Genomic DNA, 113,455 nt, shown 5'->3' with positions numbered 1-113,455 from the left:
AAGAGCTGGAACAACGGGACAGGTTGATTATGGGCAGGCAGGGTCCTGGCCGGGCGACAAAAGGAAATTACCCTGTCACGAGGAGGAAACCGGCACGATAAAAGTCGCTGTCCCCCTTCCACGGACTGTGATATGCTTGCATACCCTTCCGGGAAAAACCAACACAACAAGGAGTACACCATGGCAAGAGCCACTGCACGCCACATCCTGGTGGCAAGCAAGGAGGTCTGCGAAGACCTCAAGAAACAGATTGAAGCTGGTGCCGATTTTGCGGTCGTTGCACGGGAACATTCCCTCTGCCCTTCGGGCAAGCAGGGCGGCGCCTTGGGAGAATTCGGCCCGGGCCAGATGGTGAAAGAGTTCGACCAAGCCGTTTTCAGCGGTGAGGTGGGCAAGGTTCTCGGCCCGGTTCAGACCCAGTTCGGCTACCATCTGCTGGAGGTCACCAGCCGTACCGAATAGGCAGGCGCTGTTTGCACCGCTTCATTGCCCGTTTCCCGGCAAAGACGCCACGAACCGCCTTTGCCGGGAAATGATCAGGCCATTCGGGAAGACCACCTTTCCCCGCCCGGAAGGCATTCCGGAAAGTCCGGTCCGCCCCAAAAGATGATCACAGGAAAGGCACTATCCTTTATCCATCACTTATAGTATACTTAAATAGTAATGTACTTCCTGAAAATATCTTCTCTCCCCTTCGAACCGAACCCCGCCTCTCCGTACCCCTCGGGAACAAGTCCGCACAACCCATGACGAGCGACCATGCGAACAAGGGAATGTCCCAAATGCCCCTTGCGTCCAGAACAGGATAAGAAAACGTATGAAAACACCGAAAAAATTTGAGATGCTCGTTGAAAACGGCCTCGTCGACGAGGTAGTCTCACAACTCATGAGCGGCAAGGAGGCCGAGGTCTATGTGGTCCGCTCCATGGGGGAGTTGCGTTGCGCCAAGGTGTATAAGGACGCCGGCCATCGGAGCTTCAGCTCCCAGGCCCGCTACCAGGAAGGGCGTAAGGTCAAGAACAGCCGCCAGGCGCGCGCCATGGGCAAGAATTCCAGGTTTGGCCGTAAAGAGCAGGAAGGGGCTTGGCAAAACGCCGAGGTGAATGCCCTGCAACGTTTGGCCGAGGCCGGGGTGCACGTGCCCAAAATATTCAGCTACAGCGGGGGGATCCTGCTGATGGAACTGGTGGCCGACGATAACGGCAACACCGCACCGCGTCTCAATGATGTGAGACTGACGCCGGAGCAGGCCCGCGACCACCACCGTACCATGATCGCCCAGATCGTCCTCATGCTCTGTGCCGGGCTCGTCCATGGCGACCTGTCCGAATATAACGTACTGGCCGGTAACAGGGGGCTGGTCATCATCGACCTGCCGCAAGCCATCGACGCCGCAGGAAACAACAACGCCGCCGACATGCTCCGGCGGGATGTCGCCAACATGACCGCCTATTTCGGCCGGTTCGCCCCCGAACTTCTGACCACCGACTACGGCAGGGAGATCTGGAAGCTGTACTCCAGGGGAGAACTCACCCCGGAGAGCGTGCTGACCGGACGCTTTGAGCAGAGTGCCAACCCTGCCGACGTGCGCGGCGTCATGCGGGATATCGACTCGGCCCGGCGCTGGCACGAACTCAACAGCAATCATTGAAAACGAACGGCGGGCTCTCTACCCGTTGTCACAGGCACCCCTGAGCCCGCCTGCGGACTATTGTGATTCTTTAACTTACTTTTTCTTTTCAGCCTTTTTGATTTTCTTCTCGGCCTTCTTTTCCTTCGGGGTCTTTGCCGGTTCTTTCTTGGCTTCTTTTTTAGCGTCCACGCCTTTGCTCATGAGTCTTTCTCCTTTTCACGTGCGGTCATTGGTGCGTGTCGACATCTTCAAGAGTCATCATACCATACCACTTACCGGAACCGGTGGCGGATTTTATTCTCGTGCGTGCGTCAGTGCGGGCGTTTTTCATGCTCCACGCCGTACAATTAGAACCGTCACTCTATTTTCCGCACCTTGAAAAAGCGCCCCTTAATCCTGTTTTTCCCCAGGCAGGCCAGGGCCTGATCGCTACTGTTCCTCAAGATCGCCACATAGGTAAGGAAGTCGAAAACATCGATCCTGCCTACCTCGCTCCCCGCAATTCCTCCCTCGCCGGTCAGGGCGCCCAGGATATCCCCGGGGCGCAACTTGTTCTTGCGGCCACCGTCGATGCTGAGGGTCACCATAGGGGGCGCCGCTGGCCTGCCCGTCGCCGGCGCCAAAGCTGCAAGGTCCCCGCGGGTAATGGTGTTCCCCAATGCATCCTCAAGGGCAGCGATCAACCGGCTCTCCCGGGGGGTCGTCAGGCTGACGGCCAGCCCCTGTCCCCCGGCACGACCGGTACGGCCGATGCGGTGGGTGTGAATCTCCGGATTGCGGGACAGTTCATAATTGATCACCGCCGGCAACTCCTTGATGTCCAACCCGCGAGCAGCCACATCGGTAGCCACCAGCACCGTGGCGCTCCGGTTGGCAAACCGGACCAGCACTTGATCCCGTTCCCGCTGTTCCAGGTCGCCGTGGATGGCCAGGGCGGCAAAACCCCGGTTGACCAGGGCATCGGCCAGATCCTGGCATTCCAGCTTGGTGTTGCAAAAGACCAGGGTTGATTCCGGGCGATAATGCCCAAGAATGCGCGCTACCGCCTCGGTTCGCTGCTCGTGGCCCACCTCGTAGAAAACCTGTTCAATGGAACCCTCGTCATGGGTCTCGTCCACGCTGACCTCCACCGGCTCATGCTGGATCGCCTCGCTCATGGCGGCAATGGACTCCGGGTAGGTGGCGGAAAACAGCAGGGTCTGCCTCTTGGGAGGGGCGGCGGCGATCAGTGCGCTGATATCCTCCTGAAAGCCCATATCGAGCATTCGGTCCGCCTCGTCCAGCACCAGGGTGCGTAAAGCGGACAGGTCGAGGCTGCCGCGACGCAGATGGTCCAGTAAGCGACCGGGGGTGCCGACCACCACGTGGGCGCCATGCTCCAGGGAGGTGAGCTGGGGGCCGAAGGGGACGCCGCCGCATATCGTCAGGATCTTGATGTTGTCGGTGAACCGGGCAATGCGGCGCAACTCCTTACCGACCTGATCGGCCAGTTCGCGGGTCGGGCAGAGCACCAGCGCCTGCACCCGGAAGGATGCTGCATCCAGATGGGTCAACAGGCCGATGCCGAAGGCCGCCGTTTTGCCGCTGCCGGTCTTGGCCTTGGCGATCACGTCCTTGCCGGCCAGGATGAGGGGCAGGGAATGGGCCTGAACCGGCGTCATCTCGGCATAACCGAGGGAAACCAGGTTCTTGAGCAGGGGGGCCTTCAGCCGGAGCGAGGAAAATGCGGTCGGGTTCATGGAAATACACTCTCATTCTGCGCCCGCAAAAAAACCACAGGAGGCGGTTTGTCCCTGTGGTTCAGGCGCGATTCAACTATACCATGGTACGGCTCCCTGAGCAAATTATGCTTAAAAACTGCCATCAGGCCACAGAACCACAAAGACATGAAGAAAATCACCTAAAACCATCCACCGAGGCGGAGTATTGTCAATAATCGCCCTAACGATGCACCCTTCCGATATTATCCCCTCCCTGTCCCTGCGGCTCTTTTGCAAATGCTTTTTCAGGATTCGTGGCCCTGCCCGCCGTGCTACCATAAAAGCGGACGCTCGGAGACAAATTCCCGGTAGCCGCCGTTCACTGGATCCTTGAAGCGCAGCCTTTGGGCGACGAGTTGGAGCGGGGCCTCAAAATCATCCTTGCTCTCAACCTGCAATTCGGGATAGTAGCGGTCATTCAGTATCCCGAAGCCGAGACCGCTCATGTGGAGCCGCAACTGATGGGTCTTGCCGGTGTACGGATGCAGGACAAATCGGGCCATGGCTCCCCTGGTCTCCACCAGGTGGATGGCGGATCGCGCATTGGCAACGCCGGGTACCGTCTTCATGCGGAACCACGGTTCACCTTGCTCGATCCTGTTCGCCACATCCCACGATGCAGGCTCCTGAGAAGGTTGGCACGCCGAAAGCGCCTGGTAGGCCTTCTCCACGAGACCTTCCAGGAAAAGGCTGCCGTAAAGCCCCCTGCTCTCCTTGTTGACGGAAAAGAGCACCAAGCCGGCTGTTTCGCGATCTATGCGGTGCAACGGGACCAGTTCATCTATCCCGGTGCTGGCGCGCAGGCGGTTCAACAGACATTCGTCAACATACCGCCCTCCAGGGGTGACGGGGAGAAAATGGGGTTTGCAGGCGACCAGGATATGGTCGTCCAGATGCAATATCTTTTCGGCAAAAGGGATGGACGGTTCGGCAGCTACCTCGCGGAAATAGAAGAGACGCTTCAAGGGAACGTAGCCCGTATCCAGGGTGATACGCTGTCCATCTTCGCCAAGGACCTTTCCCCCTGAGATACGTTCCTTCCAGGTTTCGCCGGGAATGGCGGGGAATCTATCGCTCAGGAAGTCGAGGATGGAAGGGTACGGCATCCCGACTTTCGGCATGGTAACGACGGAAGGATATTTAGAGATACCCATGTAACGTGTCCTTGATCAACACTATGTCGCATGGCGCCTGTAGACCACCCAGGCTAAGCGGCCACGGAAGCGGGGCCCCTTGCAGGGAGTCGTGAGAGTCCTTTGCGTCCCGTGCGGTTTGTTCGTGCTCGTAGTCTCACGATTACCCCAAGTGCCACGAGCTATTTTTTGTTCGAAAATCCGAGGCGGTCAGGATGGTTGCAGATGTAGCTACCCCCCATACGGAGGGAATACTCGCAGAATTCAGGATCGGGCTTTTTCACCTTGCACTCGAAAAAGTCCTTACTGATCATGCGGGTACGACAAACCTTCACAGGGTTCCATATATTGAATAAACTCATAGTTCCACCTTCAATCGTTTTTTTGTGCCGGAATCATTATCCTGTTTTCTTCCAGCTTGTTTGGCATTGTCCCACCCTTTTCAGCCCTGCCCAGACCCACCTCACGGCGTCTGTTCCATTACGCCACCGCCCATGACTCCGCTTGCGCAGACGATGTCCGCGCAAGAAACGGAAGGCGGCCGATTGGCCGCCTTCGTCATCAGGCTTTCCCTGTATGAAGTGCGTTATCGGCTATCTGCGGGCTTCCTCCAGCAGCGGCTGGAGGAACTTGTCAAAGACGGCCTTTTGTTTCGAGGTCAAGAGACCTATGTCCCCTTCGTTATCGAGTAAAAAGGTGCCGACTCCCACAACGGTTTTTGCCAGATAGCCGGTCCCGGCAACGATCTTTTCAATCTCATCGCCCCGTTTGCTCAGCAGGTTTCTCAGCAAGGCCAGATCTACTTCCATAGGTTATTCTCCATCAGGGTTAATGGGCGCTTCTTGCGTCAACGGCGCCTTCCGGCGAAACCAGTATGCACTATCGTGCAAAGAACATCCACCACCAATCGCCATGTAGTGGGTTGTGTATCCCAAAATTGTTCCGGGATTCCATAGCGACCGTTTTGCCCAGGACGGCGTATAATGAAGGAAGAGCATACTATTGCCGACAGAAAGGAAGCGTGTCATGGCAAATCCGTTCGTGCATGTGGAGTTGGCGACCACCGACGTGGCCAAGGCCAAGGCGTTTTATACCGGGCTGTTTGATTGGGAGTTGGAAGAGATACCGGGAATGGACTATACCCTGATCAAGGTGGGCGAAGGGACCGGCGGCGGCATCATGAGAACCGTCCAGCCCGATTCGCCCTCCTGCTGGATGGCCTACGTGCTGGTGGACGACGCGGTCGTCGCCACCGACAAGGCCCGAGCTCTCGGGGCGACGATCTGCAAGGAGGTTACCGAGATCCCCGGCATCGGCTGGTTCAGCGTCATCACCGACCCGACCGGGGCGACACTGGCCCTGTGGCAGATGAATCCGGCCGGTAAGAAACCCTAGCAGGGGAGGCAACGAAGGCAGCAGAATTGGTCACCTTTTTATATGACGTGCGCGACCACCCGAATCTTCTGGTGCTCACCGGGTCCGGTGTTTTTTACCCTGCGCGCGGGGCGGCGGCGCGGCGGTTTTGAACTCGGGTTCGTAGCCAACAACAAAACTGGTGGCAACGGTGTTGCGCATGCTCAGGAAATGCGCGTTGTTGGTATCGAACGGGCAGACCGGCATACTGCATGGCTCAAAGCCGAACCTGGTGTAATAGGCCGGTTCGCCCAGGACGAACAGGGTTTGGCTTTTGATCGCCTCCTGCCGCAGGGCAAACCGAAGCAGTTCCGCGCCCACCCCCTGCCTTTGAAAATCGGGCGCCACGGCCATGGGCGCCAGGTGCAGGCCGCAGACCTCCTTGCCGTGATAGGCTGGGGAAAAGGCGATGTACGCAATGACCTTGTTGGTGTGGATACAGACCCACTCGTGCACGGCCCGGCAGTTCTCGTGGAGTTTTTGCACCAGCGCGGCTTCATAAGCGCTACGGGGAAAGGCGCGTTGCAACAGGGCATAGACCTTGACGCGGTTTTCCATTGTCACCGTTTGAATCTTCATAGAGGCCCCGTGGTGATTACTGAAATAGAGTGGCTACCCGAGCAGCAGAGAGACGGCATGCAGGAGCAGGCCGATCACGCCGCCCACCAGGGTGCCGTTCATCCTGATAAATTGCAGGTCGGAACCGATGCTCAGCTCGATCTCGCTGGTATAGTCGTCGCTTTCCCACCGTTGCATGGTGCCGGAAATATGCCCGGCAACCGCAGTCCGCAGCCCATCCCCGTAATGTAGTATCAGGGTTTCCAGATAAGCATTCAGCGACTCCTGCAACCCCCGGTTGCGGGACAAGGCCGCGCCGAGACCGGCAACCGCCGCCGCAATCTTCTCCTGCACCTGTGACTCGGGCTGATGCAGGTCGTCGCTCAGCCAACCCTTCAAATCGTTGCCGATGCTCCGGGCGTAATCGGCTATTGCCTGGTTATGGACGACCTCACCCTTGATCGTCTCGATCTTGTCCCGCAACGCCGGGTCGGACTTCAACCGGGCAATAAACTCCGTCACGGTGGTATCGAACCGGTACCGGACCTCATGACAAGGATCGGCGTTGACCTCCTGGATAAATACGTTGATCCGGTGTACCACCTTTTCCCCCACCCCTTTGGCAAACTGTTCGCGGTTGGGGATGAAAGCCGCCAGGATCGGGTATTCCTTCTTGCACATGGTATCAATGGCGTTGGCCAGCCTGGCCTGCGCCTCATCGGTCGCCAGCCACGCGGCACAACGGCGCAACAGGTCATCGAGGACGATTTGGTGACGATTGTCCTTTCTGAGCGCATCGAGCATCGTACCGGTGGCAGTGGATAGATCGAAGTTTTCGATCCGGCTGCCCAGGGCGGCCCGCAACAACCGCTGCACCCGCTCGTCATGGATGAAATCCAGGGAATCGGCAAGCACACGGGTCGCCCCTTTGGCCAGACCGGCGGCATTATCCTTCGACATCAGATACGCGGCAAGATGTTCGGCCGGGTTGTACTCCCGCAGCTTGGCGATCAGGGTATCGCTGGCCAGGAATTTGTCGCGGATAAAGCCCGCCAGGTTCCCGGCAATGACGTCCTTTTTGTTCTTGATGATGGCCGTATGGGGTATGGGTACTCCCAAAGGGTGGCGGAACAGCGCCACCACGGCGAACCAGTCCGCCAGGGCGCCGACCATGGCCGCCTCCGCAAAAGCGGCAACCCACTCCCAGTGCCCCTGCCCCTTGTGCAGGCGGGCCACCACAAACAGCAGAGCCGCGCCGATCATCAATCCCGTGGCTATTGTCTTGTTTCTGATCAGTAGTCGTTTTCTGTTGTCCACACACTATCTCCGAAAATATTTTTGCAGGAACATCCCCCGGGAAAAACAAAAACCGCTTCATCAGGCAGAAGCGGCTTTCCCTTGTGCGGGCTATTTTATGGCACGGCTGCGGTATTTTTGTCAATGTTTGGTGAATACAGGCGGCCAATAATTGGCCGCCTTGTCGACTACAATCTATTTCAGGTTCTTTTTGATCCTATCCACCGCCTCAATGACATTGTCACGATTCCCGAAGGCCGACAGCCGGAAAAACCCTTCCCCGCTGGGGCCGAAACCGGAACCGGGTGTTCCCACCACGTTGGCCTCGTTCAGGAGTTTGTCGAAGAAGTCCCAACTGGTCATGCCGGCAGGCGTCTTGAGCCAGATGTAGGGGGCGTTGACCCCGCCGTAGACCGTCAGCCCCGCTTCCGCCAGACCTTCGCGAATGATGCGGGCGTTCTCCATGTAGTAATCGATGATCTCCCTGGTCTGTTTCCACCCCTCGTCGCTGTAGACCGCGGCGGCGGCCCGCTGCACCGGGTAGGAGGCGCCGTTGAACTTGGTGGTGGTGCGGCGCAGCCAGAGCTTGTTGAAGCTGTACTTCTCACCGGTTGAGGTGGTGCCCATAACCTCCTCCGGCACGACCACCAGACCGCAACGCACGCCGGTGAAACCGGCGGTCTTGGAGAAGGAGCGGAACTCGATGGCGCACCGCTTGGCCCCTTCGATCTCGTAGATGGAGTGGGGAATGGCGGGATCGGTGATGAAGGCTTCGTAGGCGGCGTCGAAAAAGATCACCGCGTCGTTGGCAAGGGCGTAATCGACCCATTTCTTCAGTTCGTCCTTGGATGCCACCACCCCGGTCGGGTTGTTGGGGAAGCAGAGATAGATGATGTCCACCTTTTGGGTTGGCAGGGCCGGGATAAAACCGTTGGCCTCGTTACAGGGCAGGTAGACGATGTTCTTGTAGTACCCCTTGTCGTCGGCCTCGCCGGTGCGGCCGATCATGACGTTGGTGTCGTTGTAGACCGGGTAGACCGGGTCGCCGATGGCCACCACGTTGTCCAGGGCAAAGATGTCCAGGATGTTGGCGCAGTCGCACTTGGAGCCGTCGGAGATGAACATCTCGTCCGTTTTGAGACTGACCCCCAGCGGCTTGTAGGATTTTTCGATGATGGCGTCGATCAGCCAGTCGTAGCCCTGCTCCGGGCCGTAACCGGCGAATTTGTCGATAGTCGCCAGATCGTCCACGGCGTCGTGGAAGGCCTTGATCACGGCCGGGGCCAGGGGGCGGGTGACGTCGCCGATGCCCAGGCGGATGACCTTGGCGGTCGGGTTGGCCTCGGCAAAGGCGCGCACGCGGCGGCCGATCTCCGGGAACAGATAGCCTGCTTTCAGTTTCAGGTAGTTGTCGTTGATTTTTGCCATTGGTGCCTCAATCCTCCTCGAAGATGGGTATATAATGTAACGGAAAGCTACTAACTGACTGTTGAAAACTGAGGTTGTTCAAAAATAGTCAGATCGTCGCACCCGCAAAAAGCCCTGGGGAGGCCTAGCAGCGCTACGCCGTACAAAAGGGCTTTCGAGGACGAAGGCCTGATGGCTGTTTTTCAACAACCTCCTACAATTCCGATTCCTTTTCCACCAGCTTGCGGCTCACCTTATCCAGGTACATCTGCTGGTCGGCATGCTGTAGGGCTTCGTCCAGTTTGGTCGGGTCCTGCACCGTGGCGCACCCCAGGGAGATGGACAGGGTAAGCCCGCTGGCCTGGGCAGCATACTTGTCCGCCACGCTCCTGACCCGTTTCAGGGCAACGTCCGCCTGGACGGCATCCACGCCCGGCAGCAGGATGGCGAATTCGTCACCGCCGATGCGGGCAACCACGTCTTCGGCGCGGAACGATTCCAGCAGGATCAGGGCAACGGTGGTGATCAGCACGTCGCCGGCCGAATGGCCGTGACTGTCGTTGAAAACCTTGAGGTCGTCGATATCGGCCATCACCACGGAGATAGGGGTGATACGGCCGGCGGAGAGCCGGTCCATCTGGTCGTCGAAATAGGCGCGGTTGTAAAGCCCCGAAAGGGCGTCGTGGGTGCTGATGTAGAACAGTTCTTCGTTCTTCTTGTCCTGGTCCTGGATCATGGCGTTGAAGGTCTGCGCCACGAGCCCCACCTCATCCTCGCTCTCGATCCTGAACAGGCGGTCGGCACCGTTCTTGGAAGAGATCTGCCCGACGTGTTCGGCGAAGCGCACCAGAGTGCTGGTGTAGTTCCCCATGATCAGTCTGACGATCAGGATGATCAGGCAGACGCTGACAACCACCGCCGCGAAAAAATATCTTTCCAGGCGGTGGACCGATTGGTAGGCTTCGTCCAGCGGATAATCGGCGCCGACGACCCAGTCGGTGGAGTGGAGACGCTTGAAGGACGACAGGACGCGCACACCACGGAAGTTGGTATATTCACCAACCCCTTCAGTACCTTCCAACGCCCTGTCCAGCAGCTTGTTAGCACCCGGTGCGATCTTGGTCGCTATGATCCGCGATCTGTCCGGGTGCATGATGACGGTCCGGTCGCCGGCCACCAGGAGGAGATATCCCTTTTTTGCTATGCGGATATGGGACAGGTCGCCCAGGAAATTATCTTGCAGCAGGTTTACGCCACCGCCCAGGATAGCAATCAATCTCCCGTTCTTGTCCCGTACCGGGGCGGTGATGTTGAGCGCCGGCGTCCCAGGGGAATGGGTTGAAATGAAGGGGGTCGAAATGACCGCATTTCCCGTGGCAATGGTTTGTTGATAAAACTGCCGGAAAGAGACATCCTTACCGCGCCGGCCGGGGAGAAAAGGTGCTTCGGCGATGATCCGCCCATCTTTCGAGAACAGGTAGATCCCGTTGTCGAAGAGACTCTTGATGCTGTGCTGGCTGTCGAGAAAACGCTGCGCCGCATCCGGGTCTGCAACCATGCCGGGCGTGACATCGCGGGATGCTTCAATAATTGTTTTCTGGGCAGCCGTCAGCTTCTGATCGATGCCTTGGGCCACAACGGTCAGCAAGGTCATTTGCTGGCTGGAGATCGTGTTTTTGAGTTCCTGCTTGAAATAGTACAGGGAGGAGACCACCAAAAGCGACGCAAACAGGATGATGAAGGTGCAGACCGCCACGGTCATCCTTACGGTGATACTGTGTCGCCTGAACGGAACCCCGGCATTCATTGATCAGAAAGACTCCCCGTTTTTATGTGGACACGATGTGGCCGCTGGCTTCCGGCTTGAGACTATCGCAGCCCCAGGACATCCTGCATGTCGTACAAGCCCGGTTTCTGCGAGACGACCCACTTGGAGGCCCGGACCGAACCGCGTGAGAACATATCGCGGGTCATGGCGCGGTGGGACAGCTCAATGCGCTCGCCCATGCCGATGAAGTAGACCGTGTGCTCACCGATGATGTCGCCGCCACGGATAGTCTGCATGCCGATTTCTTCCTTGGTGCGCTCGCCGGTGATTCCCTCGCGGTGGAAGTTGGCCACCTTGTTGTAGTCGCGCCCCAAGGCCTCGGCCACCACCTCGCCCATGCGCACGGCCGTGCCGGAAGGGGCGTCCTTTTTCAAGCGGTGGTGCGCTTCGACGATCTCCACGTCAAAATCATCTCCCAGGGTTGCGGCAATGTCCTTAAGTATTTTGAAGCAGACATTGACCCCAACCGACATGTTGGGCGCCAGCACCACCGGGATTGTCTTGGCCAGTTCCGCCGCCAGAGCGCGCTCATCGGGGGTGAAACCGGTGGAACCGATCACGATGGCCTTCTTTTGCAGCCCGCAGGCCTCCAGGTTCTTGAGCGATACCTTGGGTGTGGTAAAGTCGATCAACACGTCACAGGCGGCAATCACACCGTTCAGGTCGTCGGAAACCGCAACCCCCAACTCACCGCAACCGGCGATCAGACCCACATCCTGGCCCACGAGCGGATGGCCGGGACGTTCCAGCGCGCCGGAGAACCGGACACCTTCGGACTCGATGATGGCATTGACGATGCGCTGTCCCATACGGCCGGCAGCGCCGCAAACGGCGATGTTGATCATGGTAAAGTCCTTGTTTTGCCACAGAGCCACTGAGGCTCAGAGAAAAGCTGGAGGGAAACAAGACTGCTTGCTGAAATCCGGGGTGCCCCCATCAGCTTTTGCTTTTTGCCTTTCTCTGTGAACCTCTGTGTCTCCGTGTCTCTGTGGCAGATTTAAGATTTAAATCAGGTTATACTCTTTCATGATGGCAGCCAGCTTGGCCTTGTTGGCCTCACCCATGGGGCAAAGCGGCAGGCGCATCTCGTCGCTGCATTTGCCCATCAACCCCAAAGCGGTCTTGACTGGGATCGGGTTGCTCTCGAGGAACATGGCGTTACTGATCTTGAGCAGTTTCAGATGCAGACGGCGCGCCTCTGCCATGTTGCCGGCCTCGAAGGCGTCCACCATGGCCGCAACCTCTGCGGGCATGATGTTGGCAGTGACCGAGATAACCCCTTTGCCGCCGCAGGCCATGAGCGGAAAGGTAATGAAGTCGTCACCGGAGAGCACGTCTATCTGGTCGCCGCACAGGGCCAGGATTTCGGATGCCTGCTGAAGGGAGCCGGTGGCCTCCTTGATGGCCACGATATTCCGGTGGTGCGCCAGCCGGGCCACGGTCTCGGGCAACAGGTTCACGCCAGTGCGGCCGGGCACGTTGTACAGGACCAACGGCAGTTCGACGGCATCGGCAACTGCCGTGTAGTGGCGATAAAGCCCTTCCTGGGTCGGCTTGTTGTAATAGGGGGTGACCAGCAAGGCGCCGTCGGCTCCGATCTTCTTGGCATGAGCCGTCATCTCGATCGCTTCGCGGGTCGAATTGGAACCGGTGCCGGCTATGACCGGAACCCGCTTGTTGACCTGCTGCACAACGATCTCAATCACCCGGTCGTGTTCTTCGTAGTCCAGGGTAGACGATTCGCCGGTGGTGCCGCAGGGCACGATGGCATCGGTACCGCCCGCAATCTGGAATTCCACCAGCTCACGCAACTTCTCTTCGTCAACTGCACCGTTTTTGAATGGTGTCACGATGGCGACAATACTTCCTCTAAACATACCCTTTTCCTCCTTGCGGGTGGAATATAGTGATTTCAACTACCAGGCTGTTGAAATGTCCAGGTTGTTCAAAAATAGTCAGATCGTCGCACCCGCAGATGGTCCTGAGGAGGCGTAGCAGCGCTACGCCGCACGAGAGGGCCTTCGAGGACGGCGGCGAGGTGGCTGTTTTTCAACAACCTCCTACAGGAACGTGGCGATCTTCTCGCCCTTGATCAGGTCTTCTATCGTCTCACGCTCGCGGACGACCTCGAATACGCCACCCTTGACCATCACTTCGGCCACACGGGGACGGCTGTTGTAGGAACTGCTCATGGCAAACCCGTAGGCACCGGCCGACATGAAAGCCATCAGGTCGCCCTGCTTGAACATCGGCACTTCCCGGTCCTTGACGAGGAAGTCGCCCGACTCGCAGATCGGCCCGACGATGTCGGCGGTGATCATGCCGTCCTGATCCTTTTTTACCGGCTGCACACCGTGGAAGGAGCCGTATAGGGCCGGGCGGGCCAGATCGTTCATTCCGGCGTCGATCATGATGAAGTTCTTCTCGTCGCGCTCCTTGGTGTAGAGGCAGCGACTCACCAGGATTCCGGCATTGCCGACGATATTGCGGCCCGGTTCAAACACCAGGTGCATGCCCAGGTCCTTGGTGGCGGCGATGATCTCCTTGCCGTAGTCGGCCGGCAGCGGCGGTTCCTCGTTGTTGTACTGGATGCCCAGACCGCCGCCGCAGTCCAGGTATTGCAGGTTGATGCCCATTTCCTTCAGCTTGCCGATCATGATCTTCAGTTTCTCTATGGAATCGACGAAGGGATTGACCTTGGTCAACTGGGAGCCTATATGCATGTCGATGCCGATCACGTCGATGCCCGGCAGACCGGCGGCACGCTTGTACTCCTCCATGGCGCGGTCGATGGTGATGCCGAATTTGGCATTTTTCAGGCCCGTGGTGATATAGGGATGAGTGCCGGGGTCCACGTCCGGGTTGACCCGGATGGCGATGCCGGCCTTCTTCCCCATGCGGGAGGCGAGCTCGCTGATCCTGGTCAACTCCTGCTCCGACTCCACGTTAAACATCAGAATGCCGGTATTCAGGGCGTATTCGATCTCGTCGTCCTTTTTGCCGACCCCGGAGTAGACCACTTTTTTTGGGGCTACACCAGCCTTGAGCGCCCGGTACAGCTCGCCGCCGGAGACGATATCCACGCCCCCGCCGAGATTGATGAAGGTTTTGAGTACCGACTGGGTGGAGTTGGCTTTGACCGAGTAGCAGACCGTGTGGGGAACCCCGGCAAAGGCATCGTCAAAAGCTTTGAAGTGACGTTCCAGTGTGGCGTGTGAATAGACGTAGACCGGCGAGCCGGCCTTTGCGACGACATCCGCAAGCCGCACGTCCTCGGCATAGAGTTCATTGCCTTTGTACTGAAAGTGGTTCATTGCTTACCTCCCTGAATGGACAGTCTGAAGATTATGTAAACGGTTCGAGAAGAAATTTGAGATAAAAGTGGATATTTATAACATGGGGGGCATAAAAAGTCAAAATGTATGGGATCGCATTGGTCCCTTTCTCCGGCACACACCAAAATGGTTTTGACTTCCCTCCCCCGGGCCGTTTACAGTTGGAGATAAAACAGGACGCTGACATGCCTCTCACCTTTGACACCATATCCACAACGCTTTCCCGGCTGCAGCACGATGAGACGCCCACTGACGGGCGTAGCCCGGCCGCAGTGGCCATGATCCTGGCCGAAGGCCCCCTAGGCTTGCAACTGCTCCTGCTGGAGCGGGCCGCCGATGAGCGCGACCCCTGGTCCGGCAATCTGGCCTTTCCCGGAGGGCGGGTCGAAGCGGGCGAGACACTGCGTCAGGCCGCCGAACGGGAGACCCGCGAGGAGGCCGCTATCGAGTTGGCTGCGGCCCGGCACCTGGGCAGGCTTGCCGATTGCGTCGGCGCGCACATGCCGGTGCGGATCGCCTGCTTTGCCTATGGCTTCGGCCATGAACCCCCGGCGGTGACCATCAACCACGAGTCGCGAGACGCATTCTGGGCAAACCTGGCCGACCTTGCGGACCGGGGACGGCATGTCAGCACCGAGGTTCACTTCCGCGGCGGTTCGATGACGGTTCCCGCCATTCGTCTCCCGCAACCGGACAAGCCGGTGTTATGGGGTATTACCTATCGGCTGGTGATGCAGTTCCTACAGATGCATGGCTTGATTTGACGGGGGGAGGTTGCATTTTTACGGTTACGGAGTAAAATTGTCCGAAAAGATATGCAGACAATCAAGAGGAGGACACATCCATGAGCGAACGTAAAGGAGTCATCACCTTCAAGGGGAACCCCATGACCTTGGTCGGCCCGGAGGTAAAGATCGGCGACAAGGCACCCGACTTCACCGTGGCGGATAACGGCCTGACGGCAACAACGCTGGCCACCTACGCCGGCAAGATAAAGATCATCAGCGCCGTACCGTCGCTGGACACACCGGTATGCGACACCGAAACCCGTCGTTTCAATCAGGAGGCAGCCGGTCTGCCGGGCAACGTGGTGGTGTTGACCATCAGCCAGGATCTCCCCTTTGCCCAAAAACGCTGGTGCGGCGCGGCGGGCATCGACAGGGTGATCACCCTGTCCGACTACCGCAACCGTTCCTTCGGCAAAAACTACGGCGTCCTGATCGAAGAGTTGGTGTTGCTTGCCAGGGCGATTTTCGTTGTGGATGCCAACGATATCGTCCGCTACGTCCAGATCGTGCCCGAAGTGACCAGCGAGCCGGACTACGCCGCCGTAATCGCGGCGGCCAAGGCGCTGCTGTAGGCTGTTTCAGATTCTGGCGGGGCGATATCGGAATCGCCCCGCATCATTCCGCAATTTTCTTCATCAGCCACGCCATATTTACCCCCAGGTCACGCATCGTCTTAATCCCCTCTTCATCCTGCTCCACATCGCCCATATTGCGGCCAAAAGCAAAATTCCAGTAACTGGAACCGGGGACAACCATCTGGCTGATGGAAAAGAAATGGTTGATGGCGTCGAATACGTGGATGGCGCCGGCCCGGCGGACCGCCACCACCGCGGCGCCGGCCTTGCGTTTGAGCAGGTCTCCGTTGGCGCGGGTAACCATGCCGCAGCGGTCGATGAGTGCCTTGGTTTCGGGGGTCAGTGCGGCAAAGTAGGTTGGCGAACCGATGATGATGCCGTCGGTGCCGATCATCTTTTCGACGCAATCATTGATGATGTCGTCGTCCATAGCACAACGCCGATCCTTACGGGCAAAGCACTTGTAACAGGCGGTGCAGCCACGGATCGTCTCGCCCCCCACCTGGACCAGATCGGTCTCGATCCCCTCCCGGTTCAATTCCGTGAAGACATGCTTGATGAGCAGCGAGGTATTGCCCTCTTTGCGGGGGCTACCGTTGAATGCGACGACCTTCATAAAGGATCTCCATTAATTGCCTCAAAGGACAGAGCAGATGCCATTCTACAGATGTTTCCCCACCCGTTTCAGCAGGATGGAATTGAGCACTACCGAAACCGAGGAAAAGGCCATGGCCAAGCCGGCGTACTCCGGCTTGAGGGTTATGCCGTAACGGGAAAGCATCCCTGCCGCCACCGGGATGCCGAGGATATTGTAGAACAATGCCCAGAACAGGTTCTGCTTCACCTTGCCCAAGGTTGCGCGGCCGATGGCGATGGCGCGCACCACGTCCGTCAGGTCGTTGCGCATCAGGACGATATCGCCGGTCTCCTTGGCTACGTCTGTGCCGCCGCCGATGGCGATACCGATATCCGACCGCGCCAGGGCCGGGGCGTCATTGATGCCGTCGCCCACCATTCCGGTGATCATGCCGCGTTGCTGGTATTCCCTGACCACCTCCTGCTTGCGATCCGGTAGCACCTCTGCCTCGAAACTGTCCACACCGGCCTGCCTGGCCACAATCCCCGCCACATCTGCATGGTCGCCGGTGATCATGCAGGTTTGGATGCCCATGCGCCGGATTTCGGCCACGGCCTTGGCGGAACTGGGTTTAAGCGTATCGGCGAAGGCGGCCACCCCCACCAAGGCCGTGCCGGCAGCCACGTAGATCAGCGACTTGCCCTCTCCGGCAAACTCTTTAGCCTTGTCGGCCAGCACCTTGAGACTGATTCCTTCCTCTTCCATCAGCCGCTCGTTGCCAACCGCCAGACGGAAGCCTTCGTAGGTGCAGGTGATACCGAAACCTCCCCGTTCCTCGAAGTCTGTAGCCGCGCCGGGTTTGATGTCGGCCTCTTCGGCCGCCCGCACCGCAGCCTGGGCCAAAGGATGGGTCGAGTGGACCTCGGCCGTTATCAGACACTTCAGCAGGCGCGACGGGTCGACCCCCGCCACGGCCGCCAGGTCCGTCATCGCCGGCTGCCCGATGGTCAGGGTGCCGGTTTTGTCCAGCAGCAGCACCTGCATGCGAGAGATGGCCTCCAGGGCCGACCCCTTCTTGACCAGAATCCCACGGGCCAGGGCCACGCCGCTCCCCACCATGATGGCGGTCGGAGTGGCCAGTCCCATGGCGCAGGGGCAGGCGATCACCACAACGGCAATGGCAAAACGGAAGGCCGGCAGAAAACCTGCGTGGAGCGTAGAGAACCAGACAAAAAATGTCGCAAGCGAAAGAAGTAACACAACCGGCACGAACCAACTGGAAACCGCGTCGGCGAAACGCTGGATTGGGGCTTTATCACCCTGGGCCTCCCGTACCATACGGACGATCTGGGAGAGAAGCGTGGCTTCACCGACACGGGTCGCCCGTACCCGCAGGACACCGCTCTTGTTGATGGTTGCTCCGGTCACCGTGTCCCCGGCCTTCTTTTCCACGGGCAGGGACTCACCGGTCACCATGGACTCGTCCACCGCGCCGTTTCCCTCGATAATCTCTCCATCCACCGGGATCGCCTGACCGGGCCGCACCAGTACCACATCGCCCACACGGATCAGGGACGCCGGCACCTCCCGTTCCCCCTCCTCCGTCACCAGGCGAGCCTTGTCGGCCTGGAGGTGGAGAAGCTTTTTCAGCGCCTCGCCGGCCTTGCCCCGGGCCCGCGCCTCCAGGTATTTACCCAGGCGGATGAAGGTGATAAGCATGGCCGAGGTTTCGAAGAAGGCCTCCCTATGGGGCCCCAGCAGGCCGGCATAGGCAAGAAGCGAATAGAAATAAGCCGCCGAGGTCCCCAGAGCCACCAGCACATCCATATTGGCGCTTCGGTTTTTCAAGGCATTCCAGGCACCGCGGTAGAAGGTCAGACCAGCCGAGAATTGGACCGCCGTGGCCAAGAGCAGGTTGAGTTGCATCACGGCCCGGTTGGAATGGATGCCCATGGTGAGCATGATCGGCAGCGAAGCCGCCAGGGAGAAGAGAAACCAGTTGCGTTGCCGGCGAAGCGCGTCGTCAGCCGAGACCTCGGCGCCGCGCAGTTCAACCGGGGTGTAGCCGGCCTCGTGAACCATGGCAAAAATATCAGCCATGCCGAGGTGTTGCGGATCGAAACGAACAAAACCGGTCTCGGCCGCCAAATTGACAATGGCGGCGCTGACGGCCGGGTTTTCCAGCAGTTTTTTTTCCAGCCGATTGACGCAGGAGGCGCAGTGCAGGCCCTGGACACCGAAGGTCAATTCATCGGCCGGCTCGGGGCGAATCGCGCCGTAGCCAAGCTTTTCGACGCGACCGGCGATCTCCTCCAATGAAACGGCCGTTTCATCGAAGCTTACGGCCAACTCTTCCATGGCAAAGTTGACGGTTGCCGTGGAGACGCCAGGCTGTTTCCCGATCTCCTTCTCGATCCGGGCAGCGCAATTGGCACAGGACATGCCGGTGATTTTCATGCTGATCGTGGTCATAGGCGAACTTTCCGGGGTTTGTGACAAGAATCCTCTTGAATATTATACAACAGGATCAATGAACGAGGAAATCAACAAAATGCCGTTCGGGGTCAATCCCTGAAGTTGCCGGCATGCAGGTGCATCCACGTTATCTTTATGGCGGCGGCGATGGGCAGGGCCAGCAGGATGCCCCAGAAACCCAGCAGTTCGCCCAAGGCCATGACCGTGACAATGGTCACCAGCGGGTTAAGGTTCATGGAGCTCTTGAAAACCAGCGGTTTGATTACATATCCTTCCAGGAAATAGATCACCCCGAAGGCGATGGCGGTCTGGACCAGACTGCCCACTGTCTGGTATTTGAACCAGGTAAAGAACAACGCCGGCAACGCGGCGATAAACACCCCGATAAAGGGGAGCACCGAGGCGGCTCCTGCAAAGAAGCCGCTGATGATCGGGTGCGGAACATCCAGGATAAAGAGCGCGGCCAGCGACAGAACCGCCACGATAACGGAAACGATCACCTGGCCTCGCAGATAGCCGCCGATACTGGTGTTAACCTCGCGACCGATATGCAGCATCATGTCACGCCGCTGTTCCGGAATCCAGGAGGCGGCGGTCTCGACGATGGTCTGCTTGTAATAGAGCATAAAAAAGACCAGGATCGGGGCGAGGACAATATTGAAGATATTGAAGAAAATCCGGGAAGCGAAGACATAGACCCAGGCGCCGGCCTTCTCTGCAGCCGTATCCACATTGGCCGAGACCTTGTCCAGAAGCCACTGAATCTCCTCGGAGCCGTAACGGTCGGGAAGCCGCGACTTCCACTCCAAGGCCGCCTGCTTGATCCTCTGGATGTAGGATGGCAGTTCGTGGAGGATACCGTTCCAACTGATGGTGAGCTTGGGGAGCATGAAGGCGAAGAAGAAGATGATCAGAACGGTGAGAACAATGTAGAGCAGCCCCAAGGCAGCAAGTCGCTTCATGCCGTGCCGTTCGGCCTGCACGAGCAACGGGTCGAGAAGGTAGGCGATTACCCAGGAAAGCAGGAAACATGAGATGGTGTGCTGCAGGGCGTATCCGGCGGCTGCCAGCAGACAGAGCAGTAGAATGGCGGCGATCAACCGCCCGTAATCATTCCGGGGAACGATCTGGTGTTCATGGTGGTGCGCCATGGAGGCCTTCCTTACATGCGCGATGAAAGCATCGCTTCCGTATCGACCGTGAACAGGTTATTCTCCTCCAGCCAGTTTTTTACCCTGCTGGCAAAAAAATCGTCCTTCATTGCCGTGAGCCGTTCCTCCTCGTCCGGGAAAAAGGGGAGGATCTCGTTAATGTTGCCGTAAGGTTTTTTGCCGGCCAACGAGCCGTCCAGTATGCTGCGCAATCCGGAATCCTGGATGGCCCCGATGAAACCGGACATGAACTGTCGTTCGACACCGTAGTCGAAGCGGGGAATCTCCAGAAAGCGATCCCGGCCGGTATCCATCTGCCGCCAGACCTCATCGTCCTCCAGCGTGGCGGGCACGAAAAAAATTTCGCCGGTGTAACGGTCGAGAAAATAAACTCGATCACTCTGTCCGCTGGTAAAGGCATCCATCAACTCATCCCAGACAATTTCCACATTATGTACGATAGCCATGATGCCTGTTCCTCTTATCCTGTTGACATATCGCGCAAGTGACAGCACAATCCGCACCATGCGCACCATCTTCCTGGCCGATGCCCACCTGAAAACGCCGACGGACCACAATTACCGTCTGCTGCTCCGCTTCCTCGGCTCCCTGAAGGGAAACACGGAAACCCTTTTCATCATGGGCGACCTGTTTGACTTCTGGCTGGGCTTTCCCTCGCAGCCCTTCCGCCAGTACGATGCCGTACTAACGGCGCTGCTGGAGCTGACCCGCAGCGGTTGCCGCATCGTATACTTCGAAGGCAACCACGACTTCCATCTCGGCACGGTCTTCAGCAAGCACCTGGCGGCTGAGATCCACGACGGACCGGCTGTCGTAACGGTACAGGGCAAGCAGCTCCTTCTATGCCACGGCGACCAGATCAACCGCGCCGACCGCGGCTACCGCCTGCTCCGGTTCCTGCTGCACAACCGTCTGGTTGCGTCTGCCGTCCGGCATTTCCCACCATCGCTGGCGCTGAAGGTCAAGGAGCGCCTGCAACACGCCAGCCGGTCCAGCTACCAGGTCAAGCGGGAGCGCTGGAACTACCGGGAGATCATCCGCGCCTTCGCCCTCTCGACGCAACAGCAAGGTTACGACGGACTCGTTACCGGCCACTTTCACCTGGCATTCCGCGAAGAACTGCCTTCCCCTCCTTTTACCATCCTCTCCCTGGGGGACTGGATGGAACAGTTCACCTACGGCGAGATGCGGGACGGGGAATTGCAACTACACACCTACCGGCCATAAATCGAGCCAAGAGCCTGGAGCATCTTTCCTAAAATAAACTCAGGCTGTTCAAAAACAGTCAGATCGTCGCCCCCGCAGAAAGCCCCGCGGAGGCGTAGCAGCGCTACGCCGCACAAAGGGGATTTCGAGGAGGCGGCGAGATGGCAGTTTTTCAACAGCCTGCTATTTCCTGAAAAACTCCTCCAGTGCCTGTTCCCCCACCTGCGACGACTTGATCTTCCACCGATCCTGATTGATTACTAACGCCACCAATGCTATACGCGGTTCATGGGCCGGAGCGTAGGCGGCAAACCAGGAGTAATGTCCTTTTGGATCGGTCCCGTCGATTGATCCGGTCTTGGCGGCGATATCGATCCCAGCCAGCATCGGGCGGCCCCGGCGATCATGGAAGGCACGCCGGGACGTACCCCTGGTTACGGTATTGGAGAGCATCCGGGTGAGGGACGCCGCTGTCTCGGGCGAAACAAGCCGGCGTAGTTCACGGGGCTTATGTTCCTCTTTATTACCTCCCGCAGCATCGACAACCCTGTCGGTCAAGGTTGGGGCCATCATCCGCCCCTGATTGGCAATAGCCCCCATAATCACCGCAGCGTGCAGGGGTGATATCTTGACCTCATGGTCGAGGCCGGCCCCCATCAACATCAAGGCACGGTCCGTCTGAGGTTCTCCGGCCTTGCTCTCCTTGACCGGGACGCCTGGAAGAAGCGATTGATTGAAACCAAATTTGCGGACGTATTCCATTACCGATGCCTTGCCGGCGATATCGCTGGCTACCCGGCCGTACACCGGATTGATGGATTTGCCCAAGGCATAGCCGACATCCATGCGGCTATTGTTGCCCCTCGGGCTGATATCCCAGTACCGCGGGTTTTCCGAATAGGGGCGTCCCCGGAACTCAACCACCGTTTCAGGGGTGATCTTCTTATTTTCCAGAGCAGCAGAAGCGGTGATGATCTTGAACAACGAGGCCATTGGGTAGAGATCGAAGAAAGATGACTGCACCCACTGGGGATCGACGGAAGAATAGGACGTCATGGCCAGAATCCGGCCTGTTGACGGTTCAATGGCCACAAACACCCCGAAAGGCACCTGCTTTTGGGCCATGAAATCGTGAACCCGCTTCTGCAGATCGTCCCTGATGCTGTAGTGAAGGGTATCCCCGCCTGCACTGCGGGCCGTGAGCCCCCCCTCAGTCGCTACCGCCGTATCGAAAAGACGCACGGCCGCCTCGAAACTGCCGTTCGCCGGGGGTTTCGCAGCCTCGGCCGTTTTGATATCGGGAGTGGAATGGGAGTGAAGCCATAGAGTCACCGCCCGCACCACATGGGGTGACTTCTGGTACACGAGGGCGCAAACCGGCGTCAACGCCAGCACGATGGCAAGAAACAGGAGAATATGCTTGAGACGCTCGCGACGTTTGCCAACAGGCATGGACAGTTGCAAACCGCTGTGCTCACCAGAGCCTCTAATTCTCTTGTTGCTGCGATTGAAGCCGAAAAGTCGGACGCCTGAAAAATGCTTTTTTCTGGTTAGATGTTTAAGGTCCTGCATGGCGTTCCGGGACTGTAACCCTAAGTGAGATGATGAGACTATACCGCCAACGGGCGGCCTTTGTCAACGAATGCGGGCCGGTGAGCGCTCAGCACTCAAAAAGTGTTTATCCGGTGAATGAATGCCAACAACAGCCCATAGTGATGATGGTCGAACTTCATTGTTATACGCGGCAGGTCGATCAGGTCGGGCTGATCAACCTCTTCAGGCATTGCACCGCAACAATTGATCTGTTCCCCCGCCTGAAGCAATTCGGGAAACTCTTGTTCCAGAGTGCTGATCTGTTCCGGGGAAAGCCTTTTGTTCAACCGGATGACGAGATCATGGTTAATGAAACGCATGGAATGGTAGACACGGTAAAAGGTATCGATAGCCTCGACCGCTTCCTGTTCGTTCTTGGTGATGGTGAACAGGGAGAAATCCTCGCCGGAAATAAAACCCTTCACCAGCAGGCTCTGCTTGACGAAGGCAAAGAACTGTTCCCAGTAGCCATCCTCGTCGTCTATCAGGATCAACGGTTTGGGTGAAGTCTTGCCGGTCTGGATCAGGGTAAAAACCTCCATGGCTTCGTCCAGCGTGCCGAAACCGCCGGGAAAGACGGCAATGGCGTCGGCCTCCTTGACAAAAGCCACCTTGCGGTTGAAGAAGTATTTATAGGTGATCAGCCTCGGATTGCGGTACATGATCGGGTTCGGCTGCTGCTCGAAGGGGAGGCGAATATTGACGGCAAAGGAATTCTCGCTGCCTGCCCCCTCGTTACCGGCCTGCATGATGCCGGGACCGCCCCCGGTGATGATCATATAGCCGTTGTCCGCCAGCATGCGACTGAAGCGGACACATTTCCCGTACATTTCTTCTCCCTGCCCGGTGCGGGCCGAGCCGAAGATAGTGACCTTTTTCCGGTCACGATACGGGCCGAATACCCGAGCAGTGAACCGCATCTCGCGCAAAGTACGGTTGATCAGCTTGAGATCCGCCAGATAGTCGACCTCCTGCCCGATCTTGAGGCTTGACAGAATCATCTCGCGGATGATGCCGGCATGGTGGATGTCGCCGGCAGCCTCGACCAGCCGGTTGATCATCTGGTCTATCTCGTCGTTGGATCGGGAAAAGCTGAGTTCCATTGCCACATCCTTGTGATGGATTCGGGATTCGGTCGGATGCACCCTAACATAGGTTCCGGCACAAATCAAACGCCTCGAAAATGACGCAACCATACCGCTCATAACGCCAAACAAGCATCTTGCATTCAGGTGAGACGTATAGTAGTATTCATTTTCTTTTTCCACCGCCACTAGGGCACTTATCTGCGAAAACCAATCTATCCAAGGAGTATTTCGGCCATGCTGGACTTCATGCGTAAAAAGAAGGAATCCATCATCATCAAAATAGTCTTCGTCGTCATTGTGCTTTCCTTTATCGGCACCATGTTCCTGGTATGGGGCAAAGGGAGCGACGGTATCGGAGGACGAAGCGGTTACGCGGCCAAGGTGGACGGCACCAAGATCTCCCTGGAAGAATACCAGAACGCCTATCAACGTATCCGCAACATCTACCAGCAGATATACGGCCAATCCATCACCCCCGAGCTGGAAAAGGCACTGGGGCTGAAAAAACTGGCCCTGGACAACCTGATCGACAACGCCCTGGTCGTCAGGGAAGCCAAGTCCATGGGGATCAAGGTATCCAAGGATGAAGTGGCCAACTCCATTGAAGCCATGCCCACGTTCCAGAAGGACGGAAAATTCAATTTCGACCTGTACCAGCAGCTCTTGAGGGGCAGTCGCCTGACCCCCAAAGACTTCGAGGAGGGGCAGAAGCACGACCTGCTGCTTTCCAAAGCCCGCCAAGTAATCAAGGACAAGGCGACGGTCAGCGACGACGAGGCCCTGGCCCAGTACAAAAAGGAAAACGACAAGATCGAACTGGAGTATGTGTCCTATGCGCCGAGCGAAGTGATCGCAGAGGTGAAACCGACCGACGCGGAACTCAACGAGTATCTGCAAAAAAACCCGAACGAGTTCAAGACCCCCGAGAAAGTGGCCCTTTCCTATATCATGCTCGATCCGGCCTCCCAAGCGGCAAAGATGACGGTTTCCGAGGAGGAGATCCAGACCTTCTACCAGAAAAACATCGACCGCTGGCAGGGTAAGGATGGCATCCTCCCCCTCAAGGAAGTAAAAGACAAGGTCAAGGCCGACGCCCTCAGACAGAAGGCCGCCAAACAGTCCTTTGAATTGGCCGCCGACACTCTTTACAAGAACGTCAAGTCCGGCGACCTGAAACTGATCGCCGGGCAGTTGGGCCTCAAGGTGCAGGAGACGCCGCTGTTCGAAGCCAATGCCCCGGTAGCCGCCTTGGCGGGCGAGACAGCCGTCATCAAAAAGGCCTTCGAACTCAAAGATGGCGAATTGGGAGGACCGGTCGAGGCCGCCAAAGGCATTTACATCATTAAGGCCAGGGAGCGCAAGGCATCGGCTGTCCCGCCGCTCGCCGAGATCAGGTCCGCAGTGGAACAGAAGGTCAAGGCGGTCAAAGCGGTGGAACTCGCCAAGAAAAGGGCTGCCGACGCGGCCCGCCAGCTAGCCGCCAAGGCTGCGCTCAAGACCCACACCACCGGCATCTTCGGTTTCTCGGACAAGGGCAACATTCCGGATATCGGCAACGCCCCCGACCTGATGGAGGCGGCCTTCAAACTGACCGTCGCAGCGCCCGTGGCCAACGAACCGTTCAAGGTGGGTAACCGCTGGTATGCGATACGCCTCAAACAGCGCATCGAAGCCCCGAAGGCCGACTTTGACAAGACCAAGCAGCAGATCAAGCTGAAGATGCTGCCCAAGAAGCAGGAAGAGGCCCTGGCCACCTGGACAAAGGGCCTCAGGGCCAAGGCCAAGATCGAGATAAATCAAGCGCTCATCGCTGAAAAATAGGAGAGATGCCATGTCACAGCCTGTTCTGCAAACCGATTTTCCCGGCCTGAACCTCGCAGCCCGCGGCAAGGTGCGGGATATTTACGACCTGGGAGACACCCTGCTCCTGGTCACGTCGGACCGTATCTCGGCCTTTGACGTGATCATGAACGAACCGATCCCGGACAAAGGTTTCGTGCTGACGCAGATATCCGCTTTCTGGTTCCGCCAGATGGAGGACATCGTTAAAAACCACATTATCTCAACCGACGTGACCGACTACCCGGCGGTATGCCGTCCCTACGCCGATGTGCTGGCGGGGCGCTCCATGCTGGTGAAAAAGGCCAAGCCGCTACCGGCGGAGTGTATCGTGCGGGGTTATGTCTCCGGCTCCGGCTGGAAAGACTATAAAGCCAGCGGCTCAATTTGCGGTATCAAGCTCCCGGCCGGGCTTTTGGAATCGGACCAGTTGCCGGAACCGATCTTCACCCCTTCCACCAAGGCAGAACTGGGCACTCATGACGAAAACATCTCCTTCGAGAAGATGGCTGAAATCTGTGGGCGCGAACTGGCCGAGCAGGCCCGCGACTATACCATCAGGATCTACACCCGGGCTCGCGATCTTGCCGCCCAGAAGGGGATTATCATCGCCGACACCAAGTTCGAATTCGGTGTTTATGAGGGCGAGTTGATCATCATCGACGAATGTATGACCCCCGACTCCAGCCGTTTCTGGCCCAAGGACCTCTACAAGCCGGGCGGACCACAGCCCAGTTTCGACAAACAATTCCTGCGGGATTATCTGGAGACCCTCGATTGGGGCAAAACAGCCCCCGCACCGCCCCTGCCGGCGGAGATCGTCGAAAAGACCGCTGAAAAATACCGTGAAGCACTCTTCCGCATCGCCGGCATCCGCGTATAAACTTATATCCTCAAAACACGCCCAAAAAGGGCGGGCCAGTCGGCCCGCCCTTTTTGTTTACAAATCTTTACGCAACCGTTGTGGAAATTTTGCCAAGCTGCGCTATGCTAATAGTCATGGAACGCTATTAACATATATGGCAGGGAGAGTCAGGCATGAAACTGGATGAAATCAGGGAAATTGCAAAGCAGCACCATATCAAGACAGGAAAACTGAAAAAGGCTGAACTGGTACGCGCCATCCAGCAGGCCGAAGGTAACGAACAATGCTTCGCCTCCGGCAAAGCTGCCGCATGCGGCCAGGAAAAATGCCTTTGGCGTGAGGATTGCGACTGAGAATACGGAATGAATAAATGAGGGGGACAGCCCTGAGGAGCAATCGCCCCCGGTATCTAAAGTGCCGCGTTGGCGCGCAGATACTTGCCCAGTTCAGCATCGACCCTCGAGATGTGGTTAATCAGCCATTTGAGCAGCATGTTGTTGGTTTCCGTCACATGATGAACAGCCACGCCCTCTGACTTTATCTCATCCTTAACCGCCTTGAGCCGGGTAACGAATCCGTCATGCTCTTTTTTATGTGCCGCATATCCGGGATAGCGGTGGTTTCTTTGTATACCTTCTTCTTCGCTGAAATGGCTGACCACATATTCATCGAGAAATCCCAGAAGTCTCTGTAACTCACCCATCCCCTTCCCCGCCTCGCAGGCCTTGAGCAGACTGTCGAAGCGGGACAAAAGCTCCTTATGCTGACGGTCAATCTCCGGTACGCCGATTGCCAGTGACTCTCTCCACTCGATTCCCATGCTTCGTATCCCTCTTTGTCGCACTTGGATTACAGGCTGGTTAACCCAACTTATTTTTTGGGTTTTCTTTTACCCCTTTCCTCCTGTTTTTGCAACACCTCTGCCATACGGCGCAAATGAACATCCACCAAATGGTACAGCGTCCCCTTGGGAAACGCCCCGTTCCTGCCGCGCGTCCCGGCGGCCATACCGGTCAGTATTTCGATCCCCTGCTCGATGGTTTCCACGCTCCAGATATGGAACTGGCCCGCTGAGACTGCCGCCACCACATCGTCATGCACCATCAGGTTCCGTTCGTTGGCCTTGGGGATCAGGACCCCCTGCCTCCCGGTCAACCCCTTGGACCTGCAGACGGCAAAAAAACCCTCGATCTTGTAATTGACCCCGCCGATCGGTTGGATGATGCCGCGCTGGTTAACGCTGCCGGTCACCGCGATACCCTGTCTGATGGGAACTCCGGACAGGGCCGACAACAGGGCATACAGCTCGGTGGAGGAGGCGCTGTCGCCCTCAATGCCGTCATAGGACTGTTCGAAGCAGATGGAAGCGGAAAGCGACAAGGGGCGTTTGACGGCAAAGGTCCCCCCAAGATATCCGGTCAGGATCATGACCCCCTTGTCGTGGATCGGGCCGGAAAGCTTCACCTCGCGCTCCACGTTGACCATGCCGGCCTGACCGGTATAGGCGCGCGCGGTAATACGCGAGGGGCGGCCGAAGGTATGGTCGCCCAGGGAGATGACCGACAACCCGTTGATCTGTCCGATCACTTCGCCGTCCGTATCCACCATGATGGTACCGTCGTCGTACAACTCCTGCAGGCGCTCCTCGATTCGGTTGACCCGGTAGAGCTTCTCTTCGCCGGCACGCTGGACATCGTCACCATTCACGATGGTATGGCCATCCTTCTGAGCCCAAAAAGCGGCCTCTCGGATAAAATCGGCAATCTCCATAAACTGGGAGGAGAGCTTTTCCTGATCCTCGACCATACGGGATGTGTATTCCAGCAGGCGGGCGACACCGCTACGGTCGAAAGGCAGCAGCTTTTCGCACCGGCAGTGGGTAGCCACGAACAGGGCATAGTCCCGCATGATCTCCGGCGTACGGGCGACACGGTTGTCGAACTCGGCCTTGACCTTGAAAAACTTACGGTAATCCGGGTCCAGGTGAAACAGCAGGTAATAAATCCAGGGGGAGCCTATCAGGATGATCTTGGCCTGGAGCGGCACCGGCTCGGGCTTAAGCGATACCATGGTCATGAAGCGATACTGTTCCAGCACATCCTCGATTCTGATCTCGCCAGTCCGGACACACCGCTTCAGCGAGTCCCACACAAAGGGGTTGGTCAGCACTTCCCGGGCATCGATCACCAGATAGCCGCCATTGGCGCGGTGCAAAGCCCCGGACCTGATCATGGTGAAATCGGTCACTGCCACGCCGCCGTACTGCATGACGTGCTCGATACGCCCAAAAAGATTATTGTAGGTAGGGTTGGACTCGAAGATGACCGGCGCGCCCTTGGCCTCCCGATTGTCGACCAGCACGTTGACCTCGTAGCGTTCAAAGGTTGGTTCTTGGCGCGGCATCTTCAGCCCCGGAATCTGGGATTGAGGCGGCTGCGGCTTGAAATCTTCCAGGTTTTTGAGGATATCCTCCTGCACCGACTCCAGATAGGCCAGCACCTTGGGAAACTCGGAATACTTCTGGCGCAACGGGTCGAGACGATGTCCCAGACACGACATACCCAGGTCGCGGTCGGCCTGGGAGAGCGCATCCTTGGTCGCCTTTTCACTTTCACGCACCTGACGCAGCACCTCGTTCAACCGTTCCGTCAGTTCCTTGCCGTCTTTCTCCAGCTTTTCCCGCTTTTTCTGGGGCAGCCCCTCGAACTCCTCCTGGGTGTAGTTGCGCCCCTCCTTCTGGGGTACGACCACCAGCCCGGAGACCGTTCGTTGCAGTGTAAATCCGCGTTTCTCGCACCCCTTTTCAAGCTCCTGGAACATTTCACTGTTGGAAGCCTGGTAGGTTTCCAGGATCTCGGTACGGCGATTTTCGTACTCCCTGCTTTCCAGGGCCTTGGGTATATCCAGCTTGAACGCCTCGATCAGCTCCTTCATGTCTGCCGCAAACCCGCTGCCCATGCCGGCCGGCAGCGACAGGGAAACCGCCGCATCGTGATCATTGAAGTTATGGACATACAACCAGTCGCAAGGCGGCGATTCGTCTGCTGTACGCTTTTTGAGGATGCTACGGATGGTCGAAGCCCGGCCGGTGCCGGTCTCGCCCGAGATGTAGAGGTTGAAGCCGGTGCCTTGCATGCCGAGTCCAAACTCGATGGAGCGCAGAGCCCGCTCCTGCCCGATGGCGTCTTCCAGATCAGGGAGTTCTTCGGTGGTTTCGAACTCAAAGGTTTGGGGATCGCACTTCCAACGGAGCTTTTCAGCAGGGATGAGCAGTTTGGTGGATGACATGGGATGCTCCTGCGCAAAGGAAATGGGAATCATGAGCCATGGTCGGGGTCATGTCATGGTGAACCATGGGCCGCCAGCAATAAAACCGGGTGTTCCAGGACCCGGCGCAATTCTGCCAGGAACCTGGCCGCATAGGCGCCATCCACAACCCGGTGGTCACTCGACAAGGTGATTCGCACGGTGGGGGCCACGCCGAGCTGCCCGTTTCTAACCACGGGGCGTTCGGCCACCGCGCCCACCGCCAGAATGGCAACCTGCCCCGGCACGATCAGGGCATCGAATTCGTCCACCCCGTACATGCCCAGGTTGGAAATGGAGAAGCCGCCGCCCGACATCTCTTCGGCGGTGAGTCGCCCACCCCTGGCCTTGTCCGCCAGGCGGGCAGCCTCGCGTTCGATCTCCGCAGCTCCGAGACGCGCACAATCCTTGACCACCGGCATCAAAAGGCCGTCGGGCAACGCCACGGCGAAACTGATATTGACCGGCCCGTCGGCACTGCCGGCCATGAGCAGCGGAAAGCCTTTCAGGGCCACTCCGCAGGCCTTGATCAGCAAGGCGTGGTAGCCGACCTGCCCGTCACTCCCTTTCAATTCGCCGACCACCTCGCGGCAGGCCTCCATCCCCACCTCCACCGCGGCGGTGAAATAGGGAATATCCCGCCAGGATCGGCTGACCGTGGCGGCAATGGCTTGACGCATGGCGCTCGGCGCCAACGGGACGACATCCGCCGAGTCAGGAGGGACAGGAGCCGGAACATCGGGCGGAATTACGGTTTGCTGCGCTTTTGACGTTTCCGGCTGTGCTGCCGGCGCCGCCAGGTCGTCTTGAAGAATCCTCCCCTCGGGGCCGCTGCCGCGGACCTGGGAAAGATCAATGCCCATTTCCCGCGCCATGCGCCGCACCAGTGGCGACGCTTTTTCGTGATTGTCTCCTTCGTGTCCCGCCGACGGCAGAGGAGCCGATGCCACTGGCTGTGGCGGAGGCTCAACATCCTGGGGCAGCGGTGCCGACGGTTTCGTGGAGGGGAGAGCCGCAGGCGCTGCCGTTTGGGAGGGTGCCTCCGTCCCGGCCGACAACTCACCCGGCTCGCCGATAAGTCCGAGTACCGTACCAACCGGAACGTTTTCGCCGCCCTGCGCCATGGTTTTGAGCAGGACACCCGAAGTGAACGCCTCAAGTTCCATGACCGCCTTGTCGGTTTCCACCTCGGCGATCACCTCGCCGCGCTCGACCCGCTCGCCCACCTTCTTGCGCCAGCCGATGAAGCTTCCTTCGGTCATGGTATCCGAAAGCTTGGGCATGGTGATTTCAGTTGCCATAGAAGTGTGTCCCCCTCTTCCCTCCCAGCGGGAGGAATGCTGCCAATTCCTATCACTCAATAACGGCCGCTTACGACGTCCTTCACAGCCAGGACGATGGTTTCCGCCTGGGGAATGCAGAGTTTCTCTATCTTGCGCGAGTAAGGCATGGGAACGTCCAACCCGGACACGCGCCTGACCGGAGCCTGAAGGACATCGAAACAGTTCTCGAAGATCCGGCTGGCAATCTCGGCCCCCAGGCCGCAGGTCCGCCAGCACTCCTCCACCACCACCGCCCGTCCGGTCTTTTTGACCGAGGCCAGGATGGTCTCGTCGTCCAGAGGAGCCAGACTACGCAAATCCACAACCTCGCAGGAGATGCCTTCCTTGGTCAACTCCTCGGCCGCCTGCAGGGCCAGCACGGTCATACGGGCATAGGCCACGATGGTGACCTGTTCGCCCGGCCGCTTGACTGCGGCCTTGCCGATTGGAACCAGGTATTCCGGGTCTTCCGGCACCTCTCCTTTGCTGTTGTAGAGCAGTTCATGTTCCAGAAAGATAACCGGATTGTTGTCCCGTATAGCGCTTTTCAGAAGCCCCTTGGCGTCGTCGGGGGTTGAGGGGTAGACCACCCGCATGCCGGGGCAGTGCATGAAAAAGGTCTCCAGGCTTTGGGAGTGCTGGGCGCCCAGTTGGCTTCCCCCTCCTCCCGGCATGCGGATCGTCATGGGCACCGTCGCCTGGCCGCCGAACATGTAATGGATCTTGGCCATGTGGTTGACGATCTGGTCCATGGCCAGGAGAGCGAAGTTAACCGTCATCAGCTCGGCCACAGGACGCAAACCTCCCATGGCCGCCCCTACGGCCACGCCGACGATAGTATTCTCCGAGATGGGCGTATCCTTGACCCGCTCCTCGCCGAACTCGGACAACAGCCCGCGAGTCACCTTGAAGGACCCTTCGTACAGTGCCACGTCCTCGCCCCAGACCACCACCGACGGGTCGCGGCGCATCTCTTCCTTGAGGGCCAAGTTCAATGCATCACGATAGGTCATTTCAGACATAAAGAACCTCCAAAAACAGGACATACGTCATACAAGTCATATAAGTTAAAAAATCAGACATAAATGTCGCTGTAAACCTCGTTATCCTCCGGCCAGGACGACTCTTCGGCAAAGGTCACCGCTTCTTCCACCCTGGTCTTACAGCGCGCCTCGACGGCATCCAGAGCCTCTTGGGTGGCAATCCCCTCCTCCAGCAGACGCTTGGCAAAGCTGGGCAGCGGGTCGCGGGATTTCCACAACTCGTGTTCGGCCACCGAACGGTATTTGCCCGGATCGGACATGGAATGTCCCCGAAAACGGTAGGTAGTGGCCTCGATGAAGTGGGGCCGACCGGTTTCGCGCACCTTTTCGGCGGCGTACTTCACCGCCTTGTAAACCGCAATGACGTCCATGCCGTCCACTTTTTCGGAAGGGATGTCATAACCGCAGGTGCGGCGGTGGATGGATGCCAGGGCCGAGGAACGGTGCACCTCGGTACCGATGCCGTAAAAGTTGTTCTCGCAGATGAAGAGTACCGGCAACTCCCATAGTTGAGCCCAGTTGAGGGATTCGTGGAAGGTGCCCTGGTTGACCGCACCGTCGCCGAAAAAACAGGCGGTGATACGGTCCTCGTTCCGGTACTTGGCGCTGAAGGCCAACCCGACGGAGATAGGGAACTGGCCGCCGACGATGGCGTAGCCTCCCATGAAATTAAGGGAGGGATCGAAGAGATGCATGGAGCCTCCCTTCCCCTTACAGAGGCCGGTGGCCTTGCCGAACAACTCGGCCATGACCCGCTTCGGCTCGGCGCCCCGTACGATGGCCTGGGCATGTTCGCGATAGGCCGAAAGGATATAATCCTCTTTGTGCAGGCCGGCCGTCGCCCCAACCGCAACGGCCTCCTGACCGCTGTACAGGTGCAGAAACCCGGTGATATTGCCCTTGGTATACTGTTCGGCGCAATGCTCCTCGAATTCCCGCGAAAGAAACATTTGCTCGTAAAGCCGCATCAATTCCTGATCCGGTAAAACCATGCGTAGTTTGGTTTCCATCATTGCCTCCGCTTTGGTCACTGCTCCCGATACATAGTAGCCCGCCGGACGGCCTCCTGTTGGATGCCTTCAATAGCTGACCTTATCTCCAGTTTACCATTGAGGGTGCCAGCCAGGCGAGCGATATAATCGCGCTCCAGCAGCAGTCTATAAGACGAGGTAAAACCCAGGTCGAGAACCCAGGACATCTGCAACAGCTTGAAGTCGTTGAGCACCCGGCACTGGTCCAACCTGACTACCTTTTGTGCCAGCAAGGCGTTGCGGCAGGCGGGCGTACACCCCGGCAGATCGGGAAAATCCAAGGTGGCAGCGGAGGCGCGTTCTTCCTCGGGCAGCGCGAAGAGTTCCAGAAAAATCCGCCAGATATCCAGTTTGTCCGCATCCCGGACCAACCGCATGAACACCCTGGTCGGCGAACTGACCCGTTCGGGCAGTTCCAATAGATTGTGGAAACGCACTGCCTCCTCGATCAAAAGACACTCGGCGGAATCGAGGCCGGCCAGCAAATTATGCTCGCGCACGACTTCCACCGAGAGTCGGGCATGGTTGGCGGAGTCGCTATCGCGAAAGGTACGCCAGCGGCGGTACTGGGGAAAACGGCCCACATCGTGCAGCAAAGCGACCGTTGCCGCAATGCGGGCCTCGTTGGCCGAGAGCCCTTCGCCCACCGCCAGAGCATCGCTGACCGCGCGTACCCTGCGGGTGTGCTCAATCTTGAGCTGAATGTTTTTGAACCCTTCCGAGTCGGTGTCGAGAAAAGAGCGGGTATAGTCGTCGAACCACCGACCGATATCCGCAACATGTTGTTGTTCCATGAATCTTCCGGTTCTTGCCTGAGACGTTGAAATTGCTGAAATAATACTGTAATCTGCGACGAAGTCAAACGCCATCTCCCGGAGCACCCCATGCAGTTGCCTTTATTGCCCGACATACCCGATCCACAGGAGAGTGCTCGGGCTAGGGCTGAGGAACTCCGCCGACTGGTCGAGCACCACAACCGAATGTACTATGTGCTGGACGCCCCCCAAGTCACCGATGCCGAGTACGACGCGCTGTTCCGCGAGCTCCAGGCGATTGAGGAACAATATCCCGAACTGGTGACGCCCGCGTCGCCGACTCAGAGGGTCGGGGGAGCAGCGCTGGATAAATTCGCCGCCCTGCCTCATCGCCTTGCGATGCTGTCGTTGGAAAACGCCACCAATGAAGAAGAGATCAGGGAGTTTGACCAGCGGGTCAAAAAGGTCCTGGCGTTACCGGCCGAACTGGAGGTGGACTACGTCTGCGAGCCGAAGATGGATGGCTTGGCTGTCGAGCTGGTATATGAGAAGGGCGTACTGGCAGTGGCTTCTACTCGCGGTGACGGCCTGACCGGTGAAGACGTGACCGCGAACATCCGCACGATCCGCTCGCTCCCTTTGCGGCTTTCCGGCAACGACATCCCGCTACTGCTGGAGGTACGGGGCGAAGTATATCTGTCCCTGGAGGCGTTTCAGCACATCAACCGGGAAAAAGAGGAAAACGGCGAGTCTCCCTTTGCCAACCCGCGCAACGCAGCCGCCGGCTCACTACGCCAGCTCGACCCCCGCATTACGGCGCGGCGGCCGCTTTCTGTCTTCTGCTATGCCCCTGGCGTCTGTGAGGGAACGACATTCAACTCCCAGCAGGAGTTTTTCGCCTTCATACGTTCTCAAGGGCTGCCGGTCAACCCGCTTGTGCGCCAGGTAACCGGTATCGAGGCAGCGGTTGTCTATTACCGCGAGATGCAGGAACACCGGGAGGCACTCCCCTACGAGATTGACGGCACGGTCATCAAGGTGAACTCCTATGGCCTTCAGCAGGAGTTGGGCGAGAAGAGCCGTTCCCCCCGATGGGCCATCGCCTGTAAATTCCCGCCGCGGCAGGCGGAAACCGTTGTCGAGGCGATCATCCCGTCGGTCGGCCGGACCGGGGTGATTACACCCGTGGCGCACCTGCGGCCGGTGGCTATCTCCGGGGTGACAGTTGCCCGCGCCACGCTGCACAACTGGGACGAGATCGCCGCCAAGGACATCCGTGTTGGCGATACCGTCCTGGTGGAACGGGCAGGCGACGTCATACCAGCGGTGGTCAGGGTGCTGGCGGAAAAGCGCACCGGCAATGAACAACCGCTGCCGCCGCCGCAAACCTGCCCGGAATGCGGTTCGGAGGTGGTTCGCATCGCAGACGAGGTGGCCGTTCGTTGTATGGGGCTCTCCTGCCCCCCCCAGATTCGTGAATCGATGATTCACTTTGCCTCGCGCAACGCCATGGACATCGAGGGGCTGGGGGAAAAGTTCGTCGAACAGTTGCTCTCCTTGGGCCTGGTGCACAATGTCGCCGACATCTACCACCTGAAACGGGCAGATTTCATGCGTTTCGAACGCATGGGGGACAAACTGGCTGGCAACCTGTTGTCAGCCATCGAGAACAGCAAGCAACGGGAACTGGGCAGACTCATCTTTGCCCTCGGCATCCGTCATGTAGGAGAACGGACGGCCAAGACGCTGGCCCAGGCCTTCGGAAGCCTGGAAAGCCTGGAACAAGCCACCATCGATGAACTTACCAGTATTCGTGATATCGGCGCGACCGTTGCCCAAAGCATCCGCACCTTCTTCGACAACCGGGACAACGTGGCCGTCATCCGGAGCATGCTGGAAGCGGGGGTAACCCCAACCGCCGAAGAAAAGCGGGTCGGTGGCCGGTTTACCGGCAAAAGTTTTGTGTTCACTGGTGCGCTTTCCGGCTTTACTCGCGATCAGGCCCGCAGGATCGTTGAAGACGAAGGGGGACACGTGGTAGGCTCCGTCTCCCGAAAAACCGATTACGTCGTTGCTGGCGAAGAACCCGGCAGCAAGCTGGACAAAGCCAGGGAGTTGGGTATTACCGTACTCTCGGAGGCCCAGTTTTCCGAGCTTGTACAGAAGACGGTCTGATATTTCCTCATCGGAGTATTGAAAGGAACGACGTTGGACAAAGCTGCAATGATGATCAAAGCCCGCAGGCTGTTCAAGGACGTCAGCGACCTGCCGACCATCCCGGTGATCGTCTCGCGGGTCATCAGGCTTCTGGACAATCACGAATCCAACCCGGACGAGATCGCGGACCTGATCCTTTCCGACCAGGTGCTGGCCGCCAGGGTCATCCGTGTAGTGAACTCCCCGCTCTACATGCCGGGAAGCAAGATCACCTCGGTGAAACGCGCCCTGCTCTACCTGGGTTTCAGGAGTGTGCGCGAAATGATCCTCACCAGTTATTTCGTGGACGGGTTCAAGGCGCAGGAGCAACCCTTCGACATGAACGTCTTCTGGATGCACTCCTTCGGAGTGGGCTCCATGTCCCGCCGCATTGCCGAAATGGCGGGATACAACGACACCGAGATGGCGTACATGGTCGGCATCATTCACGACATCGGCAAGGTCTTTTTCGGCCACTACCTCACGGAAGAGTACGGCGAAATGCTCGCCCACATCAATTACACCCGCTGCACCACCTACGACGCCGAGATGGAGCATTTCGGCACCACCCACAGCGAGGTGGGGCTCTGCCTTGCGCAACGCTGGAATTTCCCGCCGGTGTACTGCGATGTCATCTCCCACCACCACACCTCCGAGTTGGCGATCGAAGACCCGTTGCTCACCGCCATAGTCGCGCTGGCCGACTTCTTCTGCCTGGCCTACACCATCTCGGACAGCGTGGCCCAGGCCACCAAGCCGGACCGCTCCGAAGAATATGCCTGGAACCTGCTCCGGCAGCATTCACGCAACCCCCTTCCCGACAACCTGGGAGACTTCTTCTTCATGCTGTCCGATGAGTATGTGGAGGTCTTCCGCGAGGTGAACCAGCTCTTCAACACCATGACCACGGCGTGAAGCGGCATTCATGACCGTCCGGCTGATCGTCTCCCTGCTCACCTTTCCGGGCGTCGTGGTCCATGAGTTTGCCCATGCCTGGGCCTGCCGACGGCTCGGAATCCGCGTCGTCAAGGTCTGCTACCTGCGCCTGGGCAACCCTCTGGGATACGTACTCCATGAACAGCCACGCTACGCTGTTCAGCATATCATGGTGGCGGTCGCGCCGTTCTTCGTCTCCACCGCAATCGCCCTGACCGTCAGCCTGTCGGCATCCATCTTCGTCACGAGCCCGACTGCTACTGAATTCAAGGATCTTGCCGTGCTTGCCGGAGCTTGGTTCAGCTTCTCCATCGCCTTGCACGCCTTTCCCAGCAGCGGCGACGGGGATGCCCTCTGGCAGGACGTCACCGACTCAGACGTGAGCATCTTCGCGAAACTGCTGCTCATGCCGGTCGTGGGGCTAATCCGCCTGTGTCAGGCCGACGACGCCATCTGGCTCCATGCCCTGTTCGCCGTAATCGTGGTGGCGCTGCCGCCTCTCATGCTGGTGGCGCTCATGGGGTGACCCGCCATTTCAATTCAATATTATCGATTTTGGAGGTTTATCATGTCAGAAGAGACACCGGTCTCATGTTCCAAGTGTAGTGCCGCGTGGCAAAAAAGCGGCACAACCAACTGCTGGAGCGACGATCCGGCAAGTGCGCCGCCCAAACCGGGCAACTGCCCGTCCGGCGCTTATGACTACTTGGTGAAGGAGGCGTTCGAGGAATACCGGGGAGATAGCGAGGAGTCCCGCATTGCCCTGGTGGCGGCGCGGGTGGAAGGGCTCTGCTACCAGCGGACGGCCGGCAGCGACGCGATCACGCCCCGCTGGACCCGCGTGGAAGACACTATAGCCTTTGCCAAACTGATGGGATACACGAAGATCGGCATTGCGACCTGCCTCGGCCTGCTGGAGGAAGCCGACCGTCTGGTTGCCATCCTGAAGGCTCAGGGGCTCGAGCCGCTAAGCGTTTGCTGCAAGGCGGGAAGTATCGACAAACGGGAACTGGGGCTGGAGGAAGAGGTCAAGGTCAGGCCCGGCACCTTTGAACCGGCCTGCAACCCCATTGCCCAGGCCGAGATCTGCAACCGCCTCAAGACGGACATGAACATCATCTTAGGCCTGTGCGTCGGCCACGACATGCTTTTCAACAGGCGCTCCCAGGCCCCGGTCACAACCCTGGTGGTCAAGGACCGGGTTACGGGCCATAATCCCATCGCTGTTTTGCATGGACAGAATTTCTATTACAAGCGGTTGCAGAAACAGGAGTTAAAGCTGTAAGCCGTCAACCCCACCACCATCCATGGCAACACATGATAATAGCTTGAACCGACATAGAAAGGGAGACACCAATGGTTAGAATTTCACCCAGCCCTATTGACCCTGCGAAGATTTACGACCTGATTGCCACGACCACTGCCGGTTCGGTCGTTATCCATTATGCCGTGGTAAAACCCCAGGTGGGGATTGGCGGGACCACCATCTACATCGACTACGCCACAAACGGCGATACCGAAGCGGAACTGCGCGACATGGCCGCCGGGCTGACCGCGGAATTCGCCCTGGAAGATGTCCTCCTGATCCGACGTACCGGCCGGCTCCGCGTCGGCGACATTATCTCGCTTGCCGCCGTCAGTTCCCCCAACAGCGGGGATGCCTTCGAATCCTGCAAACAGGCCATAAGCAGGCTGAAAAAGATGAAGACCATCGTCAAGACCGAGGTTTGCGGCTAGCAGAGGCCCCGTCCGGCCACCGGCTATTGAGCCTCCGCGATGGAGTAGGGCAAAAGCGTAGTTTTCCCCGTCAATCACGTAACGCGCGCAGCCGATCTTCTCACATACTCGATGAACGCCCTCACGAACTCGGGAGACATATCTTCAAGACTCCCGCTTATGCGCCCCCGGTCCGCGAAGGATAGGGAAAACGGGTTTCTCTCGTTACCTTCGACAGCCCACAGACTGATGACACCCTCGGGGTCCCGTATCACCCGGTACGAACCGCGCTGGTACAGGTTCACTAGTAGCGCCAGCGCGTCCTTGCCCTGGTTATAGAGGTTCACATCCCTGTTCATTTCGTACCCACGTTCAAGACTTCACCAGGCTGCCAAACGATCGAGGTTGCCATTATTTTCCCTGGAACGCCGCCTGACGCTTCTCCACAAAGGCCCCCATGCCTTCCCTCTGGTCTCCGGTGGCGAAGAGCACGCCGAACAGGGCCGCCTCGTAGCGGAACCCATCCTCCTTGCTCATGTTCAGGCCATTGGCGACGGCATCCTTGGCGCTGCTCACGCCTAACGGGGCCACCTGGGCAATGACATGGGCCGTTTCCCGGGTCTTGGCCAGCAACTCTTCCGGCGGAAAAACCTCGTTGACGATCCCCCATGCGCAGGCCTTGTCGGCGTCGAGCATTCTGCCGGTGAAGATCATCTCGTTGGCCCGGTTGGGCCCGATCAGGCGGGCCAGGTTCTGGGTGCCGCCGAAACCGGGCATGATGCCGAGGGTCACCTCGGGGAAGCCTACTCGGGCCTTGGTGGAGGCGTAGATAAAGTCGCAGGCCAGGGCCAGTTCCAGCCCGCCCCCCAGGGCATAGCCGTTCACCGCCGCGATGACCGGCTTTTTCATCCGTTCCATGAACAGCACAACCTGTTGCCCCTTCCGGGCAAAGACATGGCCCTCATAGGCATTCATCCCGGCCATCTCCTTGATGTCGGCACCCGCCACGAAGGCCCGTTCCCCGGCACCGGTCAGCACCACCGCCTTGACACCGGCATCCTGGTCCAATTCATACAGGGCGCATTCCAGTTCACCCAGCACCTCGCTATTGAGGGCATTCAGGCTCTTGGGGCGGTTGACGGTCAAAGTGGCCACACTATCAACGGTTTCGATCAGCAGATTTTTGAATTCCATAGCTCGCTCCCGCTGCAGGTTTCCCGATATTATAAACTATGTATGGTCGTTGGAGGAGATGAGAGAGACAGTTTGGGCCGTCGGCATTCCTGCCGAGAGCATCTACGGTTCACGGCCATCTGGGTAGCACAACCGATGCATCTTGCACATTTCGAGGCCAGGTCTGTTTCCGGTCGCCATCTTCTATGAAGAGCCGGCATCCGGGGTCCCCCCTGATGATATCAGAATTTTTTGCTGAAATCCCGGTATGTTGGGCCCTTCTGGGCTGGCCGTGCAGGGGGATTGGCAGAGGTGTGATCCCAAATGAACTTGGAAAGTCCGCGCTCGATGGGGGAAAGGAACAGGGCAAGGAGAAACATCATCACAAATGCCAGTAAAAAGGCTACAAGCATTGCCAGCGCTATGAATATCGCTTCAACAATCAAAGGCATGGTCTGTTCTCCCACGGCCTACCGGCCCATTCTTTTCACAATTCCCTTACGTGGTAATATACACTATCACAAAAAATAATACAGCCAGTTTAATGAGTTTTACCCCCCTTGACTTTGGGGAATTCGACATTATGTTTTGTGGTAGATACGATTCGCCACCTAACGCGTAAGGAGGATACGGATATGGCACTCGTCAAATACAACCCGCTCAGGGAGTTACGCACCATGCAGGAGCAGATGAACCGGCTGCTGAACCTCTCGTGGAACCACGACATCTCAGGGGAAGAGACCCGTGAGGGCATCTGGCAACCGGCAGTGGACATCTACGAGACGGAAGACTCCATCGTTATCAAGGCCGAGGTGCCGGATGTGGATCAGAAGGACATCGATGTACGTATTGAGGACAACACCCTGATTCTCAAGGGAGAGCGCAGACATGAGGACCAGGTCAAGAAGGAGAACTATCACCGCATCGAGCGTTATTTCGGTTCATTCCAACGGAGCTTCAGCCTTCCGGCGACCATTGACCAGGAAAAGGTCGTGGCCACCTGCGAAAAAGGTATCCTGAACATCGTCCTCCCCAAAAAAGAGGAAACCAAGCCAAAGCAGATCAATATTGAGGTCAAATGAACTACAAACGACGGTAACAACCGTTAAACAAAAAGAGCCGGGTTGCCCCGGCTCTTTTTGTAGCTGAAATGTCTCGCCCCACTTTTTTCAGGCCTGGGGGGCGTCCTTTTTCTCCGCGGCATCCTTCTTTTCCACAACATCATGCTCAACCGGCGCGGTTGCGGCCACATGCTCGGGCTCAGGAACCGGCGACGCAACCTGTTGTTGCGGCTCCACTTTTTCCTCGCTCTTACGAGCCTCTTCCTGGATATTGCGCTGGAAGTCCTCGGAAGCTTTCTTGAACTCCGCCAACCCCTTGCCCAGAGACCTGGCCAGGTCCGGCAGCTTATGCGGCCCGATAACGATCAGGGCAATGACCATAATGATGATAAGTTCCGGCATCCCGATTCCAAACATGTTCAACTCCTTGATTGCGCTGGTCTGCCACCCAAAACCAGCATTATGGATAGTGTAATATTAAAGCCGTAAACCGCCATCTTGGCAACAACTATTTTCTGAATTTTCCCTTGCCATTTTTCAACGCTGTGATACTATGCCCAAAATTTAGGCAACGCTCAGTTATTTTTTCTTCCTTCCGTGACCCATTACCTGTGTGCATCATGTTGAAACCATTGCAAATAGGTCGGCTTTCCCTGGCGCACAACGTCGTGCTAGCCCCTCTGGCCGGAATAACCAACCTGCCGTTCCGTCTCCTCTGCCGTCGCAATGGTGCTGCCCTGGCTTTCACCGAGATGGTGAGCGTCAACGGCCTGATCCGTGAAGGCACCAAAACCCTGGCTTTGCTGAAGAGTTGCCCGGAAGACCGGCCGCTGGGGATCCAACTGTTCGGGGATACCCCCCAGAGCTTGGCGGAAGCCGCCAACATGGTTTCGGAATACGGGGACCTGCTCGATATCAATATGGGTTGTCCGGTCCGCAAGGTCGTCGGCACCGGCGCCGGCAGCGCCCTGTTGCGCGATCCGGCAGGGATTGCCGCCATTGTGAGAGCCGTACGTGCCGTCACCTCCCTGCCATTGACGATCAAGATCCGTTCTGGCTGGCATTGCGGGGACGACACCTATCTGGAAATCGGCAGGATCGCCGAGGCGGAGGGGTGCGACGCCGTTACCCTGCATCCCCGCAGCCGTTCCCAGATGTTCTCGGGCCATGCCGACTGGAGCCAGATCACCCGGCTCAAGGAGTGCCTGTCCATCCCGGTCATCGGCAGCGGGGATATCTTCAGTGCCGCCGATTGCCTGGCCATGATGACTGAAACAGGGTGCGACGGGGTCATGATCGCCCGGGGCGCTCTCGGCAATCCCTGGATATTCCGCCAGGTACTTGAGCTGGAAGAACGGGGGACCGTAACGCCGGTGGACGTAACCGGACGGGCCGCTGTCATACGGGAGCATCTGGAACTGTTCGTGCGGGAAAGCGGCTGTGCCGTGGCCGCCCGTGAGATGAAAAAACACATCGGCTGGTATGCCCGTGGGTTTGCGGGAGCCGCCGATATCCGCCGCGAGACCAATGCTGTCCGCACCGTAGACGACTTGTTTGCCCTGATCGAAAGGATAACCAGTACATCGCATGGCCACCATGAAGACGACCGACAGCAACACTGAGCAGGGCAGTTCTCCGGACGATTATTACGCCACCGTAATCGACAGCGTCGGCGACGGTGTGATCGTCGTTGACCGCAATGGCCTGATTACCCTGTGTAATCCGGCTGCCGAGGAGATCACCGGGTTTTCCCGGCGCCAGGCCCTGGGTACCAGTTTCGCGAAGCTCTTTGCCCTGGAAAAAACCCTGGTGGAGATGGTACAGAAAACCACCCAGACCGGCATCACCATCTCGGACCATGAAAACGTGGTGGTCCGCTCCACCGGCAAGGTCAAGCCGGTTGCCGTCACCTGCTACCCGCTTATGCTGGGTACCGGCGAGAATATCGGCACCATCCTGGCCCTCAAGGACATCACCTACATCCGTGAACTGGAGGCGGCGGTCCGCCAGGCCGACCGGCTCTCCACTCTGGGAACGCTGGCGGCGGGGCTGGCTCACGAGGTGAAGAATCCCCTAGGTGGCATCAAGGGGGCGGCACAACTGCTGGAGCGTGAACTGACAGCCGGGAGCGACCTGCGGGATTACACCCGGGTGATGATCCGTGAAACGGAACGCATCGACCATATTATCCGCGAACTTCTGGAACTGGCCTCACCGCGGGGCCTCAAACTGGGACCGGTCAACCTGCACAAAGTACTGGGCGATATCCTCCTGCTGCAGAAACAGGCCGTTACCGGTCGCGACATCACCTTCAACAAACACTTCGACCCCAGCATACCGCCTATCATGGCCGATGAGGAGATGCTGACCCGGTTGTTCCTGAACCTGATCTGCAATGCCATCGACGCCTTACAGGACACCGGCCAAGTGACGGTGGTAAGCCGGGTGCTGTCGGACTACCGCATGGCCCAGAACGAACGTCGTTCCCGCATGGTTGCCGTGGAGATTGCCGATGACGGCCCCGGTATCCCCCCTGATGACCTGGAGAACATCTGGACACCGTTTTTCAGCACCAAGTCGACGGGTACCGGCCTGGGGTTGACGATCTGTCACAAGATCGTGGCGGAACATCGGGGTATGATCAAGGTGGAGTCCGATGCCGGCCACGGGACCAAGTTCACGATACTGCTACCGCTGGTGCAATGACCGACCGGCTTGCGGCGGTGATCATGAAAAGCGAATGTTGTACCGTCACGGCTGCGTTCCGGGTTTGTCGGCCAGAAGCACCCCTGGCGCGCCATGATGCACCATATACTATAATGCAATTTTTTCGATGATGGACAGGAGATAACAATGCCGTTAAACAGAATCCTGGTGGCAGATGACGAAGAGAGCATGCGCTGGGTCCTTTCCAAGGCCCTCAAACGGAAGGGCTTCACGGTGGATCTGGCCCAAGACGGGCGTCAGGCGCTGTCCTTGGTCCAGGACAACAGCTATGACCTGGCAATTCTCGACATCAAGATGCCCGGAATCAGTGGTCTTGACCTGCTGGACAAAATCCGCGAACTGAAGAGCGACCTTTTGGTGGTCATCATGACGGCCGAGGCCAGCATGAAAAACGCGGTGGAGGCCATGAAACGCGGGGCCTATGATTACATCACCAAGCCCTTCGACCTGGACGTGATCGACGCCATCATCGAAAAAGTCGGGCGGGCTCGGGAGATCGCCGGCCAGGTCACTCTCCTCAAGCAGGAGCTCAAGGAGCGCTATCAGGTCGAAAAGAACATCATCGGCAATTCGCCTGCCATGCGCGAGGTCTATAAGACCATCGGGAAGGTGGCCGGCAGTGACGTCACCATCCTGGTTCAAGGCGAGTCGGGTACCGGTAAGGAATTGGTGGCGCGGGCCGTCCATTTCAATTCGCGCCGACTGGGCAAGCCATTCGTCGCCATCAACTGCGCCGCCATCCCCAAAGAGTTGCTGGAAAGCGAACTGTTCGGCTTTGAGAAAGGAGCTTTCACCGGCGCAGTGGAACGCAAGCTGGGCAAGTTCGAACAGGCCCATCAGGGTACGCTCTTTCTGGATGAGATCGGCGACATGCCCCTCGACCTGCAGGCCAAGATCCTGCGTGTCCTTCAGGAACGCGAGATCACCCGCACCGGCGGCAACCAAAGCATCCCGGTGGATGTGCGCATCGTGGCCGCCACGAACCAGGAACTGATCGAGAAGGTCCGCCAGAAGGAGTTCCGTGAAGACCTCTTCTACCGGCTGAACGTTGTCCCCATTAATCTGGTCCCCCTGCGGGAACGCCGGGAAGATATTCCCCCGCTTGTCCAGTACTTCCTGGGCCGGACCTGCACCGAACTCGACATCGCCGACAAGCAGTGCACCGACGAAGCGATGGCCGTATTGACCGCCCACTCCTGGCCCGGCAATGTGCGGGAGTTGGAAAATACCATCAAACGCGCCGTCATCCTCTCCAGCGACCCGCTATTGACCCCCCGTGATTTTGAGGGCATGGAGCCGATTGCCGGGAACCAGCCGAACGGTTCCTACGATGCCTCTCTGGAGGCAATCGTGGACATGAAGCTGCGGTCCTGTATGAACGGCATCGAAAAGTTGGAAAAGGGAGACATCCACGCCATGGTCCTGGAACAGGTGGAACGCCCCCTGATCCGCATCATCCTTGAGAAAACCCGCTGGAATCAGGTCAAGGCGGCGGATATTCTCGGCATCAACCGCAATACGCTGCGGAAGAAGATCAACGACCTGGGGATTGAATTAAAAAGGGATTAAGAGGCTATTGAAAAACTCAGGTTGTTCAAAAATAGTCAGATCATCGCATCCGCAGAATGACCTGAGGAGGCGTAGCAGCGCTACGCCGCACGAAAGGGCATTCGAGGACGGCGGTGAGATGGCTGTTTTTCAACAACCTCTTAGAAAGGAGATCAAACCATGTCGGTAAAGGATAGGTTCTTTCTGGAACGTGACAAGGCGGTGCTGGTGGTAATCGATGTTCAGGAAAAGCTCTGCCTGGCCATGGACGACAAAATCCTCCACAAGCTGACCAGGAATATCGCCACGCTGCTGGAAACCGCCCAGGAGCTGGAAATCCCGGTGCTCATCACCGAACAGTATGTTAAAGGGTTGGGCGCCACCCTGCCGGAACTGAAGGAGAAGGCCGCCGGCGCCGGCTATTTTGAGAAGATGGCCTTCAGTTGCTGCGGCAGCAGCGACTTTATGAGCAAACTCGAAAGTACCGGCCGCACCCAAATCATCATCACCGGCATGGAAACCCACGTCTGCGTATTACAAACCGTGATCGAACTGCGCGATGCAGGCTTCGAGGTGCACGTGGTTAATGACGCCGTCATGAGCCGCAGCAAACGCAACTGGCAGATCGCAGCCGAAGCCATGACGCTGACCGGCGCGGTCCCCACCTCCACCGAATCGGTCCTGTTCCAACTCCTGAAGGTCGCGGGAACAGAGGCGTTCAAGAAGCTGTCCAAACTGGTGCGTTAACCATTCTGCACGGGGAGCGGATTGACAAAGGGGGCAGGATCACAAGATCCTACCCCCTTTTACGTCTTTTGATAAAAGACCGGGAATTCCTTCATACAAAATATAAGGGAGTTTTCAGCGAACCACCGATTTGGAAAACAGGTTTATGACCGCGACCCCGGCTATGATCAATGCCATGCCGATGATGGCGGGGAGGTCGAGAGCCTGCTTGAAGATAACTACCCCTAGCACGGAGATCAGGACGATGCCCACCCCGGACCAGACGGCATAGGTAACGCCGACCGGGATGCTCTTCAGTACCTGGCTCAGACAGTAGAATGCAATCCCGTACCCCACCATGACGAGTGCGCTGGGAATCAGGCGGGAAAATCCCTCCGAAGCCTTCAGTGCGCTCGTTCCGATCACTTCGGCGACTATTGCCACCAACAAATAAACGTAGGCCATACTTTTTTCTCACATCTCGATTATTCCGGCAGGACTCTACCGCTGCTACTCAACGGCAGCCCCAATCGGTGTACAACTTTTCCAGGCTCTCCTTCTCAACCAGCACCATGAATCCGCCCTCCCGCCGGCCGAATACCAGCACGCCGTAATCCGTCAACCCAGAGGCCTTAGCCCTCTGCGCGGCAGCCTTCCAGACTTGGTTCAGGCTCGTCACCCGGTCTGCCGGGTGTCGGGCGAGGATAGTGCGGGCATCGCCGCGTAGTCGGAGGAGGTGCACGTGCAGTTGATCCTGTCCACGCTGCGCCGCTGGGTTAACCACAAGAGCGATGGCCGGGTCGTCACCCATACGCCTGCTGGCTACATCCCAGGCAAAAGTCCAGATGCCGTCGGGCCGTCGCGGGTCTTCCACGCCGGTTACCTTGGCGCGGGGAATCGCAAGCCCGTGCACAAAATCCGCAGGGCAGCCACACATCTTGGAGTCCCGCAGCGCAACGAAGTCGGCCGACTCGGCCCAGACCTCCGTCGTGTCCTTGCATGCCGCCTTAGGCTGGCATGGGCTGTCAATCCGCGGCCAGCGGCACGCAGCACAGTAATCCCTCTCGGAAGTATCCAGGCAATTTGTGACGATATTCCAGAGGATCGTGCGGTCGCCTGAGGCCCTTGCCGACAAGGGGGCCGAGACGCCAAGGAACAATAACAGGCTGGCAACTAGCGCCCGAATAGAGTTTCTTCTGTTCGACAAGCGCAATCTCACCGGCTACTCGCGACGCCGGAAAGGTATCTATCATACATTTCGTGGCGGCGGGACCAGCCCCTGATCACAGAATGATCTCCGTCCCCAGAACCTTCAGAAATTTTGCCAGCCATTCGGGGTGGGCGGGCCATGCCGGGGCCGTGACCAGATTTCCGTCCACATGGGCCTTGTCCACGGGGATATCCATGTAGGTTCCGCCGGAGATGGTGACTTCCGGCCCAACCGCCGGATAGGCGGAGCACCCTTTCCCTTTCAGCACTCCGGCAGCAGCCAACAGTTGCGCCCCATGGCAGATGGCCGCCATGGGTTTCTGGGCGGCGCTAAAGTGCCGTACGACCTCCAGCACCTCCTGATTCAGGCGGATGTACTCGGGAGCCCTTCCGCCGGGGACCACGAGGGCGTCGTAATCCTGGGCGCGGACCTCCGCGAAGGTGGCATTCAGGGTGAAGTTATGCCCAGGTTTCTCGCTATAGGTCTGATCCCCCTCGAAGTCGTGCACCGCCGTACGTACCGTGTCGCCGGCCTTCTTGCCGCTACAGACCGCGTGCACCGTATGCCCGACCATCTGCAGGGCCTGAAACGGTACCATGACTTCGTAGTCCTCCACATAATCGCCCACCAGCATCAGAATCCTTTTTGCCGCCATAACATTCTCCTCTTTCCTGCATGGATGAAAGAAATCAGCCGGACCGCTTCAAATTTTTCCAACTATACCACCCTGCGCATGTCCTGTCGACAGGCGCGTGGACAAGGCGATGATGACCAACGCGGTCGCAAGCAACAAACCGATCAACCCCGCAACGCCGCCCCATCCCCCATGAGTCCAGCAGAACCCTCCCACGGTCCCGGAGATGCTCGACCCCAGGTAATAGAAGAAGAGGTAAAGTGAGGATGCCTGGGCCTTTCCGGTTTTGGCGTGACGCCCTACCCAACTGGAGGCAACCGCGTGAGCGCCGAAAAACCCGCAGGTGAATACGGCCACCCCGACAATGATCCAGGGGAGCGGCGCGGCCAGAGTGATAGCCGTGCCGGCGGCCATGGCGCCGAGGCCGGCGCAGATCATGGCGCGGCGGCCGAAGCGGTTCACCATTCGCCCCATGGAACTGGAACTGAACGAGCCGAGGAAGTAGACCAGAAAGATCAGGCTGACCAGGGTTTGAGTCAGGTCGTAGGGGTGCCCCAGAAGCCGGAAGGTGATGTAATTGTACAGGGTGACGAAACTCCCCATGATCAGGAAGCCGAGACCGTAGAGACAGAGGAGCGCCGGATCCCGCATCTGTCGGTAGAGCGAGGTGAAGAGGTATCCAACCTCGAAAGGGTGCCGCCGGAAGTGAGTGGAGGGGGGAAGATGGCGGATAAAATAGACGCTCAACACCAGGCAGGCGATCCCGATGAGCGCCAACGCCGTTCGCCATGAAGAGAGGTCGGTGACGGTAGCTGTGAAGATCCTCCCCGACATGCCGCCGATGGCGTTGCCGCTTATGTACAGCCCCATGGCCGCGCCGATGGATGGGGGGTCGATCTCTTCGCTCAGGTAGGCCATGGCCACCGACGGCAGCCCCGCCAGGACCACCCCCTGCAGGAGCCTGACGGCGATCAACGAGGAAAGGGTATGGCTGAATGCGGTCATAAATGCCAGAAGTGAGGTCGAAAAGAGGGAAAACACCATCACCGGCTTTCGGCCGAGAGTCTCCGACACGGTCCCCGCAAGCAGCATGGCGATGGCCAGTGTTGCGGTGGTCACCGAAAGGGGAAGGCTGGCCAGCGCGGCCGGAACGCCGAATTCCCGGGCAAATTCCGGCAGGAGCGGTTGCACGTCGTACAGGGTGATGAAGGTGACAAAACCGGCGGCAAAGAAGGCCAGGTTGGTCTGGCGGAAGATGGTGCTACCGCTGCGGATGAATTCTGCTTCCGTAATGGTCAATTCGCTCATGATTCGCTTTCCTGTTTCGAATATAATGGTAGCGTAGCACTTGCACGACGATAACAAAAATATATAATATGTATCGTATCGATAATATTTTAGTATGGAGTATGCAGAATGGATTTGCGTCAGTTGAAATTCTTTGCGGAGATTGCCCGGTTCAGCAACTTTACCAGAGCGGCCGAAGAACTGCATGTGGCACAACCCGCCGTCAGTACGGCCATCCGCAAACTGGAAGAGGAATTGGAGCTGGTTCTGTTCAACCGGCAGGACCGCAAGGTATCCCTGACGGCCGAGGGGGTGATACTGTTGGAGCATGCCCAACGCATCCTGGGGAACCTGAAGGCTGCCGGCCAGGAGATGGCAGATCTACGTGGCCTTGACAAGGGTGAGGTACGTGTCGGAGTTCCGCCCATGATGAGCGCCTACTTCTTCCCGACCATTATCTGCGGTTTTGCTGAGCGCTATCCGCACCTGCGCCTTGAGGTTTCCGGCGAAGGCGCTGCCAGTATCCAGAAGATGATCAGTCTGGGGGAATTAGACATGGGGGTCATTGCCGGCGGGCATATCCCCGACAATCTGGAAGTACGACATATACTGCGGGAAGAGGTAGTGGTCTGCGTCCCTCCCGACCACCCATTCACCGCCCGTTCCGCCGTGCCCCTGGGGGAGTTTGCGCGCCAACCGCTCATCATGTTCAAGGAAGGGTACTACCAGCGGGAGATGCTCTTTGAGGAAATGCAGGAAAGCGGCATGACGCCCCAGGTGGTCTTCGAAACCAACCTGTACACCATGGTCAAGTCACTGGTTAAAAAAAGGCTCGGCATCTCTACCCTGTTACGCATGGTAGTAGAGGACGATGCAGAACTGCGGGCCGTGTCCTTCGACCCGCCGCTGCACCTGGATCTGATGCTGGCCTGGAAGAAGGGGGCCTACCTGTCCCGGGCCAACCGGGCCTTTGCGGATTTCCTGATGGAGCAGGTCCGCAGCTACGGCACAGCGGCCGGGGAGGAGAACGGTTGAGAGGATAATCAACCGTCAGGTTCTTGGCAACCTGCTGAAAAACTCAGGTTGTTTGAAAATAGTCAGATCGTCACACCCGCTAGACAGACCTGCGGAGGCGTAGCAGCGCTACGCTGCACAATTCAGCTTGCTGAATTGGATCGCGAAGGCGCCCGAAGGATGAGGCCAAAGGCCTCGCTCACAAAAGGGGCTTCGAGGACGAAGGCCTGATGGCTGTTTTTCAAAAATCTTTTAGGGTTCCCCGAAGAGATGTGGCATGATCTCGTCATGACGCTCGATGCGGAGTTGGCCGGGCAGATTGGTCTTGTAGGCCACAAACGGGACCCCTGCACCGTGGGCCGACAGCATGTCCACCTCCCCATCCCCCACGAAGAGCGCCTCGTGCGGTTCTACGCCGAAATAATCCAGGACTTTGATGAGCGGTTCGGGGTGTGGCTTGGGATTCGTCACCTGGGATGCGGTCATGACACATGCAAAGTAGCCGGTCAGCCCGAAATCCTCGATGATCATATCCATGGAAACCGCCCGATTGGTGCACACAGCCAGGGAGACGCGACCCTTGAGCTGGTCAAGGGTCGCGATCAATCCTTCCTCCATGCGCATGTAGGGGGCCAGGTCTCGGTAGTGGATGGTCTTGGCGAAGCGCAAGGCCTCCTCGCGGCAGGGGTCTCCGGCAAAAAAATAGTCCATCACATCGTTAAAGGAATAGGTATGCAGCACCTTTCGGGCATGCTCGTCCCCCCGGTCCAGCGGCGGCCGGTCCAGGTGTTCCAGAACCCGGTTGTAAAAAATATAATTGGATTCGAGGGAGTCGAACATGACCCCGTCGCAATCGTAGATGACCAGCTTATAACGACTCTTCACGGCATTCACGTTCACTGCTCCCGTTTTTCAAACTGCTTGATATAATCCTCCCACTCCATGGGCAGCAGGTACTTTTTCCGGCTGTTGCATTCCTTGCAGGCAGGCACCACATTATTGCGGGAACCCTTGCCGCCCCGGGCAAGGGGAATGATGTGGTCCATGGTCAGTTCATCGGGGGGGAACGTGCCGCCACACCAGTGACATCGCCCCAGGGCGAGGCGGTTCTGCCACCAGCGGCTTCTGCGCAACTCCCGGGACTTATCCCTCTCCCGCTTTACGTCCTGTTCACTTACTTCGATAATGAAGCTGTCCAGGGTGAACCTCCCCCACAACGTCCCGCCCGTCGATCGAAGGCGGCAACGGTGAATGTAACGTCACTGCCGTAAGAGCACCACCGTGGCGCCGTCTCTTCCCTCGTGGGGGCCGCCTGGGCGGAATTCCTCCACCAACGGATGGCGGGCCAGGTGTTCACGCACCGCATCCCGCAGCCGCCCTGTGCCGACGCCGTGGATAACGCGCGCCTCTGAGAGGCCGTTCAGCGAAGCGTGGTTGAGAAACGGTTCCAGCAGGTCCAGAGCCTCATCAACCCGCAGGCCGATGAGCTTCAGTTCTCGCTCTTCATTTTCGGCATGGCCTGCCTTCCAGGCATCCTGGGTCAGGCGCCGCGCTTTTTGTTTCCCCTGCTGTAGAGGAGCCGACAGATCACCGATGCCCACATCCACGTCCATACTGCCAGTTCTGACCCGCGCCTTTGCTTGCCTCAGGTCCACGGCAACCACAATGCCGTCGTGCCCCAGCGAGCGCACATGTACCGCATCTCCCGTCTTGACCGCCTTGAGCGGGGTCCGGTCACGCACTGCGGAGGTCCGCGGTTCAAGCTGTTCGGTCAGTTCCACCTCGCTTTGGCGCAGTTTTTCGATGATCTCGGCGCGTTTTTCCCGTTTGTACTCGTCCAGCAGTTCATTCATCTGCCGCCGGGTTGTGGAGATCAACTCCCGTGCCTCGGCCCACGCCTTGTCTGATGCCTCCCGCCGAGCCACCTCGATGGCACCGGCGCGGGCCTCCACCTCTCGCTGTTTGCTGTGCACCAGTTCTTTCTGGCGCTCCAACTCTTGCCGTGCCGCGTTCAGTTCATCCCGCCGACGGTGCAGGTCGGCCAACAACGCAGTGAATTCCGCTCCCCCACTCCCCACCATCTCCCGGGCAAAGGCGATCACCCGCTCGGGCATGCCGTAGCGCCGGGCGATCTCGACGGCATGGGAGTGTCCCGGCTCGCCACTGATCAAGCGGTAGAGCGGGGTATAGGTTTCAGCGTCGTATTCCATGCCCGCGTTGATCATGCCCGGTGTACGGTGGACAAAACCGATGATCTCCGACAGGTGGGTAGTGGCGATCACCGTGGCGCCCCGTTCCTGCAAATCTCGCAGTACGCCGCACGCGATGGCCGCTCCCTGTTGCGGCTCGGTGCCGGCGCCCAGTTCATCCAACAGCACCAGGGAACGCGGACCGGCCTGCCCCAGGATGGTCACAATACGCGCTACATGGGCCGAGAAGGTGGACAGGCTCTGTTCGATGGATTGTTCGTCACCGATGTCCACCAACAGGGTATCCAGGAGAGGGAAGGTGGAACGCGCTCCGTCGCACGGCACCGGTATGGCGCACAGGGCCAACAGGGTAAGGACCCCGGCGGTCTTCAGAGCAATGGTCTTGCCGCCGGCATTGGGACCGGTGATGACCATGACGCGCCCTTCATCCCCCATCTCAAGGTCCAACGGTTGCACACGGGGGATAGCCCCCTGGCGCTGGAGCATCAGCAAAAGCGGATGGCGGGCCTGGGCCAGCCTCAGGATGCCATCGCTGTTCAAGCCGGGTGTTTCCAGACCGTGGCGTTCGGCGAAACGGGCCATGCAGTTAAGCACATCCAGGGCTACCAGTGTGGCGAAGCATCCTTCCAGGGCCGGGGCATCCTCGCGAATCCATGCCGAGAGCTGGCGCAGAATGCGGATCTCCTCGGCCTTTTCCTCGGCACTCACATTCTCCAGCTCGTTGACAAAAGGAATGATCTCCAGCGGTTCCATAAAGGCAGTCTCGCCCGAGGCCGAGACATCGTGCACCACACCACGCACCATTCCCTTTGAGTCCATGCGTACCGGTATCACCCAGCGTCCCGAACGCTGGGTGATGAAGTCATCCTGAAGAAAGACCCCGATGTCGTTGTCCCGGACGATCTCCTCGATCTTCTTGCGGATGCGGGCTGCCAGGGAGCGCTTGGCCCGGCGAATCTCCCGGAGTTGTACGGAGGCGCTGTCCATGATGCTACCGTCATGGTCGATAGACGCTGCCAGTGGTTCGAGGATCTCGGGAAAGGGGCGCAACGAGGGACTAAGCGACGCAAGTCGGGGAATATCGCTCCGCGGGGCAAGTTGACGCGAAATCTCGCTAAACGCACTCAACACGGGAATGAACTGCAACAGGTCCTGCGGCGCCAGAAAGGCCCCCGCCGGGCGGACGACCTCCAGAAGCGGACGGATGTCCTCGAAAGCTGTAAGGCGCAGGGCTATACCCAGGCTGATCAGACTACGGACCTCGTCGATTCGGCCTGCGATAAGCCGGATCTGTTCCGCGTCCTTAAGCGGCGCAGTTGCCATGACCTGTTCACGGGTCACATCGCTGTGCGCCTGGACGGCGATCTCGGTCAGGATTTTATCGAACTCCAGACGCTTCAGGGTTTCAGGGGTTATCATGGTGCAACCTTTGTGGCGGTCCGCCTGCGGCGCCGGTCTTTCTGTTTGCGCAGTTTCTCGACCCGTTTCATCTCCGCCGTCTGCACGCCGGTCTGTGCCTCAAGCCGCTCCAGCAATTCACGCCGTGCCAGGAAACGGTTTACCGACTGGCTACGCTCCCGCGAAGCGGTAACCACGATGCCGCTTGGCCTGTGATGCAACTGGACGCAGGTCGAGGTTTTGTTGACGTGCTGGCCGCCGTTGCCCGAGGAGCGGACAAAGGCCTCCTCCAGGTCATCCTCCTTCACCCCCAACTCGGCCATTTTACGGACGAGCCAGCGGTTTTTTTCCTCGCTGACGGCAAAATCCGACATATTCAGAGCATCCCGTCGCGCCAACCGTAGGCCTTCACCTGCGCCGCCAGGATGTATTCCTGGGAAAGCCCCATCTCTTCGAGCCAGTCCGAGTCAAACCTGGCGTCCAGGTTTTCCAGTTGTTCAGAGAGCTGCAAAAGCTGCCCCAGCGCCCCACCCCGGTTCGTCAAAGCTTCCTTGACGGCCTCGGAGAGGCTGAGGTTGGCAAGAATTTCGTCTATGGATATATCGTAGATACTCCCGAGAACCGAGAGGATGCCGGTCAGAAAGGCCTGCTCGCCCGCATCCTTGCCGTCCTTAAGGCCGGAATGCCGATAGGCCAACTGCTCCATGAATGCGGCCCGTACCGCGGCAAACTCCACCAGCGGATTCTCCGGCCCGCTGTGGGCATCCGAAACGAACAAGGCCAATTGCACCCAGCGTTTGATCTGTTGGCGCCCCAAGAGGGCCACAGCATGGCGAATGTTCTGAATCTTGCCGCGCAACCCCAGAGAGACCGAGTTGACCAGGAGGAGCAGTTTGTAGGTCAGGCCGGGGCTTGCCCGGAAGGCCTGTTCAATCATTTCCAGTTCGGCATCCTTCATCAACAGGTCCATCAACTTCAAAAGGGTCGAACCGGACTCGTCGAAGCGCTTCTTTTCCATTACCGACGGCTTGGCGAAGTAGAACCCTTGGAAGTACTCGAAACCCAGATCGAGGCATAGGCGGTATTCGTCCCGCGTCTCAACCTTCTCAGCCAACAGTTTGACGGGATAGGGCCGGAACTTTTCCACCATCCCGGCCAAGCGCGAGGGTGGAGTTTGCAGAAGGTCGATCTTGACAATGTCCACAATGCCGTACAACTCTTCATAGGCAGGGTCGTACTCGTGGTCATCCAGGGCGAGCTGGAACCCCTCTTGTTTCAGTACCCGGCAGCGCTCCACCAATTTGGGAGTGATCACAAGAGACTCCAGAAGTTCCAGCACCACCCGGTCCCAAGGCAGAATTCCCAGGGAATCGCTCAACAACAGGTCCAATTCCATATTGATGAAGCCCCTGTGGTTGCCGAGGATTCTTTCCAGGCCGAAGCCGGACAGGGCATTAATGATTACGCTGGCGGTAGCCTGAGTGGCGTCCGCTATCGTTGCCGTGTTATGCGCCGCGGCCGTACGAAACAGCAGTTCGTAGGCGACGACCTGCTCGTTCCGGTCAAGAATCGGCTGGCGGCCTATCAGGTAGTTTGCATGCGGCATCTCTGGTCCCATCTGAAAAGCGTAGCTATGGTTTTGGCATCGCTGATGCGCCCCTCGGCAGCCATGGCAAGCGCTTCGGCAAAGGGCATGCGGACCACCTCGATCTCCTCGTCATCCTCCGGTTCCGCTTCTCCCTGGGAGATGCCGGTAGCCGCATAGAGGTGGATGACCTCATCGAACACACCGGGGGACGAATGAATCATACCGAGCGAAACCAACTGCTCCGCCTGCATCCCCGTCTCCTCCCGCAACTCGCGACCGGCGCACTGAAGAGGCGGCTCCCCGGGGCTGAGACGACCGGCCGGCACCTCCAGCAGAACGGCGTTAACCGCCGGACGAAGCTGCCGGATCAGCGATACGCTGCCATCGTCATGCACCGGCAGAACCCCGGCGCCGCCGGGGTGGCGGATGACCTGAAATATATGATTGCCTCGGGAGCCGATTTCCACCAGCATCTGTTCAACATCGTATACCAGTCCGTTAAAAATGATCTCTCGGTTGGAAACGTTCATGACTAAACTATAGCAGCAATCATGGGCAATTCCAATGCAGAACAACCCGCCCCGGCCATGGTTGCCGAATTGTGCCGGACATGATATAAGCGGAAAGCTTACAGGGCCATTTCTGCCGTACAGCGGCATTATGAAGGAAGTAGACGGATGAAGGTATCGTTTCTGCGACGTAGTTGGGTGACATTTTCCTGCTGGGTGATCGGCTTCTATGCCTCGGCCCTGAACCGTTTTTCCTCCAAAGGAGCCGGGCAGATACCGGACAGCGGAGGCGTGTTATTTACCTCAAACCACATTTCCGCCTACGATACGATCTTTCTCCCCTGGGCCATCGTCAGGCATCACCCGTTGCAGATGGTGTGGGCTCCGGCCAAGGAAGAACTATTCCAGAAACTCGTGCCACGTCTTTTGTACTCCTCGTGGGGGGCTTTTCCAGTCAGGCGTGGACGCGACGTCAAGGCCAACCGGGTCATTAACCAACTGCTTGCCGACCAGAAGGTCATGCTCTTCCCCGAAGGAACGCGGCATAGGGACGGGCGTTTGGGTAAAGGCAACCGCGGCGTCGGCAAAATCATCTTCGACACCCGCCCCACGGTCATACCGACAGCACTAACCGGGGTGAACCACTGGAAGTTCCCGGGATTCGGACAATCCGCCACTGTTGTCTTCGGCGCCCCCCTCGATTTCAGCGACCTGTATTGTCGGGAAGACACACGGGAGACCCACCAACTCATTGTCGAGCGTGTCATGAACGCCATCGCCGATCTGCTGAAGAGAGAAGGTGCCTATGTCGGCGAAGCGTAAAACCGAACAAACGCCATCAGGCGAGGTGGTTGAGATCTTTTGTGACGGAGCCTGCAGCGGCAACCCGGGTCCCGGCGGTTATGGCGCCATTCTGCGTTGTCAGGGGCGCACAAAAGAAATCTCCGGCGGGGAAGCGGCCACAACCAACAACCGTATGGAACTGACTGCCGCCATTGCAGCCTTGCGCCAACTGACGCGCCCCTGCCGGGTGGTCCTTACGACCGATTCCCAGTATCTGGTAAAGGGCATGACCGAATGGATTGGCGGGTGGCAACGCAAGGGCTGGCAAAACAGCAAAAAGGAACCGGTCGTCAATCGCGACTTGTGGGAGACGCTTCTGGAGCTTGCGCGACAACACGCCATAGAGTGGAAATGGGTCCGCGGCCATGACGGCCATTGCGAAAACGAACGCTGCGACACGTTGGCGCGTGAGGCGATCACCATCCAAAGCCGGACGAAACCGACCTGAATCGGCTGGCCATGGGGCGCTAACTATTTGGCGGGGACGGCATCGACAAGGGTAAAGCCGTAGCTCGGATGCATGAATGTGTTCGTGGGAAACCGCGCAAAAAGCCATCCCTTGAAGATGATGTTCCCTTTTTCGGTTATCTTGACCTTTGCGCCGGGGTTCTTCAGTTCGTTCGAGGAAGTGGTCATGACGGAACCCTCCATTATGAAGGCTGGAAGAAAGGCTTCAACTTCAATGTTCATGGAGGATTCGGGGATGGAAATTGAACTGCCGATGGGGATGGTGTAGACGGTTTCCTTGATGTTCGCCTTGTCTATGACGGCAATCTTCACCGCCTTCCATGCGTTTTTCGCGGAAGGGGGGACGACTACCGTCGTTCCCTTCTTGGTCACATGCGACTTTGCTGCATCTATTTTCAGCGGAGGCTTCTGTTCGTTTTGCTGGCAGCCTGCCAGGACCGCCGACAGGAACAGCGCAACAATGAACAGAATTCTTGGCATGCGAGCGACTTTAGTCAAAAAAACACCCATTATCACAACGCAAATGGCGGAGAGAGAGGGATTCGAACCCTCGATACCGGTTTCCCAGTATACTCGCTTAGCAGGCGAGCGCCTTCGACCTACTCGGCCATCTCTCCGGATATCGCCACCCCGATTCAGCGGGGTCTTTTAATTACCACGCAGGTTTGAAAAAATCAAGTTGAAAGAGACCTACAGGGTGTCACTCTTGTTCCAACGGTCCTGCATCTTTTTACGGTGGATGGCATTCTCGCCTTCCACCTCGCTGATGATCCGGTCTGCCTCCTCGGGACTCAACCCAACGCTCGGACGCACCCCCATCCAATGGGTTACTTCTTCGGTGGGATTATCCAGCGGATAAGGGATCGGCGGACCGGGCTTGTATTTATCGTTGATAAACAAAGCCGCCTCATATTGTCCGTTCTGCATGACCAAGTAGACATCAGCAAAGTAGCCGGGGGTCTGGAGACGCTTGACGAGGATCGATTTAATAATGCTCATCCCCCTGGGTACGTCGATCAACTCCGTTGACATTTTAAACCTCCACAAATTGTTCACCTGAAAGCCCATAGAGATTTCATTCTATGGGCTTTCAGGTGATGCTGTTCCGAAATCATTTACCCTTTTTCAAGTCAATCAGGATCAGCTTGGCCACAGCCTTGAGGGTCTCGAACACCCCCTCGCCGGTTGTGGCACATGCCTCAAATTCAGGGACATTCGTTGGGTTAATCTCACGGCGCAGCTCTTCAATGCTCAGGATATTGTCCAGGTCACGCTTGTTGTACTGAACAACATAGGGGAGCTTATCAAGGTCATACCCCTGCTCCCGGAGGTTAATCCGCAGGTTGTCCAGCGACTCCGTATTGGCGTCCGAGCGTTCTTCCTGGGAGTCGGCCACAAAAACAACACCGTCAACCCCCTTCAGGATCAGCTTGCGGGAGGCATCATAGAAAACCTGGCCCGGAACGGTGTACAGGTGAAAACGGGTTTTAAAGCCCCGTATCTCACCTAATGCCAACGGAAGAAAATCGAAAAAAAGCGTCCGTTCCGTTTCGGTTGCAAGACTGATCATCTTGCCCTTGGCGTCCGGAGCGGTTTTTTGGTAAATATACTGAAGGTTCGTGGTCTTACCGCACAAACCCGGACCATAATAGACAATCTTGCAGTTAATCTCGCGAGAGGCGTAGTTGATAAAAGACATTGCTAGCGTACCTCGAAGTTTTTAACTGAACAGGCTATCAATATCGTCATCAGTGATCTCAGCAAAGGGGAAATCGGATACCCCACGTTTTTCCTTGTCCTCAGCCTTTTTGAGCAATCTATCGAAAATTGCCGAAAGTTCCTCTGAAGACTTCTTGACTCGCAGTCGCACTAACCCGAGGGAGGAGCGGCTATCGAACAACACCACCAGGATGACCCTGCCGCCGACTATTGAAATATGGAGATTATCCTTCTCCCCCTCATGAAAAAGGATCGAGAACTCCTTTTCGCCGATAAGTTTGGCAAGACCGCCAGTTGCCGCAATGTTACCGGCAGTAAGCGAGGCCAGCGACGTGGTGTCGAAACGTTCGGTCTCACCCACACCGGAAATAAGCTGACCGTTTTTATCCACCAGAAAGATAACCTTGGCATTTGCCTCTTTCAGGAGCCTGCCGATAACCTCGTTAATCTCCTGAAATTCTTCGTCGTACATGACCATCTGCGGAGTGGACATGCCTCGCTCCTTGAATGTTGCCCCAAAATTAGCGAAAAATTGCATATATTTGATTTGCTTTCTATAGCAGAATTGATGTGCCCTTTCAAGTTTATTAAAAACCGGGGGCTCCGAGTATGGGGCATGCAAGTGGAACATTTTCCCACAATTATTCTTGAGTTTACATCGCTATTCGGGGTAAAGTTTTAAAAGGGCGTCATGGATTGACGCCCCTATTCTTTGAGACGGGAGCCTTATGAGCGAGGAATTCGTACCTAAATGGATCGCCTGGGAGACCACCCAAAAGTGTAACCTGCGTTGTGTACACTGCCGTTGTTCTTCGGACATGACCTCATCGGAAGGGGATTTTACGACGGACGAGGGGAAAAAGTTACTGTCAGAGATTGCCGCATTCTCCAAACCTGTTATGGTGCTTTCCGGCGGCGAACCGCTGCTGCGTCAGGACATCTTTGAACTGGCAGAGTTCGGAACCTCTCTGGGCCTACGCATGTGCATGGCCAGCAACGGCGCCCTGGTAACCGACGAGATCTGTCAGAAGATGAAAAAGGCCGACATAAAGATGGTGTCCCTTTCCCTGGATGGTTCATCGGCAGAGATTCACGACAATTTCCGCCAGTGCCCCGGCTCGTTTGAAGGCGTTGTGCGTGCGGCCGAGATCTTCCGCCGTAACGGCCAGAAATTCCTGATCAACTCATCCTTCACCAAGCGGAACCAGCATGACATTGCCGCCACCTTCAAGCTGGCCAAATCCCTGGGAGCAACCGCTTGGTATATGTTCATGATCGTCCCCACCGGCCGGGGCGAAGCGATCATGAATGAATTGATCTCCAAAGAGGACTACGAAGAGATACTCGATTGGCATTACCAGCAGGAAAAGGAGGAGGACGACATTCTCATGCGGCCTACCTGTGCTCCCCATTATTACCGGATCGTACCTCAAAAGGCCAAAGCGGAAGGACTCAAATTCGAACGGCGCTCCCTGACGTTTTCAACCGGCGGCGGCAAAGGTTGCATAGCAGCCCAGACCATCTGCCTGATCGACTGTTTCGGTAATGTCAAGCCCTGCTCCTACTTCCATCGAGTAGCCGGTAATGTCAAGCAAACCCCCTTCCGCGAGATCTGGGAAAATTCGGAGATATTCCGCGATCTCCGCAATTTCAAAGCGTACAAGGGCAAATGCGGGCAATGCGAATACATCAATGTCTGCGGCGGTTGCCGAGCCAGGGCGGATGCTGTCCATGGAGATTATATGGCTGAAGAGCCCTTCTGCAACTATGTCCCTATCCGGGTTCAGCAGGCTGAAAACAAGTAATACTAAGACAGACCCGAAAACTGGACAGTTTTTCGTTGACAGCAGAAACCAATTCGGGGTATATAAAAAATCCTTTTGCGCCCAGGTAGCTCAGTCGGTAGAGCAGAGGACTGAAAATCCTCGTGTCGGCGGTTCGATTCCGTCCCTGGGCACCACTATCTTCAAGGGGACACACCCCTTACGCAACGCTTTGCGCTTGTAGCTCAGCTGGATAGAGCAACGGACTACGAATCCGTAGGTCGGGAGTTCGAATCTCTCCAAGCGCGCCAAAATAAGCACTTATGTGCTTCAAACCAAAAGGAACACGACTTTAAAAGTCGCGTTCCTTTTTCAGTTCTACACCAAAAATCTGGAAACCTTCTCGCCCTTGTGTATTCCTCCCTATATACCAGCCCAGTTTGCGGAAAGAACGTCCATAATGGTTTCACTATCTCTGCCGCCGGTAGCGGCGGATCAAAGCGTTGGTGGAACTGTCGTGGCCGAGGTGCGGTTCATCGGAGCCAAGTTCGGGGATGATCCTCTGGGCTAGGGATTTCCCCAACTCCACCCCCCACTGGTCAAAGGAGTCGATCTGCCAGATCGCCCCCTGAGTGAATACACTATGTTCATAAAGGGCCACCAGTGAGCCGAGGATGCCCGGCGTAAGTTCCTCCGCCAGCATGGTGGTGGAGGGGCGGTTCCCGGCAAAGGTTCGGTGTGGCACGAGCCACTCCGGAGTCCCCTCTGCACGGACTTGGTCTGCATCCTTGCCAAATGCCAACGCTTCGCCCTGGGCGAAGACATTGGACATCAGGAGGTCGTGATGAGAGCCCAAGGGGTTCAGGGAACGACAGAACCCAATGAAATCGCAAGGGATAAGATGAGTCCCCTGGTGAATCAACTGGTAAAAGGAGTGTTGACCGTTGGTCCCCGGCTCCCCCCAGAAGACAGGGCTCGTGTCATAATCCACCGGTACCCCGGCAAGGGTGACCCCCTTGCCGTTACTCTCCATGGTCAACTGCTGGAGGTAGGCGGGAAAACGCTTCAGGTACTGGTCGTAGGGTAGGACCGCCACCGTCCGGGCTCCAAAAAAGTCGGCGTACCACACCGTCAAAAGCCCCATAAGCACGGGCAGGTTCCGCTCGAAGGGAACGGTGCGAAAATGTTCGTCCATGGCATGGAATCCGGCCAGAAGCGCCCGGAAGTTTTCCGGCCCCACGGCGAGCATGGTGGAGAGCCCGATGGCGGAATCCATGGAATAACGACCGCCAACCCAGTCCCAGAAGCCGAACATGTTGGCCGGGTCGATACCGAAGGCACTCACCTCTGACCTGTTGGTGGAGACCGCGACGAAGTGCCGGGAAACAGCCGTCTCGTCCTCCAGCCCCTGGACCAGCCACGAGCGGGCGGTTCGGGCGTTGGTCATGGTTTCCTGGGTGGTGAAGGTCTTGGACGACACGATAAAGAGGGTTTCGGCCGGGTCCAGGTCCAGCGTCGCCTCGGCAAAGTCCGTACCGTCCACGTTGGAAACGAAGCGAAAGATCATCTCCCGCCGGCTGTAGTGGCGCAGCGCCTCGTAGGCCATCACCGGCCCCAGGTCGGAACCGCCGATGCCGATATTGACGACGTTCTTGATACGCCGACCGGTATGGCCGGTCCAGACGCCGTCCCGGACCCGATCAGCAAATTCGGCCATGCGGTCGAGCACCTCGTGGACACCCGGCACCACGTTCCCGCCGTCAACCATAACAGCCGCACCCCGCGGCGCCCGCAACGCCGTATGGAGCACAGCCCGGTTTTCCGTCACGTTGATGCGTTTGCCGGCGAACATGGCATCGATCTTCGACCGCAGCCCGGACTCGTCGGCCAGTTTCACCAGAAGCCTGAGCGTCTCGTCTGTGATCCGGTGCTTGGAAAAATCCACATAGAGTCCCACCGCCTCCAGCACCAACCGTTCCCCCCTGACCGGATCATCAGCGAAGAGTTGCCTGAGGTGAACATCGCCAATGGTCTTGTGGTGGGTCTGCAGAGCCTGCCAAGCGGACAGGCTGGTGAGGGGGGTGTCTGACGCCGATTCGGTCATCTGTATGTCTCCCTTGAAATGATATTCCTCGTTTTAATGTGCCAGGTTGCCATTTTTACCTGTGCGGTGCAACAGTCGGGCCGCAGAAGCGTCCACCAGCCAGCGGAGTTCGCCCTGCTCCGGCCTGATCATCCTGGCGGGCCGACTGCGGGGATCAGGATATTCTTCCAACACCTCGCGAAGGATTGTGGCCTTATCGTCGCCCGCCACGAGAAAGACGACCAGTTCCGCCTGATTGATAAGGGGTACCGTCAGGGTGACCCTGCCGATTTCCTCTCCGGCCCGCCGGGTGGCCGAGGCCCAACGTTCCCTTTCCTCCAGGACCGGCGAGTCGGGGAAGAGAGATGCCGTGTGCCCGTCATCCCCGAGCCCCAGCACCACCAGATCGAACCGTGGTGGAGCCCCGGCGAAAAACCGGTGCAGCAACTCCTCGTACTCATCCGCGGACTGCCTGGGGTCGCGGTCACCGGGGATGGGATGTACCTGTCCCGCCGGGACCGGTACCCGGTCGAGCAACGCCCGTCGGACCATCTGGGCATTGCTCCGGGGGTCATCCGACGCAACCGAGCGTTCATCCCCCCAGAAAAGATGCAGCCTCCCCCACGGTACCCGGCTCCGTAGCGGTTCATCGGCGAGGAGTTCATAGGTACGACGCGGGGTTTCACCACCGGCGAGGAGAATGGCGCAACGGCCGTGGTCTGCGATGGCATTCCCCACCCGCTCCGCGAACAGGTCGGCGGCGGCCCGACTCAGGGCCTCCAGGTCCGGATAGACCAAAATCATTTTCGATCCTCCTGCAGCGTGTGCTGCAGCCAGCTGTGACCTTCGTGGGCGATGAGGAGTTCGGCGGCCTCCGGCCCCCAGCTCCCGGCGGGGTAATTGGGAAAATCGCCAGGTGGCACCGACTCCCAAGCGTCCAGCACCGGCGCGACAATCTTCCAGGCGCACTCCACTTGGTCGGCCCGCATAAACAGGGTGGCGTCGCCTCGGATCACGTCCAGGAGCAATGTTTCGTATGCTTCAGGCGGCGCGACGCTGAATGCGTCCTGGTAGCGGAACTGCATGTCCACTGGACCAAGCTGGAGCCGGGTACCCGGCTGTTTGGCCTGAATACGGGTAACTATCCCCTCCTCGGGCTGGATACGGATAACCAGGCGGTTGGGCTGCCAGTTCTCCACTGCGGCCGCGGGAAAGGGCTGATGGGGGGCCGAACGAAAGAGGATGGAAACCTCCGACACCCTTGCAGGCATCCGCTTGCCGGTACGCAGGTAGAAGGGCACCCCCTGCCAGCGCCAATTGTCGATGTAGAGCTTGAATGCCGCAAAGGTCTCGGTGATGGAGCCAGAGGGTATCCCCGGTTCCTCCCGATATCCCGGCATCGCCCTACCGTTGACTGTGCCCTTGCCGTACTGCCCCCGCACCGCGGAGTAATGAACCTCCTCGGCCCGTATCGGCCGTATGGCGCGCAGCAGGTCTACCTTTTTGTTCCGGATCTCGTCGGCATCGAATGAGATCGGCGGCTCCATGGCAATAAGGCACAGAATCTGGAGCAGGTGGTTCTGCACCATGTCGCGTAGCGCGCCGGAGCGATCATAGTACCCTCCCCGCTCCTCCACCCCTACCGTTTCGGCGACGGTGATCTGCACGTGGTCGATGTAACGCCGGTTCCAGATCGGCTCAAAAAGCGAGTTGGCAAACCGGAAAGCGAGGATATTCTGCACCGTTTCCTTCCCGAGGTAGTGATCGATGCGGTACATCTGGGACTCGGCAAACATACCGCTCAGAAGCCGATCCAGCGCCACGGCCGTTGCCAGGTCCCGACCGAACGGCTTCTCCACCACCAAACGGTCACGCTGGCAGTCCCGGCAGACGCCGAGCCGCTGCAGGTGCGCTGCAGCGGCCTCCACCATTTCCGGGGGGATGGCAAGGTAGAACACCCGGTTCGCCCTCACTCCCCAAGTCCGTTCCAACTCCTCCAGCCTCTGGCTGAGCGCCGGGCCGGATGCGGGATCGTTGAGATCGTCGGAGAGGTAGGCAACATGCGCGCTGAACCGGTCCCAATCAACCTCGTCCGCCGGTCCGCGCCGGGAAAAAAGGTCTACCCCTTCCCGAAGGCGCCTGCGGAACGCCCCGTCGTCCAGATGTTTGCGGGCCACCCCCACAATGGCAAACCGCTCGGGCAGGAGCCTATCGAGATAGAGGTTGTAGAGCGCCGGGATCAACTTGCGCCAAGTCAAGTCTCCTCCAGCGCCGAAGATAACCAGAATGGTCGGTTCGAGCGGCGCGGCATGCGGCATGATTACTCCCCCTTCCCCGCGTTTTTTTCCCGATGGCCGCCGAACTGATAGCGCATGGCGGAGAGCAGCCGATCGGCAAAATCAGCCTCGCCGCGAGAGCTGAACCGTTCATAGAGAGCCGCGGAAAGAACCGGGGCCGGGACGCCCTCGTCGATGGCTGCCGAGACGGTCCAGCGCCCCTCCCCGGAATCGGAGACGCGTCCCGCAAACCCGTCCAGCCCGGGACTGTCAAGCAGCGCCTGAGCGGTGAGATCCAGGAGCCAGGACGCGACCACGCTCCCTCGCCGCCAAAGTTCGGCAATGTCAGCGAGGTTGAGGTCATACCGGTAGAACTCGGGACGGCGCAACGGGGCCGTCTCGGCGTCCGCCTCCTGCCCCTCGTTTCCCGCATTGGCCCGGCGAAGGATGTTGAACCCTTCGGCATAAGCCGCCATCAATCCGTACTCGATACCGTTGTGTACCATCTTGACGAAGTGTCCCGCGCCGCTCGGCCCGCAGTGCAGGTACCCCCGCTCGGCGGTGCCGGTGTCCTCCTCGCGACCAGGGGTAGGCGGCGCGGCGCGATTGCCGGGTGCCAGGGTGGCAAACACCGGCTCTAACCGTGCCACCGCGCCCTGCTCTCCACCAATCATCAGACAGTAGCCGCGTTCAAGCCCCCAAACCCCGCCGCTGGTTCCCACGTCCAGGTAACTGATTCCCAACTTTTGCAACTCCGCACACCGCCGGATATCATCGTGATAGTGGGAATTCCCGCCGTCGACCAAGATGTCGCCCGGTGCCAGCAACGGCACGATGCTCGCGATGGCGGCATCCACCGCCGCAGCCGGCACCATCAGCCAGACCGCACGGGGCGCGGCCAACCGGGCAACGAACTCATCCAGGGACGCCGTTCCGGCAGCACCTTCGCCCGCCAACTCCGCCACTGCCGCGGGACTCCGGTTATAGACCACGCAATCGTGCCCTCCCCGCATCAGGCGCCGCACCATGTCAGCCCCCATCCTTCCCAATCCGATCATCCCCAGTTGCATCTGTTCCCCTTTCTTCGGATCCGTGTCGGTGACACCGGCAAGGCCAATCACAATGCCATAGATTCCCTGCGGGTGGCTTCATAGTCCCGGTGGACAATCCAGCGAATCCCCATATTGTAAGGCGGCATCCGCAAACGGACTCCGGCTCCACCGGGGTGACATCCCATGCGCCCCGGCACCTGCCCGCGTCGGGCTAGCAAAAGTGGACAAACGACTCCATGGTAATAGTGATTAATGGCCGCTGGAATCTTTCCGTCGTCACTTTTCATGAACGGCGGCAACTATCAGTTCAACTTTGTTAATCAAATTGGCCAATTTTGCATCGAGCGACCGGGCTACGGCCGTAACTTCCGGGTTATGGAACTGTCCGAAAAGAGAGGAAGGCTGATCATATTCGATGCGCGTCGCTAAGTCATCCGCCTCATAGACAAAGAGCCTTAGAGGCGCGTAGAGCCCTGCTCTGATATCATGACGCGTCATCGTGGCCGCAATGAGCGGATTTCCCAAAACGTACTGCTTGGCCCTTTTAGGAGTCCCGTAGATACTCAGAAGTCTACCATGATCCTGAACATTGAAAAGCATCAGCCCCTCTTCTCCCGCCGCTTTCATAAGACGTTCCTCTACTGAAGAGGGATCGGACTCCAGATTTTTGAGAAGAGCCTCGCCAAACCGGCCAAGCGATTGTTCGAGTGTTGTGGTAAAGTCATCAAACTCTACATGTAATTCCAGAGAGACGTGGCGCATTTCGATAGTGTGTTCCATGTTACGATCCTTATATTGATTGGAAACGCGTTAATGTGTGATTCCCGACTCCTTGCCACATGGCAGCGGGCCAGAACCAAAGATTATGAATATAAAAATAGCCAAGCAGGGCGAAGGCACATCCTTCGGCAGCTCGGCCATCTTCTGCAGCGAAGACCCGCAGCTTTCAGGTCCCATCTCGCAAAGGGGCAGGTTTTATTGGGCAGTATGAGTATGGTCCCGCAGAATGTCACTTTCTGGAGATTTTACCATTGATATTGATCCGTACAACTACAGACAAAATTATTTTTAGCTTAAGCTAAAACAAAGTCCATACCGAAATATACCGTGGATATCAACAAGTACCCCTTTTACTGTGAATTTTGACCGCCTAACTGCATGTGAGCGCAATCCCATCGTGTCCTCAGCTGTGATCTGCCGAGAGAGGATACCCAGATTAGCCTCAGAAACGCCTGAGCGGTCTGTGAAGCCAGATTCAGCTAGATAGTGCCCAGGCTCTGGTGGTTTTGCAGCATCAGCAGATTGGTTCCTTACTAGTTGGTGCCGACCAGCGTCAGGTTGTCGGAATCTGTACTCAAAACATTTTTCCCGGCTTACTTTTTTGATTTTCTAGAAGCACTTTCCATATCGAGATGGAAAGTGCAAACGACACACCCCTCTAAACCTGTCCAGCCCCATTCAAGGCGTTGTTAGAGTTGATGGTGGTCCCGGATCAGTCCCGTATACAAAACGCCATTGGCTGTATTTTGTTTTGCCGGCAAAGGCGTCGAGGCCGGAGTATTCCGAAAAAGAGGTCTTGAGCGGAGTCTGATCACTGGTGCTGGCCACCCCGATAATCCCCTTCACGCCGGTCGTATCCTTGATGAGAGTCCAGTCCTTACCGGTTATGGGGTCTTTATAGAGCTGTCGCAGGTACTTCTTTTTCTGAAGGCTCCGCTGATCATCCAGCAGTTCTTTCAAGTCATTCAAGGGAGTGACGGCCTTATTTGATTTATCTGACGAAAGCTGGCCATTCCAAGCCGCGATGGCGTTCCTGATCTGAAGACCACGGAAAAGCAGTTCCTGTTCGCGCTCGCGCTTCATGATCGTCTTCCATGGCTGGGCAGCAAGACTAAGCATTATCCCCATGATGACCACAATCATCAACGCGGCTAAAAGGGTAAAGCCATTTTGGTTACGTATATTTTTCATTGGAAAAAGCATACCACAAACGCCGATTTGTTTGCAAAACGTTAACTGTGTTTCCCTTTGCTGCGCATTTGCTGTCGTACTCGGAGGAACCGGCCCAGTCCCGCCGGAACCGCCATAGTCCCAGCGGCCATCTGCCACATCAAGGAATTCCCAAAATAGAGGGGTACGGAAACTTTCACGGTGTCGGAATAGCTTGACAATCGGACCGGAATCGCGAAAATAACCCTTGCAAAGCCGTACCTCGTCACGCCCTGCATACCTCCTGCAACAGAAAAGATTACCAATGCCCGCTTTGTTTTTGCTGCCCCTTCTGTTTCTTACCGGCCTCATAGCCGGGCTGGTCGACTCCATTGCCGGTGGAGGTGGATTGATTACGATCCCGGTCCTACTTGGAGTCGGCTTGCCGCCCCAAATCGCACTGGGCACCAACAAACTCCAGGCGAGCTTCGGCTCGGGCAGTGCCATGTTGACCTTTATCCGCTCCGGAACTGTTCGGTTGAATGACTGTCGGATTGGGATCGCCTATACGGCTATTGGGGCCGTTCTTGGCACCATTACCGTGCAGATGCTCGATCCCGGGCTTTTGCGCCAAATAATCCCTTGGCTGCTGGTTGCCATTGTGCTCTATACCTTGTCGACCCCCCGGTTGGGGTACGAGGATATCCACCCCCGTCTGAAACCAAGCCCGTTCTTTTTTGCGGCCGGCCTGATTCTGGGCTTTTACGACGGTTTCCTTGGACCAGGCACCGGATCGTTTTGGGTAATGGCACTCATGCTCGGCTTGGGATTCAATATGACCAGGGCGACCGGCTATACTAAAGTGATGAATTTCACCAGCAACGTTATCTCGCTTATTGTGTTCATCGCTGGCGGTTCCGTGCTCTGGCGCGAAGGATTGATCATGGGGACCGGCCAGTTCGTCGGCGCCCGCATCGGTGCCCACATGGTCGTACGAAAGGGGACGCGCTTTATCAGGCCGGTATTCATTACCATGGTCCTGATTATCACAGCCAAGCTCATCTGGCAGGATTTTCATTGAGACCCATGAGCCGACCGCCACGAGTTTCCATCCTCATGCCGGTGCGCAACGAGGCGCGATATCTGCCGGCCGCGCTTAAATCGCTTTTTCGACAGACGGAGACCGACTGGGAACTGGTTGTTGTTGACGATGGTTCGACCGACGCAACACCTGCCATCTTGACCGCCGAAGCGCTTCGCGACCCTCGCATATGCGTCCTGCGGCGCGAGGGAGGCGGCTTGGTTGCGGCGCTCAACGAGGGATTGGCCGCCTGCCGCGCCCCCCTCATAGCCCGCATGGATGGGGACGACATATGCCACCCCAGGCGTTTGGAAGTCCAAGCAAATCTGCTGGATACCGAACAGGAGATCGGACTTACGGCCTGCGCCTTCCGCCACTTCCCCCGCACTGCACTGAAACAGGGCATGCTGGCCTATGAGGCTTGGCAGAATGGACTCCACGACCACGAGACCATCATGCGCGATTTGTTCGTGGAATCCCCTTTTGTGCACCCCAGCGTTATGATGCGTCGCGACCTCCTAACCAACCTTGGAGGCTATCGCGACTGCGGATGGCCCGAAGATTATGACCTCTGGCTGCGCATGGCGGCAGCCGGCACTCGTTTTAGCCGTCTGGCGCAGGCACTGTTCTTCTGGCGCGACCATCCCGATCGAGCAACCCGTACCATGGGCGAGTATGCGGCAAACGCCTTCCGCGCCTGCAAGCTGGACCACCTCATCTCCGGATTTCTTGCAGGCCGGAGAACCTTGATCATGGCCGGGGCAGGCCAGGAGGGGCGTGCCTGGCAACGCCTGCTGATGACAAAAGGCATCGAAGTGTCTTGCTGGCTTGATGTGGATCCCCGCAAAATTGGCCGCCAACTGCACGGTGCTCCGGTCATCCATCCGCACCAGTTGCGTCTGTCAGGAGAAATGATGCTGGTCGCCATCGGCGTTCGCGGCGCCCGCGAAGAATTCAGACAGCTGGTTCAGCCGATGGGTCTGCGGGAAGGGCTCGACTTTATCTGTGTAGCCTGATACAAATACACAAACAGTGTGATATATTTGTCAAGAACATCTCTTACCGTGCACGAAATGGTGCGGGGAAAAGGGTTTCCAATGAAATTGAGCAAAGAGGATTTGGCGCTTTCAATCGACGAGGCAGAATGGAATTGGCTTCGCGCCCATCTGGAGCGGGGAGGCATCATCCTGGTCGCTGACAGCCTTGATCTGGCCGATGCCGCCTTGCGGGTGGCTGACGACGACACCGAGATAATCGCAGACTGGATCAGCGCCGGCATGATCGGCAAGCCAACCGAGTCGCAAATACACGCCTGGGACGGCAATCGGCATAAAAAATTTGCCATGCTAATCGTCAGTCCCTATGTCCTTATTCAGGAAAAGACTCCAACCTTCCACTGATGACTCGTTTTATTTTGAATCAGTGAAGACTGAGCGAGCGGCATGCCTGATGAGCCCAATCCGTCGCCGCCCATGCGGCACCCCGTCGCGCTGCCGACCGTGCCGGCATCGCGGCAGGGTGGAGGCTGGTAAGAGAGAATCCTTTCAGATGTCAAGGAGTCAGGGTTTTAGAACAAAATAAAAAGGGCGGCCTCGCTACGAAGGCCGCCCTTTTCATTTCGAGATTGCGGTCAATGATCAGATGAGTTTTATTGCCTGCTCGGCGAACTGAAGGATTACCGACGGCACGATGCCGGGGATCAACGAACCGGCCACGGAAATGAGCAATGAAAGGGCGATGGGGGCGCTGACCCGGGTCCACTCGAAGTCCTCGGTCGGCTCCTTCATATACATATAGACCATCACACGCAGGTAATAGTAAACCGATGCGGCGCTGTTAAGAACGCCGATGATGGCGAGCCCGATATAACCCTTCTGGATGGCACCGGAGAACAAGTAAAACTTTCCGATGAAACCGGCCGTGGGGGGCATACCGGCCAACGAGAACAGGAACACGGACATGGCCACCGCCAAGACGGGGTGCTTGAAGCCGAGGCCGGCGAAGTCCATGACCGAGCCGTTGGATTCACCCTTTTTGCCGATCAGGATGATCACTGCGAAAGCGCCGATATTCATAAAGGCGTAGGAGAGCATGTAGAACAGGATACCGGCGGTGCCGGTGCCGTTACCGGCGGCGAAACCGACCAGGGCATAGCCGGCATGGGCGATGGACGAGTAGGCCAGCATGCGTTTGATGTTGTCCTGGCGCAACGCGGTGATATTGCCGACCGTCATGGTCAAAACGGCCAATACCCACAGGACCTGGCTCCATTCCACCTGAAGGGTCGGGAGGGCTACAAGGAAAATCCTCAGGGCGGCTGCGAAGCCGGCAGCTTTGGGGCCGGCCGACATGAAGGCCGTCATGGGGGTCGGAGCCCCCTCATAGACATCGGGAGTCCACATGTGAAACGGCGCTGCAGCAACCTTGAAAGCAAAACCGGTCAGCATCAGAAGCATGCCGGCCACCAGCATGATGTTAGCGGAAGGCACCGTCATCTGCCCGACGATTGCAGCAATCTTGGCGATACGGGTGGTGCCGGTGGCACCATAGGTCAGGGCCATTCCATAGAGCAGAAAACCGGTGGAAAAACAGCCCAGAAGGAAGTATTTAAGACCGGCCTCGTTCGACTTCGTATTGGCACGATTGAAACCGGCCAGAACATACAGGGCTACGGACATGACCTCCAGTCCGAGGAAAATCGTCATCAGGTCGGTTCCTGCCGCCATCAGCATCATACCCACCACGGTGAAGAGAATCAGCGGGTAAAGCTCGCCATGGTTGCATCCTTCCCGCTCCATATATTGGTCGGAGATAAGGATCGCCAGACCGGCGGATACCAGGAAGATCATCTTGAAAAAGGTGGCGAAGTTATCCTGAACAACCGAACCGCTAAAGCTGCTCTCAGCCGGCCCACCCCATCCGGCCCCCACCAGGATTGCCGCCACCACCACGCCGATGAAACTGATATACCCCAAGTAAGACTTCTGCTTGCTGGGAACAAAGACGTTGATCAGTAGCAGGGCCATGGCAAGCGCGGAGAGGAATATCTCCGGCAGGATCGGGGTCATGCTGACGGCTGGAATTGTAATCATGTCCATCTAATATATCCTCCGGTCGGGTTGACTCGTGTCGTTACTTGACTTCGTTCGGATTTTCTGCCGCCGGTGCGGTCTGCTCCACTGCCGGTACTGCCATGCCGGGCATTGCAGGATGCCCGGCGGGCAATCCTTGCATCGACGGCATCTGCTGAGCCGACATACCGGTAGGTTTGGTCTGAGCAATCAGCTTCTGTATGGCTGGATCCATCTTCTCGATAAATGGGTTGGGGTAGACCCCCATGATGAAGATCAAGGCAATAAGCGGCACCATTATGGCTATTTCGCGAGCGTTCAAGTCACTAAGTTTCTGGTTCTTGGGGTTGTCCAACTCGCCGAACATGACCCGCTGGAACATCCAGAGCATGTAGACGGCCGAAAGGATCACGCCGCTGGAGGCGACCACTGCCCACCAGCGCAAACCACTCTCGAAGGAACCCAGGAGTATCAGGAACTCTCCCACGAACCCGTTGGTGCCGGGCAGGCCGATGGAGGAGAGGGTCACGATCATGAAGATGGTGGCAAAGATCGGCATCTGCTTGGAGAGACCGCCGAAATCCGTAATCAGGCGGGTATGCCGACGTTCATAAATGAAGCCGACGATAAGGAACAGCGCGCCGGTGGAGACGCCGTGGTTGAGCATCTGCAGCAAGCCCCCGGTGATGCCCTGACTATTGAAGGCAAATACCCCCAACATGACGAACCCCAAGTGGGCTACTGAAGAGTAGGCCACAAGCTTCTTGACGTCTTCCTGCACCATGGCCACCAGCGCTGCGTAGATGATGCCGATCACGGCCAAGGTGGCGATTAATGGCGTGAACTTATGGGCCGCATCGGGAAAGAGCGGCAGGGCAAAACGCACATAGCCGTAAGTACCCATCTTCAGCAGGATGGCGGCCAGGATCACCGAACCGGCCGTCGGGGCCTCGGTATGGGCATCCGGCAACCAGGTGTGCAGCGGGAACATGGGCACCTTGATGGCAAAAGCCAGGGCAAACGCCAAAAACAGCCAGGTCTGGGTCATTGGGTCAAGCCGCAGATCGAAGAACTGCACCAGGCCGAAGTTGGTGAAACCCGCCTCCAATCCTTTGAAGTAAAGGAAGATCAGAGCCACCAGCATGAGCAGCGAGCCGACCATGGTATAGATGAAGAACTTGACGGCCGCGTAAATTTTGTTCTTGCCGCCCCAGATGCCGATGATGAAGTACATCGGGATCAGCATGACTTCCCAGAATATGTAGAACAGAAACAGGTCCAGAGAGATAAAGGCACCTAGCATGCCGGTTTCCAGGAGCAGCAGGCAGATCATGTACTCCTTGACCTTCTCTTCCACTGCGGTCCAGGTGGAGAGCACGGCCAAAGGCATGATGAAGGTGGTCAGGATGACGAGCCAGAGGCTGATGCCGTCTATACCCACATTGTAGCGCATGGCGAACGGGCCTGCGGCAATCCAGGGTACGTTCTCGGTGAACTGGAAGTCGGCGTTGGTCTGGAAGCCGGTCAGAATCGGCAACGACACCAGAAAGGTCACCACGGTCACCGCTAACGCGACACCTCGCAGCACTCCCTTGCTGTCCTTGGGGATGAACAGCAGCAGCAAGACACCCAGTATCGGCAGGAATGTCGTCAGGCTCAGTAGGTGGTTACTCATGAATTCATGCTCCTTTATGCAAATTGCAAGTGTCGTTTACTTGAAGACGTAGTAGCCCAGCATCACCACCACACCGAAGGCCATGGACCAAGCGTAGTTGTAGATGTAACCGGACTGCATATAGCGGAACACACCGCTGAAGGCCATCACCACATTGGCGACGCCGTTGACGGCACCATCGACCACCACAACGTCGAAGCCTTTCCAAAGAAAACGGCCCAGCGCCTTGCAGGGGTTGACGAACAGGTAGTCGTACAGTTCATCAATGTACCATTTGTTGTAGACGGCGCGGTGCAGTGCCGGAAATGTGGCCACGAATCTTTTCGGCAATTCTGTATTTTTGACGTACATGGTAAAGGCGACACCGATGCCAAACAGCGCAATCAGGACTGACAACCCCATCAGGCCCCACTCGAGACCGATACTGTGGTGTTCGGCGCCATGGGCCGCATGTTGCGCCATGTATTCTTCCGAGAACTTGAAGACCGGCTCCAGATAGTGTTCAAAATAGTTGGGGATACCACCGAACAGTTCGCCGATCAACTTGGGCAAACCGATGTAACCGCCCACTACCGACAGGGCAGCCAGCACGATCAGGGGGATGACGATCACCATGGGTGATTCGTGCAGGTGGTCCTTGGCCTTGGGGGTGATGCGGCATTCGCCGAAGAACGTCATGAACACCAAACGGAACATGTAAAAGGCGGTCAGGCCGGCGGCCACGGCTCCCATGCCCCATAGCAGGTAGTTCAAATCACCGTGGTGGGGGTTGGAGAAAGCCTGCCAGAGGATCTCGTCCTTGGAGAAGAAGCCCGAGAAGCCGGGTATGCCGGAAATAGCGATGGTTGCCAGTAAAAAGGTCAGAAAGGTCAGCGGCATTTTGGATTTCAACCCGCCCATGTTGCGCATATCCTGAGCGTCATCATGGGAATGGACATGGTGCAGGGCATGATGCATGGAGTGGATCACCGCGCCGGACCCGAGGAACAGACAGGCCTTGAAGAAGGCGTGGGTCATGAGGTGGAAGATACCGGCGGCAAAGGCACCGGAGCCCATGGCCAGGAACATGTAACCGAGCTGCGAAACGGTCGAGTAGGCCAGCACGCGCTTGATATCGTTCTGCGCCGTGCCGATGGTGGCGGCGAACAGTGCGGTACATGCGCCGATCACGGCGATAACCATAAGGGTTTCGGGGGAGCGGATGAACAGGTAATTCATGCGGCCGATCATATACACGCCGGCGGTGACCATGGTAGCAGCGTGGATCAGAGCTGAGACGGGAGTCGGGCCTTCCATGGCGTCCGGCAGCCAGGTATAGAGAGGGATCTGGGCCGACTTGCCGGTCGCTCCCAGGAAGAAGCAGAGGGTGATCACGGTAACAATTCCGCCGGTCGGCAGGAGATGGGAATTGGCGGCCAGTTCGGTGAATTTGATGGTCCAAACGTTATGGTTCTGCCCCATGTACCAGAACAGGGTGAAGGCGCCCAGCAGAAAACCGAAGTCGCCGACACGGTTCATGACAAATGCTTTCTTGCCGGCGTCGCCAGCCGATTTTTTGTGGAAGTAGTAGCCGATCAGCAGATAGGAGCAAAGACCGACGCCCTCCCAACCGACGAACATCAGAAGCAGGTTGTTACCCAACACCAGGAGAAGCATGGAGAACATGAACAGGTTCAGGTAGGCGAAGAAACGGTAGAACCCTTCTTCACCGTGCATGTAACCGATGGAGTAGACATGGATCAGGAAGCCTACGCCGGTGACGATCATGATCATGACACAGGAGAGCGGATCGATCAGGAAGGCGATGTCGGCATTGAAGTTGCCTGAGGTGATCCAGGTAAACAACTTGACGTTGGCCACCCGCTCCTCACCCGGCAACGACAGGAGACTGAGTATGGTCATACAGGAAACGATGAACGAACAGAGCACGGCAAATGCGCCGATACCACCGATGACGGTCTCGTTCTTGATCTTTTTCCCCAAAAGGCCGTTGACCAGGAAGCCGATGAAGGGGAAGAGCGGGATCAGCCATACGTTGTCAAACATGTAAGACTCCTTTTATACAATCGTTAAACGTTGTCTACTCTCTGGTTATGCCGCAGTACTGCTACCACTTCATGATGTTCATGTCTTCCACATCAATGGATTCCTTGTTGTTGTAGAAGGCAATCATCAGGGCCAGGCCGACGGCAGCCTCGGCGGCGGCGACGGTCATGACGAAAAACACGAAGATCTGGCCGTCCAGGTTGCCCAGATGACGGGAGAGCGCCACGAACGTCAGGTTGACCGCATTGAGCATCAGTTCAACGCACATGAAGATCACGATGGCATTCTTACGGGTCAGCACGCCGATGGTCCCGATGGAGAAGAGGATGGCGCTCACGATGAGATAGCTGTTCAGGTTTTCCATGTATATGCCCTCTGTTAGAGTTTTTTCTTTGCCAGGATGACCGCGCCGACAATGGCCACCAGGAGCAGGATCGAGGTGATTTCGAAGGGGAGCAGGAAGGTGGTGAACATCTCGCGCCCGATCAGTTCGGTGTGCCCCTGTTGCCTGATCATCTCACCGGTCAATGGCCCGTTGGGCATGGCAACACGGCTCTTGAAGATGATGAAGGCCGTGTTGACCAGGGTGAAGAAACCGATAATGGAACCCAACACGATTTTGTGGGAATGTTTCTTGGTCGCGTCAACCCTGATGTTGAGCAGCATGATGGTAAACACGATCAGGACCATGATGGCACCGGCGTACACCATTACCTGCACGGCTGCCATGAAGGGGGCATCCAGCATGACATAGTATGTTGCCAGGCAGAAGAAGGTCATCACCAGCGACAGGGCGCTATTGATCGGGTTCTTGCAGGTGATCACCAGGATCGCCGACACAATGGCCACCAGCGTGATGATTAGGAAGAAGAGGGTTTCCATGCACTGCTCCTTTATTTCTTTTCTAAGAGGCGTTCCTTGGAATAGACAAAATCCTGGCGGCGATAGTTTGCCAGCTCGAACTCGCCGGTCATCCTGATGGCGTCCACCGGACAGGCCTCCACGCAATAACCGCAGAAGATGCACCGTAGCATGTCGATCTCATACCTGGCCGCATACTTATCGTGATTGGCATCCTCACCCGCCTCGACGGTGATGCACTTGGCCGGGCAGACCGTGGGGCAGAGGTAGCACGCCACGCATTTGGCCTTGTTGTGGGAGACGTTGAGGGCATGCAATCCCCTGAAACGTTGCGCGACCTTGGGACGCTCGGTCGGGTACTGCAGGGTGACCGGCTTCTTGAAGAGGTGGCTCAGAGTGATCTTCAGACCATTTATAATCGGCGTAATCGGATTCATGATTCCATCCTTGTTCTTGGAGTTGCGTGTCTCGTACAGCTTAGTTGATGAAGTAGCCAACGACGCCGGTCACCACGATATTCACCAGCGCCAGCGGCAGGAGCACTTTCCATCCCAGGTGCATGAGCTGATCGTAACGGTAGCGGGGCAGTGTGGCGCGAATCCACATGCAGAAAAACATCAGGAAATACACCTTGGCCACGAAATAGACCGGTCCAAGCAGGGGAATAGCGGTAGCCAGCGGTCCGTTCCAGCCGCCCAGAAACAGGGTTGCCGTCAGGGCGCAGACCGTCACCATGTTTGCATACTCGGCCATGAAAAACATGGCGTACTTCATGCTTGAATACTCGGTGCAGAAACCGGATACCAACTCGGTTTCTGCCTCGGGAAGGTCGAAGGGAGTGCGGTTGATCTCGGCCAGGGAGCAGATGAAGAACATGACGGCAGCCAGTGGTTGCTTGAAGGCATACCAGCCGAAACCGGACTGCTGATTAACGATCTCGTTGAGTGACAGGGTACCGGAGAGCATGAACACCGACACAATGGCCAGACCGGCCGAAAGCTCGTAGGAGATCATCTGTGCAGAGGCGCGCAGGCCGCCCATCAGGGAGTATTTGCTGTTAGACGCCCAACCAGCCAGGACGATGCCGTAAACCCCCAGGGAGGACATTGCCAGGATATAGAGGACGCCGACGTTGACATCGAAGACCCGACCTGCATTCATGTCGAAATAGCTGGCGATCTGTAGCGGGATCTTATAGCCTCCCACCTCGATGACGCCGCCGAAGGGGATGACTGCAAAGGTGATAAAGGCCGGTATGAGGGCGATCAGCGGCGCGATCAGGAACGCGAACGTACTCGCCTGGGAGGGGATAATCTCTTCCTTGAAAAAGAGCTTGACCCCGTCGGCGATCGGTTGCAACAGGCCGTGCCAGCCGGTGCGCATCGGTCCCAGGCGTACCTGCATGTGGCCGATGATTTTACGCTCGGCGTAGGTGGCATAGGCCACGGTCAAGAGCACGAAGACGAATGCCACAAGAACCTTGGCGACCATGGCGATGTAATACATCATCGGCAGTCCTAAAATCTCGATTCCCATCTGTCCCTCTTTTCTTGCGAGTATGAAATAAGTCCGAGAACGTTAGTTTCAGATTACTTGGTCACGGTCACCCAGGTAACCGGAGCACCGCTCCAGACCCGGTTGATTTCAGCCGCGCCAAAGTGGTACGGACTGAACAGCACGCCTTCAGGCATGCGCGAGCTGATCCTGGCCTTCAGCTTGGTCGAGCCGGCCGCGGAGGTCACATTCAGCAGATCGTTTTCTGCGACATTCAGCTTGGCGGCATCGCCACGGGAGAGTTCCACGTACCCTTCAGGGCAGACATACATGGGACCTTCGCCAAACTGGGACAGGGTGCCGTTATGGTACAGGACGCTGCCGATGACCAGAGCCAGTTTGCCTGCCGCCGGTTCAACGGCCACTGTCTTGGGCACGACGAACGCGGGCGTGATGTCAACCGGTGCAAAGGCCCCCGTTTCTCCTAGGGCGGCATAGGACATGCCGGCATATCCGGGGGCTGATGCCGCAATCTCACCGAATACGGCCGCCGGCGCGGCGGGCGCCTGCCCACCCAGCTTGGCGATCAGAGTGCTGAAGATCTCAAAATCGGTACGGCTTTGGCCGACCTTCCTGATGGCCGGTTTGATGTGCTGAACACGACGGTCAACGCTGGTGAAGGTCCCTTCCTTTTCGGCAAAAGAGCAGGCAGGTAGCACGACGTCGGCCATGGCCGCAGTCTCGGTCATGAACAGGTCGGAGACCACCAGAAATTCAACTTTGTCAAGGGCCGTCGTGACGACAGCCCGGTTCGGGTAGGAAACGACCGGGTTCTCGCCGGCAAGGAACAGGGTTTTGATTGCACCGCTGGCGCAACCGTCCATGATCTGTCCCGCCTGCAGACCGCTGGTGGCGTAGAACCCCATATCCACGGCGCCCTGGCTGTTGTTCTTTTCAGCCATGCAAAGGACGCCGCTCCCTTCCGTGCCGAGCTTGCCGGTCAGGAGAGCCAGGTTGGCCACGGCGCTGGCCATGTCGGCGTTATGGCCGGGATAGGCATTGCCGACGGGGAAGATGATCAAGGCTTTCTCGGCCTTTGCGTAGTCGCTGGCAAGTTGCTTGATTGCGGCGGCGCTCAGGCCGCTCTGCACGGCAACCGCATCCGGTGTGAAACCGGCCAGAGCCTTTTCCAGATCGGCATAACCGGGGATCGAAACGGCGGAACCTGCAGCCAGTTTTTCATCTAAGATCGCCTTTGCCAGGGAGTTGATGACGGCGATCTCGCTGCCAGGGGTGTGCACGAAGGTTTTGGCGTCCGGCAGCTTGGAGAGCTTACCGCGCTTGTCGGAGAGGATGTTCAGCTTGGCGCCCTTGTTCTTGACCGCCATGTTGATCTCGAAACCGATCACTGGATGAGTTTCATAGCTATCGGTCTTGATGACCAGAAGTAGGTCGCTCTTCTGTATATCAAGAATGGTCGAAGGAGAAGCCGTTGCCCCGAAGCTGCGGGCGAAACCCTTGGTAAGGGCGGCGTGGGCGTAGCCGGCTGAATGGTCGTAATTGGCGGAACCGGCGGCCTCCATCAGTTTCTTGAACAGCAGCAGTTCTTCGTTGGTTAGGCGCGGCGTGGCCAAGGCGGCCGCCGATGCACCGGCACCCCTCAGGCGAGTGGCGACCAACTCCAGTGCTTCGTCCCAACTCGCTTCCATCAGGGCACCGCCCTTACGAACCAGCGGGGTGGTCAGGCGCTTGTCCGAGTTGATGAACTGATACCCGAACCGGCCACGACAGCAGAGTTGGCCGTTGTGGAATCCCTGGTTTTCGTCGTAAACCGTGGTCAGAACTTTGTTGTCCTTGACGCCAAGGGTCAGGTTGCAGCCGGTGCCGCAGTAGCTGCACACGGATTTCTGGTTGGTAAGAGCCCAGAAGCGGGCCTTGAACTTGAAAGGACGTGCCAGAAGCGAGCCGACCGGGCAGACAGAGACACAGGAACCGCAGAACTCACAGTTGAGCGAGCCTTCGAACTCGCAGCCGATCTTTGTTTCAATGCCACGACTGATGAAGGTCAGGGCGCCGAAGGAGACGATCTCGTCGCAGATGCGGGCGCACTTGCCGCACAGCACGCAGCGGTTCATGTCGCGCTCGATCAGCGGGTTGCTATAGTCAATCTCATGGTGAAATTTCTCATCACTGAAACGGTTGGCATTCACCTGATATTCATAGGTCAGGTTCTGCAAGTCGCAGTCACCACCCTTGTCACAGACCGGACAGTCGATGGGGTGGTTGAGCAGCAAGAGTTCCAGGACCATCTTGCGAGCCTTGATGATATCCGGGGTTGAGGTACGGATGATCATGCCGTCGGTGACCGGCGTAGTACAGGCCGGAATCTGCCGTCCCTTCATCTGTTCCACTTCCACCAAGCACATGCGGCAGGCGCCGAAGGGTTTCAATTTCTTGTCGTGGCACAGGATCGGGATCTTGATCCCGTTGATCTTGGCGGCTTCGTAAATGGTCGCGCTCTTGGGAGCCGTAACCTGCTTGTCATCTATCGTCAGATTTACCATCTCAACCTCTATCAATGAGTTTGACTCGTTAAGGAACCGGTTCTATTCGATCGCCATGAAGCGGCAGGCGTCATAACAGGACTTGCACTTGGTGCATTTTTCCTTGTCCAGGAAGGCGATCTGCCCTTTTTCCCAGGTAATGGCGTCCACCGGGCAGGCTTTCTTGCAGGCACCGCACTTGACGCACTTGTCCTCCACAATCTGCCACAGGAGCAACTCCTTGCAACTGTTGGAGGGGCACCGTTTATCGGTGATATGGGCCTCGTACTCGTGGCGGAAATAGTTGATGGTGGAAAGGATCGGGTTGGGAGCAGTCTGGCCGAGGCCGCACAGGGAGGCCTTCTTGATGGCAACCCCCAGATCCAGGAGGGTATCGATATCGGACAGTTCGCCGCGCCCTTCGGTAATCCGCTCCAGAATATCCAGCATGACCTTCAGGCCGATACGGCAGGGAACGCATTTACCGCAGGACTCCATCCTGGTGAAGCTCAGGAAGAAGCGGGCGACGTCCACCATGCAGGTGGTCTCGTCCATGACGACCAAGCCGCCGGAGCCCATCATGGCGCCGGCCTTGATCAGGGAGTCGTAATCAACCGGGGTGTCTAGGATCTCGCCGGGAATGCAACCCCCGGACGGACCACCGGCCTGGACGGCCTTGAACTTGCGATTATTGAGGATGCCCCCGCACACGTCATAGAGAACCGCGCGGACGGTCATGCCGGCCGGAACCTCTACCAGACCGGTGTGCTTGACCTTACCGGTAACGGCAAAAATCTTGGTCCCTTTGGTGGTCTCGGTACCCAGAGAAGCATACCAGGCAGCACCTTTGTTGATGATATGCCGGACGTTGGCAAAAGTCTCGACGTTGTTGATGTTGGTCGGCTTGCCCCACAGGCCGCGTACGGCCGGAAACGGCGGACGGGGGCGGCTCATACCTCGTTGCCCCTCAATGGAGGCCATTAGGGCGGTTTCTTCACCGCAAACGAAGGCACCGGCACCCATCTTGATACGCATGTCGAAATTAAGGCCCCACCCCTGGATATTCTGACCCAGGTAGCCTTTTTCGTAGCAAACGTCGATGGCGCGCTGGAGGCGTTGAACCGCCAGCGGGTATTCGGCGCGCACATATACATAACCGAAGTCGCATCCGATGGCATAGGCCGCAACCATCATGCCCTCTATGATACAGTAGGGGTCTCCTTCCAGCAGGGAGCGGTCCATGAACGCGCCCGGGTCCCCTTCATCGGCGTTGCAGATCAGGTATTTGTGATCGCCGGGAGAGGCCTTGCAGAAGGACCATTTCATGCCGGTGGGGAAACCACCGCCCCCACGGCCGCGGAGACCGGATTTTTTGACCTCTTCGATAACCTCTTCCGGCTTCATGCTCTTGACGCATTTCTCAATGGCCTTGAAACCGTCTTCTCCGAGGAAGGCATCCAGCGACTCGGGGTTTATCTGGCCGCAACCGGACATAACGACGCGCATCTGGGCATCGACGAAGGTATTGTAATACGGTTTCGCCTTCCGCTTTTCAATGACCGTCTTGGCGACAATATGCTCGTTGACGATCTGTTCGACCTCTTCAGGCTGAACAAAGTCGTAGGTAACCCGCCCCTGCTCGTCGGTAATTATGTCTACCAGGACGTCATTGGCGCACAAACCGCGGCAACCGGTGTGGATGACCTCGCAGCGTTTGCCCACCACCGCGTCCACGCCCTTTTCCTGGAGCACCCGGCGAAACTCCGCCTCGACCTTTTTCGCCCCGGCCGAGATACCGCCGGTCCCTTGACATATCAGAATCTTTATTGCTTCGCCCATAACGCTTTGTCCCCTGCTGGAATGGTTGAGTCGGTTCTATTTCATCGGCCGCTGGTTGTATTCGGCAATTATCTCGTCAACCTTCTGGACGGTCATCTTGCCGAAGGTGTCATCGTTGACCATGGCCAAGGGTGCCATGCCGCAGGCGCCCAGGCAGGCAACCTTCTCAAAGGTATAGCGCAGATCGGGTGTGGTTTCGGCGTGGCCGATGTGCAGTTTGTCGAAGAAGGTTTCGACGATACGTGGAGCGCCCGAAACATGACAGGCGGTCCCGACACAGACCCGGATAATGAAACGTCCGCGGGGCTTCAGATGAAACTGGGCATAAAAAGTCAGAACACCGTAGATCTGGCTGGGGTAGACATTCAGCCGCTCGGCGACATGTTCGGCGACCTTGCGGGGCACATACCCGTACTCGTCCTGAACCGCTTGAAGGACCGGCATCAGGTTCCCCGGCAGATCGATGTATTTGTCGATAACCTTATCGGCTATGGAGAGGTCTACTTCCGGTTCCTGCTCTTCAGCCTGTTGCGCAACTGCTTCACTCATTCGCGCCGTCTCCTTTGAATCGCTACGGGAGTTATCTGTCAATTTCGCCAAGAACGATGTCCAGCGTTCCAATTACCGCCACCAAGTCAGCTATCATGGACCCCTTAGCCATCTTCTCGATGGCCTGGAGATTGACGAATGAGGGAGGCCGGATCCGCATGCGGTAGGGCTTGGAGCTACCGTCACTGACAATGTAGTACCCCAATTCGCCCTTGGGATTCTCAACTCCCTGGTAGACCTCACCTTCCGGGACGGGATACCCTTCCGAGGCGATCTTGAAGTGGTGGATCAGGCCTTCGATGGAGTTATAGACGCTTTCCTTGGGGGGATAACAGACCTGCGGGCAATCGGCCAGCACCGGTCCGGGCTTGAGCCTGTCCAGAGCTTGGGTAATGATCTTGCAAGCCTCGCGCATCTCCACCAAGCGCACCTTGTAACGGTCAAAGGTGTCGCAGTTCTCTCCCACCGGTATCTGGAACTGATACCCCTCGTATCCGCTGTAGGGATTGTCGCGGCGCAGATCCCAATCCACGCCGGAACCGCGCAGGGCCGGACCGGTGATGCCCATGTCGATGGCATCCTCGGCCGAAATGATACCGTTGCCGACCGTACGCTTGAGCCAGATCGGGTTGGTGGTCAAAAGCCCTTCATACTGATCCAGAAAGCCGGGCATGGAATCGACAAAATCACGCACTTTCTTCTCGAATTCGGGCGGCACATCCTGTGAGAGCCCGCCTGCGCGGAAGAAGTTGGAGGTCATGCGGGCGCCGGAGATCAATTCATAGGTCTCCATGACAACCTCGCGTTCGCGGAAGGCGTAGATGAATACCGTCATGGCGCCGATATCAAGGGCGTGACAGGCGATCCACACAAGATGAGATTCGAGGCGCGTCAACTCGGCCATGATGATCCGTATGGTCTGGGCACGTTCAGGAACCTGGATGTCCAACAACTTTTCAACCGCCAGGATATACCCCAGGTTGTTGTGCATGGGCGCCAGGTAGTCGAGGCGGTCGGTTAACGGCAGGACCTGGTGATAGGTGCGGTACTCGGAGAGTTTCTCCACCCCGCGGTGCAGGTAGCCAATGTCCGGAGTGATCTTGGTGATCACCTCGCCGTCCAGCTCGAGAACGAGCCTGAGAACCCCGTGGGTACTGGGATGCTGCGGCCCCATATTCAGCGTCATCTTTTCCGTAGTAGCCATATATCGCCTCTTCTGTGATCGTAGATACGAAGTACGTTTGTGCGGTGGATTACGACAAGCGCCCCTTGTAGGGTTCCCTGCCCGGACCTTGGAGCGGATAGTCCTTGCGCAACGGATAACCTTCCCAGTCAGGTGTCATCAGGATGCGGCGCAGGTCTGGGTGGTTGTCGAAGGTGATGCCGAACAGGTCATAGACCTCGCGCTCCAGCCAGTTGGCGGTGGCCCACACCTGGGTGGCGCTCTCGATACGGCATTCTTCCTCGGAAACGGCAGCCTTGATGCGCAGCCGGTCCTTGTTGGGAATGGAATAGAGCTGGTAGACCATCATGAACCGCTCTTCCTTCTTACCCAGATAGTCAATCGCGGTCACGTCCGTGAGCAGATTGTACTGAAGAGACTGTTTCAAAAAGCCAAGGACAGCCAGAAGATCTTGCTTTTTGATCGTTACCGTCACTTCACCCCGAAATTCGACGACCTCAATGATGGAGGAGGCGAACTTTTCTTTCAGCTTGACTACTGCACGATTGTTTTCTGCCATGGCATCCAACCCTTTTTTGGGATTTGATATATTCTTAGTTACATCCGGACGAGTTAAGCGGCAGCCGATTCGATCCTGTTGCCAAGGCCAATGGCGGAGCCGAACGAATTTTTGTCATGCATGATCTTGTCCTGCAATTTCATGAGGCCGTACAGGAGCGCCTCGGGACGCGGGGGGCAGCCCGGAATATAGACGTCGACCGGAAGCGCCTCATCAATCCCCTGCACAACGCTGTAGGTGTCGAAGATCCCGCCGGAACAGGCGCAAGCGCCCATGGCAATGACCCATTTGGGTTCAGGCATCTGCTCATAGACGGTTTTAATGACCGGCAGCATCTTCTTGGTGACCGTACCGGCAATGATGATGCAGTCCGACTGCCGGGGAGAGGCACGAAAGATGATGCCGAAACGGTCAAGGTCGTTATGGGAGGCGCCCGTCGCCATCATCTCGATGGCACAGCAGGCCAGACCAAAGGTCATGGGCCAGATGGACGACTTTCTGGACCAGTTGACGAGCGCATCCAGGGACGTGGTTATGATGTTGTCGCCAAGCGGATTATCTACTCCCATTCCAGTGCTCCTTTTTTCCAAACGTAAATGTAACCGACAAAGAGGATGACGATAAAGGTCCCCATCTCAACTAGGCCAAACACGCCAAGTTTTTTGTACAGGATCGCCCACGGATACAGAAACACCGCCTCGATATCGAACAGAATGAACAACATGGCGATCAGGTAGAACTTGATCGAGAAGCGCTCCCGTGCCGTGCCGACCGGCTCACAGCCACTCTCGTACGGAGCCAGCTTGAGAGTCGAGGGCTTCTTCGGGCCGATGAGCGAGGACATGACGATCGAGACAAGTCCGAACAAAACGGCGACAACGACCAGGAGAAGTATGGGGAGATATGCACCAAGCATCGGAAACCCTCCTAATTACTTGCGGTATACTGTATACAAAACGCTGTCAAAATAGGGTATTTGATTTTCTTTGTCAAGCAGATTTTTCCCCTTTTTTGGTACCAGGGAAAATATCGGGGCATTCTTCTCAACATATTAAAATCAAAATAAAAAAACCTCTTTAAGATTGACAAAATCTGACCTGATGTGCTATCCAGAACACCCCGTTGCCAGCTCATTTCGAAATTAAATAGAAGGGGCATTCCACCATGAACCACACTCGCTCCAGCGCACTCTTCCAACAGGCCAAAACAGCGATTCCCGGCGGCGTCAATAGCCCGGTCAGGGCATTTAAGTCCGTGGGAGCCGACCCGCTTTTCATCAAAAAGGCAGCCGGAAGCACTATCTACGACGAGGACGGCAACGCCTTCGTGGACTACGTCGGCTCCTGGGGGCCAATGATCGTGGGGCACTGCCATCCTCAGGTGATCGAGGCGGTCAAGCGCACCATGGACAACGGCGCAAGTTTTGGCGCGCCGACGGAACAGGAAACCATCCTGGCCACCATGGTGATTGAGGCAGTTCCCTCCATCGAAATGGTGCGAATGGTCAGTTCCGGGACAGAAGCCACCATGAGCGCCATCCGTCTGGCCCGCGGCTACACCGGGCGAGACAACATCCTCAAATTTTCCGGCTGCTACCACGGCCATGCAGATTCCCTGCTGGTCAAGGCCGGCTCAGGTGCCGCCACATTCGGCGTGCCCGACTCTCCCGGCGTACCTGCGGATTTTGCCAAACATACCCTGACGGCAGAATACAACTCCCTCGACTCGGTGAGAAAACTGGTGGACGAGAACAGGGGCACCATTGCCTGCATCATCGTAGAGCCGGTGGCAGGCAACATGGGGACCGTCCCGCCGCGGGAAGGTTTCCTGGAGGGATTGCGGGAGATATGCACCAACGAGGGCATCATTCTGATCTTCGACGAGGTCATGTCCGGCTTCCGGGTGGCCTACGGCGGTGCCCAGTCCCTGTTCGGCATCACCCCCGACATGACCACCTTGGGCAAGATTATCGGCGGCGGTCTACCGGTGGGCGCCTTTGGCGGCAAGCGCGAGATCATGGAAAAACTGTCCCCATCCGGCGGCATCTACCAGGCAGGCACACTCTCGGGCAACCCGCTGGCCATGTCGGCAGGAATCGCGACCCTTGGCCTGCTCAAGCAGCCCGGGTTCTATGAAGGGTTGGAGGAGAAGAGCCGCCAAGTAGCGGAAGGCATCGCCAAGGCAGCCAAGACGGCCGGCTACCCGATCTATTCCACCCGGGTCGGCAGCATGTTCTGCGCCTTCTTCAGCAAAAACGAGGTCTACGACTGGCCGACCGCCTCCGCATGTGACACCACGGCGTTCGCCAAATATTTCCTGGCCATGCTGGATGAAGGAATCTATCTGGCGCCGTCCCAGTTTGAGACAGCTTTCGTGTCGGCCGCCCTCAGCGAGGCTGATATGGAAAAGACCATCGCCGCCGCCGCGAAATGCTTCCGTTTGATTGCCTAGGTCAAACGTTATTTTGTTATTTTGTTTGACATTATGTGTGCGGCCATGCTAAGGAATACCGGTTTTGGTGCCCATATTGGGGGCTACAGCTATGGATCGTGACAAGCGCGACCTGTTCAAAAGCCTGTCCATGGTGTCCAGTATGGGCATCTCGGTCGTCCTGGCAATAGGAATCGGCGTCTGGTTCGGCCTGACGCTCGACCGCTGGCTCGGCACCAAGCCATGGTTCTTTTATATCTTTTTGTTTATCGGGATTGCGGCCGGTTTCAAGAACATCTACGTAATAGCCGGCAGGGAGATCCACAGAGATGACGACAGCGATAAACGAGGATAACCTCTTCGCCGTCATTGTCAAAGGGAGCCTGGCCCTGCTGGCGATTATGAGCGCTGCCGGCTTCATCTTTTTTTCGCTTAAGACCGGGATGGGCATCCTGGCAGGCGGCATCATTGCCGTCGTCAATTTTGCCTGGCTGCGCAATGTACTCCAGCGAATCCTCGGCCTGATGCCGGCTAAGCCTAACCTGTACGCTCAAATCAGGTTCGTGGCCCGGATCGCCGTTACCGGCTTGGTATTGTACGTCATCATCACGTCGGGACGTTTCTCGCTGGCAGGGTTGCTGGCAGGACTGTCCGTAATCGTTGTCAACATAATAGCACTTTCAATATATGGTGCCCTGCGCACGGGAGGTTAGCTTCATGGTTCACCCCTTACTGTTTCTCGAGTTTTTCCGCAAGTTGCTTGCACCGTTGCATGTTAACGAAGCCAGTGCCGACGCCATCGCCTACACTTGGCTGATCATCATCCTGTTGCTGGTGCTTTCCGTGCTGGCTACGTCGGCACTCAAAGCGGTCCCCGGCGGATTGCAGAATTTCATGGAAGTGGTTGTCGGCGGCATTGAAAACATGATCATAGAGACCATGGGCGAACATGGCCGTCCCTACTTCCCACTGATAGCAACCTTGGCGATCTTCATCCTGGTTTCAAACCTGACCGGCCTGATCCCTGGCTTCTTTCCCCCCACTGCCAACATCAACACCACGGCCGCCTGCGCCGTAATCGTCTTTCTCTCGACCCACGTGGTCGGGATCAAGCACCACGGACTTCACTACCTGAAGCATTTCATGGGGCCCATCGCCTGGCTGGCACCGATCATGTTCTTCATTGAGGTCATCGGCCATTTGAGCCGCCCGGTTTCCCTCACCCTTCGTCTCTTCGGCAACATGAATGGCCATGAACTGGTCCTGATGATCTTCTTCGGACTGGCTCCTTTCCTGGTGCCGCTGCCGATGATGCTGATGGGCGTGCTGGTTTCCTTCATCCAAGCCTTCGTTTTCATGCTCCTGGCCATGATCTACATCCAGGGGTCGCTGGAAGAGGCACACTAGGCGGCGGTCCTTTTCCGCCCTGGCTGCGTAAGTCTTCGGACTCGCTTGTGCGGCGTAGCGCTGCTACGCCTCCGCGCTCACCCTCGACAGCCTTGCCAGGACGGAAAATGCCTCGCCTCTACATTCGTATCAATAACGTTTTCACAGATCCTATACTGTTTAGGATAACTACCATAAGAAGAGAGGAGAAGTAACAATGAGCTTTTTCACGATGTGCGTTCTGGCAGCAGGTATCGGCATGGCACTGGGCACCCTGGGTACCGGCATCGGTCAGGGTCTGGCAGTTAAAAGCGCCGTTGAGGGCGTTTCCCGTAACCCCGGCGCTTCCGGCAAAATCCTGACCACCATGATGATCGGTCTGGCCATGATCGAGTCCCTGGCCATCTACGCCCTGGTTGTCTGCCTGATCATCCTGTTCGCCAACCCCTACAAAGAGATCGCAACCAAGCTGGCCGAAACCGTCGCCAAGTAATTTCTTGCCGCATCGACAGTTACGCGTAACAGAAAAGGGCATCCCGCGGGATGCCCTTTTCTATGTTTTTACGGTTCCATTTGCGACGCCGCGTATTGCCGCAAATCACTCCTCTTCCTTCAAGGCCCCTTCCTCTTCGTTTGACGCAACACTTTCGGCGATCCCACCCCACGGCATACGCACCACCGCCCTAACCACATAGCGATAGACCATCTTGCGCTCAAGGCCAGAATCCACATAGACGGTTTCCGCAAGCGGCTCCTTGTTCAGCGGCAGATAAGGCATGAGTTCGCCTTTGGCGCCGCGATACACGTTATATCCAACAAGGGTGCCTTCCTCGGGAGCCAGAGCCACGAATTCCAGCTTGATCTCCGTGGGCGCCGGCAGGACCTGGAGAACCGGAGGAAGCGGTGACCTCGTCACTCTCACACGCACAGGCGCCGAACTCGGCCCTACGGAGTTGTCGCGGGCAAAGGGAACAACATAGTAACTGTAGGCGGTATCCCTGGGCGTCTCGCTGTCTAGGAGCACAACCTTGTTGCCGTAGACCTGGGCGGCATCGGGCAGATCGAGATAGAGCTTGCGAAAAAGGTGAAAATCGTCTGTGCAGGCGGGGCAATCGGGCTGTTGAAGCGATGACTCGACACGCTTGAAGATACTTACGCCGGCCAAATCCCGGAGGGAACGCCCGGCCAAATCCTTATCGGGCAGCACAAAGGCAAGCTTAACGCTTGAGCCGCTCTGGCTGGCAGTCAAACCGGACACGGCAGCCGGGACCAGCATGTCAGGATAGAGTAGAGGCCCCTTTTTCCCGCAACCGGCAACCAACGACACTACAACGAACAACAGCAGAAAACGACCGCCCATACGAACCTCGGCATCCATCTATTTTGGTGGTCCCGGTAAACCGGTAGCGACCAGGTACACCTCGAATGTTCCCGCCGCCGAGTTGAAACGAATTCTGTTCTGGAAGATCTCCACGATCCTGGCACCGGCAACCTGATCGCCTTCCCGCAGGAGAAAACCGTTCACCACCGCCCGCGATGCGGCACGATGTTCCTGCCAGGCGATGCCCGACACCTTGATATCCGCTGGGGCGGGGACAAGGGACACGGCAGCGGGCTTGGCAGATTCTACAGGGACGTTGATGTTCTCTCCACCTACCGGAGTAACACGTTTTATCGGCTTGGCGACTGGGGCGTGCCGGGGCACCGGCGGGGTCCTGCCGGTTTTCAGTGCCTTTGCCGGGGGCGGCGCGCCTTTCTGCGGGGGAACAGCCACAGAAGGTTTGGGCGGCGGTACGGGCAGCATCGGTCTGGCGGAAAGGGACGGTGGTGGTGCCGGCGAGAGTGTAACCGGTACCGGTGTGACCTGGGATGGTAAAATGGCATGTTTCTTCCCCTTGCCGTCGTGCAGTAGCAGGAAGGTCATACCGAAGGTTATGAGTGATGCCAACAGCGCCAGCCCCATAATTACGGGCCAGTTACGGCGTTCTTTTTGAGGAACCGGACCGTTTTTGAACAATTCCCCGGCGATATTGATCATGCCGCTGCCGCGGGCCTTCCGTTCCTTTTCGGATTCCAGCTTTTTCAAGGCATCGAGGATATAACTCATACGTTTCTGATCACTTTCCCGGAAAGAACAGACCGGCGATTCGTTTCCAAAGGCCCCTACGGGGACCCGCAAACCCGGCTTCGGCAATGACCTTGGCGGCTATGTCCGGCGTTACCGTCAGGCTTTCCCGCGTCCAGGCCATGAGCAGCGCCTGCTCGCAGGCAACATTGATAAGGCGGGGAATACCGCCCGAAACGCGGTAGATGCGTTTCACCGCCCCCTCGGAGAACAGCCCTGGAATACGACTCCCGGAGATCTTCAGACGATGACTGATATACTCTTTCGTGTCGTCCAGTCCCATGGGCGACAGCCTGCAGCGAACCGTGATGCGTTGGTTAAGCTGCCGCAGATCGTGGCGGTTGAATACGGCATCGAGTTCGGGCTGACCGGCCAGAATAATCTGGATAAGTTTGTCCCGCTCCGTCTCCAGATTGGATATCATGCGTACCTGTTCCAGGACCTCAGGAGCCAGGTTCTGGGCCTCGTCGATCACCAGTACCAAGGTGCGGCCGGCGGCATTCTGCTCCAACAAGTAGCGGTTAAGGACCTCCAGGTAAGCAAAACTGTTCTTCTCCGCAGCCTCGATACCGAAATCCCGGCAGATGCTCGCCAGAAGCTGTTCTCCCGACAGGCAGGGGTTGAAGATCAGAGCGCTTTTGTATTTTTCCGGGTCGAGTTGCGACAATAAGGTCCGCAGCACCGTGGTCTTGCCGGTGCCGACCTCGCCGGTCATGGCGATAAAACCGGCATGACTGTCGATGCCGTACAGAAGATGGGCAAACGCCTCGCGATGGTTGCCGCTCAGGTAGATGAACTGGGGATTGGGCGTGATCGTAAAAGGCTTTTCGGTGAATCCGAAAAAATCACAGTACATCGGGCACTACTTTCCCTCACGCGCGGCGCGAATCTCGCTCTCGACCCGGACCCTGGCCGTACCGCCAGGGACGTTGCGGGCATTGACGCTGGCCTCGACAGTTATGGCCTCGAAGATATCATTGTCGATCTTGGCCGAAAACAGCTGCCACTCGGCCAGCGAAAGCTCGGTGATGTCCATCTCGTTTTCGACGCAGTAGGCTACCGCCTTCCCTACCACCTCATGGGCGTCGCGGAAGGCAAGCCCTTTGCGCACCAGGTAGTCGGCCACGTCTGTGGCGGTGGAAAAACCATAACCGGCGGCGCGACGCATGGACGCCTCGTTGACCCGCATCTCCTTGATCATGTCAGCAAAGATCTTGAGGCTCCCCTTAACTGTGTCGATGGTGTCGAAAAGAGGTTCCTTGTCCTCCTGCATATCCTTGTTGTAGGCCAGCGGCAGCGACTTCATCACCGTCAAAAGCGCCATCAGATTGCCGTAGACCCTGCCGGTTTTGCCCCGCACCAGTTCGGGTACGTCCGGGTTCTTCTTCTGGGGCATGATGGACGAACCGGTGCAGAAGCCGTCCGACAGTTCGATGAACCGGAACTCGCTGGTGGACCAGAGGATCAACTCCTCGGAAAACCGGGACAGATGCATCATCAGGATCGATGACGCCGCCAGAAATTCCAGGCCGAAATCCCGATCCGAAACAGAATCCAAGGAGTTGCGAGTAATCGCGGGGAAATTGAGCTGCTCGGCCACGTACTCCCGGTCTATGGGAAAGGTTGTGCCAGCCAGGGCGCCGGCTCCCAGGGGGAGCACGTTGACCCGTTTCAGGCAGTCATCCATGCGTCCCTTGTCGCGCTTGAACATCTCTACATAGGCCATAAGGTGGTGGCTGAACAGGATCGGCTGGGCGGTTTGCAGATGGGTGAAACCGGGCATGATCACATCAAGATTCGTCTCGGCCTGCCCCAAAAGCGCGTCGATCAGCAGGTCAAGATAGGTGGTGATATCCACGATCTCATCCCGCAGATAAAGGCGAATATCCAGAGCTACCTGATCGTTGCGCGAGCGGCCGGTATGCAGGCGCTTGCCAGCCTCGCCGATTTTGGCGGACAGCCTCGACTCGATATTCATGTGGATGTCTTCCAGCGCGATGGAGAAGTCGAACTCTCCCGCCTCGATCTGCTGCAGGATCTGCTGCAGGCCGTGGACGATCTGCTCCACATCCTCCATGGGGATGATCCCCTGCTTGCCCAACATGCGGGCGTGGGCAATGGAGCCGCGGATATCCTGGTGATAGAGACGCTTGTCGAACTGGATCGAGGCGGTGAACTCCTCAACGAATTTATCGGTGGGCTGGGTGAAGCGACCGCCCCACAGCTTGTCTTTGGACATGGTATCTCGGTTCCTCGTGCTTGAGAGTAAAGTTGATGACGGCCGCTACTATACGTGAAAAATGGATAAAATCAAAGCGGAGAGGTGCGACTTTTTCTTTCCTGTGCTAAACCGCAAAGGAAGCGGATACAACGAAGGGGCATACCATGGCATGCCCCTTCGTGTGCAAAAAAACGCCGTGCAAACAAATGTCCTATTTCTTCCGGTTGGCCTGCATCAGCGACCTGATCCTGAGCCGCAGGGAATTGATCTTGATGAAGCCTTCGGCGTCAGCCTGGTTGAATACCTGATCCTTCTCGAAAGTTGCAAAATCCAGATTGAAGAGTGAATCGGTCTCGGACTTGCGTCCCACGGTGCGGCAGAGCCCCTTGTACAGCTTGACGCGGGCCACGCCGTTGACGCACTTTTGGGAATCGTCGATCAGCGTCTGGAGCATCTGGCGCTCGGGGGAAAACCAGTAACCGGCGTAGATCTGCCGGGCATACTCGGGAATCAGGCTATCACGGATGCGCAGGACTTCGCGGTCCATGGTGATCTGTTCCACCGCCGAGTGGGCCTCGCGCAGGATGGTGCCACCGGGGGTCTCGTAGACGCCGCGGGACTTCATACCCACCGAACGGTTTTCCAGCAGGTCCACCCGGCCGATACCGTGCTGCCCCCCCAGGAAGTTGAGGTGGGCCAGCAACTGAGCCGGCGTCATCTTCTCGCCGTCCACCGCCACGGCGTTGCCGTTCTTGAACTCGATCTCCACGTACTGCGGCTTATTGGGGGCCTTTTCCGGCGGCGTGGTCAATACATACATCTCCTCGGGCGCTTCGGCCCAGGTATCCTCCAGAATGCCGCCCTCAAAGGAGATATGCAGCATGTTGCGGTCGGAAGACCAAGGGCGCTTTTTGGTGACCGGGATCGGGATGCCATTCTTCTTGGCGTATTCGATCAAGGCCTGGCGGCTGTTCAGGTCCCATTCGCGCCAGGGGGCGACGACCTTGATGGCGGGGTTGAAGTGGTAGTAGGCCAGTTCGAAACGGACTTGATCGTTCCCCTTGCCGGTGGCGCCGTGGGAGACGGCATCACATTTTTCTTTGGCGGCGATCTCCATCTGACGTTTGGCGATAAGCGGCCGGGCGATGGAGGTACCCAACAGATAATGCCCTTCGTAGATGGCATTGGCGCGGAACATGGGGAATACGAAATCCCGCACGAATTCTTCCCTCAGGTCGTCGATGTAGACCTTGTCGGCGCCGGTGGCCAGAGCCTTCTCACGGATCGGGGCCAGTTCGTCCCCCTGCCCCAGGTCGGCCGAAAAGGCCACCACCTTGCAACCATACTCGTTTTTAAGCCATTTGAGGATGATGGAGGTATCCAGGCCACCCGAATAGGCCAGGACGATCTTCTTGATTTCCTGTTTCTGAGTTTTTGCCATGTTGGTTCTCCTTTAACGGATTAGTATGAAATATTCCATCAATGTTTCGTCAGGGAAACGGTGCTTTTATCCATCCCTCAAGAAGCGTCGATTTTTCGTCAGGCCAAGGCGCCCCAGGGAACCCGCGGAGGCGTGGCAGCGCCATGTCGCACAAGGAGTTCCCACAGGGCAACGCCGGCATGGCGGAAAAGCGGTCTACCCCATGAGTGTCGCCATGATCGCCTTCTGCACATGTAATCGGTTCTCAGCCTCGTCCCAAACCACCGAATTCTTCCCTTCGATAACCGAGTCGGCAATCTCTTCACCACGATGGGCGGGGAGACAGTGCAGGACGATGGCGTCGGGTTTGGCCAGGGCCAGCAAAGCGTCATCCAGGCAGTAGCCGGCAAATGCCCTCTCCCGCTCCTTCTGTTCCGCCTCCTGCCCCATGCTCGCCCACACATCGGTGTTGAGCACATCGGCATCCCTGACCGCCGCCCTCGGGCCGTCCGTCAGAGTGATCCTGCCGGGGGCCTTGGCATCGGCCCAGGCCAGCACCGCCTGGTCCGGCCGGTAACTCGTAGGGCAGGCCAGGGCCAGGTCGAATCCGAAGATGGCGGCAGCCTCGATCCAGGTGTTGGCCATGTTGTTACCGTCTCCCACCCAGGCGAACTTGAGCCCCTCGTAGGTACCCTTGTGTTCCATGACCGTCAGCAGGTCGGCCATGATCTGGCAGGGATGGAACAGGTCGGTCAGTCCGTTGATGACCGGCACGGATGAATACCGGGCAAACTCGTCCACGATCTCCTGGCCGAAGGTTCGGATCATCACGCCGTCGCAGTAGCGGGACATGACTCGTGCCGTATCCTTGATAGGCTCGCCTCGCCCGATCTGGGAATCCCTGTTGGAGATGAAGAGGCCGTGCCCACCCAGTTGAAACACCCCCACCTCGAAGGAGATGCGGGTCCGGGTGGAGGACTTCTCGAAGATCATGGCCAGGGTTTTGCCGTCCAGAAGCCGGTGGGGGAGGCCCTGTTTCTGTTTCTCCTTCAACTCTCGCGCCAGGGTGAGCATGCTGTAGAGTTCAATCTCGCTGTAATCGTGCAGCGCCAAAAAATGTCGCGCCATGATTTCCTCCGTTTATGCCTCGACCTCGGCAAAAATGCCGTCGAGAATTGCAATCATCGTATTGATTTCCTGTTTGGACACCACCAGCGGCGGTACGAAACGCAGCACCGTGTCGTGGGTAACGTTGAGCAGCAGGCCGCGGCTGTGCCCCTTCTTGACGATCTCGGCGCCGGGGACAGACAGGCCCATGCCGATCATCAGGCCGATGCCGCGCACCTCCCTGACAAAAGGATATTTCCGCCCCAGAGACTCCAGCTCTCCAACCAGATACTCGCCGATTTCCTCGGTGCGGTTGAGAATCCCCTCCTCCAGGATGGTGCGGACCGTGGCGATGGCCGCCGCGCAAACCAGGGGATTGCCCCCGAAGGTGGAGCCGTGGGTGCCGGGCACGAAGGCGGCGGCAAACTCGTCCCTGGCCAGCATGGTGCCGATGGGCGCCCCACCGGCCAGGGCCTTGGCCAGGGTCATGATGTCGGGAAGCACATCGAAGTGTTCGTAAGCAAAGAGCTTGCCGGTACGCCCCATGCCCACCTGCACCTCGTCGAAGATCAGGATCAGGCCGAGTTGGTCGCAGATGCGCCGCACTTCCTGGAAATAACCGGGCGACGGCACGTTGACGCCCCCTTCGCCCTGAATCGGCTCCAGCATAACGGCGCAGGTGTTGGCCGTGACGGCCGCCTCCAAGGCGGAGACATCGTCGAAAGGCACGTGCTTGAAGCCGTGTAGCAACGGATCGAAGAAACGCTGCACCTTCTCCTGGCCGGTAGCGGAGACGGTAGCCATGGTGCGGCCGTGGAACGACTCGGCTGCGGTAATGATCTCGTAGCGCTCGGGGCCGAACTTGTCACGGCTGTACTTCCTGGCCAGTTTGATGGCCGCTTCGTTGGCCTCCGCTCCTGAGTTGCAGAAAAAGGCCTTGTCGGCAAACGAATGGCTGCACAACAGTTCGGCCAGTTCAATCTGCTGCGGGATCTGGTAGTAGTTGGAACAGTGGATCAACTCGGCAGCCTGTTTCTGCAGGGCGGCGACGACGGCAGGATGACAATGCCCCAGGTTGTTGACGGCGACCCCCCCAAGAAAATCCAGATATTCCTTGCCGTCGGCATCCCACAGGCGGCATCCCTGTCCCCTAACCGGCACGATGGGGTAGCGGCCATAGGTCTTCATGATGTATTTATCCGACTTTTCTATCCATTGTTGTGTGTTCATTGCGTTTCCAATCCCATAAACAGGCTGTTGAAATATCCAGGTTGTTCAAAAATAGTCAGATCGTCGCACCCGCAGAAGGCCCTGCGGAGGCGTAGCAGCGCTACGCCGCACAAAAGGGACTTCGAGGACGGCGGCGAGATGGCTGTTTTTCAACAACCTCATAATTCATCTCACGATTTCCGTACCGATGCCGCCGTCGGTAAATATCTCCAGCAACACGGCGTGCTCGACCCGGCCATCGATGATATGGGCCTTCCTGACCCCTTCGTTCAAGGCATCGGCGCAGCAGACCACCTTGGGTATCATGCCGCCGGTGATGGCCTCTTCCTCGATCAAACGGTGCATATCGGCCACGGCGATGCTGCCGAGCAGGGTACCGTTGCTGTCCTTGACCCCTGCGATATCGGTCAGCAGGATCAATTTCTCGGCGTGTAGGGCCGCCGCCACCCGGCCAGCCACCAGATCGGCGTTAATGTTGTAGCTTTCCCCTTCCGGGCCAACCCCCACCGGGGCGATCACCGGCAGGTAGTTCCCGCCTTCCAGGGTTTTGATCAGGTCGGTGTTGACCTTGACCACATCCCCCACATAGCCGATATCCACCATCTCGTGGGAGCCGTCCTCCGCCTTGACCTCTTGAAGCAGTTTCTTGGACAAGAGCAGCGTTCCGTCCTTACCGGAAAGCCCCACCGCACGACCGCCATGTTGGTTCAGGTAGCCGACGACCTCCTTGTTCACCTGGCCGACCAGTACCATCTCCACCACCGACATGGTCTCGGCATCGGTCACCCGCATGCCGCGGACAAATTCGGAGACGATCCCATAGCGCTGAAGGGTCTGGTTTATCTGCGGGCCGCCGCCATGCACGATGACCGCGTTGATCCCCAAAGATTTAAGCATGATCACATCCAGGGCGAATGAGGCCTTCAGCCTTTCGTCCGCCATGGCATGACCGCCGTATTTAATGACAAAGGTCTTTCCCGAAAAGCGCCTGATGTACGGCAGCGCCTCCATCAGCGTATTGGCTTTTCCAATCAGGTGTTCCATCATAGAGCCGTACCTTGATCCCCAAAAATAAAACTGCCGACCAGAAAGGTGGCAGCTTACCGTAAAGCAGACAAAATCTCAAAAGTTTATTTATTGCAACGGCAACGTGACCGTTACTGTACTCCCCCGCTGCGGCTCGCTGTCAATGGTGATACTTCCTCCATGCTGACGCACAAACTCGAGGGCGTAGAACAGGCCCAACCCGAATCCCCGCACTTGCCCAGCATTGTCCGGGTCTGCCTGATAGAATTTTTCGAAAACCTTGGACAACTCCTCCCGGGGGATGCCGATGCCGGTATCGGCGACGACAACGCGAACAGCGTCCCCGGTGTTGCATAGTGTGATGGACACATGACCGGTTTCGCCGGAAAACTTGTAGGCGTTTCCAATGACCTGCTGAAAAGCAAAGGTGATCTTCCCCCGGTCAAGCTGCAATATAGGCAACGGCAGGGCGTGGAACTCGGTTTCGATCCCCTCCTTGCACTGTGCTTCCCCTATGACTTCCACCAGAATACTGTTCAGATCGCACGGTTCGAGACTCAACCCCTCGCGCCCTTCCATGACCTTGCTGAAAGAGAGCAGGTCCGACACCAGACGTCCCAAATACTCGACCTCATTATTGACGAGTTTTATATTTTGGTGAAAGGCTTGGTCGTTCTGATCGTAGACACCCTGTTCCGCATTCTGCAGAAAAAGTGAGATGGCGGTGATCGGAGTCCGCAGCTTGTGGGAGATCAACGAAAGGAAATTACTTTTGAAACGGTCAAGACGTTTGAGACTGGCCAACTCCTCCTTGAGCCGCTTTTTCGCCAGGGACTTTTCCACGGAGGTCCGGAGCTGCAACAGGTTGAGGGGTTTGTTGATAAAGTCGTCCGCCCCCTCCCTGAGGGCATTGAGGATGATCTCCTTCTGGGAAAACCCGGTCATGATGATCACGACTGCATTGGGGTCCAGCGTCTTTACCTGGCTGAGCAGATCAATCCCCGACCCGCCCGGCATCATCACATCGGTCAGAATCAGGTCACAATGTTCCCTTTGGTAGATTTGCAGCGCCTCTGCGCAACTGCCGGCCTGAAGAATGCGGTATTCCCTGAGGACCTTTTCGCACAATTCGCGGATAACCCGTTCATCATCCACGACAAGGACCGTTTCCTGCGTATGCAACGGATGGGGCTCCTCGTTATCCAGCTTCTGCACAGTCATTACGAAACCTGTTCACCTTGATCACATTATAGTCCAGTCAACCCCGACAGTATCCGGGCGGCGGCAGACAAGGCCTCTTCCAACCTTTCAGGCTGGGAGCCGCCAGCCTGGGCCAGTTCGGGTTTCCCACCGCCACTGCCTCCGATGAGGGGGGCCAGCTGTTTGATTATATCACCTGCCTTCACGGTGGCAACCAGACCTTTAGTGACCGCCACCAGGAGATTGGCCTTGCCCCCGATGGCTGCGCCCAGGACCACGACTCCTTCTCCGATACGGTCCTTCAGCGTATCTGAGAGATCGCGCAGGGCCTTGACATCCTCCACCGGCACCTTGACGGCCAACAGCTTCATGCCCTGCACCTCCACAGCCTGCGCAAGCAGGTCGCCCGAGGCGGCAGCGTTGAGCTTGCCCTGCAGGGATTCGATCTCCCGCTGCAACTCCTTCTGGCGGGAGAGGAGTCGTTCCAGCCGTTCCAGGGGATTGCCCCCCTCGGCCTTGAGCAGCGAGGCCATGGCTCGCTGTTCGTCCTCAACCTGCCGGACAAAGGCAAGGGCACCGGTGCCGGTCAACGCTTCGATGCGGCGCACACCGGCAGCGATGCCGGTTTCGGCGACGATCTTGAACAGCCCGATGTCTCCGGACGCACGCACATGGGTACCGCCGCACAACTCCATGCTGACGTCCCCGACCCTGACCACCCGCACCGTGTCGCCGTACTTCTCGTCGAACAACGCCGTGGCCCCGGCCTCGATGGCTTCCGCTATCTGCATCTGGTTTGTAACCACCTGATCGTTGTTCATGATGTAGGCGTTGACCAAATCCTCGACCCGGCTTATCTCTTCGGTGGTCATGGCCAAGAAGTGGGTGAAGTCAAAGCGGAGGCGATCAGCGGAAACCAGGGACCCGGCTTGCTTGACATGATCGCCCAGGACCTGGCGCAGGGCCGACTGGAGAAGGTGGGTGGCGGTATGATTGCGGGCCGTGGCACTCCGGGTGGGTTGGGCCACCTTCAGGTCTGCGGCGTCCCCCCTATTGAGCACGCCCTCCTTCACCACACCGTGGTGTACGATCAGATCCGGGTAGGGACGACTGGTGGCCCGCACCTCCAGATGGGCGTTGCCGGTGGAGATAGTCCCTTCATCCCCCTTCTGCCCCCCGGAGTCGCCGTAGAAGGAGGTCGTTTCCGTGATCACCCCGACAGAGTCGCCGGCGACTGCAGAGTCTACCTCGACGCCGTTCCGGACGATAGCAAGTACCGGCCCGTAGACCGACATCTCGTCGTACCCCACAAAAGTGCTACGCACCCCGCGGTTGTGAAGCTCCTTGAATACCTGGGCGATCCCCTCCTCTCCCGATCCCTTCCAGTGTTCCCGGGCCTGTTCCCGCTGTTTCCCCATGCAGGTCTCGAAGCCGGCCTCGTCGATGGTGAAGCCCTCGCTCTCCACGATATCTGCGGTCAGATCGGTGGGGAAGCCATAGGTGTCGTACAGCTTGAAAAGGATGTCGCCCGGGATAATGTTCTTCCCGGCCCCACGCAAAGAGGCGACCTCATCGTTCAGTATGGCCAAACCACGGTCAAGGGTTTCCGCGAAGCGTTGTTCCTCGGCCAGAACGACCTTTTTGATATAGGCCTCCCGCTCCAACAGTTCCGGGTAGGCGTCACCCATCATGTCGCGGACCGCATCCACCGTATGGTAGAGCATGGGCTCGGCAAAACCGAGCATCTTGGCATGGCGGGCGGCGCGACGCATGATGCGGCGCAGCACGTAGCCGCGTCCCTCGTTGCTCGGCAAGGCCCCGTCGCAGATCAGGAAGGTTGTCGCCCGCGAGTGATCGGCAATGACCCGCATGGAAACGTCGTCCTTCTCGTTGGCCCGGTATTTCTTACCCGAGAGGCGCTCCACATGCCGGATAATTCCTTGCAGCAGGTCGGTGTCGTAGTTGGAAATGACCCCCTGCATAACCGCCGAAATACGTTCAAGCCCCATGCCCGTGTCCACCGACGGTTTAGGCAACGGCGTCAGGACGCCGTCGCTCGATCGGTTGAACTGCATGAAGACGTTGTTCCAAATCTCCATGTAGCGGTCGCAGTCGCAGCCGACGGTGCACTCTGGGCTGCCGCACCCCGCCTCGGGTCCCTGATCGTAGAAGATCTCCGAGCAGGGGCCGCAGGGACCGGTGTCCCCCATGGACCAGAAGTTGTCTTTCTCACCGAAACGGAAGATCCGCTCTCGGGGGACCCCCTCCTGAAGGTGCCAGATGTCGGCGGCCTCGTCGTCGTCCGTGTACACGGACACATACAGACGGTTCTTGTCAAGTCCCAGATCCCTGGTCAGAAACTCCCAGGCAAAAGCGATTGCCTCCTTCTTGAAATAATCGCCAAAGGAGAAGTTGCCCAGCATCTCGAAGAAGGTATGGTGGCGGGCCGTGCGCCCTACATTTTCCAGGTCGTTGTGTTTGCCGCCGGCGCGCACGCATTTCTGCGAACTGCACGCCCGGGTGTACTCCCGCTTTTCCATACCGAGGAAACAGTCCTTGAACTGGTTCATCCCAGCGTTGGTAAACATCAGGGTCGGGTCATTCTTGGGGATGATGCCCGAACTTGGCACCACCGTGTGGCCCCGGTCGGCAAAAAACTTGAAAAAACGTGCGCGAATCTCATTCCCTGTCATCGGTATCCTCATACGCAGTGTCAATAGTAATTTTACTCGATTTCATCAACCTTCAGCACCTTCATGATCGTCCCGAGTCCAAACCCGCGCCGCTGCAAAAAGGCGATTACCCGGCGTTTTTCGCGATCCGTCGCCACGGAAAAGGAAAATCCGGGAAACCGCCGCTCCATAACGCCACGCAGGCCGACCTGTTCGTCGTGTTCGTGGCGGATACGCCCCAGAACCTCATCGATAAGCCCGGCCGGAACCCCTCGGCGGCGCAGTTCAAGCCGCAGGCGTGGGCCAAAAAAGCGCCCACCGCTCACGGCAATCTCGGCAAAGTGCTCGGCAAAACTGCGGTCATTAAGCCACCCTTCGTTCACCAGGCGGGCCACAGCCTCCTCGATTGCCGCTTCGTCCAATCCCCGGCGGGTTAGTTTCTCCCGCATCTTCGCCGTTGTGTAATCGCGTACGGCGAGCAGCTTGAGGGCCTCCTGGAAGGCTCGTTCCGGGGACGACAACTCAGAATTTTTCAATGTCGAGCTTCCGGACTTCCCCTGAATCTTCCTCCTGTGACTCGAAGCTGTCCCATGAGGCGTCCGAGGTGGAGGAAATACCGGACACCTTGAGGGCGAAATCGTCCGGGTTCGTACTCTGGCGCAAGGCCTCGTCGTAGCTGATCAACCCGGCGGTATAGAGCTTCATCAGCGATTGGTCGAAGGTCTGCATGCCGTAAGTGACATACCCCTGGGAGATGGCATCGTGAAGTTGCTTGGTCTTTTCCTTGTCGTCGATGTACTCCTTGACCCTGGCCGTACCGAGCATGACCTCAACGGCAGGAACGCGTCCCTTGCCGTCGGCCCGCGGCACCAGTCGCTGGGAGAGTACCCCCTTGATGATGCTGGACAACTGGATACGTACCTGGCGCTGATGATACGGGGGAAAGACACCGATGATACGGTTGATGGTCTCGGCCGCGTCCATGGTGTGCAGGGTCGACATGACCAGGTGGCCGGTCTCGGCGGCGGTCATGGCGGTTTCTATGGTCTCGTAATCGCGCATCTCCCCCACCAGGATGACGTCCGGGTCCTGGCGCAGGGCGCCCTTGAGCGCCGCGGAGAAACTCGGCGTGTCGGTGCCGACCTCCCGTTGGCTGATGATGCTTTTATTATCCCGGTGGAGAAACTCCACCGGGTCTTCGATGGTGATGATATTGGCGGTCCGGTTCTGGTTGATGTAGTCGATCATGGCCGCTAGGGTGCTCGACTTGCCCGAACCGGTGGTGCCGGTCACCAGGATGAGGCCGCGCTCCTCCTGGCAGATCTTCTTCAGGACCGGCGGCAGGTTCAAACCATCCAGCGTCGGTATGGTGAAGGAGATGGTACGGAAGACCATGGCCACCGTGCCGCGCTGTCGGTAGGCGCTGACCCTGAAGCGCCCCAACCCCGGCACGGCATAGGCCAGGTCCACCTCCGAGTTTTCCTCGAAAAGGCGTCGCTGGCGGTCGTTCATCATACCCTGGCACATGTCCACGACCACATCCGGCGAGAGGCGCTGGGTGTTGGGAATGGGGTGCAGCCGACCGTCGATGCGCACAATGGGCGGCAGGCCGGTTTTGATGTGAATATCCGAACCCTTAGCTTTGACAGCGATAGTCAGAATTTCGTCCAGATCCATGCGTGCCTCTCCAATCCGGCTGCTATCAGGCTGTTTCGGCGGGCACCGTTCCCTTGACCAGCGCCAGCAGCTTCCCTTCGATCTCGGCCAGGGTTTCAGGGTGTTCGGTCAGCCAGGTGCGAGAATTTTCGCGCCCTTGGGCGATCCGCTCCTTGCCGTATGAGAACCAAGCGCCGCTCTTTTCGATGATCCCCTTTTCCACCGCCAGGTCGAGCACGTCTCCGGTACGGGAGATTCCTTCGCCGTAGAGGATGTCGAATTCGACCTCTTTGAAGGGGGGGGCGACCTTATTCTTGACCACCTTGACGCGGGTACGGGAACCAATTACTTGGTCCCCTTGTTTGAGGGTGGCAATCTTGCGGATATCCATGCGCACCGAAGCATAAAATTTGAGTGCGTTCCCGCCGGTCGTCGTTTCGGGGTTGCCGAACATGACGCCGATCTTCATGCGGATTTGGTTGATGAAGATAACGCAGCAGTTTGACTTGCTGATGATGCCGGTCAGTTTGCGCAGGGCCTGGGACATGAGCCGGGCCTGGAGCCCTACATGGGAGTCTCCCATCTCGCCCTCGATCTCGGCCTTGGGCACCAGAGCCGCCACCGAGTCAATTACCAGTATATCAATGGCACCGCTGCGCACCAGGGTTTCGGTGATTTCCAGTGCCTGTTCACCGGTATCGGGTTGGGATACCAGCAGGTCGTCGGTCTTGACCCCCAGCTTGCGGGCATAGCCGATGTCCAGGGCGTGCTCCGCATCCACAAAGGCCGCAATACCGCCAGTCTTCTGGGCTTCGGCCACGATATGCAGCGCCAGGGTGGTCTTTCCGGAGGATTCCGGACCGTAGATCTCCACCACCCGTCCGCGGGGCACCCCACCGACCCCCAAGGCCATGTCCAGGGATATGGCGCCGGTCGAGATCGCCTCCACGCCCGGCAACGCCTCGTCATTGCCCAAACGCATGATGGCGCCCTTGCCGAACTGTTTCTCGATCTGACTCAGGGCCAGTTCAATCGCCTTGTTTTTTTCCTGCATGGTTATATGTCTCCTGAAAGTGGGATGAACGTAAAAGGGATGGAAAGGGGTGTTACGGTATCATATCCAGCCGTTTTCCCGCAAGGATTTATACGGAAAAAGGGCTAGCCTCCGTCAGATAGTGTCGCAACCAGTCCAGAGCCGTCCAGGCGGTCAAGGTACGGACATAATCCCGATTGCCGCCGAACCGGAAACCCTTGGTCCAAGAGCCGGCCGGGGTAGCCAGGGAGATAAACACCGTACCCACCGGTTTGTCTGCCGTCCCGCCGTCCGGCCCGGCAATGCCGGTCACAGCGAGCCCCAGATCGCTTCCCGCCGCGGTGCGCACCCCGATAGCCATGGCGGCGGCGCACTCGAAACTGACCGCTCCCCGGGTATCCAGAATTTCCTGCGGCACCGCCAAAAGACGCTGTTTAGCGGTATTGCTGTAGGTCACCAATCCTTCCTGGAAGAAGGCGGAACTGCCGGGCACATCGGTGAGTCGCTTGGCAATCAGGCCGCCGGTACACGACTCGGCCAAGGCCAGACTCAGGCCGCGCCGATCGAAAAGCTCGGCCACGGTCTGCTCCATGGTCTCGTGCCCTTCGGAAAAGATCGCCGTACCCAGCCGCTCCCGCACCAGTTCCACCGCGTCCTGGAGGTAGGTTCGCGCCGCGACCTCCGTATCCCCATCAGCCCGCAGGGTTATACGTATCCAGGGAAAGGTGACGCAGATGCTCATCTGCAGGTCATGATTGCCGGCAAAGGCCCCCTTGAGCAGACCGTCCACCTCCGGCTCGGAAAGGCCATAGACGTTCAGGAGCGAAGAGAGGATCACCTTCTTGTGCATCACGCGTTCGCAGAGAAACGGCAACACCGTCTCACTCAACATCCGTTCCATCTCGGAGGGAACGCCGGGCAGGAAAAAGAAAAAACACCCCCCATGGATGAAATGGAAACCGCAGGCGGTCCCGGTCGGGTTGGGGATGATCGTTGACTTGGTGGGAACCATGGCCTGCCGGTCAGAGGCATGGCCTCCCCCCAGCTTGGCAGTAAAAGTGCGGATATGCTCCTTCAACGCCTCGTTGACCACCAAGCGTCGGCCGGTGGCATGGGCCGCCGCCAGGGCCGTCACGTCATCCACCGTGGGTCCCAGGCCGCCGGTCACGATGACGGCGTCGCTTTTCAGTGCAAGTTCATTCAGGGCCTCGCCGATATCCGGCTCCGAATCCCCCACGGCCATGTGGCGCAGCACGCGAAGGCCGCCACCCAGCAGCAGTTCGGCGATGCGACCGGCATTGGTGTCGGTCACCTCGCCGCAGATCAACTCACTGCCGATACTCAGGGTGGAGATCCTCATGACGATTCCCCTTCGGCATGCCGCCATGCCACCACCTGTTCCAACACCTCGCGGCAGGGGATGCCCCGCTCCCGGGCGATGCGACGGCAATCTTCGTATTCCGGGGCGACCCGCAACAGAAGGCCGTTATCGAAGACCAACTTGAAACGCACGGGGCCAAAGGGGGTCCGCCTCTCTTCCACCCGCCGCTCCAAAGTGATACGTCCGGCAGGATAATGACGCAGCCCTATGGCCGAAGTCTCGGCCAGCACCACACGCGCCAGGCTATCCAGTAGTTCGGGGCGGCAGAGAAAGGAGAGCTGGGTTGCCGGACGGTTTTTTTTCATCTGGACCGGCGTGAAAAACACATCCAGGGCGCCTTCCTCAAAAAGCCGCTCCATCACGTAACCCAGGATCTCCGGGGTGGAGTCGTCGATATTGGTTTCGGCTACCACGACCGGGTCGTCGCCGCTCCCCCGTTCCTTTTCAGCTGTGCCGAGGAAGGCCCGCAGGATGTTGGGGCAATCGTCAAAATCCTTGCCGCCGGCGCCACTGCCGATCCGCTCCAGGTGCATGGCCGGCCTCTGCCCCGTCCCTGCGGCAAGGGCGGCAAGGACGGCCGCGCCGGTGGGGGTGACCCGCTCGCCGTCACCGCATTCGCCATGCACGGCCAGACCGCGCAGCAATTCGGCCGTGGCCGGGGCCGGCACCGGCAGCCGGCCGTGGGCGGTCTCCACGAAGCCGCCCCCCAGGGGCAACGCTGCGGCATAAACCTGGGTAACACTCAGGTAATCCAGACAGATGGCCGTTCCGACGATATCCACGATGGAGTCTACCGCTCCAACCTCGTGGAAATGGACATCAGCAATCGCTACGCCATGCACCTTGGCCTCGGCCTCGGCCAGGCGGCGAAAGATCCGCCGCGCACGTTCCTTGACCGAATCGGCCAGGGGACTTTCGGCGATCATGGCGTCGATGCCGCCGTAGTGGCGGTGGGTGTGGTGGTCGTGCACGGCCACGTCGAACTTCAGCGCCGAAATGTGACGCCGTTCGGTGCGGCTTGCGGAGAGGGCGTAGGAGTTGGGAGGGAGCGGGAGCTTCGCCAGTTCGGCTTGAAGATGTCCCAACGGCACTCCCAGGTCCAGAAGCGCCCCCACAGTCATGTCGCCGGAGATACCGGCGTAGCAGTCGAAATAAATGATGTTCACATTAGTCCCTGTTGATCAGACTCGCCGCGCAAGCCGCGCCGAAACCGTTGTCGATGTTGACCACCGTGACACCTGCGGCACAGGAATTAAGCATCCCCAAAAGCGCCGCGATACCGCCGAAGGCGGCTCCGTAGCCTATGGAGGTCGGCACCGCGATGACCGGCTTGCCCACCAGCCCTCCCACCACCGAGGGGAGCGCCCCTTCCATGCCGGCCACCACGATGAGGACCGACGCGGCCGTGAGCTGTTCGCGCCGGGCTAACAGGCGGTGGATGCCGGCCACGCCCACATCATAGATATGCTCGGCCACGTTGCCCAAAAAACGGGCCGTGACCAGCGCCTCGGCCGCCACCGGCAGATCAGAGGTCCCGGCCGAAACCACCAGAATAGTCCCTCTCCCCTTGGCCTCCACCGGCCGCTGTTCCAGGGTCAGGCAGCGGGCATTGGCGTGATACAGTGCCCCGAAAAAGGTCCGCTGGATTCGCTGCGCCTTGTCCTCGTCGATCCTCGTCACCAGGACGTTACTGCCGTTTTCCGCCATGGCGGTCATGATGCTGATAATCTGTTCGTCCTTCTTGCCCTCGCCGAAAATGACCTCGGGCATGCCTTGGCGCAATTCGCGGTGGTGGTCCACCTGGGCACAGCCCACATCCTGGAACGGCAGGTGCCGCAACCGTTCGACGGCCTCTTCGACCGGGATGGCACCTCCCTTGACGGAGTCCAGCAGTTGTTTCAGTTGATCGGGTGTCATAACCTGTCTACCTCTCGAACCTCGTTTATACACCACGCCCCGGACGCTTTCCACCTGAAATTTCCACACATCGGGGCGAGGAAAAATCCTCCACCTCATCCTGCGGTCGCAGAATACGGGATGAAAATTGTTGTTGCACACCGGGATTTTAGTTTAGTGTACCCAAAATACCGCCGACCGCTGGGGTGAAGGCGGGCAAGAATTTTATCGGACCGGCGAGGCCACCATGATTATAGACCCCTTATCACTCAAATTGTTCGTTACCATCGTGGAAGAGGGCACCATTGCAGGAGCGGCCGAGCGGGAGCACATCGCCGCATCGGCCATCAGCAAGCGTATGAGCGAACTGGAGAACAGCTTCGGAACCCCGCTGCTCCGCCGGACGAACAAGGGGGTCGCGCCGACCGATGCCGGCATAACCCTGTTGCAGCTTGCGCGGGGGGTTCTGCACGACATGAACAACCTCTACGTGCAGATCAGCGAATACTCCAGCGGCGTGCGCGGCCACGTCAGGTTGTGCGCCAATATCTCCGCCATCAACCAGTTCCTGCCGGCAGAGATCAGATCGTTCATGGACCTGCATCCCCAAATACACGTGCATCTGGAGGGTGCAATCAGCGAGTCCATCATGAAATCCGTGGCCGAGGGGGGCGCGGACGTGGGCATCATTACCATGGGAACCTACCGTCAGGATCTGGAGTACCTGCCGTACCACTCGGACCAACTCATTGTCATTACCCCCAAAGATCATCCCCTGGCACAGAAAAGGTCCGTTTCGTTTCAGGAAACCCTGGAGTTCGATTTTGTCGGCCTGACCGTCGGGAGTGCACTCAACAACCAGGTGCTGCGGGCCGCCCAGGATCTGGACCGTACCCCCAAACTACGCATCCAGGTGAACAGCTTCGATGCTCTGTGCCTGATGGTGGAGGCCGGGTTGGGCATCGGGATCGTTCCCAAGGGCGCTGCAAAACCCTACTTCAAAGGGCTACGCATCCGACCGGTGGTTCTCGACGAACCCTGGGCCCAACGGGAGCTGAAGATCTGCGTCCGCTCACACGAGGCGCTGCATGCCGCCGCTAAACTCCTCGTCGGCCACCTCAGACAATTGGAGACATAGAGTTGCCATCGTCGTTCGCGATGGCAACGTCACCATATACTGCTTTTATTGGTGAAAAGAATGGGGTATACAGTGAACCATTACAGTATTTAAGCGAGGTTTGAACATGGGTAAAACCACAGCGGAAAAAATCTTTGAAGCCCACCTGGTCGAGGAGCCCTTCCCCGGTACCAAGGTGCTGAAACTGGATGTGGTCCTGTGCCACGAAATCACCACCCCTATCGCCATCGACGACCTGATACGGCGCGATAAGGATCGGGTCTTCGACCCCTCCCGGATCAAGGCCGTCGTCGATCACGTCACCCCCAGCAAGGACACCAAGACCGCCACCCAGGCCAAGATCCTGCGCGACTGGGCACGCCGCCACGGTATCAAGGACTTCTTCGACATCGGCGCAAACGGCGTCTGCCATGCCCTGTTCCCGGAAAAGGGGTTTATCCGCCCAGGTAACACAGTCATCATGGGTGACTCCCACACATGTACCCACGGTGCGTTCGGCGCTTTTGCCGCCGGTGTCGGCACCACCGACCTGGAAGTCGGTATCCTGAAAGGGGTCTGCGCCTTCCGACAGCCCAAGACCATCAAGTTCAACGTCACCGGAACCTTGCCCAAGGGGGTCTACGCCAAGGATGTGATCCTGCACATCATCGGCAAGATCGGCGTCAACGGCGCCACCGACCGGGTAATGGAATTCCACGGCGAGACAATCAGCGCCATGACCATGGAATCCCGAATGACCCTGTGCAACATGGCAATCGAGGCGGGCGGAACCTCCGGTATCTGCCAGCCCGATGCAACCACCGTGGAGTTCCTCTGGCCCTTCATCCAGGAGGAGTTTGCCTCCAAGGAGGCCGCACTGGCCGAATACTTGAAATGGACCGCCGATGCTGACGCCGACTACGACCAGGAGATCAGCATTGACGTCACCGCCCTTCAACCAATTTCCACCTTCGGCTACAAACCGGACCAGGTAAAGTTCGTAACCGATCTGCCGGACACGCCGGTTGACCAGATTTACCTCGGTTCCTGCACCAACGGCCGCCTGGAAGACCTGCGCATCGCGGCAAACGTGCTGAAGGGAAAACGAATCGCTCCCACTGTGCGCGGCATCCTCTCCCCCGCCACGCCGAAGATCTATCAGGACGCTCTGCACGAGGGGTTGATCGAGACCTTCATGGAGGCCGGGTTCTGCATCACCAACCCGACCTGCGGCGCCTGCCTGGGGATGAGCAACGGCGTCCTGGCCGAAGGTGAAGTATGCGCCTCCACCACCAACCGCAACTTCATGGGCCGCATGGGCAAGGGGGGCATGGTACATCTCATGTCGCCGGCTACCGCGGCGGCATCGGCCATCGAAGGAAAGATCGCCGACCCGAGAAAGTATCTGTAACATCCGAATTAGTGTCTGCCACAGAGACACGCAGAAAGGCAGGAACACGCAATTTGTTGTTTTTAATTCAAAAAAATATGCTTTGTTTTTCTCTGGGTTCCTCTGTACCTCTGCGTCTTTGTGGCAGGTTTACGTTTTAGAGAATTTATCTTTCAAGGAGTTACCATATGAAAACTTTCGGAGGCCCGGCCCTCTTCCTCGACCGTTCCGACATCAACACCGATGAAATCATTCCGGCCAAATACCTGACCGAGATCACCAAGGAAGACCTGAAACCCTATATTCTGGAAGACCTAAAACTGCCCGGCTTCGACCCAAAGGGTCCGAAAACGAAGTTGGCGCGTGTGGTCGTCTCCCGCGCCAACTTCGGCTGCGGCTCCTCCCGCGAGCATGCCCCCTGGGTATTTGAGGTCAATGGTATCACCGCCGTGATCGCCGAATCCTTTGCCCGTATCTTCCGCCAGAACATGTTTAATTGCGGCATGGCCGCCATCGAGCTACCCAAGGCGGACCTAGACCTGATTTTTTTCCATGCCGGCGACAATGACGCAACCATCAGCATTGACATCGAGACACAAAGCCTGACCATGAGCGGCGGAGGCAAACAGAAAACCTTCGCCTTCGACCTGTCCCCCTTTGACAAGGCCCTGGTGCTGGCCGGCGGCTGGGTCGATTACGCCGACAAGAAATACTGATCCAGTGCCGCAATAAATCCCAGCAACGCAAAAAGCCCCGCTGAAAGTGGGGCTTTTTGCGTTGCAACGATAGCAATGGCTCAAAGAGCCTGTTAAAACTGCTTGCTCACCCCCAGGTGAAAGGCCACATCCGGTGCGGTGGCAACCGCCACATCCTCGGAAACGCCGATATCAAGCCGATAATCGCCGGGAAGCCTGAGCGCCCCTCCGGAGACCAGCATCAAGGACGGCTTGGAGAGTTCATCCAGAGAGCTCCCCCGGTAGAAGGCCGTATGGCCGTTGAGCTGGAACTTGAAGGATATCCATGGCTCCGGCCCCCAACCCAGACCGGCGGTGCCAAAGCCGACAAAATTCTGCTGCTGGTCACGCAGGATATCGCCGTCGCTCATCACCATCCCTCCCATGGAGCCGAAGACGCCCAGGGATCCCCATTCGGTAAAGTTGTTCATACTGCCGCACAGCGACAAGGCAACATCGGTGCTGCCGCTGCCCCTCAAGGCATTACTGTCGCCGCTGGGTAGTTTGAGGGACGCACGTAGCGCCAGACTGTCGTGGGATTCGTTGTCACGGGCATCGTAAAGCTGCATGCCCGCCGTCAGGCTTATATCGCCGATGCCGGAACCCGCGTGGTCCACTTTGAGTTTCTGGACGCCATCCTTGGTATAACTGAAGGACAGCTTGTTTTTGGGAGCGCTGTCGCGCCCTCCCTGGGGCAAGCCGAAGAAATCATGCCATCCGATAATGAAACTGTCCAGAAAGCCGCCGCCGTAGAGCACGTAAGGGACCTCCAGACCTGCATCGAAACGTCCACCGAAACCATAGCGGGCCGCCAGGGTCCAGCGGTAGGATTCACCGTCGAGGTGGATTTGCTCATGGGGCGTGGAACTGATGGTATAGTCGCTGGCAACGTCCTGAACGAGGCTGACAATGGCACTTCCTGGGGGGGCGACCGTAGCCTCCGATTGCGCGGGAAGCCCGAAAATCTGTACGAGCGGGCTTTGGTTGACGGTGCGAAATGGGGTGATCTCCATATCTGCGGCAGTAGCCGGCCCGGCCATGACGATCAGCAGGAGCAGGGACAAAGACAGCACCTTATTCATAATTGGCCTCACCTTCGCCCTCTTCACCACCCGTCTCGTTGCGGTGCAGGTCGATCACGCGCGTCAAAACCATGACGGCATCCAGAATTCTCCGGGTTTCGGCAGTATTGGCCGAAATCATGTCGTCCACCCTGCACACCGCTTCGACGGCCTTTTCGGCGACGACAAGTTGACGATAGACATTCTCCTTCAACCCTTTTGTCCGCTCGTTGTGTTCTATAACGCCTTGCAAGTACAGGCGGTTTTCCCTGGCCTGTTCCTGGGCCGACATATTGATGCGTTGCGCCAAATCCCTCATGTGCTCCAGGTTTCTGACGATCAGATTGGCTCCTTCCTGTTGGTTTTCCGTATTCAGGGTGATCTGCTGGACCCGTTCGAGATTCTTTTCGGCCTCCTCGGTAATGCGTTGGATACCGACCGTCTGCTCGGTCGCTTCGGCGGCAATCCGCGCCACCATGTGGGAGGCTTCGTCGGCGCTCTTCTCGATCTTCACCAGGGCTTCGTCGGCCAGAGAGGATATCTTCACACCTTCCTTGACCTTGTCTTTCCCCTGGGTAACCGATCGCTGCACAGCCGCGGTCTCCTTCTGAATATTACGAACAAGTTCTTCGATTTCGCGCGTCGAGGCCGAGGTACGGGAAGCCAGGGAGCGGACCTCTTCGGCGACAACGGCAAACGCCCGCCCCCCCACGCCGGCCTGGGCCGCAATGATCGAAGCATTCAGAGAGAGGAGTTTGGTCTGCTCCACCACCTCTTGGATGACATTAAGGAACTCACCCACGCGAGCCGAATACCGCGAAAGGCGGTTAATGGCGTCAAAGGACTCCACATTGCTCTTCTCAATCTCCTGCATCGCCCGCAGTGTGGCCGCCATGTGCCGTAATCCGTGCTGGGCCTGCTCACGGACATTTTCTGAAGCCAGGGCGCTGTGCTCGGCATTGTTGCGCACCTTGGCCTGGGAGACGCTGATCTGGTTGATGGAAAATACCGTCTCCTCCGTCGAGGCCGACAGCCCACGGATGTTGTCGGCTATCTCCCTGATGGCGCGGACCATCTGTTCGATGGAGCTCGATGTCTCTATGACAAAACTGGAATATTGGTTGATGTTGTCGGCAATACCGTCGGTGGTTGTACTCATTTTGGTCGACAGTGACTCCTGCTCGGCGCTGCGTCCAGACAGTTCATCTATATCGCCGATCACTGAGGCAAAGGCGCCGTCCATACTCTCCATGGCGGCCACCGCATCACGCACCTGAAAGAGTTCCTTCTCATCGCTGATAGCCAGACCGTGCATGACGAGTTTGAGATTCTCCTCCGCCTCCATGATCCGGGCCAGAAGCCGTTGATGCTCGTGCAGCCGTTCGTCCAACCGCTCCATGATAAA

General features: G+C 57.9%; 112 protein-coding genes and 3 tRNA genes (1 of these 115 cut by a window edge). 36 read left to right on the top strand and 79 right to left on the bottom strand.

The genetic code is table 11. The features are described 5' to 3' along the window. Nucleotides 1–132: 132 nt before the first annotated feature. Complete coding sequence (locus tag LDN12_RS03540) at nt 133–462, top strand: peptidylprolyl isomerase (RefSeq protein WP_223921309.1); 330 nt, start codon at nt 133–135, stop codon at nt 460–462. Between the two features lie 355 nt (nt 463–817). Continuing rightward, entirely contained in the window at nt 818–1,651 is an 834-nt protein-coding gene (locus LDN12_RS03535) for a PA4780 family RIO1-like protein kinase (RefSeq protein ID WP_223921308.1), read from the top strand. A 338-nt stretch (nt 1,652–1,989) separates the two neighbouring features. Here LDN12_RS03535 and dbpA read toward each other — a convergent pair whose 3' ends face one another. From dbpA to LDN12_RS03520, 3 genes are all read right to left on the bottom strand, one after another. Next, entirely contained in the window at nt 1,990–3,372 is a 1,383-nt protein-coding gene (gene dbpA, locus LDN12_RS03530; protein WP_223921307.1) for an ATP-dependent RNA helicase DbpA, read from the bottom strand. Between the two features lie 293 nt (nt 3,373–3,665). Beyond that, complete coding sequence (locus LDN12_RS03525; protein ID WP_223921306.1) at nt 3,666–4,547, bottom strand: pseudouridine synthase; 882 nt, start codon at nt 4,545–4,547, stop codon at nt 3,666–3,668. A 572-nt stretch (nt 4,548–5,119) separates the two neighbouring features. Continuing rightward, complete coding sequence (locus LDN12_RS03520; protein ID WP_223921305.1) at nt 5,120–5,335, bottom strand: hypothetical protein; 216 nt, start codon at nt 5,333–5,335, stop codon at nt 5,120–5,122. Nucleotides 5,336–5,552: 217 nt separating this feature from the next. Between LDN12_RS03520 and LDN12_RS03515 the strand changes: the two genes are divergently transcribed. Further along, on the top strand, nt 5,553–5,921 hold the full coding sequence (locus tag LDN12_RS03515) for a VOC family protein (protein WP_223921304.1): 369 nt from the start codon (nt 5,553–5,555) through the stop codon (nt 5,919–5,921). Nucleotides 5,922–5,996: 75 nt separating this feature from the next. Here LDN12_RS03515 and LDN12_RS03510 read toward each other — a convergent pair whose 3' ends face one another. The 7 genes from LDN12_RS03510 to lysA all read right to left on the bottom strand — a co-directional run bounded on the left by LDN12_RS03510 (nt 5,997) and on the right by lysA (nt 14,342). Continuing rightward, nucleotides 5,997–6,518, bottom strand: a complete 522-nt coding sequence (locus LDN12_RS03510; RefSeq protein WP_223921303.1) for a GNAT family N-acetyltransferase — start codon at nt 6,516–6,518, stop codon at nt 5,997–5,999. Nucleotides 6,519–6,551: 33 nt separating this feature from the next. Further along, on the bottom strand, nt 6,552–7,814 hold the full coding sequence (locus LDN12_RS03505; RefSeq protein WP_223921302.1) for a DUF445 domain-containing protein: 1,263 nt from the start codon (nt 7,812–7,814) through the stop codon (nt 6,552–6,554). A 174-nt stretch (nt 7,815–7,988) separates the two neighbouring features. Continuing rightward, nucleotides 7,989–9,221 (bottom strand): LL-diaminopimelate aminotransferase, encoded by a 1,233-nt coding sequence (locus LDN12_RS03500; protein WP_223921301.1) that lies wholly within the window; start codon nt 9,219–9,221, stop codon nt 7,989–7,991. A 193-nt stretch (nt 9,222–9,414) separates the two neighbouring features. After that, entirely contained in the window at nt 9,415–11,007 is a 1,593-nt protein-coding gene (locus LDN12_RS03495) for a sensor domain-containing diguanylate cyclase (RefSeq protein ID WP_223921300.1), read from the bottom strand. A gap of 62 nt (nt 11,008–11,069) precedes the next feature. Then, nucleotides 11,070–11,873 carry a 4-hydroxy-tetrahydrodipicolinate reductase gene (dapB, locus tag LDN12_RS03490; RefSeq protein WP_223921299.1) on the bottom strand — a complete coding sequence of 268 codons (804 nt, stop codon included), beginning with the start codon at nt 11,871–11,873 and terminating at the stop codon, nt 11,070–11,072. Nucleotides 11,874–12,032: 159 nt separating this feature from the next. Further along, the gene (dapA, locus tag LDN12_RS03485) at nt 12,033–12,905 is read right to left on the bottom strand and encodes a 4-hydroxy-tetrahydrodipicolinate synthase (RefSeq protein ID WP_223921298.1); all 873 of its coding nucleotides are present in this window, start codon (nt 12,903–12,905) and stop codon (nt 12,033–12,035) included. Between the two features lie 183 nt (nt 12,906–13,088). Then, complete coding sequence (gene lysA / locus LDN12_RS03480) at nt 13,089–14,342, bottom strand: diaminopimelate decarboxylase (RefSeq protein WP_223921297.1); 1,254 nt, start codon at nt 14,340–14,342, stop codon at nt 13,089–13,091. Nucleotides 14,343–14,548: 206 nt separating this feature from the next. On the opposite strand from lysA, the gene LDN12_RS03475 reads away from it, so the two are divergent. Both LDN12_RS03475 and tpx read left to right on the top strand, forming a co-directional pair. Then, nucleotides 14,549–15,127, top strand: a complete 579-nt coding sequence (locus LDN12_RS03475; protein ID WP_223921296.1) for an NUDIX domain-containing protein — start codon at nt 14,549–14,551, stop codon at nt 15,125–15,127. Nucleotides 15,128–15,207: 80 nt separating this feature from the next. Further along, the gene (gene tpx / locus LDN12_RS03470; RefSeq protein WP_223921295.1) at nt 15,208–15,723 is read left to right on the top strand and encodes a thiol peroxidase; all 516 of its coding nucleotides are present in this window, start codon (nt 15,208–15,210) and stop codon (nt 15,721–15,723) included. A gap of 43 nt (nt 15,724–15,766) precedes the next feature. Here tpx and LDN12_RS03465 read toward each other — a convergent pair whose 3' ends face one another. The 4 genes from LDN12_RS03465 to LDN12_RS03450 all read right to left on the bottom strand — a co-directional run bounded on the left by LDN12_RS03465 (nt 15,767) and on the right by LDN12_RS03450 (nt 20,396). Beyond that, nucleotides 15,767–16,342 (bottom strand): flavodoxin family protein, encoded by a 576-nt coding sequence (locus tag LDN12_RS03465; RefSeq protein WP_223921294.1) that lies wholly within the window; start codon nt 16,340–16,342, stop codon nt 15,767–15,769. Nucleotides 16,343–16,387: 45 nt separating this feature from the next. After that, on the bottom strand, nt 16,388–18,775 hold the full coding sequence (locus tag LDN12_RS03460; RefSeq protein WP_223921293.1) for a copper-translocating P-type ATPase: 2,388 nt from the start codon (nt 18,773–18,775) through the stop codon (nt 16,388–16,390). A gap of 92 nt (nt 18,776–18,867) precedes the next feature. After that, the gene (locus tag LDN12_RS03455) at nt 18,868–19,929 is read right to left on the bottom strand and encodes an AI-2E family transporter (RefSeq protein WP_223921292.1); all 1,062 of its coding nucleotides are present in this window, start codon (nt 19,927–19,929) and stop codon (nt 18,868–18,870) included. An 11-nt stretch (nt 19,930–19,940) separates the two neighbouring features. Continuing rightward, entirely contained in the window at nt 19,941–20,396 is a 456-nt protein-coding gene (locus LDN12_RS03450; RefSeq protein WP_223921291.1) for a UPF0158 family protein, read from the bottom strand. Nucleotides 20,397–20,454: 58 nt separating this feature from the next. On the opposite strand from LDN12_RS03450, the gene LDN12_RS03445 reads away from it, so the two are divergent. Further along, nucleotides 20,455–21,177, top strand: coding sequence for a UDP-2,3-diacylglucosamine diphosphatase (locus LDN12_RS03445; protein WP_223921290.1), 723 nt, complete (start codon nt 20,455–20,457; stop codon nt 21,175–21,177). Nucleotides 21,178–21,339: 162 nt separating this feature from the next. Here LDN12_RS03445 and LDN12_RS03440 read toward each other — a convergent pair whose 3' ends face one another. Next, entirely contained in the window at nt 21,340–22,608 is a 1,269-nt protein-coding gene (locus LDN12_RS03440) for a penicillin-binding transpeptidase domain-containing protein (protein ID WP_223921289.1), read from the bottom strand. A gap of 215 nt (nt 22,609–22,823) precedes the next feature. After that, nucleotides 22,824–23,852 carry a TIGR00730 family Rossman fold protein gene (locus tag LDN12_RS03435; RefSeq protein WP_223921288.1) on the bottom strand — a complete coding sequence of 343 codons (1,029 nt, stop codon included), beginning with the start codon at nt 23,850–23,852 and terminating at the stop codon, nt 22,824–22,826. Nucleotides 23,853–24,071: 219 nt separating this feature from the next. On the opposite strand from LDN12_RS03435, the gene LDN12_RS03430 reads away from it, so the two are divergent. The 3 genes from LDN12_RS03430 to LDN12_RS03420 all read left to right on the top strand — a co-directional run bounded on the left by LDN12_RS03430 (nt 24,072) and on the right by LDN12_RS03420 (nt 26,894). Continuing rightward, the gene (locus tag LDN12_RS03430) at nt 24,072–25,658 is read left to right on the top strand and encodes a peptidylprolyl isomerase (protein WP_223921287.1); all 1,587 of its coding nucleotides are present in this window, start codon (nt 24,072–24,074) and stop codon (nt 25,656–25,658) included. 10 nt (nt 25,659–25,668) lie between these two features. Further along, on the top strand, nt 25,669–26,559 hold the full coding sequence (locus tag LDN12_RS03425) for a phosphoribosylaminoimidazolesuccinocarboxamide synthase (RefSeq protein WP_223921286.1): 891 nt from the start codon (nt 25,669–25,671) through the stop codon (nt 26,557–26,559). A gap of 155 nt (nt 26,560–26,714) precedes the next feature. Beyond that, nucleotides 26,715–26,894 carry a Rho termination factor N-terminal domain-containing protein gene (locus LDN12_RS03420; protein WP_223921285.1) on the top strand — a complete coding sequence of 60 codons (180 nt, stop codon included), beginning with the start codon at nt 26,715–26,717 and terminating at the stop codon, nt 26,892–26,894. Between the two features lie 56 nt (nt 26,895–26,950). Here the strand turns inward: LDN12_RS03420 and LDN12_RS03415 are convergent, their stop codons facing one another. From LDN12_RS03415 to LDN12_RS03390, 6 genes are read right to left on the bottom strand one after another with little or no spacing between them, the layout of a single operon-like run. Continuing rightward, nucleotides 26,951–27,361 carry a bacteriohemerythrin gene (locus LDN12_RS03415; protein ID WP_223921284.1) on the bottom strand — a complete coding sequence of 137 codons (411 nt, stop codon included), beginning with the start codon at nt 27,359–27,361 and terminating at the stop codon, nt 26,951–26,953. 50 nt (nt 27,362–27,411) lie between these two features. Further along, a complete protein-coding gene (locus LDN12_RS03410) occupies nt 27,412–29,829 on the bottom strand; it encodes a Lon protease family protein (RefSeq protein ID WP_223921283.1) in 2,418 nt (805 codons plus the stop codon). Nucleotides 29,830–29,882: 53 nt separating this feature from the next. After that, a complete protein-coding gene (locus LDN12_RS03405; RefSeq protein WP_223921282.1) occupies nt 29,883–31,148 on the bottom strand; it encodes a dihydrolipoamide acetyltransferase family protein in 1,266 nt (421 codons plus the stop codon). A gap of 56 nt (nt 31,149–31,204) precedes the next feature. Then, nucleotides 31,205–32,191, bottom strand: coding sequence for an alpha-ketoacid dehydrogenase subunit beta (locus LDN12_RS03400; RefSeq protein ID WP_223921281.1), 987 nt, complete (start codon nt 32,189–32,191; stop codon nt 31,205–31,207). 53 nt (nt 32,192–32,244) lie between these two features. Beyond that, nucleotides 32,245–33,222: a pyruvate dehydrogenase (acetyl-transferring) E1 component subunit alpha gene (gene pdhA, locus LDN12_RS03395; RefSeq protein WP_223921280.1), complete on the bottom strand. Its 978-nt coding sequence runs from the start codon at nt 33,220–33,222 to the stop codon at nt 32,245–32,247. A gap of 17 nt (nt 33,223–33,239) precedes the next feature. Then, nucleotides 33,240–34,037 (bottom strand): HD domain-containing protein, encoded by a 798-nt coding sequence (locus tag LDN12_RS03390; protein WP_223921279.1) that lies wholly within the window; start codon nt 34,035–34,037, stop codon nt 33,240–33,242. A 90-nt stretch (nt 34,038–34,127) separates the two neighbouring features. On the opposite strand from LDN12_RS03390, the gene ligA reads away from it, so the two are divergent. The 5 genes from ligA (at nt 34,128) to LDN12_RS03365 (ending at nt 38,867) form a co-directional block, all read left to right on the top strand. Beyond that, complete coding sequence (gene ligA, locus LDN12_RS03385) at nt 34,128–36,173, top strand: NAD-dependent DNA ligase LigA (protein ID WP_223921278.1); 2,046 nt, start codon at nt 34,128–34,130, stop codon at nt 36,171–36,173. A 48-nt stretch (nt 36,174–36,221) separates the two neighbouring features. Then, nucleotides 36,222–37,109, top strand: a complete 888-nt coding sequence (locus LDN12_RS03380) for an HDOD domain-containing protein (protein ID WP_223921277.1) — start codon at nt 36,222–36,224, stop codon at nt 37,107–37,109. Nucleotides 37,110–37,119: 10 nt separating this feature from the next. Next, complete coding sequence (locus LDN12_RS03375) at nt 37,120–37,656, top strand: metalloprotease family protein (protein WP_223921276.1); 537 nt, start codon at nt 37,120–37,122, stop codon at nt 37,654–37,656. A gap of 42 nt (nt 37,657–37,698) precedes the next feature. Next, nucleotides 37,699–38,415 carry a DUF1847 domain-containing protein gene (locus LDN12_RS03370; RefSeq protein WP_223921275.1) on the top strand — a complete coding sequence of 239 codons (717 nt, stop codon included), beginning with the start codon at nt 37,699–37,701 and terminating at the stop codon, nt 38,413–38,415. A 71-nt stretch (nt 38,416–38,486) separates the two neighbouring features. Next, the gene (locus tag LDN12_RS03365) at nt 38,487–38,867 is read left to right on the top strand and encodes a molybdenum cofactor biosynthesis protein MoaE (RefSeq protein WP_223921274.1); all 381 of its coding nucleotides are present in this window, start codon (nt 38,487–38,489) and stop codon (nt 38,865–38,867) included. A 74-nt stretch (nt 38,868–38,941) separates the two neighbouring features. Here LDN12_RS03365 and LDN12_RS03360 read toward each other — a convergent pair whose 3' ends face one another. From LDN12_RS03360 to LDN12_RS03350, 3 genes are all read right to left on the bottom strand, one after another. Continuing rightward, nucleotides 38,942–39,205 carry a hypothetical protein gene (locus LDN12_RS03360; RefSeq protein ID WP_223921273.1) on the bottom strand — a complete coding sequence of 88 codons (264 nt, stop codon included), beginning with the start codon at nt 39,203–39,205 and terminating at the stop codon, nt 38,942–38,944. A 52-nt stretch (nt 39,206–39,257) separates the two neighbouring features. Further along, on the bottom strand, nt 39,258–40,040 hold the full coding sequence (locus tag LDN12_RS03355; protein ID WP_223921272.1) for an enoyl-CoA hydratase-related protein: 783 nt from the start codon (nt 40,038–40,040) through the stop codon (nt 39,258–39,260). A 221-nt stretch (nt 40,041–40,261) separates the two neighbouring features. Continuing rightward, nucleotides 40,262–40,471: a hypothetical protein gene (locus LDN12_RS03350; protein ID WP_223921271.1), complete on the bottom strand. Its 210-nt coding sequence runs from the start codon at nt 40,469–40,471 to the stop codon at nt 40,262–40,264. 183 nt (nt 40,472–40,654) lie between these two features. Between LDN12_RS03350 and LDN12_RS03345 the strand changes: the two genes are divergently transcribed. Further along, the gene (locus LDN12_RS03345; RefSeq protein WP_223921270.1) at nt 40,655–41,101 is read left to right on the top strand and encodes an Hsp20/alpha crystallin family protein; all 447 of its coding nucleotides are present in this window, start codon (nt 40,655–40,657) and stop codon (nt 41,099–41,101) included. Between the two features lie 87 nt (nt 41,102–41,188). On the opposite strand, the gene LDN12_RS03340 is transcribed toward LDN12_RS03345, so the two are convergent. Further along, nucleotides 41,189–41,497, bottom strand: a complete 309-nt coding sequence (locus LDN12_RS03340; RefSeq protein ID WP_223921269.1) for a TatA/E family twin arginine-targeting protein translocase — start codon at nt 41,495–41,497, stop codon at nt 41,189–41,191. 203 nt (nt 41,498–41,700) lie between these two features. Between LDN12_RS03340 and dusB the strand changes: the two genes are divergently transcribed. From dusB to LDN12_RS03320, 4 genes are all read left to right on the top strand, one after another. Then, on the top strand, nt 41,701–42,702 hold the full coding sequence (dusB, locus tag LDN12_RS03335; protein WP_223921268.1) for a tRNA dihydrouridine synthase DusB: 1,002 nt from the start codon (nt 41,701–41,703) through the stop codon (nt 42,700–42,702). Further along, nucleotides 42,668–43,786, top strand: coding sequence for a nitrogen regulation protein NR(II) (locus tag LDN12_RS03330; protein ID WP_308464304.1), 1,119 nt, complete (start codon nt 42,668–42,670; stop codon nt 43,784–43,786). The genes dusB and LDN12_RS03330 overlap by 35 nt, the downstream gene beginning before the upstream one ends. Before the next feature lie 147 nt (nt 43,787–43,933). Further along, nucleotides 43,934–45,376 (top strand): sigma-54 dependent transcriptional regulator, encoded by a 1,443-nt coding sequence (locus tag LDN12_RS03325; protein WP_223921267.1) that lies wholly within the window; start codon nt 43,934–43,936, stop codon nt 45,374–45,376. Nucleotides 45,377–45,535: 159 nt separating this feature from the next. Further along, the gene (locus LDN12_RS03320; RefSeq protein WP_223921266.1) at nt 45,536–46,102 is read left to right on the top strand and encodes a hydrolase; all 567 of its coding nucleotides are present in this window, start codon (nt 45,536–45,538) and stop codon (nt 46,100–46,102) included. A gap of 114 nt (nt 46,103–46,216) precedes the next feature. On the opposite strand, the gene LDN12_RS03315 is transcribed toward LDN12_RS03320, so the two are convergent. The 4 genes from LDN12_RS03315 to LDN12_RS03300 form a co-directional block, all read right to left on the bottom strand. Next, nucleotides 46,217–46,546 carry a multidrug efflux SMR transporter gene (locus LDN12_RS03315; RefSeq protein ID WP_223921265.1) on the bottom strand — a complete coding sequence of 110 codons (330 nt, stop codon included), beginning with the start codon at nt 46,544–46,546 and terminating at the stop codon, nt 46,217–46,219. 49 nt (nt 46,547–46,595) lie between these two features. Next, nucleotides 46,596–47,288 (bottom strand): CDP-diacylglycerol diphosphatase, encoded by a 693-nt coding sequence (locus tag LDN12_RS03310; protein WP_223921264.1) that lies wholly within the window; start codon nt 47,286–47,288, stop codon nt 46,596–46,598. Between the two features lie 76 nt (nt 47,289–47,364). Further along, on the bottom strand, nt 47,365–47,946 hold the full coding sequence (locus LDN12_RS03305) for a DJ-1/PfpI family protein (RefSeq protein ID WP_223921263.1): 582 nt from the start codon (nt 47,944–47,946) through the stop codon (nt 47,365–47,367). A 48-nt stretch (nt 47,947–47,994) separates the two neighbouring features. Then, nucleotides 47,995–49,233 carry an MFS transporter gene (locus tag LDN12_RS03300; RefSeq protein ID WP_223921262.1) on the bottom strand — a complete coding sequence of 413 codons (1,239 nt, stop codon included), beginning with the start codon at nt 49,231–49,233 and terminating at the stop codon, nt 47,995–47,997. A gap of 108 nt (nt 49,234–49,341) precedes the next feature. Between LDN12_RS03300 and LDN12_RS03295 the strand changes: the two genes are divergently transcribed. Further along, nucleotides 49,342–50,247: a LysR family transcriptional regulator gene (locus LDN12_RS03295; RefSeq protein ID WP_223921261.1), complete on the top strand. Its 906-nt coding sequence runs from the start codon at nt 49,342–49,344 to the stop codon at nt 50,245–50,247. A gap of 231 nt (nt 50,248–50,478) precedes the next feature. Here the strand turns inward: LDN12_RS03295 and LDN12_RS03290 are convergent, their stop codons facing one another. Genes LDN12_RS03290 through LDN12_RS03265 form a run of 6 tightly spaced genes read right to left on the bottom strand, consistent with a single transcriptional unit; the run spans nt 50,479 to nt 55,952 of the window. Then, nucleotides 50,479–51,111 carry an HAD family hydrolase gene (locus LDN12_RS03290; RefSeq protein WP_223921260.1) on the bottom strand — a complete coding sequence of 211 codons (633 nt, stop codon included), beginning with the start codon at nt 51,109–51,111 and terminating at the stop codon, nt 50,479–50,481. A gap of 11 nt (nt 51,112–51,122) precedes the next feature. Then, nucleotides 51,123–51,425, bottom strand: coding sequence for an HNH endonuclease (locus LDN12_RS03285; RefSeq protein WP_223924014.1), 303 nt, complete (start codon nt 51,423–51,425; stop codon nt 51,123–51,125). 60 nt (nt 51,426–51,485) lie between these two features. Further along, entirely contained in the window at nt 51,486–53,855 is a 2,370-nt protein-coding gene (locus LDN12_RS03280) for an endonuclease MutS2 (protein WP_223921259.1), read from the bottom strand. Then, nucleotides 53,852–54,208: a peptide chain release factor-like protein gene (locus LDN12_RS03275; protein ID WP_223921258.1), complete on the bottom strand. Its 357-nt coding sequence runs from the start codon at nt 54,206–54,208 to the stop codon at nt 53,852–53,854. Before LDN12_RS03275 ends, LDN12_RS03280 begins: the two co-directional genes overlap by 4 nt. Nucleotides 54,209–54,210: 2 nt before the next feature. After that, nucleotides 54,211–55,440: an EAL and HDOD domain-containing protein gene (locus tag LDN12_RS03270; protein WP_223921257.1), complete on the bottom strand. Its 1,230-nt coding sequence runs from the start codon at nt 55,438–55,440 to the stop codon at nt 54,211–54,213. Further along, nucleotides 55,419–55,952, bottom strand: a complete 534-nt coding sequence (locus LDN12_RS03265) for an NUDIX hydrolase (protein ID WP_223921256.1) — start codon at nt 55,950–55,952, stop codon at nt 55,419–55,421. The genes LDN12_RS03270 and LDN12_RS03265 overlap by 22 nt, the downstream gene beginning before the upstream one ends. A gap of 147 nt (nt 55,953–56,099) precedes the next feature. On the opposite strand from LDN12_RS03265, the gene LDN12_RS03260 reads away from it, so the two are divergent. Further along, on the top strand, nt 56,100–56,753 hold the full coding sequence (locus LDN12_RS03260; protein ID WP_223921255.1) for a 1-acyl-sn-glycerol-3-phosphate acyltransferase: 654 nt from the start codon (nt 56,100–56,102) through the stop codon (nt 56,751–56,753). Further along, the gene (gene rnhA, locus LDN12_RS03255; protein ID WP_223921254.1) at nt 56,737–57,222 is read left to right on the top strand and encodes a ribonuclease HI; all 486 of its coding nucleotides are present in this window, start codon (nt 56,737–56,739) and stop codon (nt 57,220–57,222) included. The genes LDN12_RS03260 and rnhA overlap by 17 nt, the downstream gene beginning before the upstream one ends. Nucleotides 57,223–57,245: 23 nt before the next feature. On the opposite strand, the gene LDN12_RS03250 is transcribed toward rnhA, so the two are convergent. The 5 genes from LDN12_RS03250 to LDN12_RS03230 form a co-directional block, all read right to left on the bottom strand. Then, nucleotides 57,246–57,722, bottom strand: a complete 477-nt coding sequence (locus tag LDN12_RS03250; RefSeq protein ID WP_223921253.1) for a DUF2155 domain-containing protein — start codon at nt 57,720–57,722, stop codon at nt 57,246–57,248. Between the two features lie 44 nt (nt 57,723–57,766). Further along, nucleotides 57,767–57,859, bottom strand: a tRNA-Ser gene (locus tag LDN12_RS03245). A 73-nt stretch (nt 57,860–57,932) separates the two neighbouring features. Further along, complete coding sequence (locus tag LDN12_RS03240; RefSeq protein ID WP_223921252.1) at nt 57,933–58,274, bottom strand: hypothetical protein; 342 nt, start codon at nt 58,272–58,274, stop codon at nt 57,933–57,935. Between the two features lie 79 nt (nt 58,275–58,353). Next, nucleotides 58,354–58,941: an ATP/GTP-binding protein gene (locus LDN12_RS03235; RefSeq protein WP_223921251.1), complete on the bottom strand. Its 588-nt coding sequence runs from the start codon at nt 58,939–58,941 to the stop codon at nt 58,354–58,356. Between the two features lie 21 nt (nt 58,942–58,962). Further along, on the bottom strand, nt 58,963–59,454 hold the full coding sequence (locus LDN12_RS03230) for a roadblock/LC7 domain-containing protein (protein ID WP_223921250.1): 492 nt from the start codon (nt 59,452–59,454) through the stop codon (nt 58,963–58,965). Nucleotides 59,455–59,689: 235 nt separating this feature from the next. On the opposite strand from LDN12_RS03230, the gene LDN12_RS03225 reads away from it, so the two are divergent. From LDN12_RS03225 to LDN12_RS03215, 3 genes are all read left to right on the top strand, one after another. Next, entirely contained in the window at nt 59,690–60,766 is a 1,077-nt protein-coding gene (locus LDN12_RS03225) for a radical SAM/SPASM domain-containing protein (protein ID WP_223921249.1), read from the top strand. Between the two features lie 79 nt (nt 60,767–60,845). Next, nucleotides 60,846–60,921 (top strand) — tRNA-Phe (locus LDN12_RS03220). A gap of 37 nt (nt 60,922–60,958) precedes the next feature. Further along, nucleotides 60,959–61,035, top strand: a tRNA-Arg gene (locus LDN12_RS03215). Nucleotides 61,036–61,193: 158 nt separating this feature from the next. Here LDN12_RS03215 and pgi read toward each other — a convergent pair. The 6 genes from pgi to LDN12_RS03185 all read right to left on the bottom strand — a co-directional run bounded on the left by pgi (nt 61,194) and on the right by LDN12_RS03185 (nt 68,244). Then, entirely contained in the window at nt 61,194–62,828 is a 1,635-nt protein-coding gene (gene pgi / locus LDN12_RS03210) for a glucose-6-phosphate isomerase (RefSeq protein WP_223921248.1), read from the bottom strand. 33 nt (nt 62,829–62,861) lie between these two features. Continuing rightward, nucleotides 62,862–63,611, bottom strand: a complete 750-nt coding sequence (gene pgl / locus LDN12_RS03205; protein WP_223921247.1) for a 6-phosphogluconolactonase — start codon at nt 63,609–63,611, stop codon at nt 62,862–62,864. Further along, the gene (gene zwf / locus LDN12_RS03200) at nt 63,608–65,125 is read right to left on the bottom strand and encodes a glucose-6-phosphate dehydrogenase (protein WP_223921246.1); all 1,518 of its coding nucleotides are present in this window, start codon (nt 65,123–65,125) and stop codon (nt 63,608–63,610) included. Before zwf ends, pgl begins: the two co-directional genes overlap by 4 nt. Before the next feature lie 2 nt (nt 65,126–65,127). Further along, nucleotides 65,128–66,153 carry a phosphogluconate dehydrogenase (NAD(+)-dependent, decarboxylating) gene (gene gnd, locus LDN12_RS03195; RefSeq protein WP_374045074.1) on the bottom strand — a complete coding sequence of 342 codons (1,026 nt, stop codon included), beginning with the start codon at nt 66,151–66,153 and terminating at the stop codon, nt 65,128–65,130. 258 nt (nt 66,154–66,411) lie between these two features. Then, a complete protein-coding gene (locus LDN12_RS03190) occupies nt 66,412–66,915 on the bottom strand; it encodes a DUF302 domain-containing protein (protein ID WP_223921244.1) in 504 nt (167 codons plus the stop codon). Nucleotides 66,916–67,593: 678 nt separating this feature from the next. After that, entirely contained in the window at nt 67,594–68,244 is a 651-nt protein-coding gene (locus LDN12_RS03185; RefSeq protein ID WP_223921243.1) for a type II secretion system protein, read from the bottom strand. Nucleotides 68,245–68,389: 145 nt separating this feature from the next. Between LDN12_RS03185 and LDN12_RS03180 the strand changes: the two genes are divergently transcribed. From LDN12_RS03180 to LDN12_RS03170, 3 genes are all read left to right on the top strand, one after another. Next, nucleotides 68,390–69,145 carry a TSUP family transporter gene (locus tag LDN12_RS03180; RefSeq protein ID WP_223921242.1) on the top strand — a complete coding sequence of 252 codons (756 nt, stop codon included), beginning with the start codon at nt 68,390–68,392 and terminating at the stop codon, nt 69,143–69,145. Nucleotides 69,146–69,150: 5 nt separating this feature from the next. Then, entirely contained in the window at nt 69,151–70,161 is a 1,011-nt protein-coding gene (locus LDN12_RS03175) for a glycosyltransferase family 2 protein (protein WP_223921241.1), read from the top strand. Between the two features lie 81 nt (nt 70,162–70,242). Further along, entirely contained in the window at nt 70,243–70,545 is a 303-nt protein-coding gene (locus LDN12_RS03170; protein WP_223921240.1) for a DUF2288 domain-containing protein, read from the top strand. A gap of 237 nt (nt 70,546–70,782) precedes the next feature. Here LDN12_RS03170 and LDN12_RS03165 read toward each other — a convergent pair whose 3' ends face one another. The 14 genes from LDN12_RS03165 to LDN12_RS03100 form a co-directional block, all read right to left on the bottom strand. Next, nucleotides 70,783–72,243 (bottom strand): NADH-quinone oxidoreductase subunit N, encoded by a 1,461-nt coding sequence (locus tag LDN12_RS03165; protein ID WP_223921239.1) that lies wholly within the window; start codon nt 72,241–72,243, stop codon nt 70,783–70,785. Between the two features lie 34 nt (nt 72,244–72,277). After that, complete coding sequence (locus tag LDN12_RS03160; RefSeq protein WP_223921238.1) at nt 72,278–73,891, bottom strand: NADH-quinone oxidoreductase subunit M; 1,614 nt, start codon at nt 73,889–73,891, stop codon at nt 72,278–72,280. A 36-nt stretch (nt 73,892–73,927) separates the two neighbouring features. Next, nucleotides 73,928–75,937 (bottom strand): NADH-quinone oxidoreductase subunit L, encoded by a 2,010-nt coding sequence (gene nuoL, locus LDN12_RS03155; RefSeq protein WP_223921237.1) that lies wholly within the window; start codon nt 75,935–75,937, stop codon nt 73,928–73,930. 61 nt (nt 75,938–75,998) lie between these two features. After that, nucleotides 75,999–76,301, bottom strand: a complete 303-nt coding sequence (nuoK, locus tag LDN12_RS03150; RefSeq protein WP_223921236.1) for an NADH-quinone oxidoreductase subunit NuoK — start codon at nt 76,299–76,301, stop codon at nt 75,999–76,001. Between the two features lie 14 nt (nt 76,302–76,315). Then, complete coding sequence (locus LDN12_RS03145) at nt 76,316–76,819, bottom strand: NADH-quinone oxidoreductase subunit J (protein WP_223921235.1); 504 nt, start codon at nt 76,817–76,819, stop codon at nt 76,316–76,318. An 11-nt stretch (nt 76,820–76,830) separates the two neighbouring features. Beyond that, nucleotides 76,831–77,235, bottom strand: coding sequence for an NADH-quinone oxidoreductase subunit NuoI (gene nuoI / locus LDN12_RS03140; RefSeq protein ID WP_223921234.1), 405 nt, complete (start codon nt 77,233–77,235; stop codon nt 76,831–76,833). 40 nt (nt 77,236–77,275) lie between these two features. Next, complete coding sequence (gene nuoH, locus LDN12_RS03135) at nt 77,276–78,334, bottom strand: NADH-quinone oxidoreductase subunit NuoH (RefSeq protein WP_223921233.1); 1,059 nt, start codon at nt 78,332–78,334, stop codon at nt 77,276–77,278. A 53-nt stretch (nt 78,335–78,387) separates the two neighbouring features. Next, nucleotides 78,388–80,856 carry a molybdopterin-dependent oxidoreductase gene (locus tag LDN12_RS03130; protein ID WP_223921232.1) on the bottom strand — a complete coding sequence of 823 codons (2,469 nt, stop codon included), beginning with the start codon at nt 80,854–80,856 and terminating at the stop codon, nt 78,388–78,390. A 42-nt stretch (nt 80,857–80,898) separates the two neighbouring features. Next, nucleotides 80,899–82,674, bottom strand: a complete 1,776-nt coding sequence (gene nuoF, locus LDN12_RS03125; RefSeq protein ID WP_223921231.1) for an NADH-quinone oxidoreductase subunit NuoF — start codon at nt 82,672–82,674, stop codon at nt 80,899–80,901. Between the two features lie 36 nt (nt 82,675–82,710). After that, entirely contained in the window at nt 82,711–83,223 is a 513-nt protein-coding gene (locus tag LDN12_RS03120) for an NAD(P)H-dependent oxidoreductase subunit E (RefSeq protein WP_223921230.1), read from the bottom strand. Between the two features lie 31 nt (nt 83,224–83,254). Further along, nucleotides 83,255–84,427, bottom strand: a complete 1,173-nt coding sequence (nuoD, locus tag LDN12_RS03115; RefSeq protein WP_223921229.1) for an NADH dehydrogenase (quinone) subunit D — start codon at nt 84,425–84,427, stop codon at nt 83,255–83,257. 49 nt (nt 84,428–84,476) lie between these two features. Continuing rightward, on the bottom strand, nt 84,477–84,965 hold the full coding sequence (locus tag LDN12_RS03110; RefSeq protein ID WP_223921228.1) for an NADH-quinone oxidoreductase subunit C: 489 nt from the start codon (nt 84,963–84,965) through the stop codon (nt 84,477–84,479). Between the two features lie 53 nt (nt 84,966–85,018). Then, nucleotides 85,019–85,534 carry an NADH-quinone oxidoreductase subunit B gene (locus LDN12_RS03105; protein ID WP_223921227.1) on the bottom strand — a complete coding sequence of 172 codons (516 nt, stop codon included), beginning with the start codon at nt 85,532–85,534 and terminating at the stop codon, nt 85,019–85,021. Continuing rightward, nucleotides 85,525–85,881, bottom strand: a complete 357-nt coding sequence (locus LDN12_RS03100; RefSeq protein WP_223921226.1) for an NADH-quinone oxidoreductase subunit A — start codon at nt 85,879–85,881, stop codon at nt 85,525–85,527. The genes LDN12_RS03105 and LDN12_RS03100 overlap by 10 nt, the downstream gene beginning before the upstream one ends. A 248-nt stretch (nt 85,882–86,129) precedes the next feature. Between LDN12_RS03100 and hemL the strand changes: the two genes are divergently transcribed. The 5 genes from hemL to atpE all read left to right on the top strand — a co-directional run bounded on the left by hemL (nt 86,130) and on the right by atpE (nt 89,274). Further along, a complete protein-coding gene (hemL, locus tag LDN12_RS03095) occupies nt 86,130–87,416 on the top strand; it encodes a glutamate-1-semialdehyde 2,1-aminomutase (protein ID WP_223921225.1) in 1,287 nt (428 codons plus the stop codon). Nucleotides 87,417–87,507: 91 nt separating this feature from the next. Continuing rightward, entirely contained in the window at nt 87,508–87,750 is a 243-nt protein-coding gene (locus LDN12_RS03090) for an AtpZ/AtpI family protein (protein ID WP_223921224.1), read from the top strand. Next, the gene (locus LDN12_RS03085; RefSeq protein WP_223921223.1) at nt 87,725–88,108 is read left to right on the top strand and encodes an ATP synthase subunit I; all 384 of its coding nucleotides are present in this window, start codon (nt 87,725–87,727) and stop codon (nt 88,106–88,108) included. The genes LDN12_RS03090 and LDN12_RS03085 overlap by 26 nt, the downstream gene beginning before the upstream one ends. A 4-nt stretch (nt 88,109–88,112) precedes the next feature. Then, nucleotides 88,113–88,802, top strand: a complete 690-nt coding sequence (atpB, locus tag LDN12_RS03080; protein WP_223921222.1) for a F0F1 ATP synthase subunit A — start codon at nt 88,113–88,115, stop codon at nt 88,800–88,802. 196 nt (nt 88,803–88,998) lie between these two features. Beyond that, nucleotides 88,999–89,274: an ATP synthase F0 subunit C gene (atpE, locus tag LDN12_RS03075; RefSeq protein WP_149211401.1), complete on the top strand. Its 276-nt coding sequence runs from the start codon at nt 88,999–89,001 to the stop codon at nt 89,272–89,274. Between the two features lie 105 nt (nt 89,275–89,379). On the opposite strand, the gene LDN12_RS03070 is transcribed toward atpE, so the two are convergent. The 16 genes from LDN12_RS03070 to larB all read right to left on the bottom strand — a co-directional run bounded on the left by LDN12_RS03070 (nt 89,380) and on the right by larB (nt 107,769). After that, the gene (locus LDN12_RS03070; RefSeq protein ID WP_223921221.1) at nt 89,380–90,141 is read right to left on the bottom strand and encodes a fibronectin type III domain-containing protein; all 762 of its coding nucleotides are present in this window, start codon (nt 90,139–90,141) and stop codon (nt 89,380–89,382) included. An 18-nt stretch (nt 90,142–90,159) separates the two neighbouring features. Next, entirely contained in the window at nt 90,160–90,888 is a 729-nt protein-coding gene (locus tag LDN12_RS03065; RefSeq protein ID WP_223921220.1) for a hypothetical protein, read from the bottom strand. Nucleotides 90,889–90,898: 10 nt separating this feature from the next. After that, nucleotides 90,899–91,762, bottom strand: a complete 864-nt coding sequence (locus LDN12_RS03060) for an ExeA family protein (protein ID WP_223921219.1) — start codon at nt 91,760–91,762, stop codon at nt 90,899–90,901. A gap of 6 nt (nt 91,763–91,768) precedes the next feature. Beyond that, nucleotides 91,769–93,145, bottom strand: a complete 1,377-nt coding sequence (argH, locus tag LDN12_RS03055) for an argininosuccinate lyase (protein WP_223921218.1) — start codon at nt 93,143–93,145, stop codon at nt 91,769–91,771. 193 nt (nt 93,146–93,338) lie between these two features. Next, on the bottom strand, nt 93,339–94,568 hold the full coding sequence (locus tag LDN12_RS03050) for an argininosuccinate synthase (protein WP_223921217.1): 1,230 nt from the start codon (nt 94,566–94,568) through the stop codon (nt 93,339–93,341). Between the two features lie 195 nt (nt 94,569–94,763). Further along, nucleotides 94,764–95,675, bottom strand: a complete 912-nt coding sequence (gene argF / locus LDN12_RS03045) for an ornithine carbamoyltransferase (protein ID WP_223921216.1) — start codon at nt 95,673–95,675, stop codon at nt 94,764–94,766. A 12-nt stretch (nt 95,676–95,687) separates the two neighbouring features. Beyond that, a complete protein-coding gene (locus LDN12_RS03040; protein WP_223921215.1) occupies nt 95,688–96,884 on the bottom strand; it encodes an acetylornithine transaminase in 1,197 nt (398 codons plus the stop codon). Between the two features lie 165 nt (nt 96,885–97,049). Next, complete coding sequence (argB, locus tag LDN12_RS03035; RefSeq protein ID WP_223924013.1) at nt 97,050–97,928, bottom strand: acetylglutamate kinase; 879 nt, start codon at nt 97,926–97,928, stop codon at nt 97,050–97,052. Between the two features lie 90 nt (nt 97,929–98,018). Next, entirely contained in the window at nt 98,019–99,131 is a 1,113-nt protein-coding gene (locus LDN12_RS03030) for a hybrid sensor histidine kinase/response regulator (RefSeq protein WP_223921214.1), read from the bottom strand. 26 nt (nt 99,132–99,157) lie between these two features. Then, complete coding sequence (alaS, locus tag LDN12_RS03025; protein WP_223921213.1) at nt 99,158–101,803, bottom strand: alanine--tRNA ligase; 2,646 nt, start codon at nt 101,801–101,803, stop codon at nt 99,158–99,160. 32 nt (nt 101,804–101,835) lie between these two features. Next, complete coding sequence (locus tag LDN12_RS03020) at nt 101,836–102,318, bottom strand: regulatory protein RecX (RefSeq protein WP_223921212.1); 483 nt, start codon at nt 102,316–102,318, stop codon at nt 101,836–101,838. Next, on the bottom strand, nt 102,305–103,459 hold the full coding sequence (locus tag LDN12_RS03015; protein WP_223921211.1) for a type IV pilus twitching motility protein PilT: 1,155 nt from the start codon (nt 103,457–103,459) through the stop codon (nt 102,305–102,307). Before LDN12_RS03015 ends, LDN12_RS03020 begins: the two co-directional genes overlap by 14 nt. Before the next feature lie 25 nt (nt 103,460–103,484). Next, entirely contained in the window at nt 103,485–104,492 is a 1,008-nt protein-coding gene (gene recA, locus LDN12_RS03010) for a recombinase RecA (RefSeq protein WP_223921210.1), read from the bottom strand. Between the two features lie 88 nt (nt 104,493–104,580). Then, entirely contained in the window at nt 104,581–105,831 is a 1,251-nt protein-coding gene (locus tag LDN12_RS03005; protein ID WP_223921209.1) for a competence/damage-inducible protein A, read from the bottom strand. Next, nucleotides 105,828–107,018: a nickel pincer cofactor biosynthesis protein LarC gene (gene larC / locus LDN12_RS03000; protein WP_223921208.1), complete on the bottom strand. Its 1,191-nt coding sequence runs from the start codon at nt 107,016–107,018 to the stop codon at nt 105,828–105,830. Before larC ends, LDN12_RS03005 begins: the two co-directional genes overlap by 4 nt. Before the next feature lies 1 nt (nt 107,019). After that, on the bottom strand, nt 107,020–107,769 hold the full coding sequence (larB, locus tag LDN12_RS02995; protein WP_223921207.1) for a nickel pincer cofactor biosynthesis protein LarB: 750 nt from the start codon (nt 107,767–107,769) through the stop codon (nt 107,020–107,022). 226 nt (nt 107,770–107,995) lie between these two features. On the opposite strand from larB, the gene LDN12_RS02990 reads away from it, so the two are divergent. From LDN12_RS02990 to LDN12_RS02980, 3 genes are all read left to right on the top strand, one after another. Beyond that, entirely contained in the window at nt 107,996–108,886 is an 891-nt protein-coding gene (locus LDN12_RS02990) for a LysR family transcriptional regulator (RefSeq protein WP_223921206.1), read from the top strand. Between the two features lie 106 nt (nt 108,887–108,992). Further along, on the top strand, nt 108,993–110,276 hold the full coding sequence (locus LDN12_RS02985) for a 3-isopropylmalate dehydratase large subunit (protein ID WP_223921205.1): 1,284 nt from the start codon (nt 108,993–108,995) through the stop codon (nt 110,274–110,276). Between the two features lie 167 nt (nt 110,277–110,443). Beyond that, a complete protein-coding gene (locus LDN12_RS02980) occupies nt 110,444–110,971 on the top strand; it encodes a 3-isopropylmalate dehydratase small subunit 2 (RefSeq protein ID WP_223921204.1) in 528 nt (175 codons plus the stop codon). A 92-nt stretch (nt 110,972–111,063) separates the two neighbouring features. On the opposite strand, the gene LDN12_RS02975 is transcribed toward LDN12_RS02980, so the two are convergent. Then, nucleotides 111,064–112,071 (bottom strand): DUF3187 family protein, encoded by a 1,008-nt coding sequence (locus LDN12_RS02975; RefSeq protein ID WP_223921203.1) that lies wholly within the window; start codon nt 112,069–112,071, stop codon nt 111,064–111,066. After that, a protein-coding gene (locus tag LDN12_RS02970; protein ID WP_223921202.1) for a methyl-accepting chemotaxis protein crosses the window boundary here: on the bottom strand, nt 112,064–113,455 show its 3' portion. Its footprint extends 306 nt past the window's final position; 1,392 of the gene's 1,698 nt are visible here — the last part of the coding sequence; its start codon lies off the right edge, out of view; the stop codon is at nt 112,064–112,066. Before LDN12_RS02970 ends, LDN12_RS02975 begins: the two co-directional genes overlap by 8 nt.

It is taken from the genome of Geobacter sp. AOG2, from assembly GCF_019972295.1.
Taxonomy (GTDB): Bacteria; Desulfobacterota; Desulfuromonadia; order Geobacterales; family Pseudopelobacteraceae; genus Oryzomonas.
The sequence above is the reverse complement of the archived record's forward strand: the minus strand, read 5'-3'. Positions and strand labels throughout refer to the sequence as shown.

Bases quoted from the DNA above. Each gene is read 5' to 3' on its own strand.
- LDN12_RS03540 (WP_223921309.1), top strand. From the start codon at position 133: ATGCTTGCATACCCTTCCGGGAAAAACCAACACAACAAGGAGTACACC.
- LDN12_RS03535 (WP_223921308.1), top strand. From the start codon at position 818: ATGAAAACACCGAAAAAATTTGAGATGCTCGTTGAAAACGGCCTCGTC.
- dbpA (WP_223921307.1), bottom strand. From the start codon at position 3,372: ATGAACCCGACCGCATTTTCCTCGCTCCGGCTGAAGGCCCCCCTGCTC.
- LDN12_RS03525 (WP_223921306.1), bottom strand. From the start codon at position 4,547: ATGGGTATCTCTAAATATCCTTCCGTCGTTACCATGCCGAAAGTCGGG.
- LDN12_RS03520 (WP_223921305.1), bottom strand. From the start codon at position 5,335: ATGGAAGTAGATCTGGCCTTGCTGAGAAACCTGCTGAGCAAACGGGGC.
- LDN12_RS03515 (WP_223921304.1), top strand. From the start codon at position 5,553: ATGGCAAATCCGTTCGTGCATGTGGAGTTGGCGACCACCGACGTGGCC.
- LDN12_RS03510 (WP_223921303.1), bottom strand. From the start codon at position 6,518: ATGAAGATTCAAACGGTGACAATGGAAAACCGCGTCAAGGTCTATGCC.
- LDN12_RS03500 (WP_223921301.1), bottom strand. From the start codon at position 9,221: ATGGCAAAAATCAACGACAACTACCTGAAACTGAAAGCAGGCTATCTG.
- LDN12_RS03495 (WP_223921300.1), bottom strand. From the start codon at position 11,007: ATGAATGCCGGGGTTCCGTTCAGGCGACACAGTATCACCGTAAGGATG.
- dapB (WP_223921299.1), bottom strand. From the start codon at position 11,873: ATGATCAACATCGCCGTTTGCGGCGCTGCCGGCCGTATGGGACAGCGC.
- dapA (WP_223921298.1), bottom strand. From the start codon at position 12,905: ATGTTTAGAGGAAGTATTGTCGCCATCGTGACACCATTCAAAAACGGT.
- lysA (WP_223921297.1), bottom strand. From the start codon at position 14,342: ATGAACCACTTTCAGTACAAAGGCAATGAACTCTATGCCGAGGACGTG.
- LDN12_RS03475 (WP_223921296.1), top strand. From the start codon at position 14,549: ATGCCTCTCACCTTTGACACCATATCCACAACGCTTTCCCGGCTGCAG.
- tpx (WP_223921295.1), top strand. From the start codon at position 15,208: ATGAGCGAACGTAAAGGAGTCATCACCTTCAAGGGGAACCCCATGACC.
- LDN12_RS03465 (WP_223921294.1), bottom strand. From the start codon at position 16,342: ATGAAGGTCGTCGCATTCAACGGTAGCCCCCGCAAAGAGGGCAATACC.
- LDN12_RS03460 (WP_223921293.1), bottom strand. From the start codon at position 18,775: ATGACCACGATCAGCATGAAAATCACCGGCATGTCCTGTGCCAATTGC.
- LDN12_RS03455 (WP_223921292.1), bottom strand. From the start codon at position 19,929: ATGGCGCACCACCATGAACACCAGATCGTTCCCCGGAATGATTACGGG.
- LDN12_RS03450 (WP_223921291.1), bottom strand. From the start codon at position 20,396: ATGGCTATCGTACATAATGTGGAAATTGTCTGGGATGAGTTGATGGAT.
- LDN12_RS03445 (WP_223921290.1), top strand. From the start codon at position 20,455: ATGCGCACCATCTTCCTGGCCGATGCCCACCTGAAAACGCCGACGGAC.
- LDN12_RS03440 (WP_223921289.1), bottom strand. From the start codon at position 22,608: ATGCCTGTTGGCAAACGTCGCGAGCGTCTCAAGCATATTCTCCTGTTT.
- LDN12_RS03435 (WP_223921288.1), bottom strand. From the start codon at position 23,852: ATGGAACTCAGCTTTTCCCGATCCAACGACGAGATAGACCAGATGATC.
- LDN12_RS03430 (WP_223921287.1), top strand. From the start codon at position 24,072: ATGCTGGACTTCATGCGTAAAAAGAAGGAATCCATCATCATCAAAATA.
- LDN12_RS03425 (WP_223921286.1), top strand. From the start codon at position 25,669: ATGTCACAGCCTGTTCTGCAAACCGATTTTCCCGGCCTGAACCTCGCA.
- LDN12_RS03420 (WP_223921285.1), top strand. From the start codon at position 26,715: ATGAAACTGGATGAAATCAGGGAAATTGCAAAGCAGCACCATATCAAG.
- LDN12_RS03415 (WP_223921284.1), bottom strand. From the start codon at position 27,361: ATGGGAATCGAGTGGAGAGAGTCACTGGCAATCGGCGTACCGGAGATT.
- LDN12_RS03410 (WP_223921283.1), bottom strand. From the start codon at position 29,829: ATGTCATCCACCAAACTGCTCATCCCTGCTGAAAAGCTCCGTTGGAAG.
- LDN12_RS03405 (WP_223921282.1), bottom strand. From the start codon at position 31,148: ATGGCAACTGAAATCACCATGCCCAAGCTTTCGGATACCATGACCGAA.
- LDN12_RS03400 (WP_223921281.1), bottom strand. From the start codon at position 32,191: ATGTCTGAAATGACCTATCGTGATGCATTGAACTTGGCCCTCAAGGAA.
- pdhA (WP_223921280.1), bottom strand. From the start codon at position 33,222: ATGGAAACCAAACTACGCATGGTTTTACCGGATCAGGAATTGATGCGG.
- LDN12_RS03390 (WP_223921279.1), bottom strand. From the start codon at position 34,037: ATGGAACAACAACATGTTGCGGATATCGGTCGGTGGTTCGACGACTAT.
- ligA (WP_223921278.1), top strand. From the start codon at position 34,128: ATGCAGTTGCCTTTATTGCCCGACATACCCGATCCACAGGAGAGTGCT.
- LDN12_RS03380 (WP_223921277.1), top strand. From the start codon at position 36,222: ATGATGATCAAAGCCCGCAGGCTGTTCAAGGACGTCAGCGACCTGCCG.
- LDN12_RS03375 (WP_223921276.1), top strand. From the start codon at position 37,120: ATGACCGTCCGGCTGATCGTCTCCCTGCTCACCTTTCCGGGCGTCGTG.
- LDN12_RS03370 (WP_223921275.1), top strand. From the start codon at position 37,699: ATGTCAGAAGAGACACCGGTCTCATGTTCCAAGTGTAGTGCCGCGTGG.
- LDN12_RS03365 (WP_223921274.1), top strand. From the start codon at position 38,487: ATGGTTAGAATTTCACCCAGCCCTATTGACCCTGCGAAGATTTACGAC.
- LDN12_RS03360 (WP_223921273.1), bottom strand. From the start codon at position 39,205: ATGAACAGGGATGTGAACCTCTATAACCAGGGCAAGGACGCGCTGGCG.
- LDN12_RS03355 (WP_223921272.1), bottom strand. From the start codon at position 40,040: ATGGAATTCAAAAATCTGCTGATCGAAACCGTTGATAGTGTGGCCACT.
- LDN12_RS03350 (WP_223921271.1), bottom strand. From the start codon at position 40,471: ATGCCTTTGATTGTTGAAGCGATATTCATAGCGCTGGCAATGCTTGTA.
- LDN12_RS03345 (WP_223921270.1), top strand. From the start codon at position 40,655: ATGGCACTCGTCAAATACAACCCGCTCAGGGAGTTACGCACCATGCAG.
- LDN12_RS03340 (WP_223921269.1), bottom strand. From the start codon at position 41,497: ATGTTTGGAATCGGGATGCCGGAACTTATCATCATTATGGTCATTGCC.
- dusB (WP_223921268.1), top strand. From the start codon at position 41,701: ATGTTGAAACCATTGCAAATAGGTCGGCTTTCCCTGGCGCACAACGTC.
- LDN12_RS03330 (WP_308464304.1), top strand. From the start codon at position 42,668: ATGGCCACCATGAAGACGACCGACAGCAACACTGAGCAGGGCAGTTCT.
- LDN12_RS03325 (WP_223921267.1), top strand. From the start codon at position 43,934: ATGCCGTTAAACAGAATCCTGGTGGCAGATGACGAAGAGAGCATGCGC.
- LDN12_RS03320 (WP_223921266.1), top strand. From the start codon at position 45,536: ATGTCGGTAAAGGATAGGTTCTTTCTGGAACGTGACAAGGCGGTGCTG.
- LDN12_RS03315 (WP_223921265.1), bottom strand. From the start codon at position 46,546: ATGGCCTACGTTTATTTGTTGGTGGCAATAGTCGCCGAAGTGATCGGA.
- LDN12_RS03305 (WP_223921263.1), bottom strand. From the start codon at position 47,946: ATGGCGGCAAAAAGGATTCTGATGCTGGTGGGCGATTATGTGGAGGAC.
- LDN12_RS03300 (WP_223921262.1), bottom strand. From the start codon at position 49,233: ATGAGCGAATTGACCATTACGGAAGCAGAATTCATCCGCAGCGGTAGC.
- LDN12_RS03295 (WP_223921261.1), top strand. From the start codon at position 49,342: ATGGATTTGCGTCAGTTGAAATTCTTTGCGGAGATTGCCCGGTTCAGC.
- LDN12_RS03280 (WP_223921259.1), bottom strand. From the start codon at position 53,855: ATGATAACCCCTGAAACCCTGAAGCGTCTGGAGTTCGATAAAATCCTG.
- LDN12_RS03275 (WP_223921258.1), bottom strand. From the start codon at position 54,208: ATGTCGGATTTTGCCGTCAGCGAGGAAAAAAACCGCTGGCTCGTCCGT.
- LDN12_RS03270 (WP_223921257.1), bottom strand. From the start codon at position 55,440: ATGCCGCATGCAAACTACCTGATAGGCCGCCAGCCGATTCTTGACCGG.
- LDN12_RS03265 (WP_223921256.1), bottom strand. From the start codon at position 55,952: ATGAACGTTTCCAACCGAGAGATCATTTTTAACGGACTGGTATACGAT.
- LDN12_RS03260 (WP_223921255.1), top strand. From the start codon at position 56,100: ATGAAGGTATCGTTTCTGCGACGTAGTTGGGTGACATTTTCCTGCTGG.
- rnhA (WP_223921254.1), top strand. From the start codon at position 56,737: ATGTCGGCGAAGCGTAAAACCGAACAAACGCCATCAGGCGAGGTGGTT.
- LDN12_RS03250 (WP_223921253.1), bottom strand. From the start codon at position 57,722: ATGCCAAGAATTCTGTTCATTGTTGCGCTGTTCCTGTCGGCGGTCCTG.
- LDN12_RS03240 (WP_223921252.1), bottom strand. From the start codon at position 58,274: ATGTCAACGGAGTTGATCGACGTACCCAGGGGGATGAGCATTATTAAA.
- LDN12_RS03235 (WP_223921251.1), bottom strand. From the start codon at position 58,941: ATGTCTTTTATCAACTACGCCTCTCGCGAGATTAACTGCAAGATTGTC.
- LDN12_RS03230 (WP_223921250.1), bottom strand. From the start codon at position 59,454: ATGTCCACTCCGCAGATGGTCATGTACGACGAAGAATTTCAGGAGATT.
- LDN12_RS03225 (WP_223921249.1), top strand. From the start codon at position 59,690: ATGAGCGAGGAATTCGTACCTAAATGGATCGCCTGGGAGACCACCCAA.
- pgi (WP_223921248.1), bottom strand. From the start codon at position 62,828: ATGACCGAATCGGCGTCAGACACCCCCCTCACCAGCCTGTCCGCTTGG.
- pgl (WP_223921247.1), bottom strand. From the start codon at position 63,611: ATGATTTTGGTCTATCCGGACCTGGAGGCCCTGAGTCGGGCCGCCGCC.
- zwf (WP_223921246.1), bottom strand. From the start codon at position 65,125: ATGCCGCATGCCGCGCCGCTCGAACCGACCATTCTGGTTATCTTCGGC.
- gnd (WP_374045074.1), bottom strand. From the start codon at position 66,153: ATGCAACTGGGGATGATCGGATTGGGAAGGATGGGGGCTGACATGGTG.
- LDN12_RS03190 (WP_223921244.1), bottom strand. From the start codon at position 66,915: ATGGAACACACTATCGAAATGCGCCACGTCTCTCTGGAATTACATGTA.
- LDN12_RS03180 (WP_223921242.1), top strand. From the start codon at position 68,390: ATGCCCGCTTTGTTTTTGCTGCCCCTTCTGTTTCTTACCGGCCTCATA.
- LDN12_RS03175 (WP_223921241.1), top strand. From the start codon at position 69,151: ATGAGCCGACCGCCACGAGTTTCCATCCTCATGCCGGTGCGCAACGAG.
- LDN12_RS03170 (WP_223921240.1), top strand. From the start codon at position 70,243: ATGAAATTGAGCAAAGAGGATTTGGCGCTTTCAATCGACGAGGCAGAA.
- LDN12_RS03165 (WP_223921239.1), bottom strand. From the start codon at position 72,243: ATGGACATGATTACAATTCCAGCCGTCAGCATGACCCCGATCCTGCCG.
- LDN12_RS03160 (WP_223921238.1), bottom strand. From the start codon at position 73,891: ATGAGTAACCACCTACTGAGCCTGACGACATTCCTGCCGATACTGGGT.
- nuoL (WP_223921237.1), bottom strand. From the start codon at position 75,937: ATGTTTGACAACGTATGGCTGATCCCGCTCTTCCCCTTCATCGGCTTC.
- nuoK (WP_223921236.1), bottom strand. From the start codon at position 76,301: ATGGAAAACCTGAACAGCTATCTCATCGTGAGCGCCATCCTCTTCTCC.
- LDN12_RS03145 (WP_223921235.1), bottom strand. From the start codon at position 76,819: ATGGAAACCCTCTTCTTCCTAATCATCACGCTGGTGGCCATTGTGTCG.
- nuoI (WP_223921234.1), bottom strand. From the start codon at position 77,235: ATGAATCCGATTACGCCGATTATAAATGGTCTGAAGATCACTCTGAGC.
- nuoH (WP_223921233.1), bottom strand. From the start codon at position 78,334: ATGGGAATCGAGATTTTAGGACTGCCGATGATGTATTACATCGCCATG.
- LDN12_RS03130 (WP_223921232.1), bottom strand. From the start codon at position 80,856: ATGGTAAATCTGACGATAGATGACAAGCAGGTTACGGCTCCCAAGAGC.
- nuoF (WP_223921231.1), bottom strand. From the start codon at position 82,674: ATGGGCGAAGCAATAAAGATTCTGATATGTCAAGGGACCGGCGGTATC.
- LDN12_RS03120 (WP_223921230.1), bottom strand. From the start codon at position 83,223: ATGAGTGAAGCAGTTGCGCAACAGGCTGAAGAGCAGGAACCGGAAGTA.
- nuoD (WP_223921229.1), bottom strand. From the start codon at position 84,427: ATGGCTACTACGGAAAAGATGACGCTGAATATGGGGCCGCAGCATCCC.
- LDN12_RS03110 (WP_223921228.1), bottom strand. From the start codon at position 84,965: ATGGCAGAAAACAATCGTGCAGTAGTCAAGCTGAAAGAAAAGTTCGCC.
- LDN12_RS03105 (WP_223921227.1), bottom strand. From the start codon at position 85,534: ATGGGAGTAGATAATCCGCTTGGCGACAACATCATAACCACGTCCCTG.
- LDN12_RS03100 (WP_223921226.1), bottom strand. From the start codon at position 85,881: ATGCTTGGTGCATATCTCCCCATACTTCTCCTGGTCGTTGTCGCCGTT.
- hemL (WP_223921225.1), top strand. From the start codon at position 86,130: ATGAACCACACTCGCTCCAGCGCACTCTTCCAACAGGCCAAAACAGCG.
- LDN12_RS03090 (WP_223921224.1), top strand. From the start codon at position 87,508: ATGGATCGTGACAAGCGCGACCTGTTCAAAAGCCTGTCCATGGTGTCC.
- LDN12_RS03085 (WP_223921223.1), top strand. From the start codon at position 87,725: ATGACGACAGCGATAAACGAGGATAACCTCTTCGCCGTCATTGTCAAA.
- atpB (WP_223921222.1), top strand. From the start codon at position 88,113: ATGGTTCACCCCTTACTGTTTCTCGAGTTTTTCCGCAAGTTGCTTGCA.
- atpE (WP_149211401.1), top strand. From the start codon at position 88,999: ATGAGCTTTTTCACGATGTGCGTTCTGGCAGCAGGTATCGGCATGGCA.
- LDN12_RS03070 (WP_223921221.1), bottom strand. From the start codon at position 90,141: ATGGGCGGTCGTTTTCTGCTGTTGTTCGTTGTAGTGTCGTTGGTTGCC.
- LDN12_RS03065 (WP_223921220.1), bottom strand. From the start codon at position 90,888: ATGAGTTATATCCTCGATGCCTTGAAAAAGCTGGAATCCGAAAAGGAA.
- LDN12_RS03060 (WP_223921219.1), bottom strand. From the start codon at position 91,762: ATGTACTGTGATTTTTTCGGATTCACCGAAAAGCCTTTTACGATCACG.
- argH (WP_223921218.1), bottom strand. From the start codon at position 93,145: ATGTCCAAAGACAAGCTGTGGGGCGGTCGCTTCACCCAGCCCACCGAT.
- LDN12_RS03050 (WP_223921217.1), bottom strand. From the start codon at position 94,568: ATGGCAAAAACTCAGAAACAGGAAATCAAGAAGATCGTCCTGGCCTAT.
- argF (WP_223921216.1), bottom strand. From the start codon at position 95,675: ATGGCGCGACATTTTTTGGCGCTGCACGATTACAGCGAGATTGAACTC.
- LDN12_RS03040 (WP_223921215.1), bottom strand. From the start codon at position 96,884: ATGAACACACAACAATGGATAGAAAAGTCGGATAAATACATCATGAAG.
- argB (WP_223924013.1), bottom strand. From the start codon at position 97,928: ATGGAACACCTGATTGGAAAAGCCAATACGCTGATGGAGGCGCTGCCG.
- LDN12_RS03030 (WP_223921214.1), bottom strand. From the start codon at position 99,131: ATGACTGTGCAGAAGCTGGATAACGAGGAGCCCCATCCGTTGCATACG.
- alaS (WP_223921213.1), bottom strand. From the start codon at position 101,803: ATGACAGGGAATGAGATTCGCGCACGTTTTTTCAAGTTTTTTGCCGAC.
- LDN12_RS03015 (WP_223921211.1), bottom strand. From the start codon at position 103,459: ATGGATCTGGACGAAATTCTGACTATCGCTGTCAAAGCTAAGGGTTCG.
- recA (WP_223921210.1), bottom strand. From the start codon at position 104,492: ATGCAGGAAAAAAACAAGGCGATTGAACTGGCCCTGAGTCAGATCGAG.
- LDN12_RS03005 (WP_223921209.1), bottom strand. From the start codon at position 105,831: ATGAGGATCTCCACCCTGAGTATCGGCAGTGAGTTGATCTGCGGCGAG.
- larB (WP_223921207.1), bottom strand. From the start codon at position 107,769: ATGACACCCGATCAACTGAAACAACTGCTGGACTCCGTCAAGGGAGGT.
- LDN12_RS02990 (WP_223921206.1), top strand. From the start codon at position 107,996: ATGATTATAGACCCCTTATCACTCAAATTGTTCGTTACCATCGTGGAA.
- LDN12_RS02985 (WP_223921205.1), top strand. From the start codon at position 108,993: ATGGGTAAAACCACAGCGGAAAAAATCTTTGAAGCCCACCTGGTCGAG.
- LDN12_RS02980 (WP_223921204.1), top strand. From the start codon at position 110,444: ATGAAAACTTTCGGAGGCCCGGCCCTCTTCCTCGACCGTTCCGACATC.
- LDN12_RS02975 (WP_223921203.1), bottom strand. From the start codon at position 112,071: ATGAATAAGGTGCTGTCTTTGTCCCTGCTCCTGCTGATCGTCATGGCC.